This is a genomic window from Arthrobacter sp. NA-172 (genome assembly GCF_043952055.1).
Taxonomy (GTDB): domain Bacteria; phylum Actinomycetota; class Actinomycetes; order Actinomycetales; family Micrococcaceae; genus Arthrobacter.
Map to the genome: position 1 here is coordinate 166220 of NZ_JBINOT010000003.1, position 109536 is coordinate 275755.

At 62.4% G+C, this 109536-nt stretch carries 121 protein-coding genes, 3 tRNA genes, 1 other RNA gene and 10 pseudogenes (1 of these 135 running past the window's edge); 52 read left to right on the top strand and 83 right to left on the bottom strand.

The window, feature by feature from the left end:
- From ACF0H6_RS14590 to ACF0H6_RS14615, 6 genes and pseudogenes are all read left to right on the top strand, one after another.
- Positions 1 to 527, top strand: the 3' portion of a protein-coding gene (locus ACF0H6_RS14590) for a fasciclin domain-containing protein (protein ID WP_395250323.1). It extends 145 nt beyond the left edge of the window; 527 of the gene's 672 nt are visible here — the last part of the coding sequence; the start codon falls outside the window, past its left edge; the stop codon is at positions 525 to 527.
- A 93-nt stretch (positions 528 to 620) separates the two neighbouring features.
- A complete protein-coding gene (locus ACF0H6_RS14595) occupies positions 621 to 2048 on the top strand; it encodes a cryptochrome/photolyase family protein (protein ID WP_395250324.1) in 1428 nt (475 codons plus the stop codon).
- Positions 2049 to 2274: 226 nt separating this feature from the next.
- Complete coding sequence (locus ACF0H6_RS14600) at positions 2275 to 3774, top strand: CoA-acylating methylmalonate-semialdehyde dehydrogenase (protein ID WP_395250325.1); 1500 nt, start codon at positions 2275 to 2277, stop codon at positions 3772 to 3774.
- Positions 3774 to 4819 (top strand): annotated as a pseudogene (locus tag ACF0H6_RS14605) (enoyl-CoA hydratase/isomerase family protein). The gene ACF0H6_RS14600 and the pseudogene ACF0H6_RS14605 overlap by 1 nt, the downstream one beginning before the upstream one ends.
- Positions 4812 to 5735, top strand: a complete 924-nt coding sequence (mmsB, locus tag ACF0H6_RS14610) for a 3-hydroxyisobutyrate dehydrogenase (RefSeq protein WP_395250326.1) — start codon at positions 4812 to 4814, stop codon at positions 5733 to 5735. Before ACF0H6_RS14605 ends, mmsB begins: the two are co-directional and overlap by 8 nt.
- 72 nt (positions 5736 to 5807) lie before the next feature.
- Positions 5808 to 6584 carry an enoyl-CoA hydratase gene (locus tag ACF0H6_RS14615; protein WP_395251317.1) on the top strand — a complete coding sequence of 259 codons (777 nt, stop codon included), beginning with the start codon at positions 5808 to 5810 and terminating at the stop codon, positions 6582 to 6584.
- A 95-nt stretch (positions 6585 to 6679) separates the two neighbouring features.
- On the opposite strand, the pseudogene ACF0H6_RS14620 reads toward ACF0H6_RS14615, so the two are convergent.
- The 6 genes and pseudogenes from ACF0H6_RS14620 to ACF0H6_RS14645 form a co-directional block, all read right to left on the bottom strand.
- Positions 6680 to 6913: pseudogene (locus ACF0H6_RS14620) on the bottom strand (sulfurtransferase); the annotation flags it as partial.
- A 170-nt stretch (positions 6914 to 7083) separates the two neighbouring features.
- Positions 7084 to 7410 (bottom strand): annotated as a pseudogene (locus ACF0H6_RS14625) (rhodanese-like domain-containing protein); the annotation flags it as partial.
- A gap of 74 nt (positions 7411 to 7484) precedes the next feature.
- On the bottom strand, positions 7485 to 7991 hold the full coding sequence (locus ACF0H6_RS14630; RefSeq protein ID WP_395250327.1) for a MarR family winged helix-turn-helix transcriptional regulator: 507 nt from the start codon (positions 7989 to 7991) through the stop codon (positions 7485 to 7487).
- A gap of 29 nt (positions 7992 to 8020) precedes the next feature.
- Positions 8021 to 9745, bottom strand: a pseudogene (locus ACF0H6_RS14635) (AMP-binding protein).
- Positions 9746 to 9892: 147 nt separating this feature from the next.
- Complete coding sequence (nadE, locus tag ACF0H6_RS14640; RefSeq protein ID WP_395250328.1) at positions 9893 to 10714, bottom strand: ammonia-dependent NAD(+) synthetase; 822 nt, start codon at positions 10712 to 10714, stop codon at positions 9893 to 9895.
- Positions 10715 to 10857: 143 nt separating this feature from the next.
- Positions 10858 to 11877 carry a LacI family DNA-binding transcriptional regulator gene (locus tag ACF0H6_RS14645; protein WP_395250329.1) on the bottom strand — a complete coding sequence of 340 codons (1020 nt, stop codon included), beginning with the start codon at positions 11875 to 11877 and terminating at the stop codon, positions 10858 to 10860.
- Between the two features lie 185 nt (positions 11878 to 12062).
- Here ACF0H6_RS14645 and ACF0H6_RS14650 point away from each other — a divergent pair, with 185 nt between their 5' ends.
- The 6 genes and pseudogenes from ACF0H6_RS14650 to ACF0H6_RS14675 all read left to right on the top strand — a co-directional run bounded on the left by ACF0H6_RS14650 (position 12063) and on the right by ACF0H6_RS14675 (position 18304).
- Positions 12063 to 13421 carry an ABC transporter substrate-binding protein gene (locus ACF0H6_RS14650; protein WP_395250330.1) on the top strand — a complete coding sequence of 453 codons (1359 nt, stop codon included), beginning with the start codon at positions 12063 to 12065 and terminating at the stop codon, positions 13419 to 13421.
- A 12-nt stretch (positions 13422 to 13433) separates the two neighbouring features.
- Positions 13434 to 14430 (top strand): annotated as a pseudogene (locus ACF0H6_RS14655) (carbohydrate ABC transporter permease).
- Between the two features lie 83 nt (positions 14431 to 14513).
- Positions 14514 to 15347 carry a carbohydrate ABC transporter permease gene (locus tag ACF0H6_RS14660; RefSeq protein WP_395251318.1) on the top strand — a complete coding sequence of 278 codons (834 nt, stop codon included), beginning with the start codon at positions 14514 to 14516 and terminating at the stop codon, positions 15345 to 15347.
- 2 nt (positions 15348 to 15349) lie between these two features.
- A pseudogene (locus ACF0H6_RS14665) lies at positions 15350 to 16194 on the top strand (sugar phosphate isomerase/epimerase family protein).
- An 11-nt stretch (positions 16195 to 16205) separates the two neighbouring features.
- Entirely contained in the window at positions 16206 to 17396 is a 1191-nt protein-coding gene (locus ACF0H6_RS14670; protein ID WP_395251319.1) for a Gfo/Idh/MocA family protein, read from the top strand.
- Entirely contained in the window at positions 17393 to 18304 is a 912-nt protein-coding gene (locus ACF0H6_RS14675; RefSeq protein WP_395250331.1) for a sugar phosphate isomerase/epimerase family protein, read from the top strand. Before ACF0H6_RS14670 ends, ACF0H6_RS14675 begins: the two co-directional genes overlap by 4 nt.
- A gap of 79 nt (positions 18305 to 18383) precedes the next feature.
- Here the strand turns inward: ACF0H6_RS14675 and ACF0H6_RS14680 are convergent, their stop codons facing one another.
- Positions 18384 to 19025: an NADPH-dependent F420 reductase gene (locus ACF0H6_RS14680; RefSeq protein ID WP_395250332.1), complete on the bottom strand. Its 642-nt coding sequence runs from the start codon at positions 19023 to 19025 to the stop codon at positions 18384 to 18386.
- A gap of 159 nt (positions 19026 to 19184) precedes the next feature.
- On the opposite strand from ACF0H6_RS14680, the gene pyrE reads away from it, so the two are divergent.
- Both pyrE and ACF0H6_RS14690 read left to right on the top strand, forming a co-directional pair.
- A complete protein-coding gene (gene pyrE / locus ACF0H6_RS14685) occupies positions 19185 to 19757 on the top strand; it encodes an orotate phosphoribosyltransferase (RefSeq protein WP_395250333.1) in 573 nt (190 codons plus the stop codon).
- Positions 19758 to 19857: 100 nt separating this feature from the next.
- Positions 19858 to 20910, top strand: coding sequence for a thioesterase domain-containing protein (locus tag ACF0H6_RS14690; protein ID WP_395250334.1), 1053 nt, complete (start codon positions 19858 to 19860; stop codon positions 20908 to 20910).
- Here the strand turns inward: ACF0H6_RS14690 and ACF0H6_RS14695 are convergent.
- Both ACF0H6_RS14695 and ACF0H6_RS14700 read right to left on the bottom strand, forming a co-directional pair.
- On the bottom strand, positions 20907 to 21596 hold the full coding sequence (locus ACF0H6_RS14695; protein ID WP_395250335.1) for a tyrosine-protein phosphatase: 690 nt from the start codon (positions 21594 to 21596) through the stop codon (positions 20907 to 20909). The two genes, ACF0H6_RS14690 and ACF0H6_RS14695, sit on opposite strands and share 4 nt — an antisense overlap.
- Positions 21597 to 21615: 19 nt before the next feature.
- On the bottom strand, positions 21616 to 22446 hold the full coding sequence (locus ACF0H6_RS14700; RefSeq protein ID WP_395250336.1) for an HAD-IIA family hydrolase: 831 nt from the start codon (positions 22444 to 22446) through the stop codon (positions 21616 to 21618).
- Between the two features lie 105 nt (positions 22447 to 22551).
- On the opposite strand from ACF0H6_RS14700, the gene ACF0H6_RS14705 reads away from it, so the two are divergent.
- The 3 genes from ACF0H6_RS14705 (at position 22552) to ACF0H6_RS14715 (ending at position 24813) form a co-directional block, all read left to right on the top strand.
- Complete coding sequence (locus ACF0H6_RS14705; protein ID WP_395250337.1) at positions 22552 to 23241, top strand: TrmH family RNA methyltransferase; 690 nt, start codon at positions 22552 to 22554, stop codon at positions 23239 to 23241.
- 121 nt (positions 23242 to 23362) lie between these two features.
- Entirely contained in the window at positions 23363 to 24394 is a 1032-nt protein-coding gene (fbaA, locus tag ACF0H6_RS14710) for a class II fructose-bisphosphate aldolase (protein WP_395251320.1), read from the top strand.
- A complete protein-coding gene (locus ACF0H6_RS14715; RefSeq protein ID WP_395250338.1) occupies positions 24394 to 24813 on the top strand; it encodes a DUF3151 domain-containing protein in 420 nt (139 codons plus the stop codon). The genes fbaA and ACF0H6_RS14715 overlap by 1 nt, the downstream gene beginning before the upstream one ends.
- Positions 24814 to 24960: 147 nt before the next feature.
- Here ACF0H6_RS14715 and ACF0H6_RS14720 read toward each other — a convergent pair whose 3' ends face one another.
- Positions 24961 to 25593: a uracil-DNA glycosylase gene (locus tag ACF0H6_RS14720; RefSeq protein ID WP_395250339.1), complete on the bottom strand. Its 633-nt coding sequence runs from the start codon at positions 25591 to 25593 to the stop codon at positions 24961 to 24963.
- A gap of 259 nt (positions 25594 to 25852) precedes the next feature.
- Positions 25853 to 27547, bottom strand: a complete 1695-nt coding sequence (locus ACF0H6_RS14725) for a phospholipase C (RefSeq protein ID WP_395250340.1) — start codon at positions 27545 to 27547, stop codon at positions 25853 to 25855.
- Positions 27548 to 27948: 401 nt separating this feature from the next.
- Between ACF0H6_RS14725 and ACF0H6_RS14730 the strand changes: the two genes are divergently transcribed.
- From ACF0H6_RS14730 to ACF0H6_RS14750, 5 genes are all read left to right on the top strand, one after another.
- Positions 27949 to 29238, top strand: coding sequence for an adenylosuccinate synthase (locus ACF0H6_RS14730; RefSeq protein ID WP_395250341.1), 1290 nt, complete (start codon positions 27949 to 27951; stop codon positions 29236 to 29238).
- A gap of 386 nt (positions 29239 to 29624) precedes the next feature.
- Entirely contained in the window at positions 29625 to 30179 is a 555-nt protein-coding gene (locus ACF0H6_RS14735; protein ID WP_395251321.1) for an RNA polymerase sigma factor, read from the top strand.
- Complete coding sequence (locus ACF0H6_RS14740) at positions 30176 to 30715, top strand: hypothetical protein (protein WP_395250342.1); 540 nt, start codon at positions 30176 to 30178, stop codon at positions 30713 to 30715. Before ACF0H6_RS14735 ends, ACF0H6_RS14740 begins: the two co-directional genes overlap by 4 nt.
- Positions 30716 to 30834: 119 nt before the next feature.
- Complete coding sequence (locus ACF0H6_RS14745) at positions 30835 to 31086, top strand: hypothetical protein (protein ID WP_395250343.1); 252 nt, start codon at positions 30835 to 30837, stop codon at positions 31084 to 31086.
- Positions 31087 to 31183: 97 nt separating this feature from the next.
- Positions 31184 to 31609, top strand: a complete 426-nt coding sequence (locus ACF0H6_RS14750; RefSeq protein ID WP_395250344.1) for a CoA-binding protein — start codon at positions 31184 to 31186, stop codon at positions 31607 to 31609.
- A 124-nt stretch (positions 31610 to 31733) separates the two neighbouring features.
- On the opposite strand, the gene ACF0H6_RS14755 is transcribed toward ACF0H6_RS14750, so the two are convergent.
- Complete coding sequence (locus ACF0H6_RS14755; RefSeq protein ID WP_395250345.1) at positions 31734 to 31976, bottom strand: hypothetical protein; 243 nt, start codon at positions 31974 to 31976, stop codon at positions 31734 to 31736.
- 19 nt (positions 31977 to 31995) lie between these two features.
- On the opposite strand from ACF0H6_RS14755, the gene ACF0H6_RS14760 reads away from it, so the two are divergent.
- The 6 genes from ACF0H6_RS14760 to ACF0H6_RS14785 all read left to right on the top strand — a co-directional run bounded on the left by ACF0H6_RS14760 (position 31996) and on the right by ACF0H6_RS14785 (position 37422).
- Positions 31996 to 32568 carry a polysaccharide deacetylase family protein gene (locus ACF0H6_RS14760; protein WP_395250346.1) on the top strand — a complete coding sequence of 191 codons (573 nt, stop codon included), beginning with the start codon at positions 31996 to 31998 and terminating at the stop codon, positions 32566 to 32568.
- Positions 32569 to 32668: 100 nt separating this feature from the next.
- Entirely contained in the window at positions 32669 to 33058 is a 390-nt protein-coding gene (locus tag ACF0H6_RS14765; RefSeq protein ID WP_395250347.1) for an MmcQ/YjbR family DNA-binding protein, read from the top strand.
- Between the two features lie 200 nt (positions 33059 to 33258).
- On the top strand, positions 33259 to 33888 hold the full coding sequence (locus ACF0H6_RS14770) for a hypothetical protein (RefSeq protein ID WP_395250348.1): 630 nt from the start codon (positions 33259 to 33261) through the stop codon (positions 33886 to 33888).
- Positions 33889 to 34097: 209 nt separating this feature from the next.
- Positions 34098 to 35507 carry an N-acetylglucosamine/diacetylchitobiose ABC transporter substrate-binding protein gene (ngcE, locus tag ACF0H6_RS14775; RefSeq protein ID WP_395250349.1) on the top strand — a complete coding sequence of 470 codons (1410 nt, stop codon included), beginning with the start codon at positions 34098 to 34100 and terminating at the stop codon, positions 35505 to 35507.
- On the top strand, positions 35504 to 36529 hold the full coding sequence (locus ACF0H6_RS14780) for a carbohydrate ABC transporter permease (RefSeq protein ID WP_395250350.1): 1026 nt from the start codon (positions 35504 to 35506) through the stop codon (positions 36527 to 36529). The genes ngcE and ACF0H6_RS14780 overlap by 4 nt, the downstream gene beginning before the upstream one ends.
- The gene (locus ACF0H6_RS14785) at positions 36529 to 37422 is read left to right on the top strand and encodes a carbohydrate ABC transporter permease (protein WP_395250351.1); all 894 of its coding nucleotides are present in this window, start codon (positions 36529 to 36531) and stop codon (positions 37420 to 37422) included. Before ACF0H6_RS14780 ends, ACF0H6_RS14785 begins: the two co-directional genes overlap by 1 nt.
- 133 nt (positions 37423 to 37555) lie before the next feature.
- On the opposite strand, the gene ACF0H6_RS14790 is transcribed toward ACF0H6_RS14785, so the two are convergent.
- Positions 37556 to 38410, bottom strand: a complete 855-nt coding sequence (locus tag ACF0H6_RS14790) for a DUF1206 domain-containing protein (RefSeq protein ID WP_395250352.1) — start codon at positions 38408 to 38410, stop codon at positions 37556 to 37558.
- A gap of 83 nt (positions 38411 to 38493) precedes the next feature.
- Here ACF0H6_RS14790 and ACF0H6_RS14795 point away from each other — a divergent pair.
- A pseudogene (locus ACF0H6_RS14795) lies at positions 38494 to 38788 on the top strand (DUF503 domain-containing protein).
- An 82-nt stretch (positions 38789 to 38870) separates the two neighbouring features.
- On the opposite strand, the gene purL reads toward ACF0H6_RS14795, so the two are convergent.
- Genes purL through purS form a run of 3 tightly spaced genes read right to left on the bottom strand, consistent with a single transcriptional unit; the run spans position 38871 to position 42206 of the window.
- Positions 38871 to 41189, bottom strand: a complete 2319-nt coding sequence (gene purL / locus ACF0H6_RS14800) for a phosphoribosylformylglycinamidine synthase subunit PurL (RefSeq protein WP_395250353.1) — start codon at positions 41187 to 41189, stop codon at positions 38871 to 38873.
- The gene (purQ, locus tag ACF0H6_RS14805) at positions 41186 to 41953 is read right to left on the bottom strand and encodes a phosphoribosylformylglycinamidine synthase subunit PurQ (protein WP_395250354.1); all 768 of its coding nucleotides are present in this window, start codon (positions 41951 to 41953) and stop codon (positions 41186 to 41188) included. Before purQ ends, purL begins: the two co-directional genes overlap by 4 nt.
- Position 41954: 1 nt before the next feature.
- The gene (gene purS, locus ACF0H6_RS14810) at positions 41955 to 42206 is read right to left on the bottom strand and encodes a phosphoribosylformylglycinamidine synthase subunit PurS (protein WP_028265707.1); all 252 of its coding nucleotides are present in this window, start codon (positions 42204 to 42206) and stop codon (positions 41955 to 41957) included.
- Positions 42207 to 42557: 351 nt separating this feature from the next.
- On the opposite strand from purS, the gene ACF0H6_RS14815 reads away from it, so the two are divergent.
- The 3 genes from ACF0H6_RS14815 to ACF0H6_RS14825 all read left to right on the top strand — a co-directional run bounded on the left by ACF0H6_RS14815 (position 42558) and on the right by ACF0H6_RS14825 (position 46331).
- Complete coding sequence (locus ACF0H6_RS14815) at positions 42558 to 42743, top strand: hypothetical protein (protein ID WP_395250355.1); 186 nt, start codon at positions 42558 to 42560, stop codon at positions 42741 to 42743.
- Between the two features lie 470 nt (positions 42744 to 43213).
- Positions 43214 to 46045, top strand: a complete 2832-nt coding sequence (locus tag ACF0H6_RS14820; RefSeq protein ID WP_395250356.1) for a S8 family serine peptidase — start codon at positions 43214 to 43216, stop codon at positions 46043 to 46045.
- 58 nt (positions 46046 to 46103) lie between these two features.
- Positions 46104 to 46331: a hypothetical protein gene (locus tag ACF0H6_RS14825; protein WP_395250357.1), complete on the top strand. Its 228-nt coding sequence runs from the start codon at positions 46104 to 46106 to the stop codon at positions 46329 to 46331.
- A 76-nt stretch (positions 46332 to 46407) separates the two neighbouring features.
- Here the strand turns inward: ACF0H6_RS14825 and ACF0H6_RS14830 are convergent, their stop codons facing one another.
- The 4 genes from ACF0H6_RS14830 to ACF0H6_RS14845 are packed head-to-tail and all read right to left on the bottom strand — an operon-like array spanning position 46408 to position 48815.
- A complete protein-coding gene (locus ACF0H6_RS14830; RefSeq protein WP_395250358.1) occupies positions 46408 to 46779 on the bottom strand; it encodes a serine protease inhibitor in 372 nt (123 codons plus the stop codon).
- Positions 46780 to 46793: 14 nt separating this feature from the next.
- On the bottom strand, positions 46794 to 47819 hold the full coding sequence (locus ACF0H6_RS14835) for a 3-methyladenine DNA glycosylase (protein ID WP_395250359.1): 1026 nt from the start codon (positions 47817 to 47819) through the stop codon (positions 46794 to 46796).
- Entirely contained in the window at positions 47722 to 48294 is a 573-nt protein-coding gene (locus ACF0H6_RS14840; protein ID WP_395250360.1) for an SSI family serine proteinase inhibitor, read from the bottom strand. The genes ACF0H6_RS14835 and ACF0H6_RS14840 overlap by 98 nt, the downstream gene beginning before the upstream one ends.
- Before the next feature lie 26 nt (positions 48295 to 48320).
- On the bottom strand, positions 48321 to 48815 hold the full coding sequence (locus ACF0H6_RS14845) for a MarR family winged helix-turn-helix transcriptional regulator (RefSeq protein WP_395250361.1): 495 nt from the start codon (positions 48813 to 48815) through the stop codon (positions 48321 to 48323).
- A gap of 98 nt (positions 48816 to 48913) precedes the next feature.
- On the opposite strand from ACF0H6_RS14845, the gene ACF0H6_RS14850 reads away from it, so the two are divergent.
- Together ACF0H6_RS14850 and ACF0H6_RS14855 are read left to right on the top strand one after the other, a co-directional pair.
- Positions 48914 to 49123, top strand: a complete 210-nt coding sequence (locus ACF0H6_RS14850; RefSeq protein WP_395250362.1) for a hypothetical protein — start codon at positions 48914 to 48916, stop codon at positions 49121 to 49123.
- Between the two features lie 165 nt (positions 49124 to 49288).
- A complete protein-coding gene (locus ACF0H6_RS14855; RefSeq protein ID WP_395250363.1) occupies positions 49289 to 49492 on the top strand; it encodes a hypothetical protein in 204 nt (67 codons plus the stop codon).
- 140 nt (positions 49493 to 49632) lie between these two features.
- Here the strand turns inward: ACF0H6_RS14855 and ACF0H6_RS14860 are convergent, their stop codons facing one another.
- Positions 49633 to 50979 carry an aspartate kinase gene (locus ACF0H6_RS14860; protein WP_395250364.1) on the bottom strand — a complete coding sequence of 449 codons (1347 nt, stop codon included), beginning with the start codon at positions 50977 to 50979 and terminating at the stop codon, positions 49633 to 49635.
- A gap of 250 nt (positions 50980 to 51229) precedes the next feature.
- Between ACF0H6_RS14860 and ACF0H6_RS14865 the strand changes: the two genes are divergently transcribed.
- Genes ACF0H6_RS14865 through ACF0H6_RS14875 form a run of 3 tightly spaced genes read left to right on the top strand, consistent with a single transcriptional unit; the run spans position 51230 to position 53371 of the window.
- Positions 51230 to 51745, top strand: coding sequence for an ATP-binding cassette domain-containing protein (locus ACF0H6_RS14865; protein WP_395250365.1), 516 nt, complete (start codon positions 51230 to 51232; stop codon positions 51743 to 51745).
- Entirely contained in the window at positions 51666 to 52187 is a 522-nt protein-coding gene (locus tag ACF0H6_RS14870; RefSeq protein ID WP_395250366.1) for an AAA family ATPase, read from the top strand. Before ACF0H6_RS14865 ends, ACF0H6_RS14870 begins: the two co-directional genes overlap by 80 nt.
- A 5-nt stretch (positions 52188 to 52192) precedes the next feature.
- Entirely contained in the window at positions 52193 to 53371 is a 1179-nt protein-coding gene (locus ACF0H6_RS14875) for an ABC transporter permease (protein WP_395250367.1), read from the top strand.
- 40 nt (positions 53372 to 53411) lie between these two features.
- Here ACF0H6_RS14875 and recR read toward each other — a convergent pair whose 3' ends face one another.
- The 3 genes from recR to ffs all read right to left on the bottom strand — a co-directional run bounded on the left by recR (position 53412) and on the right by ffs (position 57615).
- Entirely contained in the window at positions 53412 to 54011 is a 600-nt protein-coding gene (gene recR, locus ACF0H6_RS14880) for a recombination mediator RecR (RefSeq protein WP_234752624.1), read from the bottom strand.
- 104 nt (positions 54012 to 54115) lie between these two features.
- Entirely contained in the window at positions 54116 to 57484 is a 3369-nt protein-coding gene (locus tag ACF0H6_RS14885; protein ID WP_395250368.1) for a DNA polymerase III subunit gamma and tau, read from the bottom strand.
- Positions 57485 to 57518: 34 nt separating this feature from the next.
- An RNA gene (ffs, locus tag ACF0H6_RS14890) (signal recognition particle sRNA small type) lies at positions 57519 to 57615 on the bottom strand.
- 137 nt (positions 57616 to 57752) lie between these two features.
- Here ffs and ACF0H6_RS14895 point away from each other — a divergent pair.
- Positions 57753 to 58844, top strand: coding sequence for a virulence RhuM family protein (locus tag ACF0H6_RS14895; protein WP_395250369.1), 1092 nt, complete (start codon positions 57753 to 57755; stop codon positions 58842 to 58844).
- A 26-nt stretch (positions 58845 to 58870) separates the two neighbouring features.
- On the opposite strand, the gene ACF0H6_RS14900 is transcribed toward ACF0H6_RS14895, so the two are convergent.
- Positions 58871 to 59194, bottom strand: a complete 324-nt coding sequence (locus ACF0H6_RS14900; protein WP_395250370.1) for a hypothetical protein — start codon at positions 59192 to 59194, stop codon at positions 58871 to 58873.
- A 310-nt stretch (positions 59195 to 59504) separates the two neighbouring features.
- Here ACF0H6_RS14900 and ACF0H6_RS14905 point away from each other — a divergent pair.
- From ACF0H6_RS14905 to ACF0H6_RS14915, 3 genes are all read left to right on the top strand, one after another.
- Positions 59505 to 59589: transfer RNA gene (locus ACF0H6_RS14905), tRNA-Ser, on the top strand.
- A 213-nt stretch (positions 59590 to 59802) separates the two neighbouring features.
- The gene (locus ACF0H6_RS14910) at positions 59803 to 60933 is read left to right on the top strand and encodes a tyrosine-type recombinase/integrase (protein WP_395250371.1); all 1131 of its coding nucleotides are present in this window, start codon (positions 59803 to 59805) and stop codon (positions 60931 to 60933) included.
- 122 nt (positions 60934 to 61055) lie between these two features.
- Positions 61056 to 61343, top strand: a complete 288-nt coding sequence (locus ACF0H6_RS14915) for a hypothetical protein (protein ID WP_395250372.1) — start codon at positions 61056 to 61058, stop codon at positions 61341 to 61343.
- 47 nt (positions 61344 to 61390) lie between these two features.
- On the opposite strand, the gene ACF0H6_RS14920 is transcribed toward ACF0H6_RS14915, so the two are convergent.
- Positions 61391 to 62311 (bottom strand): tail fiber domain-containing protein, encoded by a 921-nt coding sequence (locus tag ACF0H6_RS14920; RefSeq protein ID WP_395250373.1) that lies wholly within the window; start codon positions 62309 to 62311, stop codon positions 61391 to 61393.
- A 106-nt stretch (positions 62312 to 62417) separates the two neighbouring features.
- Here ACF0H6_RS14920 and ACF0H6_RS14925 point away from each other — a divergent pair, with 106 nt between their 5' ends.
- Positions 62418 to 62663, top strand: coding sequence for a hypothetical protein (locus tag ACF0H6_RS14925; RefSeq protein WP_395250374.1), 246 nt, complete (start codon positions 62418 to 62420; stop codon positions 62661 to 62663).
- Positions 62664 to 62762: 99 nt separating this feature from the next.
- On the top strand, positions 62763 to 63809 hold the full coding sequence (locus ACF0H6_RS14930) for an acyltransferase family protein (protein WP_395250375.1): 1047 nt from the start codon (positions 62763 to 62765) through the stop codon (positions 63807 to 63809).
- On the opposite strand, the gene ACF0H6_RS14935 is transcribed toward ACF0H6_RS14930, so the two are convergent.
- From ACF0H6_RS14935 to ACF0H6_RS15200, 54 genes are all read right to left on the bottom strand, one after another.
- A complete protein-coding gene (locus ACF0H6_RS14935) occupies positions 63806 to 65407 on the bottom strand; it encodes a hypothetical protein (RefSeq protein WP_395250376.1) in 1602 nt (533 codons plus the stop codon). The two genes, ACF0H6_RS14930 and ACF0H6_RS14935, sit on opposite strands and share 4 nt — an antisense overlap.
- Before the next feature lie 2 nt (positions 65408 to 65409).
- A complete protein-coding gene (locus ACF0H6_RS14940) occupies positions 65410 to 65799 on the bottom strand; it encodes a hypothetical protein (RefSeq protein WP_395250377.1) in 390 nt (129 codons plus the stop codon).
- Positions 65800 to 65809: 10 nt separating this feature from the next.
- Positions 65810 to 67048 (bottom strand): hypothetical protein, encoded by a 1239-nt coding sequence (locus tag ACF0H6_RS14945; protein WP_395250378.1) that lies wholly within the window; start codon positions 67046 to 67048, stop codon positions 65810 to 65812.
- A 34-nt stretch (positions 67049 to 67082) separates the two neighbouring features.
- Complete coding sequence (locus ACF0H6_RS14950; RefSeq protein ID WP_395250379.1) at positions 67083 to 67478, bottom strand: hypothetical protein; 396 nt, start codon at positions 67476 to 67478, stop codon at positions 67083 to 67085.
- Between the two features lie 81 nt (positions 67479 to 67559).
- Complete coding sequence (locus ACF0H6_RS14955; protein ID WP_395250380.1) at positions 67560 to 68504, bottom strand: M23 family metallopeptidase; 945 nt, start codon at positions 68502 to 68504, stop codon at positions 67560 to 67562.
- An 11-nt stretch (positions 68505 to 68515) separates the two neighbouring features.
- On the bottom strand, positions 68516 to 68797 hold the full coding sequence (locus ACF0H6_RS14960) for a hypothetical protein (RefSeq protein WP_395250381.1): 282 nt from the start codon (positions 68795 to 68797) through the stop codon (positions 68516 to 68518).
- On the bottom strand, positions 68787 to 69227 hold the full coding sequence (locus tag ACF0H6_RS14965) for a hypothetical protein (protein ID WP_395250382.1): 441 nt from the start codon (positions 69225 to 69227) through the stop codon (positions 68787 to 68789). The genes ACF0H6_RS14960 and ACF0H6_RS14965 overlap by 11 nt, the downstream gene beginning before the upstream one ends.
- A gap of 44 nt (positions 69228 to 69271) precedes the next feature.
- Positions 69272 to 70354, bottom strand: a complete 1083-nt coding sequence (locus ACF0H6_RS14970) for a hypothetical protein (protein WP_395250383.1) — start codon at positions 70352 to 70354, stop codon at positions 69272 to 69274.
- A 9-nt stretch (positions 70355 to 70363) separates the two neighbouring features.
- Positions 70364 to 71197 carry a hypothetical protein gene (locus tag ACF0H6_RS14975; protein ID WP_395250384.1) on the bottom strand — a complete coding sequence of 278 codons (834 nt, stop codon included), beginning with the start codon at positions 71195 to 71197 and terminating at the stop codon, positions 70364 to 70366.
- Positions 71198 to 71282: 85 nt separating this feature from the next.
- Positions 71283 to 74369, bottom strand: a complete 3087-nt coding sequence (locus ACF0H6_RS14980; RefSeq protein ID WP_395250385.1) for a tape measure protein — start codon at positions 74367 to 74369, stop codon at positions 71283 to 71285.
- A 20-nt stretch (positions 74370 to 74389) separates the two neighbouring features.
- Positions 74390 to 74785 (bottom strand): hypothetical protein, encoded by a 396-nt coding sequence (locus ACF0H6_RS14985; protein WP_395250386.1) that lies wholly within the window; start codon positions 74783 to 74785, stop codon positions 74390 to 74392.
- Positions 74782 to 75075, bottom strand: a complete 294-nt coding sequence (locus ACF0H6_RS14990; RefSeq protein WP_395250387.1) for a hypothetical protein — start codon at positions 75073 to 75075, stop codon at positions 74782 to 74784. The genes ACF0H6_RS14985 and ACF0H6_RS14990 overlap by 4 nt, the downstream gene beginning before the upstream one ends.
- Positions 75076 to 75185: 110 nt before the next feature.
- A complete protein-coding gene (locus ACF0H6_RS14995; protein WP_395250388.1) occupies positions 75186 to 76106 on the bottom strand; it encodes a hypothetical protein in 921 nt (306 codons plus the stop codon).
- Positions 76107 to 76154: 48 nt separating this feature from the next.
- On the bottom strand, positions 76155 to 76538 hold the full coding sequence (locus tag ACF0H6_RS15000) for a hypothetical protein (protein WP_395250389.1): 384 nt from the start codon (positions 76536 to 76538) through the stop codon (positions 76155 to 76157).
- A complete protein-coding gene (locus ACF0H6_RS15005) occupies positions 76531 to 76779 on the bottom strand; it encodes a hypothetical protein (protein ID WP_395250390.1) in 249 nt (82 codons plus the stop codon). The genes ACF0H6_RS15000 and ACF0H6_RS15005 overlap by 8 nt, the downstream gene beginning before the upstream one ends.
- A gap of 4 nt (positions 76780 to 76783) precedes the next feature.
- The gene (locus tag ACF0H6_RS15010; protein WP_395250391.1) at positions 76784 to 77119 is read right to left on the bottom strand and encodes a hypothetical protein; all 336 of its coding nucleotides are present in this window, start codon (positions 77117 to 77119) and stop codon (positions 76784 to 76786) included.
- Positions 77119 to 77691 (bottom strand): hypothetical protein, encoded by a 573-nt coding sequence (locus ACF0H6_RS15015; protein ID WP_395250392.1) that lies wholly within the window; start codon positions 77689 to 77691, stop codon positions 77119 to 77121. Before ACF0H6_RS15015 ends, ACF0H6_RS15010 begins: the two co-directional genes overlap by 1 nt.
- Entirely contained in the window at positions 77691 to 77834 is a 144-nt protein-coding gene (locus ACF0H6_RS15020; RefSeq protein ID WP_395250393.1) for a hypothetical protein, read from the bottom strand. The genes ACF0H6_RS15015 and ACF0H6_RS15020 overlap by 1 nt, the downstream gene beginning before the upstream one ends.
- A gap of 82 nt (positions 77835 to 77916) precedes the next feature.
- Complete coding sequence (locus ACF0H6_RS15025; protein WP_395250394.1) at positions 77917 to 79143, bottom strand: phage major capsid protein; 1227 nt, start codon at positions 79141 to 79143, stop codon at positions 77917 to 77919.
- Complete coding sequence (locus ACF0H6_RS15030) at positions 79144 to 80082, bottom strand: HK97 family phage prohead protease (RefSeq protein ID WP_395250395.1); 939 nt, start codon at positions 80080 to 80082, stop codon at positions 79144 to 79146.
- Between the two features lie 2 nt (positions 80083 to 80084).
- Positions 80085 to 82148 carry a phage portal protein gene (locus tag ACF0H6_RS15035; RefSeq protein WP_395250396.1) on the bottom strand — a complete coding sequence of 688 codons (2064 nt, stop codon included), beginning with the start codon at positions 82146 to 82148 and terminating at the stop codon, positions 80085 to 80087.
- A complete protein-coding gene (locus ACF0H6_RS15040; protein ID WP_395250397.1) occupies positions 82145 to 82435 on the bottom strand; it encodes a hypothetical protein in 291 nt (96 codons plus the stop codon). Before ACF0H6_RS15040 ends, ACF0H6_RS15035 begins: the two co-directional genes overlap by 4 nt.
- Before the next feature lie 10 nt (positions 82436 to 82445).
- Positions 82446 to 83900: a hypothetical protein gene (locus ACF0H6_RS15045; protein ID WP_395250398.1), complete on the bottom strand. Its 1455-nt coding sequence runs from the start codon at positions 83898 to 83900 to the stop codon at positions 82446 to 82448.
- Positions 83854 to 84159, bottom strand: coding sequence for a hypothetical protein (locus ACF0H6_RS15050; RefSeq protein WP_395250399.1), 306 nt, complete (start codon positions 84157 to 84159; stop codon positions 83854 to 83856). Before ACF0H6_RS15050 ends, ACF0H6_RS15045 begins: the two co-directional genes overlap by 47 nt.
- 4 nt (positions 84160 to 84163) lie before the next feature.
- Positions 84164 to 84592, bottom strand: a complete 429-nt coding sequence (locus tag ACF0H6_RS15055) for an endonuclease VII domain-containing protein (RefSeq protein WP_395250400.1) — start codon at positions 84590 to 84592, stop codon at positions 84164 to 84166.
- A gap of 518 nt (positions 84593 to 85110) precedes the next feature.
- A tRNA-Trp gene (locus tag ACF0H6_RS15060) sits at positions 85111 to 85181 on the bottom strand.
- Positions 85182 to 85266: 85 nt separating this feature from the next.
- Positions 85267 to 85340: transfer RNA gene (locus ACF0H6_RS15065), tRNA-Val, on the bottom strand.
- On the bottom strand, positions 85331 to 85459 hold the full coding sequence (locus ACF0H6_RS15070; protein WP_395250401.1) for a hypothetical protein: 129 nt from the start codon (positions 85457 to 85459) through the stop codon (positions 85331 to 85333). Before ACF0H6_RS15070 ends, ACF0H6_RS15065 begins: the two co-directional genes overlap by 10 nt.
- A gap of 75 nt (positions 85460 to 85534) precedes the next feature.
- Positions 85535 to 86143 carry a hypothetical protein gene (locus ACF0H6_RS15075; RefSeq protein WP_395250402.1) on the bottom strand — a complete coding sequence of 203 codons (609 nt, stop codon included), beginning with the start codon at positions 86141 to 86143 and terminating at the stop codon, positions 85535 to 85537.
- On the bottom strand, positions 86140 to 86382 hold the full coding sequence (locus tag ACF0H6_RS15080) for a hypothetical protein (protein WP_395250403.1): 243 nt from the start codon (positions 86380 to 86382) through the stop codon (positions 86140 to 86142). Before ACF0H6_RS15080 ends, ACF0H6_RS15075 begins: the two co-directional genes overlap by 4 nt.
- Positions 86379 to 86747, bottom strand: coding sequence for a hypothetical protein (locus ACF0H6_RS15085; RefSeq protein ID WP_395250404.1), 369 nt, complete (start codon positions 86745 to 86747; stop codon positions 86379 to 86381). The genes ACF0H6_RS15080 and ACF0H6_RS15085 overlap by 4 nt, the downstream gene beginning before the upstream one ends.
- Before the next feature lie 151 nt (positions 86748 to 86898).
- The gene (locus ACF0H6_RS15090) at positions 86899 to 87108 is read right to left on the bottom strand and encodes a hypothetical protein (protein WP_395250405.1); all 210 of its coding nucleotides are present in this window, start codon (positions 87106 to 87108) and stop codon (positions 86899 to 86901) included.
- A 109-nt stretch (positions 87109 to 87217) separates the two neighbouring features.
- Positions 87218 to 87550, bottom strand: coding sequence for a hypothetical protein (locus ACF0H6_RS15095; protein ID WP_395250406.1), 333 nt, complete (start codon positions 87548 to 87550; stop codon positions 87218 to 87220).
- Positions 87547 to 87876, bottom strand: coding sequence for a hypothetical protein (locus tag ACF0H6_RS15100; RefSeq protein ID WP_395250407.1), 330 nt, complete (start codon positions 87874 to 87876; stop codon positions 87547 to 87549). The genes ACF0H6_RS15095 and ACF0H6_RS15100 overlap by 4 nt, the downstream gene beginning before the upstream one ends.
- A gap of 246 nt (positions 87877 to 88122) precedes the next feature.
- Positions 88123 to 88437, bottom strand: coding sequence for a hypothetical protein (locus tag ACF0H6_RS15105; RefSeq protein ID WP_395250408.1), 315 nt, complete (start codon positions 88435 to 88437; stop codon positions 88123 to 88125).
- Between the two features lie 55 nt (positions 88438 to 88492).
- Positions 88493 to 89053, bottom strand: a complete 561-nt coding sequence (locus tag ACF0H6_RS15110) for a hypothetical protein (RefSeq protein WP_395250409.1) — start codon at positions 89051 to 89053, stop codon at positions 88493 to 88495.
- On the bottom strand, positions 89046 to 89330 hold the full coding sequence (locus ACF0H6_RS15115; protein ID WP_395250410.1) for a hypothetical protein: 285 nt from the start codon (positions 89328 to 89330) through the stop codon (positions 89046 to 89048). Before ACF0H6_RS15115 ends, ACF0H6_RS15110 begins: the two co-directional genes overlap by 8 nt.
- Positions 89331 to 89756: 426 nt before the next feature.
- Positions 89757 to 90074 (bottom strand): glutaredoxin family protein, encoded by a 318-nt coding sequence (locus ACF0H6_RS15120; RefSeq protein ID WP_395250411.1) that lies wholly within the window; start codon positions 90072 to 90074, stop codon positions 89757 to 89759.
- A 67-nt stretch (positions 90075 to 90141) separates the two neighbouring features.
- Complete coding sequence (locus ACF0H6_RS15125) at positions 90142 to 90330, bottom strand: hypothetical protein (RefSeq protein ID WP_395250412.1); 189 nt, start codon at positions 90328 to 90330, stop codon at positions 90142 to 90144.
- A 72-nt stretch (positions 90331 to 90402) separates the two neighbouring features.
- Positions 90403 to 90597, bottom strand: coding sequence for a hypothetical protein (locus ACF0H6_RS15130; protein WP_395250413.1), 195 nt, complete (start codon positions 90595 to 90597; stop codon positions 90403 to 90405).
- Positions 90594 to 91148: a hypothetical protein gene (locus ACF0H6_RS15135; protein WP_395250414.1), complete on the bottom strand. Its 555-nt coding sequence runs from the start codon at positions 91146 to 91148 to the stop codon at positions 90594 to 90596. The genes ACF0H6_RS15130 and ACF0H6_RS15135 overlap by 4 nt, the downstream gene beginning before the upstream one ends.
- Positions 91139 to 91978 (bottom strand): PD-(D/E)XK nuclease-like domain-containing protein, encoded by an 840-nt coding sequence (locus ACF0H6_RS15140; protein ID WP_395250415.1) that lies wholly within the window; start codon positions 91976 to 91978, stop codon positions 91139 to 91141. The genes ACF0H6_RS15135 and ACF0H6_RS15140 overlap by 10 nt, the downstream gene beginning before the upstream one ends.
- Before the next feature lie 175 nt (positions 91979 to 92153).
- The gene (locus ACF0H6_RS15145) at positions 92154 to 92582 is read right to left on the bottom strand and encodes a hypothetical protein (RefSeq protein ID WP_395250416.1); all 429 of its coding nucleotides are present in this window, start codon (positions 92580 to 92582) and stop codon (positions 92154 to 92156) included.
- A 7-nt stretch (positions 92583 to 92589) separates the two neighbouring features.
- Entirely contained in the window at positions 92590 to 92877 is a 288-nt protein-coding gene (locus ACF0H6_RS15150; protein ID WP_395250417.1) for a hypothetical protein, read from the bottom strand.
- A gap of 142 nt (positions 92878 to 93019) precedes the next feature.
- On the bottom strand, positions 93020 to 93247 hold the full coding sequence (locus ACF0H6_RS15155) for a hypothetical protein (protein ID WP_395250418.1): 228 nt from the start codon (positions 93245 to 93247) through the stop codon (positions 93020 to 93022).
- Positions 93248 to 93273: 26 nt separating this feature from the next.
- A complete protein-coding gene (locus ACF0H6_RS15160; protein WP_395250419.1) occupies positions 93274 to 93540 on the bottom strand; it encodes a hypothetical protein in 267 nt (88 codons plus the stop codon).
- Positions 93537 to 93887, bottom strand: a complete 351-nt coding sequence (locus ACF0H6_RS15165; protein ID WP_395250420.1) for a hypothetical protein — start codon at positions 93885 to 93887, stop codon at positions 93537 to 93539. Before ACF0H6_RS15165 ends, ACF0H6_RS15160 begins: the two co-directional genes overlap by 4 nt.
- The gene (locus ACF0H6_RS15170; protein ID WP_395250421.1) at positions 93884 to 94354 is read right to left on the bottom strand and encodes a hypothetical protein; all 471 of its coding nucleotides are present in this window, start codon (positions 94352 to 94354) and stop codon (positions 93884 to 93886) included. The genes ACF0H6_RS15165 and ACF0H6_RS15170 overlap by 4 nt, the downstream gene beginning before the upstream one ends.
- Positions 94351 to 94602 (bottom strand): hypothetical protein, encoded by a 252-nt coding sequence (locus ACF0H6_RS15175; protein WP_395250422.1) that lies wholly within the window; start codon positions 94600 to 94602, stop codon positions 94351 to 94353. Before ACF0H6_RS15175 ends, ACF0H6_RS15170 begins: the two co-directional genes overlap by 4 nt.
- Entirely contained in the window at positions 94599 to 94781 is a 183-nt protein-coding gene (locus ACF0H6_RS15180; RefSeq protein ID WP_395250423.1) for a hypothetical protein, read from the bottom strand. The genes ACF0H6_RS15175 and ACF0H6_RS15180 overlap by 4 nt, the downstream gene beginning before the upstream one ends.
- Positions 94778 to 95053, bottom strand: a complete 276-nt coding sequence (locus ACF0H6_RS15185) for a hypothetical protein (RefSeq protein ID WP_395250424.1) — start codon at positions 95051 to 95053, stop codon at positions 94778 to 94780. The genes ACF0H6_RS15180 and ACF0H6_RS15185 overlap by 4 nt, the downstream gene beginning before the upstream one ends.
- On the bottom strand, positions 95050 to 95265 hold the full coding sequence (locus ACF0H6_RS15190) for a hypothetical protein (protein WP_395250425.1): 216 nt from the start codon (positions 95263 to 95265) through the stop codon (positions 95050 to 95052). Before ACF0H6_RS15190 ends, ACF0H6_RS15185 begins: the two co-directional genes overlap by 4 nt.
- 96 nt (positions 95266 to 95361) lie before the next feature.
- Positions 95362 to 95595, bottom strand: coding sequence for a helix-turn-helix domain-containing protein (locus ACF0H6_RS15195; protein WP_395250426.1), 234 nt, complete (start codon positions 95593 to 95595; stop codon positions 95362 to 95364).
- Entirely contained in the window at positions 95592 to 95846 is a 255-nt protein-coding gene (locus tag ACF0H6_RS15200) for a helix-turn-helix domain-containing protein (protein WP_395250427.1), read from the bottom strand. The genes ACF0H6_RS15195 and ACF0H6_RS15200 overlap by 4 nt, the downstream gene beginning before the upstream one ends.
- Before the next feature lie 150 nt (positions 95847 to 95996).
- On the opposite strand from ACF0H6_RS15200, the gene ACF0H6_RS15205 reads away from it, so the two are divergent.
- From ACF0H6_RS15205 to ACF0H6_RS15240, 8 genes are all read left to right on the top strand, one after another.
- Complete coding sequence (locus tag ACF0H6_RS15205) at positions 95997 to 96254, top strand: helix-turn-helix domain-containing protein (RefSeq protein WP_395250428.1); 258 nt, start codon at positions 95997 to 95999, stop codon at positions 96252 to 96254.
- A gap of 463 nt (positions 96255 to 96717) precedes the next feature.
- The gene (locus tag ACF0H6_RS15210) at positions 96718 to 96975 is read left to right on the top strand and encodes a helix-turn-helix domain-containing protein (protein ID WP_395250429.1); all 258 of its coding nucleotides are present in this window, start codon (positions 96718 to 96720) and stop codon (positions 96973 to 96975) included.
- A gap of 573 nt (positions 96976 to 97548) precedes the next feature.
- The gene (locus ACF0H6_RS15215; RefSeq protein ID WP_395250430.1) at positions 97549 to 97929 is read left to right on the top strand and encodes a peptidase inhibitor family I36 protein; all 381 of its coding nucleotides are present in this window, start codon (positions 97549 to 97551) and stop codon (positions 97927 to 97929) included.
- A gap of 25 nt (positions 97930 to 97954) precedes the next feature.
- Positions 97955 to 98845, top strand: a complete 891-nt coding sequence (locus tag ACF0H6_RS15220; RefSeq protein ID WP_395250431.1) for a hypothetical protein — start codon at positions 97955 to 97957, stop codon at positions 98843 to 98845.
- A complete protein-coding gene (locus ACF0H6_RS15225; protein ID WP_395250432.1) occupies positions 98832 to 100013 on the top strand; it encodes a peptidoglycan-binding protein in 1182 nt (393 codons plus the stop codon). Before ACF0H6_RS15220 ends, ACF0H6_RS15225 begins: the two co-directional genes overlap by 14 nt.
- The gene (locus ACF0H6_RS15230; protein ID WP_395250433.1) at positions 100010 to 100510 is read left to right on the top strand and encodes an ATP-binding cassette domain-containing protein; all 501 of its coding nucleotides are present in this window, start codon (positions 100010 to 100012) and stop codon (positions 100508 to 100510) included. The genes ACF0H6_RS15225 and ACF0H6_RS15230 overlap by 4 nt, the downstream gene beginning before the upstream one ends.
- Positions 100495 to 100917: a hypothetical protein gene (locus ACF0H6_RS15235; protein ID WP_395251322.1), complete on the top strand. Its 423-nt coding sequence runs from the start codon at positions 100495 to 100497 to the stop codon at positions 100915 to 100917. The genes ACF0H6_RS15230 and ACF0H6_RS15235 overlap by 16 nt, the downstream gene beginning before the upstream one ends.
- 136 nt (positions 100918 to 101053) lie before the next feature.
- Positions 101054 to 101965 (top strand): ABC transporter permease, encoded by a 912-nt coding sequence (locus tag ACF0H6_RS15240; RefSeq protein ID WP_395250434.1) that lies wholly within the window; start codon positions 101054 to 101056, stop codon positions 101963 to 101965.
- A gap of 445 nt (positions 101966 to 102410) precedes the next feature.
- Here the strand turns inward: ACF0H6_RS15240 and ACF0H6_RS15245 are convergent.
- A pseudogene (locus ACF0H6_RS15245) lies at positions 102411 to 103579 on the bottom strand (DDE-type integrase/transposase/recombinase); the annotation flags it as partial.
- A gap of 223 nt (positions 103580 to 103802) precedes the next feature.
- Positions 103803 to 104702, bottom strand: a complete 900-nt coding sequence (locus tag ACF0H6_RS15250; protein WP_395250435.1) for a LysR substrate-binding domain-containing protein — start codon at positions 104700 to 104702, stop codon at positions 103803 to 103805.
- 125 nt (positions 104703 to 104827) lie between these two features.
- Here ACF0H6_RS15250 and ACF0H6_RS15255 point away from each other — a divergent pair.
- Positions 104828 to 108334: pseudogene (locus ACF0H6_RS15255) on the top strand (proline dehydrogenase family protein).
- A gap of 78 nt (positions 108335 to 108412) precedes the next feature.
- Here the strand turns inward: ACF0H6_RS15255 and ACF0H6_RS15260 are convergent.
- A pseudogene (locus tag ACF0H6_RS15260) lies at positions 108413 to 109325 on the bottom strand (oxygenase MpaB family protein).
- Positions 109326 to 109536: the final 211 nt, after the last annotated feature.

Sequence of the window (109536 nt, forward strand, 5' to 3'; positions counted from 1 at the left end):
CCTCCGCTTCGGCAAGTGCCGCGATGGACCCGACCAAAGACCTGGTTGGTCCGGGATGTGCAGGTTACGCTTCCCAGGTTCCCAGCGGTGCAGGTTCCGTTGCCGGCATGGCTCTCGACCCCGTAGCCGTTGCCGCTTCCAACAACCCGTTGCTCAAGACCCTGACCGCAGCGGTTTCCGGCAAGCTGAACCCGAAGGTGAACCTGGTGGACACGCTTAACGGCAGCCAGTTCACTGTCTTTGCCCCCGTGGACAGCGCTTTCGCCAAGATCCCCGCCTCCACGATCGATACCCTCAAGACGGACGACGCTCTCCTGAGCAAGATCCTGACCTACCACGTCATCCCCGGCCAGCTGACCCCGGACCAGATCGTGGGTACCCACAAGACGGTTGAGGGCGACTCGGTAACCGTTACCGGTACCAAGGACGCGCTCAAGGTTGACGGAGGCTCCGCTGTGATCTGCGGTGGCGTCCACACCGCCAACGCCACGGTCTACCTGGTTGACAGCGTCCTGATGCCCAAGTAAATCTCCGTAAATCTCCGTAGATTGTGTACAGATCGTGCCCCTTAAGATTCGTCTTAGGGGGCATGATCTGTGCACAAACTCGAAGGGAATGATGTGAAGCCGTCACTCGTATGGTTCCGGGACGATCTGCGGGTCACCGACAACCCGGCCCTGAGGGCTGCGGTTGACGACGGTGCCGCCGTCGCGCTCTATGTCCTCGACGACGAATCGCAGGGCATCAGGCCACTCGGAGGCGCTTCGCGCTGGTGGCTGCATCATTCTTTGCTCGCGCTTCGGGATGAACTTGCCGCTTTGGGCGTTCCGCTGGTGCTGCGTCGCGGACCGGCTTCTGCCATCATCAGCGAAATTGCGACGGCGGTGGATTTAGGTGCGCTGTACTGGAACCGCCGCTACGGTGCGGCCGAGCGAACGCTCGACGCCGGCATCAAGGCATGGGCGCGTGAGTCCGGCATGCATGCCGAGAGTTTCCAAGCGTCCTTGCTGCACGAACCGTGGGCCGTCACCACGAAGCAAGGCGGACCCTTCAAGGTCTTCACGCCGTTCTGGCGGACCGTGTCCGGACTCGACTTTCGGGAACCGCTGGATGCGCCGGAACCCGGCCGCGGATACACCGGGCGCCTCCCGGAACACGAAGAGTTGGACAGTTGGGGATTATTGCCCCGGACCCCCGATTGGTCCGCAGGATTGTCTGAAACCTGGCAGCCGGGACCGGCTCAGGCCCATCAGCTTCTTGAAGATTTCGTGGAGGACGGGCTCGCCGACTATTCGATCAACCGAGACCGTCCGGATTTGCCGGGAAGCAGCCGGTTGTCGCCCTTCCTGCGATGGGGGCAGCTCAGCCCTTTCGAGGTCTGGCGTGCCCAGCAGGCGCGGCGCGGTGAACTGGGCGAGGGTGCGTCCGTCTTCGCCTCGGAACTCGGCTGGCGTGAATTCTGCTGGCACCAATACTTCCATCACCCGGACCTGGCGACGGCCAATCTGCGGCCCGGGTTCGACCACTATCCGTGGGCGTGGCCGAAGGCTGGGGAACACACTGATCAGCCGGATTCCGCCGCCCACGATGCCGCCGCGCACGATTCCGCCGCGCACGATTCCGCCGCGCTCCTGCGCGCGTGGCAGGAGGGGCGCACCGGGTTCCCATTGGTAGACGCAGGCCAGAGGCAGTTGTGGCATACAGGATGGATGCACAACCGGGTCCGCATGGTTTCCGCCAGCCTTTTGGTGAAGAACCTCGGCATCCACTGGCAAGTGGGGGAGCAATGGTTCTGGGACACCTTGGTGGATGCCGATCCTGCCTCCAATCCCGCGAACTGGCAGTGGGTAGCCGGTTCCGGGGCTGACGCCTCGCCGTTCTTCAGGATCTTCAACCCTGAGACCCAGGCTGCGAAGTTCGATCCGCAAAAACGCTACGTTGGCCGATGGATCCCGGAATGGGGCACTCCGGACTACCCTGAGCCGGTGGTGGACCTCAAGGCCTCGCGCCAGGAAGCACTGGATGCGTACAGCAACCTCGCTCGCTAGCTCAGCCACCACAACTGACCACCTTTGCGCCTGCGACGGACGCGTGAAACCCGGGTTCCGGCGTCGAGCGCTTCCGAAGAAGGTCGCACGGGAAGGGCAGGAAATGACCCCTAGAAATTAGTAGGAAGTCCGAGTATATTCGGATCAAAGGTGTCTCCGGAGCACAGATGGACATGTGCCTTCGAGGCCAATGGCGGGCATTCACCCCTATGCAAAGGAGCATTCCATGGTGCGCGAACTTTCCCATTACATTGACGGCCAGCGGATCGACGGCACCTCCGGGCGCTTCAGCGACGTCTACGATCCATGCACCGGCGAGGTCCAGGCGAAGCTTCCCTTGGCGAGCGCTGATGAGGTCAGGAACGCGATCGCCAACGCGGAGAAGGGCCAGCTTGAATGGGCTGCCATGAACCCGCAGCGGCGCGGACGGATCCTGCTAAAGTTCGTGGATCTGGTCAACGAAAACATGGACGAACTCGCCGCGTTGCTCTCCTCTGAGCACGGAAAGACTTTTCCCGATGCCAAGGGCGACATCCAGCGTGGCATCGAGGTGGTGGAGTTCTCCGCCGGTGCACCGCACCTTCTCAAGGGCGAATTCTCGGACAACGCTGGCACCGGCATCGACGTCCATTCGCTCCGCCAGCCGCTCGGCGTCGTCGCGGGGATCACGCCCTTCAACTTCCCGGCCATGATTCCACTGTGGAAGTCCGGTCCCGCACTGGCAGCCGGCAACGCTTTCATCCTCAAGCCCTCGGAGCGCGACCCGTCAGTGCCGCTCCGCTTGGCCGAACTTTTCACCGAAGCCGGCTTGCCCAACGGCGTCTTCAACGTCATCAACGGCGACAAGGAAGCGGTGGACACCCTCCTTGAGGATCCGCGTGTGAAGGCAATCGGCTTCGTCGGCTCAACGCCGATCGCCCAGTACATTTACGCCACGGCCGCGGCCCACGGCAAGCGCGCCCAGTGCTTCGGCGGTGCGAAGAACCACATGGTCATCATGCCCGATGCCGATCTCGACATGGCCGCCGACGCCCTCATTGGTGCCGGCTTCGGTTCGGCCGGTGAACGTTGCATGGCAATCTCGGTGGCCGTGCCGGTTGGCCAGGAAACGGCGGATCAGCTGGTCGCCAAGCTGCAGGACCGCATCAAGGGATTGAAGGTGGGTCCGAGCATGGCCAAGGATTCGGACTTCGGCCCGGTGGTGGCAGCCTCTGCGAAGGAACGGATCGAGGGCTACATCCAGGCAGGCGTCGACGCGGGCGCCACGTTGGTGACGGACGGCCGCGGGCTCACTGTGGATGGCTACGACGGTGGTTTCTGGGTTGGCCCCACACTCTTCGACAATGTCACGAAGGACATGTCCATTTATCGGGAAGAGATCTTCGGCCCGGTTCTGAGCGTCCTCCGCGCGGCTGACTATGAAGAAGCGCTGCGGCTCTGCTCCGAGCACGAGTTCGGCAACGGCGTCGCGATCTTCACGCGCGACGGCGACTCCGCCCGCGACTTCGCCAGCCGCGTCGAAGTGGGCATGGTTGGCATCAACGTCCCCATCCCCGTACCGATTGCCTATTACACTTTCGGCGGTTGGAAGGCCTCCGGCTTCGGCGACCTCAACCAGCATGGCGCGGACGCTTTCCGCTTCTACACCAAGACCAAGACGGTCACCACCCGTTGGCCTTCCGGCATCCGCCAGGGCGCCAGCTTCGTGATGCCGGCCGGCAGCTGATGGCCGAGGTTCTTTTTGAAACGCGCGGACACCTCGGCGTCATCACCCTGAATCGGCCCGGGGCCGTCAACGCCCTCACTGCCGGGATGGTTCAGGCTATTTTGGAGCAACTCACGGCCTGGGCGAACGACGACGCCGTCAAGACGGTTTTGGTGCGCGGTGCCGGCGAACGTGGCCTCTGCGCAGGCGGCGACATCGTGGCGATCTTCGACGACATATTGCGCCATGGAGACCGTACGGCAGACTTCTGGGCTGTCGAATACCGCTTGAACGCGCTCATTGCCCGGTACCCGAAGCCCTACGTCGCTTTCATGGACGGGCTGGTCCTCGGGGGCGGCGTCGGGATCTCAGCCCACGGCTCCATCCGCGTGGTCACCGAGCGGACCCGCACCGGCATGCCGGAAACCACCATAGGTTTTGTGCCCGACGTCGGCGGTACCTTTTTGCTGTCCCGCTCACCGGGCGAGACGGGCACCCACGCGGCGCTCACGGGTGCTCATCTGAAGGGCGCCGATGCCTTGTTCCTCGGACTCGCTGACCACTTCGTGCCGTCCGAAAGTTTGCCAGCGCTGGCGGAAGCGCTCGAAAGCGAGACGGCGGAGGCCGCCGTCGGGCGCTTCGTGCAGGAGCCGCCGGCTTCCGCGCTGGCAGCGCAGCGCGAGTGGATCGATGCCGCCTATGCCTTCGACGACGCCGAGGAAATCGTCGCCAGGCTGCGCGCGGCCGGTGGGGAGGCCGCTGCAGTCGCTGAGACCATCGAAGCGAAATCGCCCACGGCCGTGAAAGTTGCCTTGGAGTCGCTGCGGCGCGTGCGCGGGCTCTCACTCGAAGAAGCCCTGGAACAGGAATACCGCGTTGGTTTGCGTTGCCTGCTCGGGCCGGATTTCCGTGAGGGCATCCGCGCCCAAGTGGTGGACAAGGACCGCAACCCGCAATGGAAGCCAGGGTCCTGGCCGAAGTGACACCGACCGCCGTCGAGGGCTTCTTCGCGCCGCTCGGCGACCGTGAACTCAAACTTCACTCAAAGGAGCCCGACCATGTCTGAAAACGCAGCTTCCGGCACTATCGCTTTCCTTGGCCTGGGCCATATGGGTGGTCCCATGGCCGCAAACCTGGTCAAAGCAGGGCATCGGGTGGTTGCTTATGATCCCGTTCCGGCAGCGCTCGAGGCGGCTCGTGAACACGGAATTGCGACGGCTGATTCCGCCGCCGAAGCCGTCACCGAAGCCTCCGTTGTCCTGACCATGCTGCCCAGCGGCAAGCACGTCCTGGACGCCTACCGGGGAGTGGACGGGGCACCGGGACTGCTCGCGTTGGCAGCGCCGGACACGCTCTTCCTGGATTGCTCCACCATCAATGTTGACGAGGCACGGGAGGCCGCGGCCATTGCGTTGGAAGCCGGCCACCGTTCCGTGGACGCACCGGTTTCCGGGGGCGTGGTGGGGGCCGAAGCCGGAACCCTCACCTTCATGGTGGGCGCTTTGCCCGCGGACTTCGAAACCGTGAAGCCGATCCTGGAACTCATGGGCCGAAGGATCGTGCACTGTGGCGACCACGGGGCCGGACAGGCCGCGAAGGTCTGCAACAACATGATCCTGGGCGTTTCCATGATTGCCGTCAGTGAGGCTTTCGTCCTGGGCGAGAAGTTGGGCTTGACCCATCAGGCGTTATTCGACGTCGCTTCCAACGCCTCAGGGCAGTGCTGGGCCCTGACCACCAACTGCCCGGTTCCGGGACCGGTGCCCACCAGCCCGGCCAACCGCGACTACCAACCCGGATTCGCCGGAGCGCTCATGGCGAAGGACCTCCGGCTCGCGGTCAACGCGCTCGAAAGCACTGGGGTGGACGGGCAAATGGGGCACTTGGCCTCGCAGATTTACGACGCGTTCGCGGCCGAAGGCGGAGCCGGGCGCGATTTCTCCGGCATCATCACCGAAATTCGGGACAAGTCCGCCAAGTAGCCTTGGCGGGTAGGACATTACTCGATTCCAGTTACCGACAACTCGATTCCAGCAACAAAGGAGCACGGCTTGGTGCAGCAGTACGAGAACATCCTGGTGGAACTCCGTGGACGGGTGGGCTTGGTGACCCTCAACCGGCCCAAGGCACTCAACGCTTTGAACCAAGCCACCATGGATGAGTTGGTGTCCGCCGTGTCGGCCATGGATGTGGATCCCGCCGTGGGGGCTGTGGTGATCACCGGTTCGGAAAAGGCCTTCGCTGCCGGCGCCGACATCAAAGAGATGGCCTCCAAGGGGTACATGGAGATGTACGCCGCAGACTGGTTCCGCGGGTGGGAAAACCTCACTCGCTTGCGTATTCCGGTGATTGCCGCGGTGTCCGGTTTTGCCTTGGGCGGAGGCTGCGAACTGGCCATGATGTGCGATTTCATCATTGCCGGGGAAAATGCCAAGTTCGGCCAGCCGGAGATCAACCTGGGCGTCATTCCGGGCATGGGAGGCTCGCAGCGGCTGACCCGTGCCGTGGGCAAGGCCAAGGCGATGGACATGGTCCTCACTGGCCGGTTTATGGACGCGGAGGAGGCTGAACGTGCCGGACTCGTTTCCCGCGTGGTACCGGCAGATGCCGTGGTGGAAGAAGCCCTCAAAGCGGCGGAAGTGATCGCCTCCAAGTCCAAGCCAGTTGCCATGGTTGCCAAGGAAGCCGTCAACGCGGCATTCGAAACCGGCCTCGATCAGGGTGTGCTTTTTGAGCGGCGGATCTTCCACTCATTGTTTGCCACCGAAGACCAGAAGGAAGGCATGGCCGCGTTCACGGAGAAGCGCCAGCCGGAGTTCAAGCACCGCTAGGGTCCCAGCTCCACCGGGAATTCGAGAGCATGGCCGTACTGGGACCACCCGCCGGTGAAGAGCCGGCCGTGTCCCAGGCCGGCATACTCCATGGTCAGAAGGTTGTGGCATGCGGTGACACCCGATCCGCAATAGCTGATCACCTTCTCAGCTGAAGTGATCCCTGCCGTGGCGAAGGTGCGCAGCAGTTCGGTTTTGCCGCGCAATGTCCCGGTGTGGTTGAGATTCTCCCGGCAAGGTACATTCCTCGCGCCGGGTACATGGCCTGGCCTCGGGTCGATCGGATCCTGCCTGCCCTCGAAGCGGTCGCGGTTTCGTGCATCCACCACGACGGTTTCTTCGGTTGAGAGCTCATGGATTTCAGCGAGACGGCCGTGCGGCCACGGCCGGGCCGCGAAATTTCCCGCGGGCCGCGCAGGGTGCTCCGTCTCCAACGTCCCTCATAGCTGGCCAAGCCACCATCCAGAACGGCCGAACTGTGGCCAGTGGCGCGGAGCATCCACACCAGACGGGCGGCGATGACTCCGCCGGCGTCGTCGTATGCCACCACAACGTCGTCGTCATTGATTCCCAACTGCTGCATGCCCAGTGCAAAATCGTGCGGTGCGGGCAGCGGGTTCCGCCCTGCCTGCGGCGAGCCCTCGGCCGAAAGCCATCGATCCAGGTCGACAAAGACCGCCCCGGGAAGGTGCCCGCCGTCGTAGGCCTCCCTGCCGGAGCTCCCGTCGAGGTACCAACGCACGTCGGCCAGCACTATCTGGCCACGGTTTTGAGTGCACCATTCGAGGTCGACAAAGGGTTCTACCGCTGCGTTCTTCACAGCCACGACACTAAATCAAAGTCTCATTATTTGATATATGAATCTCACGATGTGGACGACATGCGACAAATCAGAGAGTGTCAGTCGGTGAAGTCTCCGGCGGTCCTGCGGAAGTCCTTCAGGACGCGGATCAGGTGCTCGACGTCGTCGTCCCCGAAACCGGACTGGCCGAACACTTCATGGTTGAGGGCCGCCGTCGCGCGCTTCGCGAGGGTGCGGCCCTCCGAGGTGAGTTCGATCAGCGTGGTGCGCCCGTCCGTGGGGTGCGGCGAACGGACCACCAGGGCGGCCTTTTCGAGGCGGTCGACGGCGTTGGTCACCGACGTGGGATGCACCTGAAGGAGTGCGCTGGCTTTGTTCATGGGCAGGGCGCCGCTGCGGGCGAAGCTGAGGAGGGCCAAGAGCTCGTAGCGCGCGAAGGTCAGGCCGAACGGCTTCAATACTCCTTCGATCCGGGCCAGCAGGATCTGCTGCGTGCGCATGATCGCGGTGATGGCCGCCATGGGTGCGGCGACTTCGCCCCAGCCGTGGCGTTCCCAGTTGCGTTGGGCGTCTGCGATCGGGTCGCGGGGGAGCGGGCTGCCCACTGTTCCTCCTGACATTGTTTGGTGGCTGCCTATTCTTTCAGGCTCGGGAAATCGGATTCGGAGTATTCGACCCCGGTCCCTGCCGGGAGTTGGCCTCCGTTGTGCCGGATTTCCTCGCTCGCACGAAGCTCAACACGGCGGATCTTGCCGGAAATCGTCTTGGGCAGCTCAGCGAATTCGATCCGGCGGATGCGCTTGAACGGCGCCAAATGGATCCGGCAATAACGCAGGATGTCCTCAGCGAGCTCGGGCGAGGGGACATGTCCACTTGCGAGGACTACGAATGCCTTAGGTACCGAGAGCTTCACCGGATCCGGCGAAGGCACGACGGCGGCCTCAGCCACTGCGGGATGTTCGATCAGTACGCTCTCGAGCTCGAAGGGGGACAACCTGTAGTCGGAGGACTTGAAGACATCGTCCCCGCGGCCCACGTAGGTGATGACGCCGTTTTGGTCCCGGCTGGCCATGTCGCCCGTGTGGTAATAGCCGTCGCGGTGAGCCTCGGCGGTCTTCTCCGGATCGCCGAAGTAGGACTTCATGAGTCCCACGGGCCGGGGGTCCAAGCGCAAGCACAGTTCGCCGACGTCGCTCTCCTCGCCGGTGGCGGGGTCAACAAGCACCACGTCGTAGCCTGGAAGCGGCCGGCCCATGGAGCCGGTCTTGACCGGCTGGCCGGGGGTGTTGGCGGCCTGGACCGTTGATTCCGTCTGCCCGAAACCATCGCGGATGGTCTGGCCCAGGCCCTCTCAACTTGCCCGATGACCTCGGCGTTGAGCGGTTCGCCAGCCGAAACAACCTTGGTGGGCGGCGTCTTCAACAGGGTCAGATCCGCCTGGATCAGCATGCGCCAGACCGTGGGAGGGGCGCAGAAACTCGTGACGCCTTCGCGGTCCATCTGCTCCATGAGGGCTTTGGCGTCGAAGCGCTCGTAGTTGTAGACAAACACGCAGGCCTCGGCGATCCACGGCGTGAAAACATTCGGACCAGGCGTGCTTGGCCCAGCCGGGGGAGGCCACATTGAGATGGACATCCCCGGGTTCCAGCCCGATCCAGTACATCGTAGACAGATGCCCCACGGGGTATGACGTATGGGTGTGCTCCACCAACTTGGCCCGGGACGTGGTGCCCGACGTGAAGTAGAGGAGCATGGTTTCGTCGGCATGGGTGGGGCCGTCCGGGATGAACTCGGTCTCGGCAGAACCGGATTCGGCGTACTGGAGGGCGTTTTGCCTCGGTGCGCCGGCGCCGTTGCCAACTTCGATCAGCGTGTAGTCGCCCGGCACATCGGCGAACTTGGCAATATTGGCGCTCCCGACGGCGGCCCAGTGGGCGCCCCCGCGCTCGACGCGGTCCCGGATATCGCGCGGACCCATGAGCGTGGTGGTGGGGATCAGGACAAGGCCCAGTTTGATCCCGGCGAGCATGAGTTCCCACAGCTCCACCTGGTTGCCAAGCATGATGATCATGCGGTCGCCACGATGGACGCCCTTCCCACGGAGCCAATTGGCAAGCTGCGAGGAACGTGCGGAAAGATCGGCGAAGCTGCGGCGGGTGGAACTGCCGTCCTGCTCCACGATGACCAGCGCCGGGTTGTTGGCCGTGGAGGGGTTGGCTGCGATCTGGTCGAACCAGTCGAGAGCGAAGTTGAATTCGCTGAAGCGGGGCCACTGGAATTCGCTGTGTGCCTGGGAGTAATCGGTGCGCAGCTCAAGGAGCCTGTCGCGGGCTGCACGGAAGTCGTCGGTGACTGTCATTGTCTGCCTTTCGCCCTGCGGGAATGGGATCAGCGCGGATCGGGGACGTCGCTGGCCGTGTGATCCGCCTCACCTCGCAATATACTAGGACATCCAAGGGTTTGGAAAGAGATGAAGGGCGCGACGCCGAAGCGCCCGAAGGAGCCCCTACTTCCACCAAGTGTCGAAAATGGTCACCGGGACGGTCCGCTTGTGCCGGGTGCGCAGGTACTTCTGCTCGATGGCCTCGGCTACCTCGTCAGCAACCTCCCGGCCTTCAAGGTAGTCGTCGATCTGGTCGTACTTGATGCCGAGCTCGTCCTCGTCGGTGCGGCCGGGCTTGCCGTCGAGGAGGTCGGCCGTGGGAACTTTGTCCCAAATGCGGGACGGGGCGCCCAGCTCAGCGAGGAGTGCACGGTTCTGCCGTTTGTTGAGGCCGAAGAGCGGCAGGATGTCCGCACCGCCGTCGCCGAACTTGGTGAAGAATCCGGTGACGGACTCGGCGCCGTGATCTGTGCCGATCACCAGGTAGTTGTGCTCGCCGGCGAGGGCGTACTGGGCCACCATGCGGGCGCGGGCCTTCGTGTTGCCTTTGTGGAAGTCCGATATGCGTGACCCTGTGGTCTTTTCGAACTCGTCCTCGAAGCCGTCAACCGCCCGGGAGATGTTGAAGGTCCACTCCGTCCTGGCCTGGATAAAGTCCAGTGCGGCCTGGGCGTCGTCCTCATCATGCTGGGTGCCGTAGGGGAGCCGGACCGCTACGAAGTTCGCCACGACGCCCTCAGCGTCGAGTTCCTCGACAGCCAGTTGCGCGAGACGCCCGGCGAGGGAGGAATCCAAGCCTCCGGAAATACCCAGGACAAAGCCCTTGGTATGTGTGGCTTTGAGGTATTCCTTCAGGAACGTGACGCGTTTGCGCACCTCCCCAGCGGGGTCGATCCGGGGCTGAACGCCCATTTCCGCAATGATCGTGGCCTGGAGTGTGCGCATGTCCCCAACACTAGTAACGAGTGCTTGAAACACTCAACTGTGTCACCCCAAGTAACTCGCCGTTGTTGTCGTTTTCGAGCAAAGTAACTTAGCCCCTCGCGACTGGGATGGCGGTGGTTTGGGCACCAAAGGTGAGCGGGCGATTACGCCGGCGCGGGCCCCGTCGACCCTCGGACCGTGAGGTGCGTAGGCATGACGGCCAAGCGCCGGCTGATTCCGCCGTATTGGGGATTCAGGCGGGAAAGGAGCATGGAGACGGCGACCCGGCCGGCCTGTTCAATGGGTGAGGCCATGGTGGTCAGTGGGGGATTGCAGAAATCGGCGCCGAAAATGTCGTCGCAACCCACAATGCTCATGTCCTCGGGCACCCGGATTCCCCGTTCGCGCAGCCTCTGGAGCATGCCGATGGCCAACAGGTCATTGAACACAATGCATGCCGTGGCTCCTGTGTGCGCGGCGGCGTCGGCTGCGGCCGCGCCGGACGTCGTCTTGGGAGCGAACGGCCCCACGCTGAAGGTGGTCAAGCTCCGTTCCTGGGTCTCCTCCTGGAATGCCTTCCACCGCTTGGCGTTGGAGCAGGACGTGGCCGGGCCGCCGACGAAGCAAATCCTGCTGTGGCCCAGCGAGACAAGATGTTCCAGCGCCTGGACAATGGCCGACGGCGTATCGATCACCACCGTGGGTGCAATGGCCGGGGCCCGGTTGATGGTCACCAGGGGCTGCTGTGCCGCTGCCTCGGTGAGTTGCGCGTCAGTCAGGCGGGACGCCGCAAGGATGAAGCCGTCGGCGGAGCGGCGCATTTTCTGCAGGGCGTCCGCTTCCATCTCCGCTGATTCCTCGGTGTCCACGAGCAGTTGCGTGTAGCCAGCGGCCTTCAGTTGAAGCTGGGCGCCGCGGATGATGTCGAAGTAGAACGGGTTGGTGATGTCAGGGACCAGGACGGCGACTGTCTGGGTGCGTCCGGAGCTGAGTCCGCGGGCTTGGGAACTGGGCGCGTAGTTCAACTGCGCGGCAGCTTCTTCGATCCGCTGGCGTGTCACGTGGTTCACCCGCCGCGGGTTGGACAGGGCCCGCGAGACGGTGGATGTAGCCACCCCCGCGAGTTCGGCAACATCGCGAATAGTGGGCTGCCTGCCCGGTGACTGGAGCTCGAGTTCTGCCATGATCTGGGTATTCCTCATCTGCCGCACTCGCTCATCTATGAGTGACTTGTCCCACAATTTCAGCACCGATGACAATTTTTGGCAATCGCTTGTCAACCTTGTTGCTCGTGCCTAGACTCGGAGCAATCGCCCGGTGTGACGCGCACCACGCCATGAGGCCATCGGGTATTCAGGGAGGAAAAACAATGAAGTTTGCATCGTCCGCCAAGTTTGCCGCTGTTGTCTTAACAGCCGCCCTAGCTTTGACCGCCTGCGGAAGCGGCAGCAACACCAGCTCCGGGGGGAGCGCCGGGCCCGTTGACGGGAAGGGCAAGAAGCTGAGCGTCCTGACAGGCGTCAACAACCAGTACTCTGCCCAGCAAAAGCAGTGGTTTACCGACATTGCGGCCAAGTTCAAGGCGCAGACCGGTGCAGACATCTCATTCGAAACGTTCGCTTCGGCCAACGACGAGCTGACCCGCATCCAGACGTCTGTAGTTTCCGGACAGGGACCTGACGTCTACAGCCTCGGCACAACCTTCACCCCCACCGCGTACGCAACCAAGGCCTTCGTGACGTTGTCCGACGACGACTGGAAGAAGATTGGCGGGAAGGACAGGTTCAACCCAGCCGCCCTCGGAATTTCCGGCCCCGACGCCCAGCACCAGGCAGGCATTCCGTTCGTCAGCCGGCCGTTCGTGATGGCCTACAACAAAGATCTGCTGAAGGCCGCCGGGATCGACAAGCCCGCCACGAGCTGGGATGAGCTCGCGGCGCAGGCAAAGAAGATGACCGACCCGTCCACAGGCACTTTCGGCTTGGCGACCGGCTACAAGGACAACTTTGACCCTTGGAAGTTCATCTGGGCCATGTCGGTGCAGGCCGGCAACCCGCTGGTGGACGGCAAGACGCTCAAGCTTGACGACCCGGCTGTCAAGAAGGCCTATCAAACCTACTTCGGCTGGCTGACCCAGGACAAGGTGGTGGATCCGGCGTCGATCGGGTGGAGCAACAGCAACGCGGTCGCCGCGTTTGCCTCGGGCAAGGCCGGCTACCTGATGATGACGACGTCGAGTTCCCTCCCGACGCTCGACAAGTCCTCCGTTGCCGGTAAGTACGCCTATGCAACCATGCCGACCACGGCCCCCGGCCAGACATCTCCGCAGGGAGATGCCGCGAATGCAGCGAGCATCCTGTCCGGTGACAACGTGGTTGTTGCCGATTACTCGAAGCAAAAGGACCTGGCTTTCGCTTACATCAACCTCATCACGTCCAAAGACGAGCAGTTGAACTTCCAGAAGATCTTCGGAGACCTACCTGCCAACGCCGAAGCCCTGAAGTCCCTGAACAGCCCCGCCCTTCAACCGGTTGCCGACACCGCAGCGAAGTCCAAGGCAACGCCGTTCACCGGAGCGTGGGGTGACATCCAGCTGGCTCTGCTCAACGTGGTAGTCCAGTCGATCCCCGACCTCTCCAAGGGTTCCGTGGACGACTCGACCCTGCAGGGTCGCCTGAAGGACGCACAGTCCAAGGGCCAGGCCTCACTTGACCGGGCCTCGAAGTAAGAAGGAACGGACATGTCCACCGATTCATTGACTGCGGGCGAGGCGGCACACCGCAAGCCGTCCCGCGCCGCCAAGCCGGACCCGCAGTCGCCAGACGACACTCCCCGGCGCCGCAAGGGGCTAAGCGAACGCAACCGCCCCTTGTGGATGCTGATTCCAGGCGGCCTGCTGATGGTGATCATCATCGTGGTGCCGCTCCTGCTCGGCATCTTCATGTCGGGGCTGGACGCTGGATCAGTACTCGCTGCGCCAGTGGGTCAGCGCCCCCTTCATCGGAGTGCAGAACTTCGTCGAAGCGCTGACGGCATCGCCTTTGCTGCACGCCATCTGGCTCAGCGTCAGCTACTCCCTACTCGCGATGGTGGTCACTATCCCGCTGGGTATAGCCGGCGCCGTCGCCACCCAGAACGCGTTCAAAGGGCGCGCCGTGGTCCGCTCGATCTTCCTGATCCCTTACGTCCTTCCCTCCTTCGTGGTGGCGACGGTGTGGCGGACCATGTTCCAGCCGGGCAGTGTCATCGACTCCGTGCTGCATTCGGTGGGCATCGACCCGGGCTTGTGGCTCAACGGGCCCCAGTCCTATTGGACGCTGATCCTGGTCCAGATCTGGGCATCGTGGCCGTTTGTCTACCTGCTGGCACTGTCCGGACTGCAGTCGGTAGACCATGAGGTCCACGAGGCATCGGCCCTGGACGGTGCGCTGTGGTGGAACAAGCTCCGCTACGTGGTCTTCCCTTATCTCAAGGGCCCACTCTCTTTGGCGTTCCTGATCGGCATGCTGCACCACATCAACAACTTCACCTTGCCGTTCGTCCTCTTCGGCGTGCCGGCCCCCTCCGATGTGGAGCTCCTGCCGATCCTCACCTACGTCACCAGCTTCCAGAGCTTCCGGTTCGGACTCAGCGCGGCCATGGCGTTCATTTCGCTGATCCTGATCGCGATTCCCCTGTTCGTCTATTTGCGGGCTGTCAAGCTCGACGACGCTGAAACTCCCGGAGGCAAAAAGTGAGCGCCGCAACAACCGCCGTCGGACGCCAACCGAGCGAAGATGTTCGCCCGGGCTCCAAACGCCAGCACGAAGTCACCCGGCTCATGCCAGGGCCCATGCTTGCCATCATCCTGACGGTGTTGTGTGCCCTGGTGCTCATCCCGGTGGCGTACATCTTCCTGGCGTCCGTGAACTCGGACATCGGCGTGGCCCGGGGCGAGTTCTTCCCGTCCAGTTTCTCCTTTGAGAACTACTCCACGATCTGGACGAGCGTTGGACTGGCAACAGGCTTGGCCAACAGTGTGCTCGTGGCCGGTTCCACCGCCGTGGTCTCCGCGCTGATGTCGATTGCCACCGCCTACGTCCTGGTCCGCTACCAGTTCCGCGGCCGTTTGACGATCCTTCGCGGGCTCCTCGGACTCCAGTCAGTTCCGGGCACCCTCATGGTGCTTCCGGTTTTCGTGCTGTTCTCGTCGTCCGCCAGCTACCTGGGCATTCAAATCATTGGCACGCAGTGGGGCTTGTTCATCACCTATCTGACCTTCGCGATGCCGTTCTCCACCTGGGTGATGGTCACCTATCTGCGCGGCCTGCCGCGCGAACTCGAAGAGGCAGCAAGGATCGACGGCGCCAGCAACCTTGGCGTGCTGGTGCGGATCATCCTGCCGCTGAGCTGGCCCGGCGTCGTCGTTTCTGGTATTTTCGCCTTCCTGCTCGGCTGGAACGACGTCCTGTTCGCCTCTGTCATGACCCGCCCCGAGAGCCAGACGGCCGCCGTCGCGCTCCAAGTCTTCGGCGCCTCGCAAGAGGGCGGCGCAATTCCGTTCTACGGCCAGATGATGGCGGCCTCGCTCGTGTGTGCTGCCCCGGTGGTCATTCTCTATCTGATTTTCCAGCGTTACCTAGTGGGCGGCCTGACCGCCGGAGGAGTTAAGTAACTATGAGCACGCCAGCGGTTGAATGGGAGCTCTCGGGCTTCGGCGACGAGATCGACGACGACCCCAAGATCCAGATTGCCGTGATGCAGGCACTGGGGGCAAGGCATATTGAAGTACGCAGTGCCTGGGGCATCAACATCGTGGGCCCTGGACGATGGACAGCTCGCAGAACTCAAGGCGTTGCTGGACACGGCCGGCATGAAGGTTTCCGCGATCGCCTCGCCGATCGGGAAAGTGGATGTCTCGCTCCCCGTGGAGCACGAGGTGGAACGGCTCCGGCGGGCGGTCAACGCCGCACACGTGCTGGAATCCCGTTACATCCGGATCTTCTCCTTCTATTACGGCGAAGACGTGGCCGTGGAGAGCATTCGGAATGCCGTGATCGAACGGATGCGCGCCCTCGCGGCCGTGGCGGAGGAATCCGGCGTCGTACTGCTGCACGAAAATGAGAAGGACATCTTCGGCGATATTCCGGAGAGGGTCCTGGACATCATCGAATCGGTGAACTCCCCGGCCCTGAAGGTCGCCTGGGATGCGGCGAACTTCGTTCAGGTTGGCGTCAAGCCCTTCGACGACGCCTACGCCAAACTCCGCCCGCACCTTGAGTACCTGCAGGTCAAGGACGCCTTGTTTTCGAACGCCACCGTGACGCCGGCGGGCGAAGGTGACGGCGATTTGCTGCGTACCGTGGAAGCCCTGAAAGCCGACGGCTACACCGGATTCGCCAGCTTGGAACCGCACTTGGCCGGCGCTCACGGCCTGGGTGGTTTCGGGCCCGACGGCGTTCGGCATCGCCGCGAGGGCCTTCGCGAAAGTCCTCAGCGAAGCGGGAGTGGAAGCCAAGTGACTGAAGAAAAAATGGCACTTCAGGCTGCAATCGTGGGGTGCGGGGTCATCGGCCGCACGCATGCGGCCGCCATCCGCGAGCTCCCGGGGATCACGGTCGCCGCACTTGTTGACGAGATCGCCGAGGCCTCCGCGGCCCTTGCCGCCACGATCGAAGCCCAAGGCAACCCGAAGCCGGCAGTCTTCCTGACGCTGGCCGAGGCGCTCGCGGCAGTACCCGTGGACCTGGTCATCGTCTCAACGCCCAGCGGGCTGCACATCCAGCAAGCACTGGAAGCGCTCGACGCGGGCAAGCACGTGGTGATCGAAAAGCCCCTCGGCGTCGATTTGAGCCGCGCGGACGAGATCATTGCAGCAGCGAAAGCCGCCGAGGCCAAGGGCTTGGTGGCCAGTGTGATCAGCCAGCATCGCTTCGACCCGGCCAGCCTGGTGGTGGACGAAGCACGCCGGGCCGGGCGCTTCGGCACGCTGACTTCCGCCGTGGCCTCGGTGAGCTGGTGGCGCAGTCAGAGTTATTACGACTCGGGAGCTTGGCGTGGAACGTGGGCCATGGACGGCGGCGGGGCCATCATGAACCAGGGCGTCCACACGGTGGATCTGCTCGTGTGGTTCCTCGGCCGGCCCGTCGAGATCAGCGCCAAAACGGCGCTCCTCGCCCACGAAGGCGTTGAAGTGGAAGACACCGCAGTGGCCACCGTGACGTTCGAATCCGGCGCACTTGCCGTGCTGCACGCAACGACGGCGGCCTACCCGGGACTGACGGTCCGCCTCCAGGTCATGGGCAGCAAGGGCTCCGCCGTGATCGACAACGACAACCTCGAATACTTCCACGCTTCCGACGCCGCTGATCCTTCCGAGAGCAGCGCCATGGGCATCCTCGGCAGCGGAAACCAGGCCGCCGTCGAGCTCGCCAAATACCCCGACGAGACGGCCGAACCGCTGGATCCCACCGTGTATCCGGCTGGACATGTCCGTCAGTACCGCGACATCCTCGCTGCGATTCGCGAAGGACGCCGTGCCGGAGTGACCGTGGAAGACGCTGTGACCGCGTTGGCAACCGTGCGCGCCCTCTATGTCTCGGCCACTCTCGGACAACCCGTGCTGATCGCCGATGTCATCGCAGGCAAGTACAACAACGTGGAAGTCCGCACGGGCGGTTCCGCTTCCCACGCGGGAGCCAATCGCGAAGGGGTTTCCGCATGAAGTTTTCCGTCTTCACCGCATCCACGCCCGAATGGTCCCCTCAAGACGCCGCCGCCAAGCTTTCAGCCCAGGGGTGGGACGGCATCGAATGGCGTGTCACGGACCAGGCCGAAGCGGCAGAACCTGGCTTCTGGGCGGGGAACCGCGCTACGTGGCCCATGACGGGGTTGGAGGACTCGATCCCTGAGATCGGCCGCCTCACCGCTGAAGCCGGGCTGGAATTCTCCGGCCTCGGCGGCTACGCCCGCTGCGACAACCACGACGACGTCGATCGCGTCCTGGCCGCGACGGCAGCCTGCGGTGCCAGGCAAGTCCGCGTCAATGTGCTGCCGCTGGGAAACTCGAATATGGGCGGAGGGGAGCCCACGGGTCTGTCCTATCCCGAGCTCTTTGCCGCTACCAGGGAACACTACGAATGGGTCGCCGCCCGCGCGGCGCACCACGGCGTCAAGGCGCTCGTCGAATTGCACCACGGCACCGTGACAGCATCGGCGTCGTCGGCCAGGCGATTGCTGGAAGGACTGGATCCGCAGCACGTCGGCGTCATCCATGACCTCGGCAATTTGCTGATCGAAGGGTGGGAGTCGCCGTTGCCTGCACTCCAGCTCCTCGGCCCTTATTTGGCACATGTCCATGTGAAAAACGCCCGCTGGGTCCGCACGGAGTCTACGGACGAATCGGGCGCGGCCGTGTGGGTCAACGAGTGGGCGCCTTCGTCCGAGGGCCAGGGCAGCGTGCTCGGATATTTCCGGGCTCTCGCCGCGGTTGGCTACAACTCCTGGGTCACGGTGGAGGACTTCTCCACCGTGCTCCCGTTGGAGGAACGGACCGCATCCAACCTCGCCTACCTACGCAAGGTAGCCGCATTGGCCGGGTTCGACGTCGGCGCTCCCGCTTCGGCTCGCTGACGACGCGCTGGCCGCCCTGGCGACGCTTGAAACAGCAGCCGCTCGCCTTTTCGGAGGCAAGCGGCTGCTGTTTTGGTGGCTAGATGGTGCGCGTCGCTTTTGCCAGGTTGTCCTTGAGTTCGGCGGCGTTCTGCCGGACCACGTAGGCCGGGCGGTCACGTTCCACGCGCCAGCTCTCATCGAGCGGCCCGATGTTGATGGTGTCGAAGCCGAACTCGTCGTAGAGCTTCGCCACGAGGTCGGCGGCCTCGGGGTAGTCGCTGGCGGTGGCCAATGCGCGGCGGTTTTCGGTGCCCGCCGGGGTGCCGTCGGTGCCGATCTCCTTCGCCATGATGTGGTTGAAGCCTTTGGCGACCTTGGACGTGGGCAGGTGCTTCTGCAGCAGGCCGGACACAGTGGCGTCGCCCGCGTCGAGCTCCGGGATGCGGCCGTCCCGCTCCCAGTAGTAGTTGTTCGTGTCGATCACAATCTTGCCTGCGAGCGGTTCCACGGGGATGGCCTGGTAGTTTCTGAGGGGAACGGTCACGACGGCGAAATCGCCCGCCGCTGCCGCCTCGGCCGGTGTTGCGGCCCGGGCGCGTGTGCCCAGCTCCGCGACAAGTTCCGCCAGCGTTTCCGGTCCCCGCGAGTTGCTGATCACTACGTCATAGCCGAGTTCGACCGCTTTGCGAGCGACTTGGCTGCCAATGTGCCCTGCGCCGATGATTCCGATTGTTGTCATATGAGCGGGAACCCCGTCACCGCCGCAGATATTTCACGAGTGACGCGGCTCACCCGCAACGCGAGCTCGCCGGAATGGTGCCGGGTCGCCCGAACCTTTCGGCGACCTGAGCGCGTTCCGGCGATCTCGACGACGGACGCTTTACGTAGAATGGGGACCATGACTTCCGCTGTTGACGCTGCCGCTGCCCGTGCCCGCCTCCTTGAACTGATCAAAGAACTGGCGGTCGTCCGCGGCAAGGTGATCCTTTCCAGCGGTGCCGAAGCGGACTACTACATCGACTTGCGGCGCATCACCCTTCACCACGAGGCCTCCAAACTGGTGGGCCAGGTCATGCTGTCCATGATCGACGACGCCGGAATCGCGGTTGAGTGCGCCGGTGGCCTGACGATGGGGGCGGACCCTGTCGGGACCGCCGTGATGCACGCAGCTGCCGACGCCGGACGTGCCGTTGACGCGTTCGTCGTACGCAAGGCGCAGAAGTCCTATGGCATGGGCCGGCAGGTGGAAGGTCCCTCCGTCGAAGGCCGGAACGTGGTTGTCCTCGAGGACACCTCCACCACGGGCGGTTCCGCGCTGACCGCCGTCGAAGGCGTCCGGAAAGCCGGTGGCAACGTGGTGGCCGTCGCGGTCATTGTGGACCGAAACACCGGCGCGAAAGAAAAGATCGAAGCGGAAACCGGCGTGCCGTACCTCTTCGTTTTCGGCAAGGACGAGCTCGGGCTCAACTAGCCTCCCGCCGAGTTTGTGTACACGTCATGCCCCTTAAGACGACCCTTAGGGGGCATGAGCTGTACACAAACTCCCAAGGCTAAACGCCTAAGCTGGCTGGGTGGACTTTCAAGCGGGAAAATACTCTCGTAAGCAGAAGCGCTGGCAAGACCCGGGCTCCCCTGCCCAGGTTCTCCGCCATGCTGCTGAGCTGAAGAGCTTTTCCCGCCGGACCTTCCTGATTGGCGCGGGAGCTTCCACAGCACTCGCGGCGGACATGCTGTTTACCCGGCAGGTCCAAGCCGAGCGCCGCACCACCAAAATCCTCCCGGTGGGGGACGACTTCGCCGCGTCCTACTACCCCAACTCCAGTTGGATACTCTTCCCCGGGTACAAGACCAGCTGGGAAGAGGCCCAATGGATCCTCAATTCGCTCCGGGGTTCGCTACGGCAGCGGGGCCAGTTGGCCGCCGTCGGATACTCCAACCAAGGGTTGGACGTCGCTGAGGTGGTGGACGCCGTGGTCGGCTACATCAAGGAGCGGAAGCTGAATACGCTCTACTTCTATGGCCACAGTTTCGGCGGCATGCTGGCCACCGAAGTGGCCGCCTTCCTCCGTGAGAGGAACGACGTCGGCGTCAAGCTGATCTTGTTGGATTCGTCGCCGTTCAGCAAGTACGACATCCTCGACCAAAGCTGGTTCGACGGCGTCGTGTTCTTGTACGAGAGCGGTTTCCAGGTTCCGTCGGTGGTCCGCGGCGGCTATGAACTGGGTGAGCGTGTGGTCAACAAGAATGAACGCACGTGGGGGCAGATCTGGAACCAGACCCTCGAGCAGCTCTCGCCGATCGCGCCGTCGAGCGTCCTCATCCAGAGCGAATCGGACTACATCTACCATTTCGACGGTACCCGGTTCACCGACCGGCTGGGGGATACCCGCATGGCGTTCATCGGAAACCCGCGCGATGACACAGTGAACTACGAGACGGCCCGGGCTGGGTGGGCCAAGACGTTCCCCCTCAACATTGCGTCTACGGGACTGAGGACCGACGGTGCCCGCCCCGCGCACGCGAGCCCGCAGTGGAACCCGTTTGTCTACAACCCGATTATCGAGGACCTGCAGAACGAGTTCTTGCCCCTGCCCCGGGCCGGCTCGCGGGTGGTCTTCTACTAGCGGCGCAAGCCATCCAGCTCGGCACCGTTCAGTCCGGCGTCGCGCAGGTAGTCAGCGGCGTTCCCGAACTCGCGTGCGAATCCATCCAGGAAGTACTCCATGGCTGCGGCGGGGGACTGCAACAGCATGAGCGAGGGGCTGAACGCCTGTTCCGGAACGTCGGGAATTGCCAGCCGCCATGTTGCCGCCATGGTCTCCAGCATGAAGGGGAGGGCCGCGGTGCTTGCCGCATAGTCCGCCACAACGGCGTCGCGGTCCGTACCGTTTGCGATGAGGGCCACAGCGGATACGACGCCGGTGCGGTCCTTGCCGAGCGAGCAATGGATCAGCGTCCGCTTGCCTTGGGCCGCGGGACGTAGCGCCTCGGCGACCCAATCCGGCCGCGTGCGAACCCAGCCCAGATAGAGCTCGCCGAGGTCTTCGGCCGTGTGGATTGATGAGAGTCCGGCCGAAGCCGTTCGCGGATCGAGGGGGTTCTCGACGAGTTCCACCGTCCCATTCGAAGCAGAGCTGTTGGCCAGTTGCCAGGGCGCGATGGCCCGTTCGTATCCGCTCCGCAGATCCACCACGGTCTGGATGCCATGCGTGGCCAGGAAAGCAGCCGTCTCCGCGGCGTCCATGCCGAACGGCTGGCTTCCCCTGAGAATGCGGCCGTCGGCCAAGGAACGCAGGTTCAGCACTGCCATGGCCCTAGCCCCCTTCTTCTTAGATCTGGTTCTTGAGATCCGCTACCGAGTTCAGGATCTGGTTCGGCCGGAACGGGAAGGCCGCGATGTCCTCGCGCTGGGTGATGCCGCTGAGCACCAAAACGGTGTGCAGCCCTGCTTCCATGCCGGCGATGATGTCCGTATCCATTCGGTCGCCAATCATGGCCGTGGTCTCGGAATGCGCGTCGATCTGGTTCATCGCGGAACGGAACATCATGGGGTTCGGCTTGCCCACAATGTAGGGCTCGCGGCCGGTCGCCTTGGAGATCAGCGCCGCGATGGCGCCGGTGGCAGGCATCGGTCCGTCCTTCGACGGGCCCGTGGCATCCGGGTTGGTGGCGATGAAACGCGCACCGGCGAGGATCAACCGGATGGCCATGGTGATCGCTTCGAAGGAGTAGGTCCGGGTTTCGCCGAGCACCACGAAGTCCGGGTTCTGGTCGGTGAGGATGAAGCCGGCCTCGTGCAGCGCCGTCGTGAGCCCCGCTTCGCCAATGGTGTACGCGCGGTTGCCGGATTCCGAGCCAGCCACCTGGTCCTTGAGGAAGTGGGCCGTTGCCAGCGCCGAGGTCCAGATGTTCTCCTCGGGGATTTCCAGGCCCGAGGAGTGCAGGCGGGCCGCGAGGTCCCGTGGCGTGAAGATGGAGTTATTGGTGAGGACGAGGAATCGCTTGGAGGTATCCACCCAGCGCTGGATCAGTTCAGCCGCTCCGGGTACGGCTTGGTTCTCGTGGACCAGGACCCCGTCCATGTCCGTGAGCCAGCATTCGATCTCGTGTCCATTGCGGTAAAGGGATGAGCTCTTCAGGGCCTCGGTTGCGTTGTCCATGCTTTTCCTCCGCGTGTTGGCTGTTCTGCTCCCAAGTCTTTCATCTTTCGGTCCCGGAGACATCCGGGTGTCCTGCGTTACGGCGCCCCGGGCTAGTGTTGTGGAGTGACTGACCGGCCCCAGAACCCAGCCCCTGCCGACTCCGCGGTTGATCCTGCTCCCGAGGAAGGTTTCGAAGCGAAACCAGAGGTCGGCGTCGGGCCCTGGGAGGGCGAGTGGCCTGAGGGCGAGCATTGGGATCCGGACCTCCTGACGGACGGCGATCGCCGCAACGTGGTGGACAAGTACCGGTACTGGAAGCACGATTCGATCGTCGCCGACCTCGACGCCCACCGGCACGATTTTCATATCGCCATTGAGAACTGGCAGCACGATCTCAACATCGGCACCGTTGTCCGCACGGCCAATGCGTTCCTCGCCAAAGAGGTCCACATCATCGGACGACGCCGGTGGAACCGCCGGGGCGCCATGGTCACCGACCGCTACCAGCATGTCCGCCACCATCCCACCGTGGAGGACTTCGTGACATGGGCGCAGGGGGAGGGGCTGGCCATCATCGGCATCGACATCTTCCCGGATTCCGTGCCGCTGGAAACGTACGATCTTCCGCGCAATTGTGTGTTGGTGTTCGGGCAGGAGGGCCCCGGCCTGACGCCCGAGGTGCACGAAGCCGCCGTCGCCACCCTATCGATCGAGCAGTACGGTTCCACTCGGTCCATGAACGCTGCGTCCGCCGCGGCCATCGCAATGCACGCCTGGATCCGCCGGCACAATTTCGGCCAGCCGGTTTCGTAGGACGCCCGGAGTGTTACTGATGGGTGACCCGAAACACGGGGCTGGATCCTGAGTCGCTAGGATGGTGCCTAGCCGTATAGGTCTACTCCAGGGTCAATAAAACCCACAGACGAAAATCAGCATAGGAGTCAGCATGCCCATCGCAACCCCAGAGATTTACTCCGAGATGATCGACCGCGCGAAGGCCGGTGGATTCGCCTTCCCGGCAGTGAATGTCACCTCGTCGCAGACCCTGAACGCTGCTATCCGCGGCTTTGCCGAGGCTGAGTCCGACGGCATCATCCAGGTCTCCACCGGTGGCGCGGCCTACTGGTCCGGCGCGTCGGTCAAGGACATGGTTGCCGGCTCCCTGGGTTTCGCTGCTTTTGCCCGCGAAGTCGCGAAGAACTACAACGTGAACATCGCGCTGCACACGGACCACTGCCCCAAGGACAAGCTGGACGGCTTTGTCCTGCCGTTGCTTGCTGCTTCCGAGGAAGCCGTCAAGGCCGGCAAGGACCCCATCTTCAACTCGCACATGTGGGACGGCTCGCACGAAACCCTCGGCGAGAACCTGCGCATCGGCCGCGAACTGCTGGAGCGCGCAGCTGCCGCTAAGATCATCCTCGAGGTTGAAATCGGCACGGTCGGCGGCGAGGAAGACGGTGTCGAGAACGAAATCAACGAGAAGCTCTACACCACCACCGAGGACGCGCTGGCCACCATCGAGGCGCTCGGTGCCGGGGAACACGGCCGCTACATGACCGCCCTGACCTTCGGCAACGTCCACGGCGTCTACAAGCCGGGTGGCGTGAAGCTGCGCCCGGAGCTGCTCAAGCAGATCCAGGCCGAGGTCGGCGCCAAGATCGGCAAGACCAACCCGTTCGACCTGGTCTTCCACGGCGGCTCCGGCTCCTCCGAGCAGGAAATCGCGGATGCTGTTTCCTACGGTGTCATCAAGATGAACGTCGACACAGACACCCAGTACGCCTTCACCCGCCCGGTGGCCGGTCACATGTTCTCGAACTACGACGGCGTCCTGAAGGTCGACGGCGAAATGGGCAACAAGAAGACGTACGACCCCCGCGTCTGGGGCGCCTCGGCTGAGGCCGGCATGGCTGCCCGCATCGTGGAGGCCGCACAGCAGCTCGGTTCGGTTGGCAAGACCTTCTAATGTCCGACGAATTCCGCAAGAACCTGATGGGGCCGGAGCCCACCCTCCTGCCCGCAGAAAGCGAGATCTACCAGCACTTGGCGCTTGGCCAGGAAGCCTTGGATCTCGTGGCCAAGTACCCCACGTCTTCGCTGCTCTGGGCGATCCTCGCCGAGGAAGCCTGGGCCGAAGGTCGAACCATCGATTCATACGCATATTCGCGCGTGGGTTACCACCGCGGACTGGATTCGCTGCGCCGGAACGGTTGGCGCGGCGTCGGGCCCATCCCGTGGGAGCACGAGCCGAACAGGGGATTCCTGCGCGCTCTGTACTCGCTCGGCAGGGCCTCCGCGGCCATCGGCGAAGCCGAGGAACCGGAGCGGATCGAGACGTTCCTGAACGACTCGGATCCCACCGCGAAGGCAGCAATCGAAGCGTAAGTCTTCTCAAAAGACTCAATTAGACGACGACGGCGGCCGCTCACCAAAAGGTGGGCGGCCGCCGTCGGGCGTTAATGCCTGGCGAGTTTGTGTACAGCTCGTGTCCCTTAAACCGGATGTTAAGGGACACGAGCTGTACACAAACTCCTAGGAGACGGGCGTGAGGCCGGTCCGGGCCATCGCCTCGGCGTAGGCGCCATGGATGACGTCAAGGTACTCCTGCTGGCGGGCGGGGGAGCCGGCGAAGGAGCGACCACCGAGGGAACGGACCTTGAAGGTCTTGAAGCCGCGGCGGTGGATACTCTGCGGGGCGGCCTTCATGAGCTGGTCTGCGAGGCGGTGGGCTTCATTGCCGTGGGCCACGAGTGCAGAGGTGCGCGGCGCGATCGCCAGCAGGCGCAGGAGGGGCTTGAGGCCTTCGGTGATGTTGGCGGGAGTCAGCTTGCCCGGCTCGCCGTCGGGTTCGATCCACGGGTACACATTCCACGGCATCATCAGTTCCGGCCGAAGGCCCAGCTGCCACTGCATACCAATCATGCGCGTGCTGGCATCCGAGTCGCCCGGAGCAATGAAGCCCGAGCCCTCCGTGGCGCGGGTGTTGGAGAAGAGGCTGATGATACGGCACTCTTCAACGCTGTGGACGGGATCCACGTAGAGGACTTCGCTGCCCGGCTTCTGTACCTTGAGGGAATCGCAAAGCCCCGTGACCTCGGCGATGTGGGGTTCGAAACGTCGGTTCCAGAGTTGCTCTTCGAGTGATTCAGTCGCCAGGTCTTGCATATGGGCTTGGGTCTCCTACGTGTAGCGAGGCGCACTTCTCCAACCGGGAGCGATAGGCCGCTGCCGGTCAGGTCGGGTGCAGTGTTGGGGGCTGGTTAACTGTACCGGAACGGCGACGGGCTGTGGGGTGAATCGGGGCTTCTGTGGTGGGTCTCTCGACGACGGCGGCCCGGGAGCGGAACTCTTCGCGGCCGCGTAAGCCGTTAACGCAAGCGGCACCGTCTCGATCGCTCGAGACGGTGCCGCCGAGGAACAACCGCTATTGCTGGTTGTTGTTCCCGTTTTGCTCGTCGTTTTCCTTGCTACGGGAAACCACCGAGCCATTCGCTTCATTCAGGATGAGCTTTGTGTCCCGCTGGTTCCCGAAGTTGAACATCGCGTTGATGGAGCCGGCCTTGGCGTCGGCCGACGAGTCGCCGATCTGGCCGGTGTGCCAGTTGTCCTCGATGAAGCGCAGGATGGATGACTGGTCCGTCTGGGTGTGGTCCACGAAGTTCTTCTTGGCGAAGGGCGAGATCACCACGAGCGGCTGGCGGGGGCCCGGACCGCAACGGTCCGCGTAGCCTCCGGCCATCGGCACACCCTTGTTGTAGGCGTTAAGGCACCATGCGGCGTCGTCCGTGGTGTTGGAGGAGTTCTTGACTGCAGCGGCAACGTGGTCATACCAACCGTCCGAGTCATCGTAGGCGAGGACGACGGCGGTGTTTTCCCAGTTCTTGGAGTTCTGGATGGCGTTGACCTGCTGCGTGATGAACTTCTGCTCGTCCAGCGGATCGGAGTAGCCAGCGTGGCCATCCTGGTAGTTTCCGGCCTTCAGGAAGGAGACGGCAGGCATGTTGTCCGAGTTGACCACCTTGGCGAAGTCGGTGGTGTCGTACTGGTGGTTGGCCTGGCCGTTGTGGCCGATTTCGGCAACGCTAGCCGGAGCAAGGTGGTGCGGGTTGGACGTTGACTGGTAGTACTGGAAAGGCTGGTGGTGCGGGTTGTAATCCGTCACTTTGGCGCCTGCGACGTTGGTGTGGGAGGCCATGCAGGCCGCCGGAGTGGTGGCCGTGGCTGGCGTGGTCGGGGCGAAGCCGCCCTGGAACCAGCCCCAGCTAACGCCCTTGCTGTTGAGCAGGTCGCCGATGTTCTTGCCCTGCATGCCTGCGAGATTGTAATTGCTGGCGTGGCTCGCGTTGGAGCAGTCGTCGTAGACCGGATCCGGGTCTTCCGTCATGGTGCCCACGCCGTTGGCGTTAGGGAACTTGACCGTGTAGTCGCTGGTGGTGGGCTTGACGGGCTGCCCGGCAGCGGTGAACTCAGAGACACCATGGGTCTGGCCAGACACGAGGTTGAGTGCGCCGGGGCTGGACGGGCCGAAACCAGTGCTGAAGTGGGAGTCGCTCATGGCGTAGTTCTGGGCGTAGTTCCAGATACCCGTCACCGTGTTGCCGTCGTAGTAGTCCATGGTGAGACCGGGACGCGAGTACTGGCCCGGGCAGGTGTCCTTGCTGGTGTTCTCGACGAACTTATTCATGAGGCCGCCGTTGTAGGCCTTCTGCTCGGCCGGGTACTCGTGGTTCTGGTCGCACGTGATGGCCTGACCGGGGGTCAGCCGCTGGGGTTGGACCGAGTTGGGGTTGTTCGGTGCCAGAAGCTTGTCGTTGGCGAGCGTGGCGATATTCTTCGGGGTGTTCTTGGCCGCTGTGAACGTCGAAGCCGCTGCGCCGGTGCCTTGCTGGGTTTCGCCGGCGATGTTGGCTGCCTGCGGATATGTCGCGAAGTAGTGGTCGAAGGAGACGTTCTCGCCGAAAATCACGACGACGTGCTTGATGGGCGTCGCGGTTCCTTGGTGGTCGTCATTGGCCAAGGCCGGCGCGGTGCCGAACCCGATCATGCCGGCGGCTATCGTTGAAGCCGCAAGGGCTGTCGCCCCGCTGGCCAACAGCAAGCGCTTGTTTCGAATTTTCATGGAATTCCCTTCAGAATCACGGGCAACGCCCGGCCAATATTGCGGCTGTCTGGGGTTGGATGCGTTATAGGAGGCACAAAAAATGTAGCCCCGCGCCCTGAGGTCTAACCAGCGATTTTGATGTTCGCGGCGGACTGTTTGGTAAGAGTTCACGTGCCGCTAATACGGACTTTTCTGACGGCCGCTTCCGTTCTTATGTCTTCGTTGGCCATGTGACATGGGGGCCGAGGGACGTATCGGCTAAACTTGGCTGGTAAGAGCCCCGGAACTCTTGCGGATCCCGCCGGTGGACTTTTGCGAAAGTCTGCGGGCAGGGCCGAAAGATTCGGGGCGTTCTCATGTACGGCGCTGAGCCCTGGTGATCCCGCCAGGACCGGCCCGAAAGAATGGGGGAGGATCCCATGCCCGCTATCGTGATCGTCGGAGCCCAGTGGGGCGACGAAGGCAAAGGCAAAGCAACCGACCTGCTCGGTGGCCGCGTTGACTACGTGGTCAAGCCCAACGGCGGCAACAACGCCGGGCACACCGTCGTCGTCGGTGGTGAGAAGTATGAGCTCAAGCTCCTTCCTGCCGGCATTCTGAGCCCCAACGCGATTCCGATCATCGGCAACGGCTGCGTGGTGAACCTCGAGGCGCTGTTCCAGGAGATCGATGGCCTCGAAGCCCGCGGCGCGGATACGTCCCGTTTGCGCGTCTCGGCCAACGCCCACCTCGTGGCTCCGTACCACCAGGTGCTGGACAAGGTGACGGAGCGCTTCCTCGGGAGCCGTGCCATTGGCACCACTGGCCGGGGTATTGGCCCGGCCTACATGGACAAGGTGGCCCGCTTGGGCATCCGCGTCCAGGACGTCTTCGACGAATCGATCCTCCGCCAGAAGGTGGAAGGCTCGCTGCGCCAGAAGAACGAGCTTCTTGTCAAGGTCTACAACCGGCGCAACGTGGTTGCTGATGAGATCGTGGAGTACTTCCTGTCCTTCGCCGAGCGCCTGCGTCCGCTCGTCATCGACAGCACACTTGTCCTCAACAACGCGCTGGACGAGGGCAAAGTGGTCCTTATGGAGGGTGGCCAGGCGACGTTCCTGGACGTCGACCACGGCACCTACCCGTTCGTGACATCGTCCAACCCGACCGCCGGCGGCGCGTCCGTTGGCTCAGGCATCGGACCGACCCGCATCTCACGCTCCATCGGCATCATCAAGGCCTACACCACCCGCGTTGGCGCCGGTCCGTTCCCCACGGAGCTCTTCGACGAGATGGGCATGTACCTGCAGAAGACCGGTGGCGAGTTCGGCGTGAACACCGGCCGCCCGCGCCGTTGCGGTTGGTACGACGCCGTCCTGGCCCGCCACGCATCGCGCGTCAATGGCTTTACGGACTACTTCGTCACCAAGCTGGACGTGCTCACCGGCATCGAGCAGATCCCGGTCTGCGTTGCTTACGACGTCGACGGCGTCCGCCACGATGAAATGCCCATGACCCAGACCGAGTTCCACCACGCAGTCCCGATCTTCGAGTACTTCGATGGCTGGACCGAGGACATCACCGGCGCCAAGACCCTGGAAGACCTCCCCGAGAACGCCCGCAGATACGTGCTGGCCCTCGAGAAGCTCTCCGGCACCCGCTTCTCCGCGATCGGCGTCGGCCCGGACCGGGACCAGACGATCGTGGTTCACGACCTCATCGAAGACTAAGCTCCGTAAGACCACGACGACGGCGGGTCGCCCCTTTTCGGGGCGGCCCGCCGACGTCTTTCCCTTGCTTCCAAGCCGAAAACGGCGTCGGAAAAAACTTTTGGAATCCGTGTAACCCTTTCGTGCGCCCCAGCGATTACGTCTTTGAAAGGCCGAGCTGAAACTTGTCCCCCATCAGGTTTCAGCTCGGCCCTTTTCATGTCTGAAGGGTTTCGTGGATGTATAAAGTCCGGGCGAGGCTCGCCTCTGGGGTTGAAGGCCAGTCCTTTGGCTTCATGGGAGCAACGGTTAAGCTAGGTGAGGTTGTCCGGCCGTGCGGCGTTTCGGCGGCAACGAGGATCTCGCTTAAATCCGGACATGTGTTCCCCAACGAAAGCCACGCTTCTGTGACCGACGCCTTGACCGATGCAGCTTTGCGCGCCCTTCAGGGCCGGGAACCTGAGCTGTTCAGTGCTGTGTACCAAGCCTTCGCTGGCCAGGTGCTCGGCTACCTGAGCGCAAAGGGCGTCTCGGATCCGGAAGCAGTCACCCAAGACGTCTTCCTCGCGGTCCTTCCACGTATCGGGACGATCACGGGCGGAGTCAGCGGTCTGCGGACATTTGTATTTTCGGTGGCCCACGCCCGGATGGTGGATGACCATCGCCGGCAAAGCAGGACGCCCGAGCAACACGAGTTTGAACCTGAGCGTGACACGCGCCAATCGATTTCGGCAGAGGCCGAGGCGATGGAGCACGTGGCTCCACAGGAAGTCCTGGCCCTGCTGGACCTTCTTCGGGAAGATCAGCGGGAAGTCCTGTCACTTCGGATCGTTGCCGGTCTGACGGTTGACCAGGTAGCCGAAATCATGGGGAAAAGCCAAGGCGCGGTCAAGCAGCTGCAGCGCCGGGCATTGAATTCACTCCGCGAGCATTCGGTAGTAAAGGAATACGTAGCGCCATGACCCGTTGGGATTGCAAGGACACTGACCGCGACGCGATCATCCACGAGCTCATGCTGGACGCTGGCATGACGGACGTTCCCGAACTCGCGGACTCCTTGAAAGCGCTGGAGTCGTTCGCCTCGATGCCCGCCCCCGTTCCTAGTGCGGCACTCGCCGCGATGCTGGCTGGCCCGGGCGCGACCACAGTCGCCGGGTCCGGCTCAATCACCGTCGCAGCCGGAGCCGGAGCGGGAGCCGGAGCCGCAGCAGTCGGCACCGTCATTGGCGACCGCGCACTTCCCCTCGACGAGCTCAGCAAGCGGCGCCAGTCGCGCAGGCACCGCCCTGCTGTGATCGGTGCTGCCGTCCTGACCGCCATGGGACTGGGCGTTGGCGGAGTTGCGGCCTCGACCGCCGGATTTAGCAAGGGAACTCCCGATTTCATGCAGGTGCTGATCTCCGGTTGGGCGCCGGGGTGGACCACTGCACCGCCGTCGCTGGTACCTCCGCTCCCAGGCAAGACTCCCCGAAGGTCACAACCAGCCCGGCGCCTGTAGCCCCGCCGGCTCCCGCTGTTGAACCAGTGCCTGCCATTCCCGCTCCCCCCGAAAAAGCAGTACCCCCTGCCGCACCCCCTGCGGCCGACCCTTCCGCGGTCGAGGGGGCGCCGTCGCCCGTGGAATCCAAAGAGGCGAAGGATTCAACAAAGAATGGCGCTGCGGGACAGCCCCGGGCGACGAAGCCTGCGGGCGCGGAACCTAAAACGGATTCCCAAGGCACGCTCAAGCAAACAACGGACACCGTGCCGAAATTGCCGGGCAAGGAAATCGAGGATGGGCTGCATCAGGCACCCCAGGACGGCAAGAACGGCTTGGGAACACAGTCCCCAGGTTCGTCGCTGCGCTGGCTCCTCGGACTGGACCGCTGAGTTCTGGACCGCTGAGTCCCTGGCCGCTGCAGTCTGACCAACGCACGTCAGTAATTCGGCCACGAAGCCAACGAAACCACGGTAGTAGGCTTGGGATATGACACACGTCAACGATCCGGCAGTCATCGACCGGCTTATGCGAACAAAGGGCCGTTGGGCAATCGTGGGACTGAGCACGAATGAGTGGCGCTCCGCCTTCGAAGTTGCCCTCTACGTTCGCGACACCATGGGCATGGAGATCATCCCGATCAACCAAAAGGGCGAAGACGTCCACGGCGAAACCGGCTACAAGTTCCTTGCCGACGTGCCTTTCGAGAAGCAGCCCATCGACGTCGTCGACTGCTTTGTGAACTCTTCGCGCGTGGGTGCAGTGGTGGACGAAGCGATTGCGGTCGGGGCGAAAGCCGTGTGGCTCCAGCTCGGGGTGATTGATGAGGACGCGGCGGATCGGGCCAAAGCGGCCGGTCTGGACGTGGTCATGAACGCTTGCCCGGCCCAGGTGGGCTGGCGGGGCGGCAACTAGCGGCATCTAGCGCCACCGCACAACGCGCGACAAGTTCGGCCCGTGTCGCTTTCTGTTAACCGTCTGCTGGTATGTTTCCGGGGCAACCACCCGCTTGAGACGCAGGAACCCCCATGTGCGAGCATCACCCCTCTACCACCAGCCGACGCACTGCGCTCGGATTCCTCGGGGCATCCCTCGTGGCTGGGCTGGGGGCATGCGCGGTTCCCGGAAATCCTTCGGCGGAAAGCCCGACGGCGGCCCCCTCCAGTGCGGCCCCCACGCCGTCGTCGTCGGGATCCGCAAGCTCGACGAGCCCCACGCCAACGCCGGGAGTTTCGAAGCGGGTCCGACGCTCGTTTGTCCCGGACTTTGCGCTGCCGCCCATTCAAGGCGGATTGGCTCCCGTGATCACCAAGATCCCCACCAAGCATCCGGTGGTGTTCTTGACGATTGACGATGGGGTGGTCAAATCCCCGGAAAGCGTCCGTCTTTTGGCGGAGAACGACTACCCGGCCACGCTCTTCCTGACGGCAAACACTGTCCGCGACAACCCTTCATTCTTCAAGGCGTTCATGGCGCAGGGAAGCTTGGTCGAAAACCACACAATCAGCCACAACGTCAACATGACCACCCAGTGGGGCTACCAGCGGCAGCTTGACGAGATCACGGGTATGCAGGAGTTCGCCGTCCAGCAATATGGCCGCAAGCCTACGCTGTTCAGGCCTCCCGGAGGTGCCTATTCCACCGCCATGCGGCAAGCCGTTGCTGCCGCCGGCCTGAAGGCGGTGGTTACTTGGGAAGCCAAGGCAAATGCGGGGCGCATGGACTACCAGTACGGCAATTCGCTGCGGCCCGGCGACATCGTGCTGATGCACTTCCGTCCCGAATTCGCAGCGGATTTCGAGGCATTCCGCTCGGCACAGGTGGCCGCTGGCCTGGAAGTGGTGCTCCTTGAGGACTTCCTCGGCGTTGCGTGATGCTTGCGCACCGTCTTGCCGCGGATTCACCAGCGTACGCGCCGGCGAAATCGCCGTAGGACGGTGAATATCGCGGGCCGCGCTCCGCTAGGCTCGGATCATGGACGCCTCCCGACTCCGCGACATTTGCCTGGGATTCCCGGGTACGTACGAAGATTTCCCCTTCGGGCCGGAGACCTCGGTCTTCAAAGTAAGAGCCAGCGGGACTTCAGCGGGAAAAATGTTCGCCGCATCGGCCATGGATCCTGACAACTGGTACGTGAGCCTCAAATGCGATCCCGCCTTGGCCGAGCAACTGAGGGCGGCCCACCCGGAAATCAACGGCGCATGGCACATGAACAAGACGCACTGGAACGGCGTCCGTTTGGATGGGGCGCTGCCTGATGCCATGGTCCGGGACATGGTGGAGGACTCCTATGATCTGGTGGTTTCATCGCTGACCCGCAAGCAGCAGGAACAGTTGGGCTGGGCGCGCCTCGCCAAAGGCTGACGGCCGGCCAGGACTGACACGCGGGCCCGGACTGACACGCGGGCCCGGACTGACACGCGGGCCCGGGCTGACGGCCGGCCAGGACTGACACGCGGGCCCGGGCTGACGGCCGGCCAGGACTGACACGCGGGCCCGGCCCGCTGCTTCGGCTAGATTGTGAGTGGACCGCACCTTCCACCGACTCAATCAGGAGGAGCCAGATGCTGGAACAAAAAACCCTTGATGACCTGTGGGTATTCGAAGACCCCTCGCTGTCGGAAGCCCGTTTCCGCGAAGCCATGACCGATCCCGCCTACGATGCTTTCGAAAAGGCCGAGTTCGCAACCCAACTCGGCCGTGCCATTGGTCTGCAAGGCCGCTTCGAGGAAGCCGATGCGCTTCTGGACGGGATCGACGCCGAGGAGGAACCGACCCTGGCGGTGCGGGTCCTCCTGGAGCGCGGACGCTTGCTCAACTCCGCGGGTCACCCGGCCATGGCGGTTCCCCTTTTTGAGCAGGCGGCAGAGTTGGGGGACCTCCTGGGCGAGGATTTCCTCGCCGTCGACGCACTTCACATGCTTGCTATCGCGGACTCCGCCCACCAGGAATCGTGGACGCGGAGTGCCCTTGAGTACGCCTCCACGGTCGAGGATCCCCGCACCAAACGGTGGATGGTTTCGCTGCATAACAACCTCGGTTGGGCAATGTACGACGGCGGCCGCCGCACCGAGGCGATGGTGGAGTTCCAGCTCGCTGAACAGTGGGCCGAACGGGTAGGAACCGAGCAGCAGCGGCAATGGGCTCGCGAAGCGATTGCCAAATGCGCAAATTCCTTGCATTTACAGGGCTAAACCACTCAAGAGATACCTCCGGAACGGCAAAGTTTAGAGATCACGTTTTGACAAAAGTTGATTGAAACTGCCCTCAAATATTGCTTTTCAATCACTCGTGGTGAAGTATGTCACACGAAGGGCGCGTCGTAGCGGCGGTGCCCGGACCGATCGACTGCCGGCCGAGGCGCCGTCGGGATCGGTACTACGAGTCTCTGGAGGGTTTTAGGATGAACGTTCAGCAGCAGTCCTTTGCACGTCGCGGTTTTCTCCGTGGCGCGCTCGCCGCAGCCGTGCTTGTGCCGATGGCCGGCGCGGTGGCATCCTGTGCAGCCGGCGGCGGCAGCACCACCACGGGCGCCACCGGAGCCGTTTCCGATTCCAACCCGTTCGGCATGGCTGATAAGTCCACCGTTGATGCGGTCATTTTCAAGGGTGGCTACGGAATCGACTACGTCGACTTCGCGGGCAAGGCCTTCGAAACCGCGCATTCGGGGTCCACCGCCAAGATTTCCCCCTCGACGGACATAGCGCAGGAACTCCAGCCGCGATTCGTTGGCGGCAACCCACCGGACCTGATCGACAACTCCGGTGCCAAGGCGATCGGCTTCAGCACCATCCTGGCCCAGCTTGAAGACCTCAACAGTGTGGTCAATGCTAAGAACCTCGAAGGCAAGGTCATCAAGGACACCCTCTATGGCGGCGTCCTGGCTCCGGGTACGTTCGACGGCAAACTGGCGGCCCTGAACTACGTCCTGACGGTTTACGCCATGTGGTACTCGGATTCTTTCCTCAAGGACAACGGCTGGACAGTTCCCAAAACCTGGGACGAGATGTACGCGCTCGGCGAGCAGGCCAAGGCCAAGGGTAAGTACCTCTTCGTGTGGGGTAAGGAAGCTGCCACCTATTACCAGGAAATGGCGATCGCCTCCGCAATCAAGGAAGGTGGAAACGACGTTCGGCTGGGCCTTGAAAACCTGAAGGCAGATTGCTGGTCCCACCCGGCACTTCAGAGCGTCTTCAGTGCCCTGAACAAGATCGTCAAGGCCGGCCACTTCAAGCCGGGCGGTTCGGGCACTCAGTTCACCGCGGCACAGGCACAGTGGAGCAACGCCCAGGAAGCTGTGTTCTACCCGTCCGGTTCGTGGATCGAGAACGAGATGAAGGACCAGACGAAGTCCGGCTTCAAGATGACCGGAGCCCCCGTTCCGTCCGTGACCACGGGCTCCAAGATGCCGTACACGGCACTCCACAGCGCAGCAGGCGAGCCTTTCGTGGTTCCTTCGCAGGGCAAGAACGTGCCGGGCGGCAAGGAACTGCTCCGCGTCATGCTGTCCAAGGATGCTGCCACCAACTTCGCCAAGACCAAGCTGGCCCCCACCATCGTGAAGGACACCGTTCCCGCAGATGGCTTCGGGTCCACCGCGCTTGTCTCCCAGACCAAGCTCCTCAGCGATGCGGGCGACAACATCTACACCTGGAACTTCATCGACCTCTATGGCACCAATAAGGACCAACTGGTTGTGTGGAACACGTTCCTCGACGGAAAGTCCGATGTCGCCACCTTGACGTCGGACCTACAGAAAATCACCGATAAGGTCCGCAACGACAGCTCGGTCAAGAAGATTGAAGTGAAGTGACTTCAGTGAAAGCAAAAACACTCCGGGTCGGCGACGGCACTTCCGCCGTCGTCGTTCCGGACGCCGCACCACCCGTCTATAAGAGGCGGCGCAAGCCCCTGACGTTCGATAAGGTCAGTTTCTTCGTTGTCTTCCTTGGCCTTCCATTGGCGATCTACCTCCTGTTCGTGATTTGGCCATTTGTCCAAGCGTTCTATTACTCCATGACGGACTGGACAGGCTTCTCTCCCACCCAGAACTTCACGGGGCTGCAGAATTACCAGAAACTCTTCTCGGATGACATCTTCATGAAGGCCATGGGGAACAACATCTTGCTGGTCATCTTCCTGCCCATCATTACCATCCTCCTCAGCCTTGTACTCGCAACCTTGGTGACCGTGGGCGGCAGCAGCAGGGGCCAAATCAAGGGTTTGCGCAATTCCAGCTTCTACAGAGTGGTCTCGTTCTTCCCCTACACGATTCCTGCTATTGCCATCGGCATCATGTGGGGCCAAATCTACGATCCTTCGGGAGGCCTGCTGAACGGCATTCTCACCTCCCTGGGCCTGGATCACTTCAAGTCCTTCGCCTGGCTCGGGGACAAGAGCACGGCCATGATTGCCACCATGTTCGTCATTGTGTGGGGCTTCATCGGTTTCTATATGGTGCTCTTCGTGGCGGGGATCAAGGGTATCCCGGCAGAGCTCTTCGAGGCCGCCAGGATTGACGGGGCGGGGCGGTTCCGTACTGCCGTCTCCATCACCATCCCGCTGATCCGGGACAACATCCAGACCGCCTACATCTACATGGGAATCCTGGCCCTCGACGCGTTCGTCTACATGGCCGCCTTGAACTCCGGCGGCGGTCCGGACAACTCCACCCTGGTGATGTCCCAGCAGCTCTTCTTCACTGCCTTTACCAAGGGCCAGTTCGGCCTGGCCAGCGCCATGGGCGTGGTGCTTGCTATAGCAACCCTGATCTTCTCCGGCCTTGTGTTCCTGGTCAACAGGCTCACCGGCGGCGACAAGGATGTGTCCCTCTGATGACAACCAAAATTGCCAGCCAGGAAATGAAGTCGTTGCACTTCAACCCGCGCAAACCGGCCACTACCACCGGAGACAAGGTGGTGGGCGCCGTTTCGCACACGGCCTTGAGCATCTGGTCGCTCATCGTGATCCTGCCCCTGTTGTGGACGTTTATGTCCTCCTTCAAGACATCCAGCGAGATCTTCGCCTCGCCGTTTGCCCTGCCCTCGGTGTGGCGTTTCGACAACTACTCCCGGGCGTGGAGCGAAGCCGGAATCGGAAACTACTTCCTGAACTCCGTGATCGTGGTGGGGTCCGCCTTGGTGATAGTCATGATCCTCGGAGCCATGTGCGCCTATGTTCTGGCGCGCTATGTCTTCTTTGGCAGCAAAGCCATTTACTATCTGATGCTGGCCGGACTAACCTTCCCGATCTTCTTGGCCATGGTCCCGCTGTTCTTCGTCCTGAAGAACATCGGACTGCTGAACACCTTGCCGGGCCTGATAGTCACCTACGTCGGCTTTGCGCTTCCCTTCACGGTGTTCTTCCTGTTCTCCTTCTTCAAATCGCTTCCGCACGAAATCACCGAGGCGGCTTCGCTGGATGGTGCGGGAGAGTGGCGGACGTTTTTCCAGGTCATGCTGCCGATGGCCAAGCCCGGACTCGCGTCCGTAGCCATCTTCAACTTCCTGGGGTTGTGGAACCAGTTCCTGATTCCCGTGGCGATCAACGCAGCCGGGCCGCGCGTACTGTCCCAGGGGCTCGCTGCATTCGCTGGCCAGATGGGCTACGCCGTGGACTTCGGCGCACTCTTTGCGGCAGTCACGGTCACCGTGGTGCCGGTGCTGATCGTGTACATCATCTTCCAGCGCCAGCTTCAGGGTTCGGTGTCGCAGGGCACGTCCAAGTAGCACGGCCAAGCTAAATTAACCCAAAATGTCAGCGCCCGACGGCGGTTCTCACTTTCGGTGGGGACCGCCGTCGGACGTTTCTGAGCCCCCGGACCTGAGCCCCCGGAACTGAGCCGTCGGAACTGAGCCCCCGTCAGAGGCGCTGGTAACGGGAGCGGAACAAAGAGTAAATGCCGTAGGCCATGAGTCCGAGGCTGACGAACCCCAGCACCCATCCGCCAAAGGGCTGTTTCAGGAACGCCTTGAGCGCCGAGTCGAGGCCGCCTTGTTGGGAGGGGTCGTGCGACGCTGTGGCGATCAGGATGAGCAGGCCGACGGCGCCGAGCGCCACCCCTTTGGCGCAATAGCCCACCACGCCCAGCACCGTAAACGCATCTCCCAAGGCTCCCGACGGTTTTCCCCTCAGGTTCTTTTCGTACTTGCGTGTGATCCCCATGAAGACATATGTGCCGGCGGCTGCCAGTAGCGCCACCCCGATGATCACCAGGAGGACGGTTCCGGGAGTGCTGGACATGAGATCTGCACTGGTCGAGCGGGATTTATCGCTGCTGCTGCTTGGACGGCTGAAGGCAAAGCCGCCGAAGGTCACCGCGACCACAGCGAAGACGATCGCCTGCCCGGCTGCCTTGAGCCGATTCATCCAGGGCTTGGAACTGCCACCGCTCCAACCCATGACGGCGTCGCTCGCCATGTAGAGGGCGAGGGCGCTGCAGGCCAGGAGTCCGGCCCACAAAAGGACCACCCCGCCAGGGGTTGCTGCCAACTGGGCCACGGCACCGCTTTCGTCGGCTTGGCCGGATGTGCCCAGCGCGATCCCCAAGGCGATGAACCCGATCAGGAGGTGTATCAGCCCTAAGGCGACCCAGCCGGCCCGCGCCACTACCCGGACGGTGCGTGAATCCCTTGCATCGTCTACCGCATCTCCCACCGAATCGGCGCCCCGGGATACTGCATTGCCGGCCTTATTCGTGTGATCGTCTGCGCCCATGGAACTCCTTTGGTTTGTCCTCATCTTGCCACCGCGGGCTCAGAAGCGGGAGGGTGCGCGCGACTGCTGGATACGATGGGCACATGTGGATCGCGTGGATTGAGTTCGATATCCTCCTCGGCGAGGTATACAGCCTGAAGGAGAAACGCTCCCTCGTCCGTCCACTCGTCGCCGAGCTCAAACGGCGCTTCGAAGTCTCCGCCGCGGAAACCGGGAACCCTGGACCAGCATCGCCGGGCCCTCATCGGCGCAGCCGCCGTAGCCGCAGACCGGGCGCACCTGGTGGAGGTGCTCGACGCCGTCGAACGCTTTGTCGCCGCCCGCCCCGAACTGGAGCTGCTGAGCGCCCGACGTCGGGACCTCCACAGCGAGGATTAACGCAACGCGGGGTCACTTAGAGCCCATCCCCAGGGGATTTATGGGCTGTAAGTGACCCCGCGTTGCTCTGTCCGCGGGAACCCTAGCCGAAGTACTTCGGCAGGGTGGCCTCGTGGGCTTCGCTGAGAGCGTCCAGGGACAGCTCGTCAACGCCGTTGATCTCCAGCTTGCCACCGGCGGCGTCAACAACGCCGATCCGGAGGTGGGCGAAGCCGCGGGCGGTGCACATGTCCTTGAAGCGGACTTCCTCCGAGCGCGGAACCGACACGATGGCCCGGCCCTGGGACTCCGAGAACAGCGCCGTGAACAGGTCAACGCCGTCGCGCTCCAGAAGTTCCGCCAGTGCAATCCGGGCGCCGACGCCGTAGCGCAGCGAGGACTCCACCAGGGCTGCGGCGAGGCCGCCCTCCGAGAGATCGTGCGCGGCGTCGATCATGCCGTCGCGTGAAGCGTTGATGAGGATCTGGCCCAGCTGGCGTTCAACGGACAGATCGACCTTTGGCGGCAGCCCGCCGAGGTGTCCGCGGAGGTTGGACCACTCTGAACCATCCAGCTCCGCGGCCGTCGTACCAAGCAGGTAGATGGCCTGGCCGTCTTCCTTCCAGCCGGACGGGGTGCGGCGCGCGACGTCGTCGAGCTTGCCCAACACGGCCACCACGGGGGAGGGGTGGATCGGGACAGTGCCGGTCTGGTTGTACAGCGAGACGTTGCCGCCGGTGACCGGGACGCCCAACTCCATGCAGGCGTCGGACAGGCCACGAATGGACTCGGCCAGCTGCCACATGACGTCGGGGTCCTCGGGGGAACCGAAGTTCAGGCAGTCGCTGACAGCCATCGGCACGGCGCCGGAGGTGGCGACATTGCGGTACGCCTCTGCCAAGGCGAGCTGTGCGCCGTGGTACGGATCGAGGTAGGTGTAGCGACCGTTGGCATCGGTGGCCAGGGCAACGCCGAGGCCGGTTTCCTCGTCCACGCGGACCACTCCGGCGTCGTCGGGGAAGGCCATGGCGGTGTTGCCACCGACGTAGCGGTCGTACTGCTTGGTGATCCAGGCCTTGCTGCACATGTTTGGCGAAGCAATGAGCTCGGTGACGGCGGCGGCCAGTTCCCCGGAGGTGGAAGGACGGCCGGCGTCCTGCACCGAACCCGTGAAGGTATCAGCCTGCACGGAGTCCTGCCATGAGGGACGGGCGTACGGGCGGTCGTATACCGGACCGTCATGGGCAACAGTGCGCGGGTCGACGTCGACAATGACTTCGCCTTCCCACGTGATGATGAGGCGGCCGGTATCGGTCACTTCGCCCAGCCAGGAGTACTCCACGGCCCACTTGTCCATCACAGCTTCAAAAGCGGCGACGTTCTCCGGCGTGACAACGGCCATCATGCGTTCCTGGGACTCGGACATCAGGATTTCGCCCGGGGTCAGCGTGGGGTCGCGCAGCAAGACCGAGGTCAGCTCAACCTGCATGCCGCCGTCGCCGTTGGAAGCGAGCTCGGACGTGGCGCAGGAGATGCCAGCCGCGCCGAGGTCCTGGATGCCCTCAACCAGCGAACCCTTGAACAGCTCCAGGCAGCACTCGATGAGTACCTTCTCGGCGAACGGGTCGCCTACCTGGACGGCGGGGCGCTTCGACGGCTTGGTGTCGTCGAAGGATTCCGAGGCCAGCACCGAGGCGCCGCCAATGCCGTCGCCACCGGTGCGCGCACCGAACAGGACAACCTTGTTGCCCTTGCCGGAGGCGTTGGCCAAACGGATGTCTTCGTGGCGCATGACGCCGACTGCCAGCGCGTTGACCAACGGGTTGCCCTGGTACACCGAGTCGAAGACCATTTCGCCGCCGATGTTCGGCAGGCCGAGCGAGTTGCCGTAGCCACCAATGCCGGCGACAGCACCGTGCATGACGCGGGCCGTGTCCGGGTGGTCGATGGCGCCGAAACGCAGCGGATCCATCACGGCCACCGGGCGGGCGCCCATGGAGATGATGTCGCGGACAATGCCGCCGATGCCGGTTGCGGCACCCTGGTAGGGCTCCACGAACGACGGCGAGTTGTGCGACTCGATCTTGAACGTCACGGCCCAGCCGTCGCCCAAGTTGGTGACGCCGGCGTTTTCGCCGATGCCCACCAGCATGTCCTTCTTCATCTCCTCGGTCACCTTTTCGCCGAACTGGCGCAGGTGGTTCTTCGAGGACTTGTACGAGCAGTGCTCGCTCCACATGACGGAGTACATGGCGAGCTCGGCGCCGGTGGGGCGGCGGCCCAGGACCTTGACCACCTCGTCGAACTCGTTCTGCTTGAGGCCGAGTTCGGCCCAGGGGAGCTCGGTGTCCGGGGTCTTGGCCGCGTTCTCGACCGTGTCGATGTTGAACTTCTTGCCGACGGTTTCAGCTGAGGTAGTCACTGTGCGCCTCCCACGATCTTGTTCAGGACGGAGGTGAAGAAGCCCAAGCCATCCGTACCGGCATTGGACTCCGGGCCGAAGCCGGGCTCCACCGCGTGCTCCGGGTGCGGCATGAGGCCCACCACGTTGCCGGCGGCGTTGCTGATGCCGGCGATGTCGCGGCGTGAACCGTTCGGGTTCCAGCCGACGTAGCGGAACACGACGCGGCCCTCGGCCTCAAGGGCGTCCAGGGTCTTGTCGTCCGCGATGTACTGGCCATCCTGGTTCTTGAGCGGAACCGTGATTTCCTCGCCGGCCTTGTAGTCCGAGGTCCACAAGGTGGTGTTGTTCTCCACGCGCAGCACTTGGTCGCGGCACAAGAACTTCAGGTGGTCGTTCTTGATCATGGAGCCCGGGAGCAGGTGCGACTCGGTCAGGATCTGGAAACCGTTGCAAATACCCAACACGGGCAGCTTGGCGTCGCTGTTGGCAGCATCGATGATCTTCGACATCAGCGGAGCGAAGCGCGAAATCGCGCCGGCGCGCAGGTAGTCGCCGTAGGAGAAACCGCCCGGAATAACGACGGCATCCACGTCGGCAAGCTCGGTGTCTCCATGCCAGAGCGCGACGGCGGTGCCGCCTGCCAGGCGGACGGCACGGGCGGCGTCGCGGTCATCAAGGGTGCCGGGGAAGGTGACGACGCCGATTTTGGCCCCGGCGAGTACGCGAGCACCATCAGCGTCGACGGCCACAGGGGCTCCGCCGATCAAAGGAAGTTCAGTCATGTCAGGCCTCGACGACCTCGACGTTGACGACGTCTTCGATCACCGGGTTGGACAGCAGGGTCTCGGCGGCCTCGCGGGCCTGGGCGAGGATAGCGTCGGTCACCTCGCCGTCGACGGTCAGTTCGAAGCGCTTGCCCTGGCGGACTGCGCTAAAGCTGGTGAAGCCGAGGCGGGGCAGTGCGCCCACGATGGCCTTCCCCTGCGGGTCCAGAATCTCGGGCTTGGGCATGACGTCGACGACGATCCGGGGCATCCGGTAACTCCTGTGCGTGAGCGTTGGTTAAACCTTCGTTAAAAGGCTGCCGCGGAGTGGTGCCGTCTCACGCCGAAAATCCATCCAGACAGTGCTTGGCAACAGTGTCTTAACAGCAGTGTTTACCGAATGAGGGGCGCTCCGCGAGCTTGCATGCCCATTCTACCGGCCAAATCGCTCCATGCCCTACTTGTGGGAGATCGGTGAAGAGGCGGCAACCAGCCAAAAGGTACGCGCCAATTCGCGGCGGCGGGCCGCCGTCGTCGAACGTTTTCAGCGGCCGACGGCGGCTCTGGGCAGTCTCCGACGGCGCCTCTGGCCCGCCGTGGTTTGGGTCATTAGGATTGCGGCATGGCCGAGAACGCTAAATCGATGGTTTTGCCCGTGGTCCTTGCCGCTGTTATTGCCGGCTTGGGGAGGGTGATTTTCCAAAGGATGGTGGCAGACCGGGCCGCCCGGGAGAACCGTATTTCGGTTCCGCCGGATGCTTCGACAAGAGCCAAGATCAGCGCTGCCCTCCGGGGGACCCTTTCTTAGCGCAACACGTCGTCTGACGGTCCGTTTTTGGGGGTAATAGGGTATGCGCAAATGCGCTAATCGCACGGGTTAAAGGGGCGAATTCGGGAGTACGTTGGAATTGCCGTCAACCAAATTCCCCGCCCATGTTGGTGCCTGCACGCCTGGGTTTCTTCGTCATATATAGCTGAATAACCAAGCAGCGGGCATGTCCCCCCCCGACGGGGGCATGCCCGCTGCCTTGTGTCTGTATTCTGATCCCACGTGGCAAGACAAAAGACGTGAAATGTGCCTTATGTAATATTGCGCTATCACTCTGTACTCTGTGAAACGGCTGGACTTTACCGGTTCAAGAGACTGCCAATCGGTGTCCGTCCTTTAGATGATTGATCTTGACATGACCACCACGACCACCCGGAAAGGTGCAATCACTCGTGAATTCACAAGGAAAGAGCTTCAATAGAAGCGGGGGGCTTCTAAAAGCTGTGGGATTGGGCCTTGGATTGCCGGTTCTGCTCGCTTCTGTGGCATTGACGCCCGCACAAGCCACGCCCGTTTCAGCACCCGTCTCGGCATCAACGGTCACGGGGGTTGCCCCGAAGAATGTTGACCCCAAGTCATATCAAGACGGCCGTTACGTAGTGGTCCTGGCAGAGAAGCCAGCGGCCACGTACGACGGCGGAACGCCCGGCTATGCGGCCACCAAACCGCAGGCGGGCAAGAAGCTGGATGTGGGCAAGACCGAGGTGCAGCAGTATCAGGCCCACCTGCAGCAGAAGCAGCAGGAAGTGGCCACGCAGCAGAACGTGAGCATCAGGAGCGACTACACCACCGCCATCAACGGCTTCAGCGCTACCCTTTCCGCGACCCAGGCAGTCAATCTTGCGAAGAATCCCGGAGTCCTGCTTGTCGCACCGGACACACAGTCCGCTCCGGATTACTCCACCACCGATTTCCTTAACCTCAGTGGCCCCAACGGATTGTGGAACACCCAGTTCGGCGGTCAGGACCAGGCCGGCAAAGGCACAGTGGTGGGCGTGATCGACACCGGCTACACGCCCACGAGCAAGTTCTTTGCTGGTGACCCCGTCCAGCCGTTGGTGGGGAACCCCAAGGTGGGCGTCCCCTACCGCACCAGCGATGGCAAAATCGCCATGCTGAAGGCCAACGGAGACACCTTTACGGGCGAGTGCCAGAAGGGCACTGGAACTGGAGCGGCATTTGACGGCACCGCCTGCAATTCCAAGGTCCTCAGCACCCACTACTTCGCCAAAGCTTTCCTCGATAGTGTTCCACCGGAACATCGCGCTCAGCAGGAACTGATCTCGCCGGTGGATGTCGTGAGCCACGGCACGCACACGGCCAGTACCGCGGCGGGCGACTCCAATGTGGAGACCTTCGTGGGCGGCCGCAGCTTTGGTAAGACGAGCGGCGTGGCACCGGCTGCCAAGCTTTCCATCTACAAAGTCTGCTGGGAAGACGATGACCCCAACACGGGAGGTTGCTACAGCTCAGCAGCTATCAACGCGATTGACCAGGCCATCGCCGACGGCGTGGACGTCCTGAACTATTCCATCTCAGGCGCGACGGACACGACGACGGATCCGGTCTCACTCGCGTTCCTTTCCGCCGCTTCGGCCGGCATTTTTGTTGCCGCGTCCGCTGGAAACTCGGGCCCCCAGGTCAGCACCGTCAACCACGGCGCACCCTGGATGACCACGGTTGCCGCAACGTCCTTCTCCCAAGCCCTCCAAGGAACCGTTGAATTCTCCGACGGCAGCAAGTACCGCGGAGCCAGCATCATGAACCACCAGGTGACAGGGGCCGGCGTCGTGCTCTCCGCAAACGCCGCTTCAGGCAGCGGCAACGCTGCGCTTTGTGCGCCAGGGTCCTTGGACCCGGCGAAGATTGTGGGCAAGGTAGTGGTCTGTGACCGTGGCGTGGTAGACCGGGTCGCCAAGAGTGCCGAGGTGCTCCGGGGCGGTGGCGTGGGCATGATCCTCGTGAACCTGACCAATTCCTCGCTGGACACTGATAAGCACGCGGTGCCAACTGTCCACGTGAATCCGCCCGATTCCCAGGCCATCAAGGGCAAAGTGGCGGCCAACCCCGGCATCACCGTTTCCCTGGTTGATCACGACACCACCGGGCTTCCTCTCGAGGCTCAGCCACAGATCGCCGGATTCTCTTCCCGCGGCCCGCTCCTCGCAACCGATTCGGATCTGCTCAAGCCGGACGTTTCGGCTCCCGGTGTTGCTGTTCTGGCGGGTGTTTCGCCCATCGGCAGCAAGGGTGATGAGTATGGCTTCATGTCAGGTACGTCCATGGCGTCCCCGCACATTGCAGGTTTCGGAGCTTTGATCCTGGCGAAGAATCCCCAGTGGTCCCCGGCAGCAGTCAAGTCGGCCATGATGACGACGGCGAGCGATGTCAAGCAGGCCGACGGAACCAAGAACGGTGACGTCTTCGCCACCGGTGCTGGAGAGATGAACCCGGCCCGCGTGCTGGATCCAGGCCTGGTGTACGACGCCGGAACCGAGGACTACTTGAAGTTCATCCAGGGCACGGGAGTCGATCTTGGCATCCCTGGCCTTGGTTCCACCCTGCCGCGAGACATGAATCTTCCATCGTTCGCGCTCGGAAACCTCGCCGGCAAGATCGAAGTCACGCGTACGGTCACGGCCCTTACCCCGGGCCTCTACCGGGCGACGGTCAACGTCCCCGGTGTTGATGTCAAAGTCACGCCGTCCGTGCTGAACTTCAACGAAGCCGGCCAGAAGAAGACGTTCAAGGTGACCTTCGAAAACAAGTCTGCAGCCTTGGGCACGTTCGCCATGGGATCGCTGAAGTGGGAAGGCGCCAACAAGTCGGTGGTCTCTCCGATTGCAGTCCGTCCGCAATCGGTGCTGGCTGCCAAGAGCCTCGCCTTTACGTCCCAGCAGGCAAGCGGTTCGGCGGGGATCAACATCGTTTCCGGTTCCGACTCGCCCACGGCTGTGACCATTGACGGCCTCTCGAAGTCTGACTCCTCGGCAGCGGAACTTGTTCCAGGTCCTATTGCCATGGCGAGCGATGCCTCGAACTTCGTCAAGACCGCCACGGTTGCGCCTGAAACGGCCTTCGCGAAATTCTCGGTGATCTCTTCGGATCCCACCGCGGATTTCGATCTGTACGTGATATCGCCGTCAGGTCAGTTGTTCACGGCAGCGACACCGAGTGCCAGTGAGTCCCTCTCGCTCGACAACCCGGAGCCCTGGGACCTACACCATCATCGCGAATCTGTACGCCAGTCCCAACAACCGGCCCACCAAGGCCAGTGTTGATGCCGCGATCCTCGGCGCGAACCAAGGCAACGCCACGGTCACGCCCAACCCGATCAAGATGAAGAACGGCAAATCCGGGAAGCTCACCTTCGCGTGGAACAACCTGACTCCGGGTTCCTACATCGGGCGCCTGACGTTCGCCGGTACCAGCGCCCCCACGTTCGTGTCCGTCCTGGTCTCGGCCAACGGCACCGTGTCCGTGGTTCCCCAGGACGAGCAAGAGGGCGAGCACGGCAAGGGCAAACTGCAGAATGAGCAAGGTGACCAGTCAAACAACGCCACCTGATGAGGCACTGATTGTCTAGCAGCGGCCGGCGGGATTTCCCGCCGGCCGCTGCTTTCTTATATGTCGGTGGCGGTTGTTATACGTTTCCCGTGGATCCGGAGATGCCGCCCAGGAGCGTGGCCATGGTGTGCCAGCGGGCGATTTCGCAGCCGTCTGTCCGGCTGAACCGGCTGTTGACTTCGCGTCCATGAAACCGGCCGGTCACCACAGCCACCTGCGGACCTCCGTATTGCTGGGTGCAGATCCGGTCCGGGCGCGGGACCGGGAAGAAGATCTCTTCACCGAAGTGCTCGACGGCGGCCAACGCCGCACCGGGGTCCGGGAGAGTTGAGCCCTCGGAGACTTCCCCGCCCGATCCAAGCAAGACGAATTTGTGATCCACAGCGCCCGGCGCCTCCGTCAGCGTGACGGTAAGTTCGACGTCGTACGTTCCAATTCTTGAAGTCATGAGAGTCCTTCGCGCTACGGTGTTGGTACCAGAAGTTCGAGGAGCGGCTGTACTTGTTCCAGGACCCGTGCACGGAGCTCCTGGGCTTCGGCGGCAAATGCCCGCTGATACTCAACGTACTCGGCCTTGCCCTGCGGTGTCTCGATCCTGATGGCGGGATAGCCCCACTCTTCAAGATCGTACGGCGAGGCCTGCATGTCCATGGCCCTGATCCGCCAAGACAGTTCGAAGCAATCCATCACCAGCTCGCTCGGCAGGGCCGGGGCCAGCTTGTATGCCCACTTGTAGAGGTCCATGTTGGCGTGCAGGCAGCCGGGCTGTTCCATGGTGCGCTGGTTGTCCCGCGTGGGCGTGAGCTCATTGAGAGGTGTGGCGTCCGGGGTGTAGAAACGGAAGGCGTCGAAGTGCGAGCACCGGATGCGGTTGTCCTCCACCACGGTGTCCGTGCCCTCGGAGCCGAGCCGCAGCTTGAGGTATTCGTGGCGAAGGTCGAACTTGTCTTGGCGGTAGACCATGGCCCATTCGTGCAGTCCAAAGCAGCCGAACTGGGCGGGTCGCGCAACGGTCCCTCGCAAGATGATGCCAGCGAAGCGGACTGCCTCGGTGCGCTCGGCCACGAACTGGTGGCGATCGAAGGTGACCGCTACGGAACCGGCAGGCAGGCCGGCAGCCGCCAGCGCGCCGTCGTCGAGCACTCGGTAGTACTTCCACCTGGCGCGCTCGGCCGCCCGTTCTCCTGAGAGAACGACGCCGTCTCCGGGGTGCCAGCGCAGCAACTGGCCGGGTTTTTGGGTGTAGTAGGTGAAGAGGAAGTCTTCCACGGGGTGCTTTTGTCCGGCGGATTGGCGGGCCAGGTACGGCTTGGCGTAGCGGTCAACGCGGGCGTGGTGGGCAGCCTCCAGCTCGAGCCATTTCTCTTGCGGGAGGTGGTTTGCCTGAGGCTCAGGCACCGCTGGAACCCAGGATGTCGGCGACGGCGGCCCATGCGGCGATTTCGCAGCCGTCAGTGAGCTTGTAAGAGGACTCGACGCCCACGCCATCCACCGATCCGGTGACCGTTGCAGTCTGGGGACCGCCGTAGCGCTGATCGCAGAGTTGGCCGCTGGGGCGTGGCGTGCGGGTGAGAAGGGCGGGGCTCTTCTTGAGGGCAGCGCACGCTGCGGCAGCGGTGGGATGGTGGCTTTCCGCTGCGGGGACACCGCCGGTGCAGACGAGGGTGTAGCTTTCCGCTGTTGCCGTCGGTGAGGGCTTGACGATGATGGAAAGCTCGGCATCTCCACGACCGGGGGTGCTGGGCGTGCCCGGACTCAACGAAGGGATGGGTTTGCTGCCGGGAGACGCTGTCTCGTCCGGCAAGAGGCCGGTGGAGCTGCCCGACGGCGTTTGGGTGCTGGAAGGCGCGCCGCTGCTAGGGCCTGGACTGCTCGGCGAACCGCCTCCGGTGCCCGGCGTGCAGGCGGCGAGTCCGGCGATTGCCAGGACAGCCACAATAAACCGGGCAATTCGCAGACGCATGGAACCTCTCCTTGATTCCTGCCAGTTTATCGCCCGTCACTCGCTCCCGGGAGTTGAGTGGCAGCGATGAGTCCGGTCATGGCCCGGTGCAGGTCCGACACCTCTGTCCGGGTGAGCTGTAGCCGCTCCATGATGTTGCCCGGCACCGCCGTCGCCTGCTGCCGGAGAGCCGCTCCGGCCTCGGTGAGGGTGATGGCGAGGGCCCGTTCGTTTCCGTGGATTCGATTGCGGGTGACGAAGCCTGCTTCTTCGAGCCGGCGCAGGATGGGTGAGAGCGTGGCGGGCTCGTGAAGGAGTGCCTCGCTGATGTCCTTGAGGGTGCGCGGGCTACGTTCCCACAGCGCCAGCATCACGAGGTATTGCGGATGAGTCAGCCCCATCTTTTCAAGCACCGGCTTGTAGACGCCCACCACGCTTCGCGACGCCACTGTCAAGGCAAAGCACAATTGGCGCTCCAGCAAGAGGTCATCTTCCGGCGGGGCGATGTTTTCAGGAGCAACGGGCATGCTTGAGGCGGCCATGGCTTCCTCCGATCTGAATAGTTAGTGCACTAATTGTTAGTGTACTCTTAAAAGACAACATCCTTTGAGAGAGGGTAGATCACGTGGCCAAAGAGAACATGACCCAGAAATTCATGCGTGCAACGGGCAAGCTGCGGATCATTTTCGGGCCGGCACACAGCAGTTCCCTTGACCACGAAATGACCGAGGAGAACCAGCGCCTTCTCGCCTTGCGCCAAGCCGAAGCGCAGCAGTGGGAGACGATCCGCAGGCCGGATGGCAGCACGTATGTGGTCCCCAAGAACCCCGAGGACAAGTCCTTGCGCTAGGAAATCATCTGGTGCTCCACAACTGCCATTTCGGGGCTTCAAAAGGGAACCTGCGCCCAGGCCGATCCCGGGCCTTTTACGGGTTCCAGGCGTAAAATTGCCTCACTGGACCACTCAGCTCCAACCGCACGGCTGGACCTCACAGCGGCGAAGGAGGTGGGAATTGTGGGACATGCACTCGATGGCTTCATTAAGGTGACAGATTGGCTGCGTTTCTGGTTCGGCCCGGCGACTCGGGGCGACATTGACACACCCGTAGTCCACAAGCATGACGACTTTGAGAAGGCGTCAGAGGACGACCTCGGGCGTTTCGTCGTCGAAACCGATGACCAAGGCCACCACTACGGAATCCGGAAGGAAGGCGCCTAGCGCCGGGTTGCGGCCAGGCCGCAGGGAAGCAAAAGGACCGGAGCACGAGCCCCGGTCCTTTCACGTTTAAGTGCTTCAGATCCCGACGGCGATACCAGCGGCGGGTGCCCGACGGCGTCGCGTTCCCGTCCGGGAGGCCGCTAGCGGCCGGTGCCACCATAGATGGTTGCCTCGGCGTCGCCGTCGAGCTCGAACGCCTTGTGGATGGCACGCACGGCATCATCCAGCAGATCAGCGTGGGTCACCACGGAGATGCGGATCTCCGAGGTGGAGATCATGTTGATGTTGATGCCGGCATCGGAAAGCGCCTTGAAGAACGTGGCGGAGACTCCCGGGTGCGAACGCATGCCGGCGCCGATCAGCGAGAGCTTGCCGACGTTCTCGTTGTATTCGATGCTTTCGAAGCCGATTTCAGGCTGCGCCGCGCGGAGGGCGGCCAGGGCGTCTGCGCCTTCAACGATGGGCAGGGTGAAGGAAATATCCGTGCGGCCGGTGCCGTGGGTGGACACGTTCTGAACGATCATGTCGATGTTCGAGTGTGCCTTGGCGATGACCTGGAAAATCGCGGCGGCCTTGCCCGGGATGTCCGGGACGCCCACCACGGTGACCTTGGCTTCGGAACGGTCGTGTGCAACACCGGAGATGATTGGCTGCTCCAAGGCAACTCCCTCTTGAATCGTGATCTTGTCATCGGCGCTGGGCAGGACCCAAGTGCCTTCGTTATGGCTGAATGAGGAACGGACGTGCAGCGGCACGCCAAAGCGGCGGGCATACTCCACGCAGCGCAAGTGCAGGATCTTGGCGCCGGAAGCTGCCAACTCCAGCATTTCCTCGCTGGAGATCCGGTCGATCTTCTGGGCTGTCGAGACCACGCGCGGGTCAGCCGTGTAGATGCCGTCCACGTCCGTGTAGATCTCGCAGACATCGGCTTCGAGCGCGGCAGCGAGTGCCACCGCAGTGGTGTCCGACCCGCCGCGGCCAAGGGTGGTGATCTCCCTGGTGCTTCGGCTCATGCCCTGGAATCCGGCCACGATGGCGATGTGTCCCTTATCCAGGGCGGTGCGGATGCGGTGGGGGTCGACGTCGATAATGCGGGCTTTGCCGTGGATGCCGTCGGTAATCATGCCGGCCTGCGAGCCGGTGAAGGACTGGGCGGAGGCGCCGAACTTGTTGATGGCCATGGCGAGCAGGGCCATGGAGATGCGCTCGCCTGCGGAGAGGAGCATGTCCATCTCACGCGCGGGAGCGGAATCGGTGACCTGGGCCGCCAGGTCCAAGAGTTCGTCAGTGGTGTCTCCCATCGCGGAAACCACCACAACGACCTCGTTGCCGGCCTTCTGCGCGTCCACCACGCGGCGGGCAACACGCTTGATGCCTTCGGCGTCGGACACCGAGGAACCACCGAACTTCTGCACGATCAGCTGCTTGGTCACGGCAGTCTGAGCGGACAGCTCTTCAGTTTTCACATCGGTAGTGGGCAAACTCATGCGCGCACCCTCACTGCATCAATTGGGGATCGTACGTTGCTTGGCCAGATAAACGGCACGGCTACGTGGCTTATTTGGCCAGTTTATCGCCGGGCGCCGCGGGCAGGGGAATTGTGACCAAATCTCCTCCCAGGGGTGGATGCTCGGCTGAATCGCCCCGGCGTACTATCAGTGAATACGCAGCCTGCGGACAGCTAGCTCGCAGGAATCGAAGCGTACTTGTTCTGTGGGGAAAACAGGTGGGTAGAGCATGTCCATAGCTGCATATTCAAGCGTTTCGGGCAGTAATGCCCTCGGTGTGTCCGCGGAGGGCGTCTCGCGCCGCTTCGGTACGGTCCACGCCGTCGAACACATCGATTTCCATGCACCAGCCGGAAAAGTCACCGCGCTCATCGGTCCAAACGGGGCGGGCAAGACGACCCTCCTGCTCATGCTGGCGTCGCTCCTTCGACCCGACGCCGGAACCATCCGTATTGACGGCTTGGATCCGCTCCAGGACAGCGCCGCCGCGCGGCTTCGGATCGGCTGGATGCCGGACACCCTGGGGGTATGGGAATCCTTGACCGCGCGGGAAATCCTGGTCCAGATGGCGCGCTTCTATCGGCTTCCCAAAGCAGGTGTCACCGGGCGGGTTGACGGCCTGCTCGATCTTGTCCGCTTGGACACACTTGCAGACCAGCCCGCCCGTGTTCTCTCCAGGGGCCAGCAGCAACGGCTCAGCCCTGGCCAGGGCCCTCATCCACGAGCCCTCGGTCCTGCTGCTTGACGAACCTGCCTCCGGCCTGGATCCAGGGTCCAGGGTGGAACTCCGAAACCTGCTGCGGCGGCTTGCCGGGGCCGGGAAGGCTGTGGTGGTTTCTTCCCACGTGCTCAGCGAGCTTGATGAAATCGCGGACGGTGCCGTGTTCGTCAACCAAGGCCGCACCGTGAAACAGCAAACCCTCGAGGAAGCGGCTCTCCAGGGCCGGCGCTACGCGATCACGGCCCTCGACCAAGAGACCCTCGCGGCAAAGCTCACCGAACTCGGGCTGGAATACCGCGTGGAAGCGGGCCGCCGTCCCTCTGTCAGCCTGCTTCTGACGCACGACGGCGGTGCTGCCGCACTCCTTCGTGAACTCGTCACCGCGGGCATCGGAGTTGTTTCTTTCGCTCCGGCCGCGGGCGCCCTGGAAGAGACCTACATGAACCTGGAAACGGAGCGACGATGAGCCACGTGACTGAAACTGCGCCGGGTCCTGCGGGACCGCAGGGAACTACGGGAGGCCGGAACGCCGTCGTCGGCTATCTTGGTGGGATCCGCGACGTCGTTGTGCTTGAGATGAAGCAGCGGCTGCGCTCCCGCGGCTGGTACATCATGTTGGGGATCTGGTTCGTGGTCATCGCAATCGTGACGTGGCTGACTTGGCTCACTTGGAACGCCAGCACGGAGGCGATGCGTTCCGTGACGCCGGTGCCGGCGCAGGGCGGGGTAGGGTCCATGATTTTCGAAGTGGTCCTGGCGTTTGTGCTCTTGTTTGGCCTGCTGGTGGCGCCCGCGCTGTCCGCCAATGCCATCAACGGCGACCGCGCCGGAGGTACCCTTGCCATCCTGCAAATCACTCTGCTGACTCCGGGTCAGATTCTCTGGGGCAAATTCTTTGCGGGGTGGCTAGCAGCGCTCGCCTTTCTCGCGACGAGCGCCCCGTTCCTGGTATTCGGAATGTTCCAGGGCGGGTTGACCCTTGGGCACGTAGTGGTTTCCTTGGTGATGCTCGCGGTGGAACTGGCGGTTGTCTGCGGGATCGGAGTCGGGATTTCGGCGCTCGCGGGACGGCCGTTGTTCTCGATAGTGGTGACGTACTTGGTGGTCGCGGCGCTGGTGGTCGGATCGTTGATTTCCTTCGGACTCGGAGCGCAACTGGCGCGAGGGACGGTAATGGCCAACACTCCCGTTAGTCATTCCGTGTTGTACGCGCCGGTGCAGCCGAATCAGCAGGGGCAATCGCTTGAACCAGCGCAGCCGGGTTATATCTGCGAGGGTCCCTTGGTGGAGCACCCTGCGGTCCGGACCGATCGCGTGGCGTGGATGCTCGCGTTGAATCCCTTCGTGGTGGTGGCCGACGCGATTCCGTACCCGGACCGGAGCGGGGCGGCGTTCTATTCGGTCGGCATGATCGAGGGCATCAGCCAGGCTGCCCAGGTCCGCGCTCGCCGGGCCGGACAGCACCTATCCCTGCGCCAACGGCGTGCCGCAGCCGCAGTACGTCAAGCAGACAACGCCCTTGTGGCCGCTTGGACTTGGCCTCCAGCTGGTTCTGACAGGTCTGCTCATGTGGCTTGGTTGGCGTTCGCTGCGGACACCGGCAAGCCGGCTGGCCAGCGGGACGCGGATCGCGTAAGCCGGATCGGGTAAGCCGGATCGGGTTGCCGGACTAGGTTTGCGGACCGGTCGCCTACAGGAGGGCGTTGCGGCGACCCTCGAAGGCCCTTCCGAGGGTGACTTCGTCCGCATACTCCAGGTCTCCACCGACCGGGAGTCCGGAAGCAAGCCTGGTGACGGTGATGCCGATCGACTTCAGCATGCGCGCCAAGTACGTGGCGGTTGCTTCGCCTTCAAGATTGGGGTCGGTCGCGATGATGATTTCCTGGATCGCGCCGTCGTTGAGCCGGGTGAGGAGCTCGCGGATGCGCAATTGCTCCGGCCCGATGCCGGCGATCGGATTGATGGCGCCGCCCAGCACGTGGTAGCGGCCGCGGAAGGACCGTGTGCGTTCAACTGCCAGGACATCCTTTGACTCTTCGACGACGCAAATCACTGAGGGGTCGCGGCGCGGATCGCGGCAGATGTTGCACAGCTCCTGCTCGGTGACATTGCCGCAGACAGTGCAGAACTTCACCCGTTCCTTGACGGTGGTGATGGCCGCGACCAGCCGCTTCATGTCCTCCGGATCGGCCTCAAGAATGTGGAAGGCCAGGCGCTGCGCCGATTTCGGCCCGACGCCAGGGAGCCGGCCGAGCTCGTCGATCAGCTCTTGTACTGCGCCTTCGTACACAATTTCCTCGTTCGTTCGGTGTTGACGCCTGTTGTTGTTCCGCGGGCAGTTGTTGTTCCGCGGGCGGCGCGGTTTGATGACACCTTGCTGGGGGTGTCCGGCTGTTAGCGGCGCATCAAGGGACTACCGTCCAGCGACCGTTCTTCTAGTAGCTTTCCGCCCAGAATACGCTCGACGGCGGCACGCCCAAAGACTCCCGATTCCTCGATCGTCTCGTCGTCGGCACTCGGAATGTCTTCCACCACGCTGCCCGGAGCGGCAGCAGCCCGGGCTGGCGCTTGCTCGCGCCCGGCCATGGCTTCGGGGCTGTTCGATAGCCTCTGGTAGAGGCTCTGCTTTCCGGTTACCGGGGCTGCCGAAACTGCCGTCAGGGTGGGCGCTGGAGCTTGGGCTGACGCTGGAGCTTGGGCTGACGCTGGAGCTGGCGCTGCCGACTGTGCTGGTGCCGGTGCCGCAGGCTGCGCGGAAGGCGTGTGCTGGGCGAGTGCGACGGCCGAGCGCGAGGTTTCGCCGCCTCCAGACATTGCTGCAACTGGCGATGGACTCGCCGCTGGTGTGCCTGCGCTGGGGGTGGCCGCAGGACCCGGCCAGGCCGACGTCGACCATTCCACGGCAGGCACGGCCCCCGGTGCGGAGGCCGCACCGGATGGCTGGTTTGGAATCTGCGCTGCAGCGGGCTCATAGACCGGGCTCGAGGTTACCGGGCCGGATGTGGTCTCCCCGGCAGATCCGGCAGAGCTGTCTGGGTTGTCTGAGTTGGCTGAGTTGTCTGAGGTTGCGGTACCAACGTTGGTTTGGGTGCCGACCACCCAAGAACCCGGCGCGTGCTCCACAGCCTTTGACCAAGGATCTTCCGGGGTTTCGGACTTCTTCCCGGGAGTGGTTTTGGGCGGCCGCTTGCTGGAAGAAGCCGCGTTGCCGGGGGTTGAGCGGTTAGGCGTTGAGACTGCGGCCGGCGTCGCGCCTTGCGGGGCAGCTGCTACGGGCTCAGCATTGCCAACCGCGGGCATGGCGGCGAAGCCCGATGGCTCCCAATCCATGGGCGGTTCCTCGTCCAGCGGGGGAGCGTCCTCGTCCCGCGGCGGACCCCAGTCGTTGTCCGAATACGAGTAGTCCGCGTCGGAGTCGGTGGCCGATCCCGCGGACCCCGCTGTGGGGGACGGGGGTGGCGTGGGTGACAGGGGTGGCACCGGCGACGCGGCCGCCGTTGGCGATGCCGGTGCTGCCGTGGGCGATGCGGGCGCCGTTGTTGGGGTCGAGCTTTGTGCGGGGGCCACCGATGCCCCGTCAGCCCTGTCTGCATCCTGGGCGACAGGGTTTGGTGCCGCAGCGGCCAGTCCCCACGCACTGTCTACCGCGGAGGCCACACTTGACGGGGCGCCTTCGCTCGCGGAGGGCGCGGGGTCAGCCGGTGCTTTTGGGTTTGGCTCAGAGCTACCTGAGCTGTTGCCGCCGACCACCGAAGTGATTTGGCAGTCGATGCCGATGGTCTTGTGGATGGCTTGGCGCAGGTTTTCAGCGTGGTCTGCCCGGCTGAAAGCGCTGGCAAGGCCATCGGTGCTGAAGGCCAGAGTCAGTTGTTGGCCATCGAACTGTGCCACCTGCGCGTTCGCGCCAACCAGCGCCCAGCTACTGCGTTTGATCTTGGTCAGCGTCTGGAGGATCTCGGGCCATGCGCGGCGGATGATCTCGACATCGGCGCCACCTGCGGCGGGCTGAGCGGGCTGCGGGGGCGCCGGCCGTTGTGAGGGGGCCGACGCGGGAACTTGGGCGGGTGCATGGGCTTGTGCGGCATCCGGAGTCTGTGTGGGTGCAGCCATAGGCTGGGCTCGGTCCGAACCAGCCGACGGTTGAACCGCCGGTGCCTGACCTGCGGATTCCGGCGCAGGACCCGCGGCAGGCTCGGCAGTAGGACGGCTGCCCGGTTGCCTGGTCTCATCCACAGGCCAGTCGTTGGTAGACACTCTGGGTGGTGTCAACTGGTCCCGGGACTGGACTGCGTCCTCTGCCCGCGGGCTGGGAAGTGAGGGGGGTCCGGATACAGGCGAAACGTCGGCCATCCGGGCCTGTGCTGGCGTGGCCGCGGGCACCGGTGAGGAGGGCGCTGGTGAGGACGGCACTGGTGAGGAGGGCGCTGGCGGTGCGGACACCGGTGTGGCGCTCACTGGCGGGGCCGAAGCAGGACTGGCATCCGCCGTCGTGCGCTCCGTTTGCTGTTCGGCTGCTTGCGAAGGGGTAGGGCTTGCGGCGGGAACGGTGCCAACTGGGGGTGAAGCGTGGAGTTCCGCAGAGGGAAGGGCTCCGCCATAGTTGAGGCGGCGTTCGACGCGGTCGATCCGGGCCGCGATACCGCGCTCCGTCTGCTCCGAACTGGGCAGTAGGATCCGCGCGCAGAGCAATTCGAGGTGCAGCCGGGGCGAGGTGGCGCCGGTCATTTCAGTGAGGGCGGTATTGGTGACATCGGCGGCGCGGGACAGTTCTGCGGCACCGAGGTTGTTTGCTTGCGTGCGCATGCGGGCGATCTGGTCCGCGGGCATGCCGCGGAGGATGGCCTGGGCGCTTTCAGGCATGGCCTGGACGATGATGAGGTCGCGGAATCGCTCCAGGAGATCCTCGACGAAGCGGCGGGGATCGTGTCCTGTTTGGATGACCCGGTCCACCGCACGGAAGACGGTGGCGGAGTCGGACGCGGCGACTGCCTCAACGACGTCGTCGAGCAGCGAAGCGTGGGTGTACCCCAGCAGCGCGACGGCGAGCTCGTAGTCCAGGCCGTTGGGTCCGGCACCGGCCATGAGTTGGTCCAGTACCGAGAGCGAGTCCCTCACGGAGCCGCCGCCGGCGCGAATGACCAAGGAGAGCACGCCGGGAGCAACGGGCACGTTTTCCTGCTGGCAGAGCAGCTCGAGGTACTGCATGAGGGGCTCGGGCGGCACCAGACGGAAGGGGTAGTGGTGCGTGCGGGAGCGGATGGTGCCAATGACCTTGTCCGGCTCCGTGGTGGCAAAGATGAATTTGATGTGTTCCGGCGGCTCTTCGACGATCTTCAGCAGCGCGTTGAAGCCTGCCGAGGTGACCATGTGCGCTTCGTCAATGATGAAGATCTTGTAGCGGTCCCGGACCGGGGCGAAGGTAGCCCGCTCGCGGAGATCCCGGGCGTCGTCCACGCCGCCGTGGCTGGCGGCGTCAATCTCGATGACATCAAGCGAGCCGGAGCCGCCGCGAGCGAGCTCGACGCAGCTGTTGCACTTGCCGCAAGGAATGTCCGTGGGGCCTTCGGCGCAGTTGAGGCAGCGGGCGAGAATGCGGGCGGAAGTGGTTTTTCCGCAGCCGCGGGGGCCAGAGAAGAGGTAGGCGTGATTGACGCGGTTCTTCCGCAGGGCCGTCATGAGCGGCTCCGTGACGTGTTCCTGCCCGATAACGTCCGCGAAAGAATCCGGGCGGTACCTGCGGTAAAGAGCAGTAGTAACAGTCACAGGGAAAACCTACCTATAGGGACTGACATTTAAACTAAGTGACCCCTCATGCACCCGCCAGAGCCCATCTACCCTTGCTACCTTCCGGTCACTGGGGAGTTCAACAGGATGACGCCACATGAGGGGCCGTCGACAAGCTTACCCGAAGTTATCGAGCCCTCCGAATCCTCGGGACATGCCCCCTGCTCAGGCTAAGGAGTGGACATGTTCCCTCCTTAGCCCGCAGTCCGTTCAGGTGGCTTCAATGTCTGCAAGGGCGAATAGGATCGTGGCAGCGCTGCCGGCGCTTGATATCGCGGAGCAATCGAAGGGGGTCCTCGTGGCTGAAACGGGTAGTTCAGGAGAGTTCATCGTCTATGTGGGCGACGACGGGCGTCAGCTTGTTCAACTCCGATCAGTCGGCGGAACAGTGTGGCTTTCGCAAGCACAACTCGCCGAGCTCTACGGAACCTCGACGCAAAACATCCAACAGCGCGTGGCGGGGATTCTCGCGGACGGCGAAGTGACGGAGGCAACTATCAACTCAGAGTTGATAGTTCGAACTGAAGGTAACCGCCGGGTTCAGCGCGAGGTCAAGTTTTACAATCTGGACATGATTCTGGCCGTAGGTTACCGGGTTACCACGCCGCGGGCAGTTCAGTTCCGGCAGTGGGCCACCACCGTACTCAAGGAGTATCTGGTGAAGGGCTTCGCGATGAACGACTCCTACCTGAAGGACCCAGCGGGAGTCGACTACTTCGACGAGTTGATTGTGCGAATCAGGTCCATCCGCTCTTCGGAAAAGCGGTTTTACCAGAAAATTCGTGAGATTTTTGCTGAAACCAGTGCAGACTACGACCGAAAGTCCGCCGTTGCCCGGACGTTCTTTGCGACAATCCAGAACAAGCTGATCTATGCCGTGACAGAAATGACGGCTGCAGAACTCGTGCTAGCCAGGTGTGATGCATCCAAGCTGCACTTGGGGCTAACGACCTTTTCAGGAAACAGGGTCAAGAGGGCCGATGTTGAAGTCGCCAAGAACTACCTTCAGGAGTCCGAGCTCAAGGAGCTCGACAGGCTGACAGTCATGTTCCTGGACTTCGCAGAGGATCGCGCCAAGCGAAGGCAGCAAATCCTGATGTCCGATTGGCTGGTCCAGACGGATCGATTCCTGGATTTCAACGAGCGGACCCTGCTGAAAAATGCAGGCAACGTCTCGAACGAACAAATGAAGGCAGCGGTCGGACAGCGATTCGAGGACTTTGAAGCTCGTCGACGGGAGCTTGAAATAGCGGTGGCGCAAGAAGAGGAAGTCGACGATCTGTCGGAATTGCTGAAGTCTGTGCCCACGTTGAAACAAGTAGGCGACGAATCTCGGTAGAACTCCGGTAGAACTCCGGTAGAAGGCTACCGCCAACCGTTCACTGGCCACGTCATGAAAGCCGGCTCCTCGTAGGGGTGGGCTGAGCGCAAGGCCACTATGACGGCGTCGAGCCTGTCCGCTTCCACCACACACTCGACGCGGATTTCCGGCACCAATTCACCCTGCCCCACGGCGCCGATGAACGGCTTGGCCCCAGGCAACGGTGTGAAGTGCCCAGTGCCTGGGGTGGTGAAGGAACAGTGCGAATAGTCGCCGATTTTGCCGGCCCCGGCATCGCCGATCGCAGCCAGCAAGTGCTCACTATGCGAGACCGGAACATAGAAAACGAGGGCGTGCAGTTGGCTCATGGCACCATCCTCCCAGCGGGCGCTTAAAAACAGGTCAAAGGATGGTTTTTAAACTCCATTGCCAAACCGCTGAACGCAGCGGACTATGGGTATGTACACCGATTGGGGCAATCTCAAGATTGTGAGCCGCAGGGCCTGGTTTCAGGGGCTGGACCCAGCAGCTCAACGGAGTGCCGGAGGAATGGACGCATTGGGGGCGTCCATTTTTACGTTAAGCGCAAGTGCAGGCCCCGTTGATACAGCAAAGTCCCGATTGGGTGATGCCGAAAATCTCGGGTACAGTGGAGTCTGCTTTTGATTCAGAAGCAATGGAGAATTCGCCTAGCGGCCTATGGCGCACGCCTGGAACGCGTGTTGGGTTAACGCCCTCGGGGGTTCAAATCCCCCATTCTCCGCGGAAAGTGCCCCTAGATCTAGCCGATCTAGGGGCCTTTTTTGTTTCGTGTTGACGGGAACCTCGGTTTTGTTGACAAGCTCCCGCTAGGATTGGTACACGAAAGACCCCGCGACGGGGGCAACCGTCCGGGGCCGTGACCGACTACAAGGAGTCGATATGGACAAGGCTAGCCCGGAATGGATCTTCGAGTGGTGGAGTAAGAGGCTCCGCCGTGGCTAGCATCCGGGAGAGGCGCAAGGCGGACGGAAGCGTGTCCTACGCTGTGCTCTGGCGCGACTCGGACACGCAGAAGCAGACCTCGCACAACCTGCCCACCATGGACGCGGCGAAGCGACTCAAGCGCCTGATCGAGGCAAACGGAAACTCCCTGAGTACCGTGGAGCAGCATCTGGAGAAGGTCGAGATAGGCGGGCCGAGCGTTGCCGAGAACATGACTCGGCACGTCGAGCTCCTGACGAGTGCCGGCCCGGATCAGATCAAGCGTTACGGTGCCGCGATAAAGAACTACTTCAGCGGGAGACTGGGCAAGCTGCCCGTGGCAGCCGTAGAGCATGAGGACGTTGTTCTCTGGGTCAAGGAGATGCAGCGCAAGACGTATCAGGGGAAGCCGCTCTCGCCCAAGACAATCGCCAACCATCACGGCTTGCTGTCGGCGTCGATGGAGACGGCTGTGCGACTCAGGCGGCGGACAGACAACCCATGCCGGGGCATCAAACTGCCCAAGGATGAGTCCACCGAAGAGAAGATGTACTTCATGACGGCTCAGGCGTCCCTTGAGATCGTCAACGCGCATCCGGAGCGCTATCAGGTATTCATGTCCTGCCTGAGAGCCACAGGGGCGCGCTTCGGGGAAGTCACAGCCTTCTACGCCGATGACTTCTCGTTGGACTCCGAGACGCCATCTGTGCGCGTCGAGCGGGCGTGGAAGCGCGACGAGAACAACCGCTTCTATATCGGGCCGCCGAAGACCAAGAAGTCACGCCGGACGATCAGTCTTCCGCCGTCTTTCGTGCGCCAAGTAAGGCCGCTGGTCGAAGCGGCGACGCCTGGACAGCACGTCTTCCACACTACATACGGCGGGCCAATCCGGCACTCGACATTCTGGGAGTTCTGGGACGCCGCCGTCAAGGCTCGTGGCTACCCCGAGGATGACCGGCCGAGGATCCACGACATGCGCCACACGCACGCTTCGTTGATGCTGGCCGGTGGGATGAGCATCTATGAGCTCTCGCGCAGGCTTGGGCATGAGAGCATCCAAACGACGATCGACCGATACTCGCATCTCGTGCCAGACGCTCACTTCCGGGCAATCGACATTGCAGAGAAGGCGCTGGAGGCCTAGCTTCACTGGCCCCCGAGCGATATGGTTCAGGAACGCCAACACCTAGCCCTGGGGGAACCGTTCAAATGTCCGACAAGCCACTTCACTCATTCACTTCACACATCGCCGGGAAGAATGCCAATGTGGCCATCTATCCGGACCGCGTCGAGTGGACTCGGGCTGGATTGTCCGGCGGCAAACTCATGGCCGGAGCGGCAACCTTGGGGCTCTCGATGCTCGCTACTGGAGTGCGCAACAAGGATACTGAGATGATCCCGGTTCGGTCGATCACGAGCATCACTTCCAAGAAGGGACTCGCGAACACCGTTGTCAGCGTTATTGTCCCGGGCAACACGATCGACTTCCGGATCTCCCATGGCGAGGCGAAGGCTGTCAAGGCGACGCTGCAGCGTCTCATGCTGGCCAACTAGTTAAACGACGATAGCCGCCCACCCGGTGAAGGGTGGGCGGCTATCGTCTATTGGGCTTGGATCGTATAAGGCGCAGGCGTGGGGATCGCTGTCGGTGGATTGTTGCAGCTTGTGGACTGCTGGGCAACGGGCGCCTTGGCGGGTGGGGTGTAGCCCTTGGATGTGGCCCAGGCGGTGAGGGCATGCAGGTCGGCCGCCTGATCCTTTACGACGGACAGCAGGGCCACGCTGAGAAGGTCGTAACGGACGTTGTCTATTGCTCCGTCAAACCATTGCACGAGCTCGGGGAAGTGTTCGGCTACCTGCTCGGCGATGAGACCGAACTCGGTTACCCCGGAGCCTTTCCTGTCGTAGATGACGGGGGTGAGGGCGAGCACGTTTGCCGGGTCGGTGTAGTGCTGGCGGACGTTTTCCTTGTACCGGATCGAGGAGGTGTTCTTCCCGAACTTGTACGTGTTGTCCACCCATACGGCGTAGTAGCTTGTGCCGCCTACGGGGTTGTTGTAGGCGTAGCTTGATCCGGTTGCGTCCGCGACGGCCGAGGTGACATCGGCCCCCGGGTGAGTGTGTGCTGAGGGCGGGAACGTGGTGGGCTTGCTCCCAATGTTGGTCCAGTCCACGGCGCCGGCACCGACTTGCACCCATGATCCCGAGTAGAGGATCTCGACTCCGTATTGGCCGGGGGTTGCGTATTGCATGAGCCCGAAGCGCGCGACGGCGGTTCCGGTGGAGTCGCAGACTTCGAACGCACCGCCGCCTGTTGCCATTCTCAGGCTCACGGTTCCGTCAGCCCGAAGCGTCTCGAGGAATCCAACGACGTCGATACCGCCAGCTTTCGGGCTGATCCCCATGGGCGCGAACGGGTTCGCCGCGGCCTGTTCATTCAGCCGCTTCTCGAGCTCCTGAATCTTCCGCACCATCCAGTCGGGGTCCGGGACGATGGCACCAAACGAACCAGGCTGCGACATGCGACCTCCTAAGGTCTTGCGAAAGAGTTATGACGGGTAGTGCACAGCCGGTCTTACTGGGCCATAAACTGATCTGGTTTTATATTCGACAGGGAAGCGGGGACATATGGGCAAGGGCCAGCGGATCAAGGCTGAGCGTCGATCAAAACGGGAGGCTCAGATCCGGAAAAGGGCAACGGAAGCTGCTCAGATTCTGATGGAGTGCCCGGTCGCCGGCAAGTTTTTCCCCACCGGCATCTATGCCGACCCGGTCAGTTTCAACGGTGGCACGTTCAATAATGTCAACGCACCCTGCCCTCACTGCGGAGCGAAGCATAGCGGCTCCGACGCTGAACTCGTGCTGGCTAACTAAACAGCGCTCGGCGGCATACGCCTTTGGCCCCTTATGATTGGGTCCATGACATTTGGGGATCGAGCTGGGGCGCGTCAAAATCTGAAATCACTGACGAGCATGCGGGCATTCGCCGCGCTGCTGGTCTTTGGATTCCATCTCAACATCCCGTACATAGCGGCGCTGACCGGCCAAGGGCGGGTCGGCGTATCTTTCTTCTTCGTCCTGTCGGGGCTGTTGCTGGGGCTTACGTGGCACCCTGGGGTCTCTGCCGCTGCTTTTTACCGCAGGAGGGCGGCACGGATATATCCGGCTTACATTGTTGCGCTTATTGCGGGTGCGGTGCTCTCGTATACGCTGCAGACTGGTCCCCGCGATCCGGTAGGTGGCGTTCTATCCGTGGTCCTGCTTCAAGCGTGGGTTCCGGACGGCGGTGTCTACTTCGCTTGGAATTCGGTGAGCTGGTCCCTGAGCGTCGAAGCGTTCTTTTATCTTCTGTTCCCATTCATCGCGCCTCTGGTCCTGTCGCTCCGTCCGCGGCGTCTGTATGTCCTGCGCGGGGTCTGTTTCGGCGTTGTCGTGATGCTTGGATTGGCCGCGGCACTGTTACTGCCGCATACCTATGAGCAGCCCAATAACTTCGCGGCTTGGGTGACGTATATCTTCCCCGTTTCGAGGTTGGCTGAATTTGTCATCGGCATCAGCCTGGTTCCCTTGGTGCGGGGGAATGTCATTCCTGTTCGCAAATGGCAGGCAACCGCGTTGCTGGGGGCTGCCTACCTGTTGGCAGCGCTGAATCCCACGGGCTTGGGGCTCGCTGCAATCACGCTGGTTCCCTTGTGCATCTTCTTGGTCCGGTTCGCTCAGGCAGACGCTGCTGGGGAAACTTCGGTGCTGCATCATGATTGGCTGGTCAGCCTCGGAACTGCCAGCTACTGCTTCTACCTTGTCCACCAGCTCGTGATTAGGCTTGAAAACGCGTATGTCGCGCCAATCGGCGGTGTGGTGCATGGCCTTGGTATGGTAGCGGCGCTGCTTATTTCTGTTGCTCTTGCCTATGCGTTGCACTTTGGCATTGAAAAGCGGATGGACCGGATGCTCAACGGGCGCACCCTGCCAACCATCCTCAATGAGGACCTGGCCCAGAGTGCGCCCGCACGCCGCTAGGTCAGGGTAACCGACCCCTCAATAGTTGCGTTCGCGGACAGCCGGAAGCCGAGCAGGTTCCCGTCGAGGTAAGGCGCGAGGTCGATGATCTGAGCTGTGTTTGCGGTTATGGAAACGGTTCCCACGTCCCGCATGTACAGTTCTGATGTCCATGTTGAGAACGTCAGGGTGACGGAAGTGTCGCAGTAGATCCGCATCTTGCCGCCCGTGTAACCAAGCGTGGGGATGCCGCCCAACAGGCCGTTCACACCTGATGCCGTTGCCGAGTATTTACCCGTTCCATCGAACAGTACGTTCATGCTGAACGGGACCTTGCGCGTCTTGATTTCGCTGATATGGATTGACGCCAGTGCGGGTGCGCCGAACAGGTAGTTGCTGTACCGGTTCGCGGAAGGGTGTTCTGTGACGCCATAGTAGAGCCTGTCACCGTGGACGGCGAGGCCGGAGAAGTGACCGCCGACATCCAGGACTTTGGTTTGCCCGCCAGGACCGATCCACAGCAGGTATGACTGCGGGTTGGTGTGTAGCTTGCCGCCCACGTTAGCAATGTAGTCAGAGGGGTCGGCGGCATTCGCTGGGATTACGAGCCCGCCCGCGACCTCCAGCGCCCCGGCACGCCAGCCGAGAGCACGCCCGAACCCGTCTACCGAGTAGATGCACAGCGGGACGAAGATTGTTGTGCCGTTGACCCGCGACCACATGTACCCGTTTTGGGTGGCGGTGACGAGGTTGCCTCCGACTTTGCCGTAACTGCCCTGGTAGACGAAGTCCGCCCCGTATGTGCCTCCGGTGATGGATGAGACGCTGGCGAGGCTATCCGAGCCTGTGGCGGCAGTAATCAGGTTGATGTTCTTGCGCGACTGGCTCTGGCGCACGGAGTACATGAAGTAGTCGTTGAAGACGACTCCCTTGTGCGCCTGTTCGGTAGTGTCGCGGTTGATGGTGAAAACTCCCGCGGTTGGCGCGGTCCCATCGTAGGAATATAGACCGGCGTGCTGGTCGCCGGCACCGGAAAGGTCAGCCCGTAGGATGTACAGCTTGTTGTTCGTCGGGACGAGTCCGCCGATTTCGGCACGCCAGGAACTCGCGTCGGCGGACTGGTCCTTGACCAGTATCTGCCAGTTGACCAGATCGCGGGTGCGCAGGAGGTAGGTGTACTTATTCAGGGACGAGAAGGACGTGCCTGACTGGACAGGGCCGGTGATGAACCCGCCAAAGTAATACCATCCACCTTCGCCGTTCGTACGGTCCACCGGGGACTGCCAGTACGTTGCTGAGTCGTAGGTGTCGCCGTTACTGATCGGGCCGGACAGCCCGAATGAGCCGCTGACCCCGTTGACACTTCCGCCCGTCCCTGCCATGAAGTCGTAGACGACTTTCTTGGTGGAGAAGTCGTAGATGTAGCCGGACTTGGAGACCGTGCCGACAAGGTGAGTCTTCCCGTCTGGCGTTTGAACGTTCATCAGCCCATAAATGCCGGAAGCTCCCCATTCGGGCCGGAGCATATCGTCCTGCGTGAAGCGCGTGGCAAGGTCCGGGTATCCATGATCCCATGCGTCCGACCGTGCAACTTGTCCCTCGATGATGTTGAAACCCATGCTTATGCCACCCCTGTTACTCGACCCGCGCTGTCACGGGAAATTGTTTTGGTTATGCCTGCACGGGTCACGGCGGTGACGCGGCCCGCGCTGTCGCGGGTATATGTCTCTGCGATGCCTGCTTCAGTTATCCCGGTCACTACGCCGCGGCTGTCGCGGGTGATCGTGCTGGCGGCGTTCGCTGGCGCATAAGTGGTAGAAAGTGCCCAGTTCGCTGCGTCGGCCGCGTATGTTGCGGGGGACGTGCCCGGGGTAATCCTGGACACCACGTCGCCATTCGGGGAGACGGCAAGAGCGGTCGCAGCGTAAAAAGTGTTGGGCGCCCACAAGATCGGGACGCCCGCAAGCATGGAGTCGATCTTTTGCTTCGTGTAGCCGGTAATGCTGCTCATCAGTGGCCTCCTAGTCGAGGGTCCATGTGCCGTCCGTGTTGTCGGTCATGTCGGGGTCAGTGATCGTCCATGTTTCGTCACCCGGGATCACGCGCGAACCTTCGAGGAGGTAATCGCCGCGGCCGAGTGAGGTGACCTCAAGATCCTCAAGAGGCCCGCTGGTGTCTAGGGCGTCAAGGATGGATGGGTCAACAAGCAGGATCGGGGTGATCTCTTTCTCGGTGAGCTCCCAGCCGATCGCGCGCGCCTTGCCGGTGAGTCCCTTCGGCCACGCGGGGGAAGTCAGGTCAAAACCGATGTCATCGCCCAGACGCCAATCCTTATTGAGCTTCGGGGCCGCTTGACGGTTAGACGTGATCGTGAGCGCCACACTGCCGCGCTTCATCGCCTGCAAACCGCGCTCAGCATGATCCTCAAGGGTCTGCTGCTGGGTGATCGACGTCGATGGCGTCCACCTGTGCTCCAGCGTCGGCCTGTTGTCGCCCGTGAACGTGTGGTGCGTGGACTGCGGCCTAGCATCGCCGGTGCCGGATGAGACGGCCATGACGTCGTTAGCACCGACGTCCTTCTTGAAAGACTCGATCAGGTGCGCGTCTGTGACGTCGCCGGGCAGGTTGAACCAGGCGGCCGGCCCAAGACCAGCAGGGGCGGGCGTTCCGAGCCTGTCAGCCGTCCGCAGAACAGGGGTGATTAGGTTGTTGACGTTCTCCCACTCGCACGTCCACTCGGGACCGCCAAGCATCGCGGAAAGGTCTGACAGCACCGTGAGAACACTCTTGTCCGAGTCGTCCCGGTATGTGATCGTGCGGAGGTTCGTGTCAGCGCCGTCGATCTGCACGCGGATCGGGATGCCGGCCTTGGCGCCGGTCTTTACGAATGCCTCGACAACGCTCTTGACGATATGGTTCTGACCGAGGTTCGTATAGGTCACATCGCCGACGTCGCGCCGGTCAAGATACCCCTCAATGGACATAAGGGAGAGTTGAACACCGCTGCCATGCGAGGTGTCCCGGTCATCGATGTACCAGCCTTGCAGCGGCGTCTGCCCGTCGTCATCAAGGCATACGATTGCGGTCGAAAGCGGACGTGTGGCAGCCCACCAATTCGACGGCGCCCCATCCAGCGGGAGTGATGCCGACGTGCTCTCGTAGCGGCCGATCGTCCCCTTGTGCGCACCCGAGAAAACGATATTCCTCAGATCGGCAAGAACCCGACCCGTGTTCAGGTCAACGGAAACATACGAGAGCACGGGCCGACCTCCTGCCTATCTGGGAATGGACTACTTAGACGGTCGGAACGGGAACGGGTACAGCTTGTTCCGGGGCCGGATCTGCAACAGGGGCCGGCGCTTCTAAGGGCGCCTGGACTGCAACGGGAGCCACGGGTTCCGGGATCACAACAGCGGCCGGAGGATCAGCGGGGGTATTCACAGTGACCGTCTCAGCCGGAATGAAGGGATTCACGACCGGAGCAGCGGCGCCCAGGGCAGGATTCGCGGGCACAGCGGCGGTTTCAGGTGAGGCCTTCGAATAAGCGTCCGGAGAACTGGTCAAACCAAGGAATGCCCCGAACCATGGCCACTGCTGCTCGAGCACGCGCACCAGCGTGTAGTACGACGCAGATAGGGCCGCGCCAACACCAGCCGTGAGCAGCACGGTCAGGGACGGCTCTACGGGCACGTGGATGAGGATGCAGCCAGGCGGCCAGTTGGCCAACGATGATCGGGGTATAGGTTCGGATGACGGATGCTACGAGAGAGTTCATGCTTTGGGTGTCCCTTCTACTTTGACGTCCACCGTGACGATGGACTCTGCGATTGCTTTTTTGATGATTGCTTCGATGTCGACCGGCGCCGCGCCGGTCTTCAGAGCTGCGATGCCTCCGAGCACCTGGACGATCCAGTTCTCCATCCAGGAGACGACCGTGCCGAGGTTGATCGGATCGCCACCGCCGCCACGATCGACTTTGAGGTTCAAGATGCTGGCCGGAACCTGCCCAACGGTCTTGAGTACGTCAAGGTGGTGGCCGCGGTACTCGGCGAGCAATTCCCCGAGGGTGTTCTTGCCGCCGTCCGGCTGGGTGACTTGGTGATCAAGTAGACGTTGAATGAAGGCGTCTTGCTGTTCTGGGGTTGCAGTCATGATGCTGAAAATGTCCTGTTCTGCCGGGGCTGTGATGCCGAAAAGCGGGGTTGGGTCGGAACGGCCATAGATCAGGCGGTTGCCGGTGGTGTAGGTCGTGTCCACCAAGTACTCGGTGTGCAGATGCGGGCCGAGTACACCGTCCCTACCTCCCGAGGAGTCGCCGGACTTGCCGATGAGGTCTCCCTCGTTGATGCTCTGGCCAACCGTGACGCCGATTTCGGAGAGGTGGCAGTAGTCCGAGAAGGTGCCGTCGTCGTGCTGGATGAGGATGATGCGACCACCGAAGCTCTGGTAGAAGTACCAGCGTTGTGAGTAGCCGCTCGGGCCGCCCGGCAGGTTCACGTCCCAGTCGGCCCAGACCACCGTGCCTGCCCTCATGGCGTAGACGGGCGTGCCGACCGGGCAGGCAATGTCGCAGCCTGCGTGACCATAAGGTTGGTAGTTGCCGTATTCCGCGACGAGCACCTGTACCTGTGAGCCGCTCATGTCGCCGACGACGCCTTCCGTGGCGAGGCTTCCGAAGCTCTGTGAGATGGGGAATTCATCGCTGACCGGTCTCATTGCGGTCTCCTTTACAGCTCGAGGTCATGTTCGGCATCTTTTGGCGTTCCGCCGAGCCCGTAGATCTGGCTGCGCAACTTCTGCGCATACCGCCTCCATAGTGGAATCTGCTTGGCGGCCTTGACCGCGACGTTGCGCTCTTCCTGCAGCTGGTCAATCAGGTTCGTGAGCGCATGGATCTGCGCGGACTCCTTCTGACTGGTGCGGGTTAGCCGGCCGGTGACCAGTGCCGCGACAACACCGCCGACAACCGTTAGCGCCGTCTTGATGACGTCCCAGGATTCAGCTGTCATCGGGACCCCCAAGATGAGAATTCCCGGACACCTTCTTCCGAAGCTCGTCTACGTCCACGGGAGGAGCATTCACGAGGCGGGAGACCGAGAGGCAAGCGGACAAGAGAGCAATGTAGATGACCGATTGCAGCCAGAAAGCGACCATGGTTCGCTGCGGGCCGGCCGAGGCTCCGATGGCCGACCATGCGTACGAGATCGCAAACACGGCCAACAAGCCGGAGAATAGGCCCATCGCGTGGGATTGGTCCTGACGGAACGCGCCGATGAACATGATCAGCCCGGCGATGTACCAAGCGACCCCCCAGAACTGCAACGGGATGATGTTGTCCAGAATGATCAGGCCGGGCGGCGGCGGCGGGACCAGGGCGATCGGGCTATAGAACGCCAGGCCGAAGACGAGTGCCACCACTCCGAAGCTGATGAGGGTCACGCCCCGGGCCCCATTGACCCGCGGCCCGCTCCTTTTCGGAGGCATCATGGCAACCTCTTGACCCGGACGACACCGGAAACGTTCACGGTCCCGGTGGACTGGTAGATCTTTGGGTAAATGATCTGGCCCGCAGCCAGTGAGAGGCTGACGGATAACGAGGTTGTATCTTCGCCGGCCGAGAAATTAACGCGCCCAAACGGGATGTTGGGGGAACCCCCGGCCGCATCCTCGATGCTGATGAACGCCCTTCCCACTGCGCCCGCGGACCACTTCTGAACAACATCAACCAGGTAAGACCCGGCATCGCGGGCCTGGATGCCGCCGTTGGCCACAATGGCCACGAAGGACGAGTCTGTCGTCCTTCCCGCTACTGGCGTGGGCGCTCCAACGCTATAGGTCGTACTTGCAAGAAGGCCGTTCGAAACTGTGGTCCATTCAGCGTTTCCGAAGTGGTCCCACGTTGCGCCGTTCCACCGCTCTAAGATCCCGGACGCATTGACCTGCGTAAGGTCCATGCGCTGGATCTCCATCCCCAGATGCGGGGTAAGAGCAGCGCGGTCGGCTACGGAATAGATCGGGAGCTTAGCGCCCGCCGACACAAAGAACTGCGGATTCAGCGTGAACGTCGGCGAACCACCACCAACCTGTGGCATGGTGATCGTCCCGACAAGGAACTCGCGCGCATTCAACGTAGGGGCAACTGGCGTCATCGATGTCGCGGCGCCGGCCCGGTAAACGAGTGGGGCCTGACGCGCGCCGGACGAGTCGCCCGCCGAGGCGTCATCCACACGGATCACGATGATGTCCTTGCGCGGATACGTCGAATCAGCAGGCGTGACGCTCCCGGAGTCGGCAGAGGGCAGTGGCGTGTAGGCGTAACGGTACGGGCCCTGAGTCGTGGACGACGCCGGATCAAGGATCGCGGCGAATTCCTTCTGAGCCGTCCATGTCGTTGAAGTGACGGCAATAACGTCACCCGGGGTGCCTACCCGGAGCCCGGAACGCGCGCCGAGCTGGCGCCCGGAGCCACCACCCATCAAGGCAGCGAAACCCTGCCGCTCATTCTGAGCCGAATACGTTGGCAGCCCGCCAGAGGCATCCATCGGTTGGCAAGTTGTTGTACCCAATTCAGCTCCTTAGGACCAAGCAGGCATTGTCAGCGCAGTGAGAAGCGCCGACGACGAATAAACGGCAGAAGAAAACGCGATGTCATTCCGGCCCGGATCAAGATCGAACCATCCGCGGCTAGTGACCCAGCCCGACCGGGGCGACTGCCCCTGAGCCAAGATCTCCCGGGCGTCCATGTCGCATGTGATGAACTCGCCGGACGCAAGGGCCAGTGACGTCGCGAAAACCAGCGTCCGGTTCTGGCCGAGATGCGTGATTGACCAGCCGCCGGACGGAATCGCACCGTCCACACGGAACCAGACAGGAGCCGACTCGTTCCCGGCGTTGTTCAGGGTGATCACACCCGACGCCGTCACGCCCGTGTAGGTGATCGGGTAAGTCGCCGGATATGTCCGGCCGCCGCTAGAAGACGGCAGCGACGTCGAAGCTGTGATCAGATTCCCGTACTTCCGAGGGTCCTTCGCTACAACCTGAAGCGAGAACATCGCCTGATATGGACTCAGGCGCTTCGGAATGACCTTGTCTTGACGCTGCACGAGCATGTGCCGCACAAGGCCTTGCTCGTTCACTCCGAGGACCGTCTGATCAAGAGACGCCTCGCTGTAAAGGAAATCCAGTGAACTGTTCAACAGCCCCGGGGTGGGTGCGCTGATCAGGCCCGACAGGATAAGAACCCGCTCCTTGTCGAACGGTTCGCTAGCCGTCACGCCACTGGCGCGGGCCCGGGGAGTGAGTGCGATCGTGGAACCGGCCGTACCCCACCCGTCCATGCTCGTGTCATCCAACACCCATTCGACGCCGTTCGCGTCAATCGTGTTGAACAGCACAGCTCCCAGACTCACGGGAATTCCCGAAGCCTGGGAGCTCGCCGGGGACACCAAACCAGCCGGGTAAGTCGGCGCCAAGGGTAACGGCATATCGAACCTCCTAAGCCCGGGCCAGTTGCTGCCGGCGCGTCACCGCGGCGGCCACGCCTTCCGGGTCATGCGTCGTGATCTGGTACGTGTCACCGCCACGCTGGCTGGAAACACTTGACGGGATACCCGCCGAAGCGGCCGCACGGGAATGAGCCGACATATCCGGGACCGCCACAAGGCCGCGCATCGTTGCTTCGATGTCAGCCTTCGTATCTTCCGCGCCAAGGATCGCTCCTTGGCCGATGTTCTGACCGAACACGCGGAAAACCCTTGACGGGGAGTGGATGCCCAAAGCCGCCTTGAATGGCTCCACGATCCAGCCGGGCAGCAGTGACAGGAAGAAGTTGCCGATCGTCCCGGCGAGGGACTTGATGCCATCGAACAGGCCCTGAACGATGTTCTTTCCGGCCTCCAGCAGCCATGTGCCAGCACCTGACAGGGCCCCGGTGATCGTTCCCCATAGTCCGGAGAAGAACCCGCCGACTTGGCCGATCATGCTGGACACGCCATTGATGATGTTCTGCCAGATTCCACCAAGGAAACCAGCGACCTGGCCGAACACGCTGCTGATGAAACCCCAAGCAGCGCCGAAGCCGGAACTAATCACACCCCACACTGCGCCGACTGCACCCGAGATGACTCCCACGACGGTGTTCCACACCCCAGCAATGAAATTCCCGATGGTGCCGAATACGTCACTGATGAATCCCCACACCGCACCGAATACGCCGCTGATAACATTCCAGATCGCGGTGAGGACCCCGGTGACGATGCCGATATACCAGTTCCAGACCCCGACAAAGAAATTGCCGATGCCGGTGAAGATGCTGACGATGAAATTCCAGATCGCGGTGATCTGGTCGCCATGGACTTTCCAGAACGCTTTCAGGATGTTCGTGACAAGCGAGACAACCCAGTTCCATGCGCCCGCGATGAAGTTCCCAATCGCCGTGAAGATCCCGACGATGAAATTCCATACCCCGGTCACGCCCGCGATGATGGGTGCGATAAACATGGCCACGCCGGCAGAGACGACACCAGCTATGACGCTAAAAACGCCGACCAGGAACGAAACAATGTTGTTCCAGACGCCAATGAAAAACGATCCGATGGCGCCGAGGATCGACCCGACAATTCCAGCCACCCAAGTCAGACCGGCCATGATAACGGAGCCGACGATCTGAAGGGCCCCGCCAACAACGGCGACAATGGTGTTCCAGATCCCACCGAAGATGTTCCCGATGCCTTCCCAGACCTGCGACCAGTTCCCGGAGATAATCCCGGTCACCACCTGGATGATTCCCATGATGATCTGCATCACGGACGTGATAACGCTGGCGATAACGCTGAACACGGTCACTACGACGGGCATGAGCGCCTGAATGATCGGCATCAACAAACCGGCGATCATCGCGATCACCGGTCCGATGGCCTGCAGCAGCGCGCCGAAGATCTTAACCACCATCGGCATGACAGCGGAGATGAGCTGCATGAGGATTGGCGCTAGCTGGCTAACCAGCGTGGCCGCGAGCGTTACTATCTGCGTGATGATCGGAACCACGATCGGGATGAGCTGCGCGAACGTCCCGTAAAGCATCGTGATTAGCTGGATGATTACTGGCAGAACCGTGGCAAGCACCTGACTGAACACCGATACGAACACGCCCTGTAGCTGCGTGAAGACCGGTAACAAGGCCCCCAGCGCCGGGACCAGAACGCCGCCGATCGACGTCGCCAACTGCACAAACACGCCAAGCAGTTGCGGTAGAAGCGGCTCAATGGCCTTGAAAATCATTTGAACCGGAGAAATAGCCGACCATAGCGCGAAGAACTGGCCGACCAGTGGTCCGAGAATAGGCCCTATGTTGACGAAAGCGTTGTGGATCCCGTTACCGAGCTGCCCCACCATCGCAAGGACGCCGCCGCCGCCAACATCGTTCGAGCCCGTCTTGAGTCCGTCAAAGAAAACACTGGCGCCCGTTTTGGCCTGACCGAAAGCGGCATGCAAACCATTGCCAACCTTTGCGGCCAAGCCATCAATGCCGCCCTCAGCCTCATTGGACCCCGTTTTGAGGCCGTCCATGAACACCTGAGACGCTTCACGTGTAGTGGAGAAGACCCCGAATGCCATAGCGCCCCAGTGAGCGAGTGCCGATTGGTTTGACCCGACAGCGTCAACACCATTCTTGAAGCCTGACGTGAAATCAGTCACCGCAGTACCGATCGCGGAGAAAGCACCACCAAGCCCTGAAGTGAGAAGGTTGATTGCCCCCGTGATCTCAGGCTTCAAGGCGTTCAGTGTCCTGGTCAGGCCGCCCTGAATCGTTGCCTGAAGGTTGCCGATCGCACCTTCAAACGTGGTCGTGGACTTAGCGGCCTGAACCGCGCCATCCTGCATGCCAAGCTGCTCGATAGCAGCATTGAACTCATCCGCCGTGATCTGCCCGTTTGCCATGGCGTCGTTGAAGTTGCCGGTAAACGCCCCGGCGTCCTTCATCGCGGTCTGGAGCTTCCCGGCCGCGCCGGGGACGGCTTCTGCCAACTGCATCCAGTTCTGCGTCTGAAGCTTCCCGGCACCCGTTGTCTGGGTAATCGCCAAAGCCACAGACTTGAACGTGTCAGCGTTACCACCGGCAACCGCGTTCAAGTTACCCGCAGCCTCGGTCAGGCCCTCGTAATTCTTGACCCCGTTGGCCGCAAGCTGCGCGGTCGTGTTCTGGATTGTCGGCAGGTCATAGACCGTCTGATCGGCGTACTTCTGAGTCGCCTTCGTAGCCGCGTCAATCGCGCTCGTGTCCAGGCCGGCGAAGTTCATTGTCGCCTTGAACTTGTCCGTCGCGTCACTGGCAGAAGCGGCGTCCTTCACGAACCCCGTGAACATGCCACCCAGGCTGCTCATCGCATTCGAAACAAGGTTGCCGATCGCAACCCCGGACACGATCCGCCCGATACGGGACAGCATGCCCGTGCCGATCTTCTCACCAGCATCCGAGCCGGCCGCAGCCGCGCCCGGGCTCAACTGATCCGTGATGGCCCTATTCGCACCCTTCAAAGAAGGAACGAGAGACACGTAAGCGGTAGCGAGCTCGGTAGACATGGATGGGCCTCCTAGGCGGGTTACGGCTGCGGCCAGCCGAGCTTCTTGTTCATTTCCTCAATGGAAACGGCTTTACCGCCCGCGATCTGCTCGCCGTCGAGGCCGCGCTTATTGACGCCCGGGCGAGGCAACAGCTCCGGGCGTTTTGCCCGCTCGTCGCCGGCGCGCTGCCAGTTGCCCGCGGCGAGAACGTCCACAGCAGCCGCGAGAAGGTGCTCAGACAGGCCCCACATGTCCGCCTCACCATTCATGGCACGTGACAAAGCAGATCCGCGGGGAGACTGGCGCACAATCGCCAGAAGATCTCCCCAGGCGAGGCGCTCGGTCCCAAGCCATCGAAGCCTGAGACCGAGCGCGATCAAGTCATATTCAAGGGGCTCCTGATGCTCATCGATCAGGCCCAGGAGCCCATTCATTCCCCCCGCTGAGCCCCAAGGTGCTTGAAGAAGTCAGTACTGAGCTGGTCGAACTCCTTATGGGAAAGGTTGTCGATCACAGCGAGAGTGTCTTCGTCCGCGATCAGTTCGATGATCGTGAAGAACACGTCAAGGTCAGTGCCGTTACGGTGCTTGCGGAGGAAACCGGGGGTGATGCTCTCAAGGGTCGGCTTGAACGTGTACGTCTCGCCATCGTGGTCGAAACTGAAGCACTCCGAAACCTCGGACGTCTTGGACTTGTAGTCTTGCGGCTTCTTGGGGGTAGTCATGTCTGCGGACTCCTTGAAAATGGGATGCGGACCAATAAAAGGTGGTGCGGCGGGCCGGGGCGGGGTCCGCACGACAACCCCGGCCCACCGGTCAAAAGGGGACTCAGGCGTTAGAGAGTCACGCCGTCATCGGTATAGGTGTAGAAGAAAGCGCCACTGGCGTCAGGGAATGCCTGAAGAGTGGTCACAGCAGCAGCAAGCGAGTCATCCTTGAACGTGGTGTCGCCGACGTCCATGACTCGGCCATTCGGGACCACGACGCGGACCTTGGCCGAATCGGAGAAAATATCGAACACCCAGACCTTTTTCGGGGTCGGGGAGGACGTCGCAGTGATCTTCAGGCGCGTACCGACCGCAGTCGAATCCACGAGCGGAACCGTCCCCGCAGCAGGGGTCTTGGAGCCGCCATCCGAATAGGTCGTCGGGGTCGTGCCCAGAGTGTCAAGGAGCTGCTGAGTGCCGCCGTTGAGGGTGACATAAATCTTCGTGCCGGTCGCGCCCGAAGGAGCAGCACCGATCGTGAAGGAGTTCACCGAAACTGATCCGGTCGATACGATCAGCACCGTATTCGAGCCAAGCGATTCGCCGAACGCGTTCGTGTACGTCGCCTGATAGACGCGCGAGCCTGCGGTGAGCGTTCCACCAGTTGCGGCAGACGAACCCGCCGACAGAACCGGCGGAGTTACCTTCGCGGTCGGGCCCTGCGAAGTCACGTTCGCATCGCCGTAAATGAGGCCCTGAACGATGGCGTTCAGGAACTCGGCCAGCTCCAGTTTGATCGTGACGTCCATGCCCTTGCGGGTAGCGGCGATCGTGTCGCCGCCCCAGGCATTGATCGTTCCGGTGTTGCGCTTCTCCGACTTCACAACGCCGCTATCAGCGACGTAGCCGCACGCGGTGTAAGGATACTGGCCGGTCGTGGTGAGCGGGGTACGCGCATCCGTGGGGAGCGTGGCGCCGATATTTGCTACAGAAACGCCACCGGTAACCAGCGGCTTGCCGACGACGACATTGTTGATGTTGTTGCCCATTAGGGGTCCTTCCAAGGTGATTTGCGGACCCCTTGGACATTTCGTGAACTACACCGTGACGCCCTGGCCGCGAATGCGGGCCTGAATCGTGAACGTGTAGCGAATCTGGGTGGACTGCGGATCCGGCAGATACGCCGGCCCCGCAAGCTCCTTGACACCGAAGACCAGACCGTCAGCGGCGCCAAGCACCGCCCGGGCCTGATTTGCGATCTCCACCGCCCGGGCCTTCTTCTGCGCCCAAGCCTCAATCGCAAGGATCGGAGCCTCGGAACGCAGCGTCTCGCGAGGCCCGCCCGTACGGATCACGCGAACAAACTCATTCGGCCTTGTCGCCGGAATATCAGCGACCACCGGCAACCCGCCAAGCAGCGGGTTGCGCAACAGGTTGCACACCGCCAACTCAGCATCAGGGAACTGGACGCCCTCAGCCACGGCCAGCCTCAAGCGCCCGCAGAAGCGTCCTGTTCGTCGCCTCAGCCTCACGAGCCTTATAGTCGCCAGTGCCGACCGATACGCGGGCGCGTGACGGAGTGTTCGACTCGGTCACGTCCCAAGTTCCAGCGCCGGCCGCAGCGGCGATCCTGTTGCCGCGGCGCTTTAGGTCGGCCTTCACTTCAGGGGACCTCAGAAGTGCACGCGCAGCCTCGTCATTGATCTCGACCTTCTCAAGCATCGGATTAGCCCTTCCTGACCTTCAGGTGAATGACGACGTGTCCCATCCGGCCGGACCAGACATCGGGTTTCCCATCGACGTCGTAAACGACACCTTGGAACTTGACTCGGTCGTACTCTGTGACGTCCGTGCCCGATGGGGCGTAGACCGTACCGCCGACCTCTGAGAAGTCGCGGCCGATCAAGTATTCTGTGGAAGCCCCGGGCTGGTAGTCGCATCCCTTCACGTCCCGCTCGGTGGGAGTTAGTGACCAGTCCGGTTGATAGGTGGCCGAGTAAGGTTCGAAGCTCGTAGTGACGCGCTGGACAGTGATGGTGTCAGTACCTAGACGCCGCGCCATCAGGCGATCCTCGCAAAACGGATACCGTCAAGCGTGATCCGCTCAATAGCGTTGAGGTCATCCGCGGTCAGTGAGTACTTGATCTGCCGCATACCCGTGCGCTCCATATCAACCCCTGTCGGCGTGGCATAGAAGCGTGCCGCCATGCTCACTGCAACACCCTGGATGTCATCTGGAACCGTGACGTAACCATGGTCGTAAGTGACTCGCCATGAATCCTCGCCGCACGGCCACTGCACGAAGGCGTAGGGGTTCGGCTTGATCATCCCCCGCGAAAGCAATGGACGGTACGCGGACGCACTAACCGTGGACCACGCCCCCGACTGCCAGTCGTAGATCTCCACCAGCGACACCGCGTTCACGGGCCACTGGGACAGAAAGACCTTGCCGGACAGTGGAGTACACAACTCGACATCCCCTGTCACAACCGTGACGGTTTGGTCGAGGTAGCGGCGAATCACTGCTGACGCCTCGGCGAGAAGCTGAAGCGCTACCGGGTCAGTGTCCGCGATGGTCTGCTGAAGGAAGTTGCCGAGCTGCGCCGGCGTAGCGAGCGGCGCCGGCGCGGGCATCAGGCGTCCTTCGTCTCAGCTACGGCAGTAGCCTCAACCGGGGTAGCTTCCTCGGCAGCAGTGACAACCTTGGTCGTAACCTCGGATTCGCGCTGCTTGCCTGTGACTTCCTCGTAATCCGAGACGTAATCGATCGGGGCCATCTGGTCCTCCTTAGGAGCGGTACTAGAGTTTTGGAAGTGCGAGGGCGGCGACTCGAGGTCAAGCCGCCCCCGCACAAGCTCACTACGCGGTGAGCGTGACCTTGCCGAAACCAGCCGGGCGCGGAACCGTCAAAGCAAGACGCTCGGTCGCGAGCAGCGTCACGATACGGGACGTGAAGTCCGTGCCGTCGCTGTTCGTCATCTCGAGGTTGATGCCCTGACGGCGGAAGATCTGACCGCACTCCTGGAAGCCACCGACAAGGACGGTTCCCTGAGCAATGGCCGAAGTGACCACGGTCTTGAAGCCCCAGAGGTTGTACACGTTGGACGGGCCAGCGTTGCCATAGGCCCCAGTGAACGGGCCGCCAGCGTAGTACTGGCCCTGCGCGTCCTTGCCGAGGCGGATCGTCTGCCAGTCGGTCGGGTTGATCACGATCGCGTCCGGCTCCACGAAAGAGGTCGAGCGCAGCGCCGTGATCTGATTGAAGATGCCTTCCATGGCCTTCACGGCGGTCAGGCTGGCCGATGTCACAACCGCGGTAGCGAGGCCGGAGCGCCCGAGGATGCCGACGAGATCCGGTGCCGGGCCGGTGGCGTTCAGGAGCTCGGCCTCTTCCTTGCGCTTGAGGCCAAAGGTCATGCGGTTCTCAAGGTAGGACTGGAAAGCCTCGGCGTCCTCGATCAGCTCGCGAGTCTGCTTGGAAGCGTTCGCGATCGTGGACACGTTGTCCTGGCGACGGGTGAGCGTCAGGTCCAGGACGGGAGCTGCAGCGCCTTCAGAGACGGCCGCGGTCGTGTCATTGAATGCAGCTTCAATGACGTACGAGATCGAGGCATTCGAGGTGGATCCCTGAGCGAGAAGGTCCGCAACGGTGAGCTGCTGGAACTTCAGCGGAACGATGCCCTGCTGGAACTGCGGAGTCAGAAGCTGGCCCGCGTTGCCGGAGCCACCGGAGTAGGCGGGGATGATGCCCTCGGTCATGTTCGTCTTGAGCTCGATATTCGCGCTCTGCGAGTCCTTCCTAATGAAGGACTTGTAAGCGGCCGAGTCGGTGACCTGGTGGCCAAGAGACTTGAAGTCAGCCTTGCGCTCGGGATCCTTGGCCTCAGGAGCGGAGTCGCCACCGGAGATCAGGAGCTTGGCCTTCTCGTCCACGGCGATAACATCGCTGAAGGACTTGAGGTCCGACTGGAGAGCGTCGAGCTTAGTCATCTGCTCGGCCGGGGTGATCGAGGTGTCCGCAAGGACCGCCTTTGCCTTCGCGGAAAGTTCCCGCATGCCATTCTTTGCTTCGATGACCGAGGTCATTTAGTCCTCCTTCAGAGGGTTAGAAATGATCAGGTCAGCCATGAAATTGGCCGCCTTCGTCAGTACTTCCTCGGAGGTGACTTCGACAACGGGGGCATTACCAGCGCCGGAACCGGGGGCAGATTTCACTGCGCCGGGTGCGGGGGCGGGATCAGCGCCGGAAGCGGCATCGTCCTCGTCAGGGTCAGGGATGCCGAGAGCATCCATGAGTTCATCCACAACCGCGTCAGCGGCCTGGATGAGTGCAATTGCCTGCGCGACCTCGGCAGGCAAACTTGTTGGGTCAACACCGGAGAGCAGGTCAATGGCCTGATCGATCGCGGCGTCAGTCGCCTGAATGAGCGCGATCGGATCGGAGGCATCCTCGGTGTCAGCATCCTTGCGACGCAGCGATTTAGCCGCGGAACAATCGGCCCCGAGCGCCGCCGAGGCATCATGGATGGACTGAATCTTCTCGGTGTCAGCGGAGCTATTGCGCGCGCCGGCCTTGAGTCCGCGCACCTCGAGGATCGCTGCTTCGCGGTTCGACGGGATGGCAACCACGGCGGCGTTCAAAAGTTCCCGCATTCGGACCGTCCTGCCGTCCTTCTGCGTGGCGGGGTCTGACATGAACGCAACGGATGTGCGGTCGATGTGGCCCTCAGCCATTAGTGTCCGAACTTCCTGCCCCAGCGGCGTGGAGGCGAACGTGCCAGAGATCCGAAGGTTGCCATCGTCATCAATCCACGGCCTGGCCGATCCAATGGTCCCCTTGACGGACATCTCGTGATCAACATCCACGGTGATCCGCTCAGGCAGTGGCATCTTCCACTCGTCCGGCTGGAGCGTATCCCCATCCCTATCCTTTGTGGGAGCGGAAAGAATGGCCTCGAAAGTGCCGGGTCCATCCTCGAGCGAAGGCGCCTTTGTGATCCGAGCATCCTTGCGGGTTACGTTCATGATCATTTCTCCTTGGAAAACTCGAGCTCGCAAGTACAACCCGCGACTTCATCAGCGCCGCCCGACACATCGCCGGGCCCGCGCATTCCGTTGCTGAAAACCCCATTGAGGGGTGCGGACTCGCCGCTCATCGCTTCATGCGACGGCCGCGGATTCTGGCCGGCGACAACCCATGTCTTGGTTTTGCCGCCGTTTTGGCGGGCCGCTGCATGGCCGGCCTCGAGAGACACGCTCGTGACTCTCGAAATGGCCATCTGTGCGATACGCGCCGCGATCAAGCCGATGAATAGGCTCTCAATAGCGCCACTCGGGTCACCGTCAGCGCCGTCCAGAGCCTTCGTGACCTCTGCCGCCGTCGTGCCGTTGATCGCCGCCGCCGAAGCATCAGCGTCCGCGGAGATCCAGTCAGACAGCTCGTCAGGGTCGTAGTCTCCGCCAAGATCCGAAGCGACCTGAGCACCGATCGTCCGCGCCGTGGCAGCAGAAAGCGAAGAGAGGACTTTGCTCAGTTCCGCGTTCCAAGCGTCGCCGTCCAATTGCTCGACGCCATCAGCCTTCTTGCCCAGAGACTTGTCGATCGCGGTTCGCTGGCTATCGAAGAACTTTCCGATCTCCTGCTCGTGCATTTCGATCAGCTTCGACTTCAACGCCGGCCGATTACCCTTGGCCCGCGAGAGGCGTCCCATGATTGAGCGAAAGGAGCGCTGCCCTTGATCCGGCCCCTGGCTGGGCTTAGCCGCGCTCGGGTCAAGATGGGGCAGTCCAGTCGCCGGATCATCCGGAACTGTCGCAGCGCCAGCTACAGGCGGGCGCGCCGTGCCGAGCTCTACGAGTGCGGCGTTCGCGAAGACCTTCTCCATGAGTGGATCAGTGGACTTCTCAAGACCCACAAGCTCACGCGCCTCGTTGCCGGTGAAGATCCCGGAATTGCGGAGCGTCACAGCCTTGTCAGCGCGCGTCTCGAAGTCGCCACGCAGAACCTCGGTCAGATCGAAGCGACCCTCACGCTCGCCGTCCGCGAAGAACTCAGACCGCAAGTCCCGCCCGATCACCGACTCAAAATCAGAGAACCGCGGCGTCATCGTGTCCCGGTAAACAGAACGCATCTGCTCCGTGATGTTCGAGAACGTCGCCCGATCAAGGATGTGAACCGCGGGAGGTGGGAAGTCGTACACCATGCAGGCTTCCTGCATGTTCAGTTTCCGCGACTCGATGTACTGCATTTCCTCGGCGGAAAGCTGGATAACCTGGGCTTCCATGCCCTCTTCGAGGACCACCGTGGAGCCAGCGCGATCCGGTCCGGCGGCGACAGCATCGAACTGCGCCTTGAGCCGTTCGGCGACAGCCGTTGAAACCTTTGCGGGGTGCTTGAGCAGCGTCCCGGGGCGGGCGCCGCGCTGCCAGAATGACGCATTCGCACGGCGTGCTGCATCTTCACTGAACAGTGTGGATCGGAGCCCTTCAAGGCGAGACAGGCCGCGCATGAGGTTGTCAGGGTTGTAGCGCAGGAATGCTACAACATCCTCTTCCGGCGCACGCAGGATTCCCGCCGAGGCGATGCCCAGCGTGAAGACGTACTCGAGATTGCCATTGCCGTCGCGGTGGACCATCGTGCGCGAAGGGTGCATCGGCAGGAGATTGACCACGGGGCCGGACTGGACCGGCTTACCATCGGCATCAAGGCTTTGATCGCGACGCTGCTTGTACCAGAACGCCTCGCCGTAGATCTCATAGGTCGAGAAGGTCCACCGGTAGAAGTTGAACCGGGACATCGCCGTGCACGGATTCGCAAGCAGCCTCGCGAATGGTGAATCGACATCAACGAGCTTCCCGCCGCCCGGGGTGGGTTGCCACGACTTCATCGGGATCCGGGCCGCGCTGGCTGAGATCTTGTCAACCAGCGTCATGATCGACGGCTGGGCGCGGTACAGGGCCGAATAGCTGGCAAACGAATTCGCCAACCCCAAGCCCTGATTCGGGTAGAAATAGCCATTCGAAAGGAAAGGTGTCGTCTCGCCCAAAGCCTGGGGAGCGAAACCGAGAGGACGGCCACCGGAGAGAATCACTGGCTACCTCCAGGTTTCTGCATATAGGCGACCTTGACGCGGTCCAGATAAAGCTCACCGTCAATCTGATGACGGCTCACGGCACCCTGCTTCTCATCCAGCGCGACAGCATCCACGAGCACCAGCACGCCGCCACGACTCGACTTCAGCAGGCCGTCAAATGCCTCACCCGTCGTCAGTGTCACCACGTACCGCTCAAGGACTGGGAGCGCCCGCCAGAAGCGCCAGGCGACTATGACGCCGACCGCAATGAGCCCAGAAATAACAAGCGCGAGAGTGAGCTCCACGGCGGTCCTCCTAAAGGACCAAAAGGCCCTCATTCTCGTACTTGCTGACAAACTCGGGTTCGGGAAGTTCGGCACGCCAAGCGGCCAGGGAGGCAGCTTCAAGCGGTGAAATGTCGGCCTCGGACTTCTTGCGCCCGAGCGCGAAACGGTCACCAACCTCGCGCTTCACGGCGCCAACAAGGGCGGCGTCCAGCTCGGCCGCGTCCACGTGGAAGAACTGCCCGTCACGGACCCTCGACTCGAGATTGGCGAACGCATCCAGCACGTCCCCAGTGGAAGCGATATGTAGCCTGACGCTGGCCTTCTCAAGGTGCGGTATGAGGACGGCGCCAGGACCGCGGCCGTCAATTACAACATCGACGCCGAACGCCTCCTGAAGCGCCACACAACGATCCACAACACCCTTAGTGCCGGGCCCGTGATGCAGCGACTTCACCCACGCGCCGCCCTCCGAATCCATGGAGCCGGCGACGATAGAAGAATGCGCGAGGTCAATCGAAACAGCCACCGCCAGCGCGCCGACCTTCAGGCCTTCGGGGCGGGCCGTCTTGCGGCCGTTCTCCCAGGCTTCCGAATCGAACAGGGTCACACGGGTCTCGCTGTCCCAGATGCCGCGGGCTTCACGATCAAAGGAGCCGGGCGTGTTCAGCGCCTTCTTCATCCGGAGCATGGCCGCGTCATCGGTGCGGGAAGGGTAGGACGGGTTAGCTTTTGCCCACTGCTTCCGGTCGTTCTCGTTCGTGCCGGGATCAGCAGAGAACTCTACGTAGACAGTGTCATCGTCCTCACCATCAAGAGCCTCTTTGCGCTTGCCGGCAAAGATCTCGCCCGGGTCTTTCGGCCGCGGCGGGGTGCCAATGAAGAACAGTAGCGGATTGGGTGAGACGTTCGTCGCCGGAACCATGTCCTCGACAGCTGCTTCGGTGAGGATCTGAGCCTCATCGAAAACCTCGATGTCAACGTTGTCGAAGCCGCGGCCAAAGCCGCGCTCCCGGGCGCCGAACATGATCCGAGAACCGTTCCGGAAGTAGATCACTTCATCGCTAGAACCAGTCGTCACCTTGAGGATATGCGGGGCGATCCGCTTTTTTCGGGCGAACGCTTGAAGCTTGTTGAAGGTCTCGCCGGCGGTCTTCATCCGATGCGCGGTCCATAGAACCGTCAAGCCGGGATGAAGCAAGCAAAGGCAGAACACGATAAGGGAGATCAGGTAGGTCTTGCCAACCTGCCGAGGGATCGAAAGGACAACGCCGCCGATGCCCGCGGCATACTTCCCATTAGCGCGCTTGGCCAGCGCAAGCTTCCCAACGCCCACCTGCCAGTCATCGCAGCCAAGGCCAAGCTCAGATGCCTTCTTGAATACCGATGGCCACGCCGTAGAGACAATCCCCTTCGGGACAACCACATGGCGGGCAATCTCAGATAGCTTCCGCGTCCCAGGCTTCGTCTGCTGCAGGTCCGGCATTCTCGATCGCCTCCTGCTTCGCGCTCTGGTCGTGGAGCCGAAGCTCTTTATCCAGATCACGTAGCTGGCGCATCAGGGGGGCTAGTGCGTGCGCAGGAACCCCACTGTCGATCTCGGTCGCGACCCTGACTCGCATCATGACGAGCAGATCGCGCTCCGAAAGCTCGGTGGCCTCAACAAGAGTCTTAGGCGGGTCTTTGCGGATAGCCTTCGCATCGGCTTCGGTGACTACCTTCAGAGGGTTCTTTCTAGGAGGCATGGGACTACCACCTACTTCTTTCGATATAGCCGATAGCAGCGGTTAGCGACGTGACGTTATCCCTGAAGTGCCCTAGCGCTACATTGCAGTGCCGGCAGAGAATCCCGCGGACAACGAGTGTGTCGTGGTCGTGATCGATCTGCCAGCCCTTGATCCCAGGATCATCGGTACGGCAGATGGCGCATCGGCCTCCCTGCCCTTGTAGCATCGCGTCAGCAGCCTCAGCAGTGATCCCATACTTGCTCTTGATCTGAGAATCACGGTACTTCTCGCGATTCGCCGCCTGCCATGCGGCGGTCTTGGCCCTGAACTTCTTAGGGTCCGCCTCATACCTAGCCCTATTGCGGGCAGAGATGCACTCCTTGCAGGTAGTACGGTTCCCGGGGTAGAACTCAGACGCCCCTTTGGTGGCCGAACATGCTTTGCAGGTCACGGCCACCTCCTTGGGCATTTGAAGTTTTTTTTCGCGGTGAATAGAAATGACTACCCGGCGGAGTCAGGCAGGCGTCGTCAGCCCCAGAGATTGGGACACCCCTACCCCTGGTCGTCGTCGTCAGCGTCGTCGTTTCCGGCGTCGCTGTTTTGATGCCTCGTCGTGGCCCCTACCAGTCTCGGGTGATTGTCTGCTGTCGCTGCATGCGCACTTCGGTTGCGTTGCGTGCGCCTGCTCCTCGGTTGCATCGGACGTGCTCGGGTCCGTTGTATCCGGTGCGGTCGTCGTTGTGTCCAAGGTCGAATGCTTCGTCAGGCTTGATTGGTTCGAGACAGCGTGCGCAGTTGACGCCGCCTTGCTTGACGATGGGCTCCCACTTGGCACGCTCGCGTTGGTGTGAGGATCCATAGCCTCGGGATGATGTGCTGGCTAGTTGCTTGGCCATGGCACTCCCTGTTGGTTGGTGATCTACTGGATCGGCCGCGTTCTCGATTGTTGGTCGGCGTTCTTTCGATCAGCCCGGCGTGCAGGAATCGAACCTGCGCTTCCGGTTTTGGAGACCGGCGTGATACCACTTCACTAACTCCAGTAAGTGGCCAGTCACCTCATGGGGGTTTGGTGCTGGCCGGACGCTGCCTCTCGGCTGTGTCCCGATTCGGGCGAACCTTGTCGCCGTGGGCTGGCTGGAATCGAACCAGCTTCTCCGACCACGTAAGGTCAGCGTCGTAGCCTTGTGAACTACAGCCCTGCATGCTGGGTGTATCCGTCTGGATGACCCACATGCACGTTGTGCCAGGCGCCGGCCATGTGCACTGACCGGCGTCCAGCGTTGCCGATCTCGTAACCCAGGATCGGCGCTGGGGGCATGAAAAAAGCCACCCTGCGATGAGAGCGGCTGAGATTTTCGACAGTACTGCCGAGACATGACTGACCCTACCAGAATTAACCCGACCTCGTTAATACCTCATTCGGCGTGTCGAGTGCGCGCAATAGCCATGAAACCTGATCGCCGGACCATGCCGCTCCACATGCGCCGCACTCGATGTCCCACTGTCCGGGATGTGCCAATTCCCCAGCCTCGTCCCAGCACCCAAGCGACAGGCAGACTTCTCGATCATCGCCATGAAGTGAGAGCCCACATGACGGGCAGACCTTCCCGGTCAGTCGTCGGCGCGGTCTGGTCGGCCACAGAAATGCTGTAATCGCATTGATCCATTCGAGGCTGATGCGCTCTAGGTAGGCGTACCACTCAGCGGAAGGCACCTTCTCGCCTATCCCGATCAGTAGTTCGTCCAGCGTTCCGTTCCAGAGCAGACCTGTCATCTCGCCATATTCAGTCTCAGCTTCCTTGGTGATCCGGTGAACCATGTCCACGGCATCGATATTGATTGGCGACGGCGCTCCACCCTTGCCGCCCGATGCGCCACTATTGCCCGGTGACACGGCCGCCCGAAGATCGTCCAGCAGCGCGGGCACCTTGTGCGGCTTACCGTCTGGGCCGGTCTTCAGATGCTCCCGACAAAGCTGGTGCACGTTGTCATTCAAGCTCAAGGCTTGCCCTCCTTCTTGGCTTGTTCGGCGATCAGTTCCGTCCGGACTCGTCTCTCAACAAGGGCTTGCATTGGGTCAAGTAGGAAGATTTCCTGCACGAGGCATCCTTGACTTATGAGCTCGTCCCTCAGGTCCATCTGCTGCTGAAACGTCAGGCCCTTGACATTGAAGTACCGTTCCCCGAGTTGGTGCGCTTGAATGATGGTTCCGGGGATGGCGCGGATTATGGTTTCACTCACGTGAGCTCCTCGATGATGAATGTGATGGCGTCTTGGATCGGCGCGCCTCGGCGGTGGTCCGGGCCTTCAACTTCCCGCCATGAGTCGTCTGGGATTAGTCCGGCGTCAACCATGCCGTCCACACACGCTTTGGTGGTGGGTGCCAGGTTGTTCGGATCCCATCGCCGGTTGCCTGGCTTGTGGATCTTGGCGAGTATCCGGACTGGTGGCTGCAGCGGCTTGCCCATGACGCGCTCGGTTTCGGCCATCGTCGCCAGCCGCCACGCTTTGGTGAGTCTCGCCTTGGCCATGTGGTGCGGGCGTTCGTTCGAGTTGATGAACGCGCACGGTGCTTCGACGGTGAAAATCAGGATGCGCTTGCTCATTTCCATCCCGTCGTTGCGCGGATATAAGCCTCGGGACCGTAGGGGCCGTTCTCCGCCTCCCGTGTGTCACTCGCGGGCACATGTGCCACTTGACCCTCACCGGCCTCTTCTGCCCCGCTGCCAACGTCTGTCATGGGCGCTTTAGCAAGGATCAGTTCATTCGCGCCGAACCAGAGTGGTGCTGGTTCGCGCCGATCTGCCAGCGACTGTCAGCCTCGCTTACGGCAGCATCCCAGCCTGTTGCGAGCAGTTCGCGGCGGCCGGTTTCCAGCGTCTCGCTCATGCCGATGAGCTGCTTGGATAGTCGGTCGTTGAGTTCGGTTAGGCGCTCAATTTCGGCTACGAGTTCGTTGTGGCTCATCGTTCTTCGCTTTCTTCTTCGAGGATGCGTTCGAGGACGGCTTTGGCTTGCGGGGTGATTTCTTCGGGGTAGAGCAGTTTGATGGCCGCTTCAATGCGGAGGTGCAGGGTCATCGGGACACTCCGAACACTGCGTCTGGGTGATCCCGCGCCGCCCTTGCGACCCTGGCGAAGTACCTGAACGCAGCGGGAAAGTTTCCCCACCCGTTCGCCGGGTTGAGTTTTTCCAGCTCGCCCCGCGTGGCGAACATGACGCCTAGCCCGGCAATTAGGCTTTCGCTCACTTCGGCGCCGCGCACCCCATGGATCCCGGCGAGCCCATCGGTGTCCGGGCTCGCTTTCCGCCACATTGGGGAGACGTTGGATGTCATGTTGCCGAGGTCGAGGTAAGTGCTGAAGCGGTTTGGTGCGGGCTCAATCGTGGCCCAAATGTCGTAGCTCATTGGTCGTCCTCGTTTCGTTGTGCTTTGCGATCGGCGGCACAGCAGCGGCAGTTGTGTGACGATTCGCCGATGTGGTCCGGGCATGGTTTGGCTTTGGGCATCACGGCTTGTGCTTTGGCCGGCCAGTGATTGCCTGGATGGAAGATCGGGCCCGGTGTCAGGCAGCTTGCTTCCATGGCCTTCGTGGTGGCCGCGATGATCAGCGGGCCGAGGTCTTGGGGCTGGTGCTTGTCGATCAGCGAGACGAGCGACGTGATGCCCCAGTCAGGGCGGATCTCGTGCAGCAGGTAGGCGACGGCGCGCGTCTGCTGGTCGGTGATGGTCAATGGGATTCCTTCCTCCAACCAAAAATCGCCCAGCCCTCGCGTTACGGAACTGGACGATTGGTTGGAACTTTTTTCATCACTTCTCTAAAAGCCAAGGCAAAAGCAGAGGTGAGATAGGGCACTTAGGTGAGATAAGTAATGGTTATGGTTATGGTGCTTATGTTTCGCTTACACATTTGTTATAGGTTGTTACACGTTTGCTATTAACGATTTATAAGCGGCCGCTTACAGTTCCGCTTATCCCGCTTATGCCTCTTCTTGGAGGTCGGCGCATAGTTCACAGTCGTCCTTGAAGATGCCTCGGGCGACGTGCCAGCGCTTGTGTGCCGACTCCTTGCCGCCGCGACTTCCGCGCTCAGCCTTGTCCGCCTTCAAGTCCTGGATCTGTTTCTTTGAGTTCTGGTGTGACAGGTAGTCGTGCAGCCGGTACGTGTCACCGAGATCTTCGACAAGGCCCGCGTCGATGAGTTCACGCCCGGCCTTTATGCCCCGCATGTTCAGCTCGTGGCTCGTGAACTCCCCGTCACTCTGAGCCTCATTGCAGTCGGCGATTAATTCCACGTGGAGGCGGAATGCCTTGTCACTGAGGGTGCGTATCTTGCGGTGTCGCGGATATTCATTCGTGAGGGTGAAGTAGGGGCGCGTGTCTCTGGGCAAAGGTTCCTCCCTTCATCTGGCTAAGTCCGCCGCAGCCTTTGGGGCGCGGGAATTGGATGATGAATTCAGGCAGCCAGGGAGTTTCGCCGGGCGCGTAGTAGGGCTCGGTCCGTCCATGAATTTCCATATGCGCGCAGAGTCCGTCACTGGCCGGCGCGTGCTCGGTCGCTATCCTCGCGAGCACTTCCGGCTTGAGTCCGAAGCCCCATATGGATCTACAGAATGGGCACATAATGCGCTGATCGTCCGCGGTAACCATAATGATCGGCGTCCGTCCGTTGACGTGCGGGTGACCGTAAAGGTTGACGCACCTCTGGCAATAGTCATAGCCGATTGACTGATTCCGGTTTTGCGGGTGCCGGCAAGCGCCTCCGCCGATTGTGTTGGTACTTCCGCACCAACCGCACTTCGGCTTGCCGTACCAGCCAGTCGGGCGAACCTTGAACAATGGCTGCAATTCCAGTGGCGCCCCACATTCCAGCAGTTCGAAGATGTCCGTTTGGCCGTTCATCTCAGCCATGGCGATAACCGCGACTCTTCGCTTGGACGGCCGGCGCTTCGATGACGACGACTTGCAGTGCGCCGCCGGATCCTGGGACTCGGCGGCCGTCAGCGATACAGCTGCGTGACGGGCCGACGATGGTGGCGTTATGGCGGTGCGCAACATTGGGCAGGTCGCCGATGGCTTGCATGATGAGTTCCGCGTCGCTGCCTGCCGTGCCGGTGCCGTTTACGATCGGCCAAACGGCGCGGAAGGTGTGCGTCGCGGCCGGCGGCTTGGGTCTGCGCGGGCTCATAACTTCTCCTTGGGTTTCGGTGGGCGCGTGGCCCGCATGACGTTGTTGACGGCTTCGTTGCCTGTCGGGTCGCGTATGGTGCGGCTTGCCCGATGGTTGGCGTCGTCTTGCTTCTGGGCTTTGACGTGGTGATCGCAGCGATGACGGGATAGGCAGATGCCGAGCGAACTGCGGCATAAAAAGCAACATGGATCCGGCGTCATATGGCGGCCGCATCGGCGAGTACTTTTGCGTTCGGCTCGTCGCTGGGGAGCTTGCCGGCCGATACGCACTTAGGGCATGCGTCCACACGTTTCCCGATGAACCAGCCAGCTTGGTGGAATGGGAGCAAGGCTGGCGCTTTGTCGAAGGTTGCCTCGTCGTGGTCAAAGCAGACATCGCAGAACATCCGCCACTGCCCTGGCTCGCTAGTGAAGCAGGACCGGCTCATGCCGCATCGGCCCTGTGTGTGATGTGCTCCCGGATCTTGGCGGGTTGGAACCCAGACCACACGACGTCGCCTTCCATGGCTGAGGCGATGATGACGGGCATCTCACGGCGGTTGAGGATCTCCGTGACGTAGGTGTAGGCGGTCGCATCCTCTTCTACGTTGACGGCCGTGTAGTTGACTCCTTCGCGGTCGAGGATCCGCTTCGTCATGTCGCACCATCGGCAGTCGTTCTTGGTGTAGATGACGACTGCGACGCCGTCTCGTGCCTGGATGAGTGCTGTCAGGTCGGTGGGCTGTGCTATCTCGGTGGTCATGTGCTTCTTTCGTTTTGGGCGCGGCGCACGGCAGGGGGTCCGTGCGCCGCGGGATTTTGGATGGCAGTTAGCGGCGGCGATTCAGGTGGTCGTTTCGCATGAGCGGCGACTGATTGAAGAAGTCATCAACTTCCCTGAACGCCTTCTTGGCCCTGCTCGTGATGACCAGTGCGGCGATGAGCCAGATGATGAATCCGAGGATGAGTAGAGCGCCGGCGCATGCGGCGATGACAAGAATGATCTGAATAGGTTCCATGGGTCTTCTTCTTTCTTTTGGGCATGAAAAAAGCCGCTCTATGGCGGCCTCGGGGGGTTTGGTGCGGGTGGACTACTCGGCCGCCTTCGCGATCGGTTCCAAAACGCCGATCCACTGACGCGCAACGTCGGGTGTGATGTGAATGAATGCGAGTCCGTTGGCCATCCAGATTTGATGGCGCCCTGACTCGGATTCGTTCCCGGTTGCTTCGATGGGGCCGGCGAGGATGCTGACCGTGACGTGACCGGTTTTCGTTGTGTTGCTCATGCGTTGGCTCCTGCATTGTTTTGGATGTGGGTGAGGGTGTCTTGGTCGGCACCGGCTGCTTGTGCGTCCATGTAGAGGGAACGGAGCGCGTCAACGTTGCCCGTGAGGGCGTCGGCTTCAGCTTTCCAGTTGCGCGCGGGTGCTGAGGTCTTCACGGGTGCGGCATCCAGGAGAGGGTCCACGCTGAAAGGTTTGCGCTTGCCGCGGGTCACCATGAGCGAGACGCTGAGTCGCTTCGGGATGTGGGACATTGCCGCGATTTCGATGCCGCCGACTTGGTCCCCGCCGAATTTGATTTCAGGGTTGCGGAACAGTGTGAGTCGGCGGTCGGTGTAAGCATCGCCGTCAGATCCCCAGCCCTGGACTAGCACGCGACGCATGCTCTTGGAAGGCTTGTAGGGTCGGCCGGGGAACTCTGCCAGGAGGATCGAAACCGGCTGCTCGGCGTTGCCAGCCCGGACTTCTGTGATGGTCACAGTTACGGGCCCGGTGACGAGATCGTCACTATTGAGCTGGTCGGACTTTGGCACGATGGTTTTGGTTAGGTCCATGGCGATGCTCCTATTTCGATGTCATTGGGAATCCCTAGCAGGTCTTCGGCTTTGTAGAAGGCCAACATCGGGATGCTGACTGGTTCGACGGTCGGATACCCGGGCCAGCTACCGGACTCGATGCATTCGCGGTAGATGCGCTTGGCCCTGTCGTTGAGTTGCCGTCCAATGTCGATCGATGCCGCGTCAAGCTCAACCACGGACACGAGGTAGGGTTCCGTCTTCTCGACCAGGACGAAACGGAACGGCAACTCTTCGCCCGTCGCCGCCTTGACGCCGTCGATGTAGTGCCCTGCCGATTGGTGGTAGCCGTAGTCGGCCGTGACTTTGCCGAACTCATTGGGGTCTGCGTTGCGGCCGGTCTTCAAATCCACAAGCACGCTTGGATGCCATGCGTCCGGCCGGCACTTGAGCATCTGGCCATCTTCTTCCCAGAAGACCGACTCTTCGGGACGGTGGCCGGTGAACAGTTCGCGCGCCACGGGGTGCGCCATTACCGAGTCACGCATCCCGACGATGCCAGCCCATTCCTTCGGCGTGACCGGGATCAAGCCCTCATCTTTTGCTTCGTTCGCGGGTATGGTCCATTTGTTGCCGCGCTTGTCTTCGACGTCGATCACGCGGTGCTTGGTCTTGTCGCCTTCGAGGATGAGGCTGTGGGCGAGTGTGCCGATGTCGAATGCATCCTTGTGGACTGGATTCTCGGACTCGTATTTCCAGTGCGCTGGTGTCCGGACGGCGAGCGTCTTCAGTGACGTCGAGCCGAGGGCCAGGTCTGCATGGTATTCCTCGTTGCTGATGCCTTCGTAAATCCCGGGAGAGTACCCCATGTTTGCTCCGTTTCTGGGCATGAAAAAGGCCCCTAGTTGGGGCCGTGTTGTTTGCAGTCTGGGTTCGTCGGTCTTTGGTGCATTGGGCTGTATCGCCAAGCTGGGCAGCTGCAGCCGGGGGTTTTGTTGGGCGGCCGGGACCAGTTCTCCTTGCGGGCGTCGTGGTCCATTCCGCTCACCCGCCCTCCACCCGATCAGCACGGGCACGGAGCCAGTCGATGGGGTATGTTGTCCCGAAGTTCATGGCGCGAATGTATGCCTCCCACTCGTCCGCTGCTTCCCGCAACGCCTCAGCCTTGACGTGTCGGAGTCCTTCTTCGACTTCTTCCGCGGTGTGCACCGCCAGCGGGGTGAATCTCTCAACGATGCTGTCCGGGTAGTTCATGACGCCCGATTGCCAGCCACCGCGTACCCGCTCGGCTATCAGGAAAGAGGTGGTTGGCCCGTCAACGACTTTGATCGAGGCGTAGCGCGGATACTCGTTCACGACCGCGCTGGGGAAGTGCTCGGGGCAGTCGGGGTTTGGTTCCATCGCGCCGCCTGGCTCAACCGCGCCGTAGTAGGTCCATGGGTTCTCGACTGGATGGCATGTGCAGTTGCTCATCTTGCGCTCATCTCCGGTAAGGGTTGTCGTCGGTTGCTAGGCCACGCTTGCCAAAGGGGTACACGGCGCCGTGATCGCGGCCCTCGTCCCACGCATCAGCCAACTCGCCCTCCATGATCCCGGCAACAACAGCGGCCACGTGTTCGCGGTGCAAGTCACTGGCTCTCCATTGGCGCTCATTGACGGACCACTCGCAGCCGGCGCCCGTGCAGTAGACGATTTCGAGGCTGCGGCCCATGCAAGCCCAGTCGCGGTGTTCTTCCAGTGTCGCCCGGATCGCGTCGAACATGGTCATGCGTCCTCCTGTAGTGCGGCGTCCTCGTGATCTGGGTTAGGTCTATTTCCGCGCATGGTGCCGTTGCAGTGGATGTCCATTGACTCGACGCACTTACCGCAGTCTGGGCAGACCATAAACCAGCACTGGGCCTGCATGCCGCTCATGCTTCCTCCTGTAGTGCGGCGATAACGGCGCGGGCTATGTCCTCGTCCGAGGCGATACCTCCGAGCACCCAGCGGTGCTTGTGAACCGCCTTCACCGCCTTCTCTATACTGGCCTCCGAGAACATGACCCCATCGGCGGCAGCGAGGGCGTCCGGGATTACCCTGTCCACCCACTCTTCGAGGTCTTCCCCGTACGTGATCCGGTTCGGCATTGGATCACGCATGGCTTTCGCGGCTGCTTCGACCCGCTTCACTCGGCCACCCCCCAAGGGCCAACCTCACGCTTGATGAGCACCGGCTTGAGCTTCCGCTTCCGCTGCATCGCAATGGTCTGCTCGGCGTATTCCTTGGAGTGGCACGGGCTGTCCTGATCGCGGCGGACACCCCACTCAGTCTCGGGTGCCGGGTTGGCGGCGAGAGCAGCACGGAGGTCGGCGACCACGTTGAGGGCGGCCTCGTCTGAGCCCTCATCCCACAGCCTGTCGGCCAGCTTCTCAATCGCGTCGTGCAGGCTCATGGCTTGACCTCCAAAGCGTCGGTGAGTGCGGTGCGGATTCGGCGTGCAGCGTCGTCCAATGCCCAGTCTTGAGAGCTGAATCCTTCGACACCTTCTGACGGGTGGAAGGGGTGCTGGTTCGTGTCACACCATTCGAGCACCGCGTCCAGTGCGTTGAGCAGGCGGGGGATGTCCGTGCGGGCGTGAGCGATGAACTCGGCGTCGGACCCGGAAGACTCGGCTAGCCTGTCACGGTCAAGCGTGTCGCCGTTGTGGAACACGTAGTAGATGCTCACGCCATCAGAGTCGAGGAACCATGGCCCCGGCTCAGCCGCTTCCGCCCGCTTGCGGATCGCATCCAGGCTCACAGTTCCACGCCCTCGGACAGGGTGCGCAAGTTGGTGAAGGCTAGCGGCACTTCGCTGGTCTGCCACACGTTGTCGTACTTGTCATGCCAGATGTCGCCGATTCGGGCGAGCTGCGTTGTCACGGTTCCGTTCTTGCCTTCCATGACTGCCCCTAGCCCGGTCGGGAACTGGTATGGGGGCGTCGGGTTCAGCGCCTCACGGAGAGCTTCGGCGGCACCATAGGAACTAAGTGCCCCCTCGGTTGCCCAATCCTCAGCCAGCGCCTCTACCCGTCCCCTGAGTCCGTCGTCCTCGGGCAGGAAATCCTCATCACGGAGCGCGGACAGAAGATCGGCGGGGTTGAGCGTGATGGGCGGTTGCGCCTCGCCAAACGCACATACCCTGATGCCAATGTTGCCGTGGCTCTTGCGATAGATCGTTGCGTGGAATCCTTCCGGCTGCAACGCACTCTTGATCGTGGTGCTCATTTGGTTGCGTCCTTCGTCGTGGGGAAGATGGTGGCGTACACGGACGGGCAGGTGGCTTGCAGCACGGCCAGGTTCCTAGTCAGGTGCGGAGGAAGGGGCGGGCTGGGCGGTTCGGTAGTCACTTGGTCAGCTCGTAGTCGTCCACGGTCGCGGCGATCTTGGCGGCAAAATACGACCGGGGTCGATTCAAGCCGCAAGTAGGAATCCAACGCTTCCCGAACCTGCTCCATGACTTCTTCGGCGATCATGATTCCCCCTTCCGAAACGCATCAGCGTCGTCGTCTACCCGTTGCGCGAGGATCTCCGCGCACTCGTCACTCTCAGGCGCCGGCTCATTCAGGAACCGGTCATAAGCGCGCGCCCTGCCGATCATCAACGGGGCGGCAAAGATGGTGGCCGCGAAGACCAGTACGAAAAAGCCGTTCATGATGTTGCCTCTTCCTTTATGCGGCGGGTCCAGATCTTCAGTGATCCGTACTTCCTTGTCCGTGCGTGGGATACGGAACTCGCGACGGACTCAATGAGCCCCTTGTTGCGGGCATTAGCGAACGCCATGCCCGGCCAGTTCGTGTTCGCTGGTTCGCGCATCTCCTTGCGCAAGTCGTCGGCAGTGAACTCGGGCATGTCGCGGGATAGTTGATCGATCGTCGCCTCGGCATCTTCGAGCCAGGTGTTGTCTTCGAGGATTGCCGCCTTCATGCTGCAGCCTCCATGTTGCGGAATGCCTGCCTGGGCGTCGGATCTGAATGAGTCAAGATGCGCTCAAGGTCGAGATCCGTCATCCGCGCCTGTCGCTTGCAGAGCTTCGACGCGAGACGCTGCGCTTTACTGCGGCCAACCTCGTGACCGTGAACCTCTGCATACTCCAGGATTCGCTTCTCATAGCCGGTGGTTGTCATGTTTTCGGGCATGGCGATAGGACCCTTTCTTCGTCAGTGGCGGACCTCTGAGCGGGGGATGTCTTTGATGCTGTGGTGTTTGCCCTAAGTCGGGCGAGGGTTGCCGGGTTAGGCGGAACGCAGAAGGCGTTCAATGTTCTTGCGTTGAGTGCGGGGCTTCAGAACGGGCCGCGCTGGCGGTTCGATGATGCTTGCGTACTGCTCGGGGGTGAATCGGTAGATCCGGCCGATTTTGATTGCCGGCCATTTGCCCGACTTGCACATGCGGTAGACGGTCTGCACTGACACTTTGAGCTTGTCGGCAACCTCAAGGGCCGTCATGGTCTCATCAGGGTCGCTCATGCCGCGTTATCCTCAATGAGTTCAGTGGGGTTGCACTTCAGTGCGAAGGTGACGGCGCGAAATTCGCCTATAGTCAGACTGCGATGTCCACTAGTTCCGCCTTTGATGCTTCGCTCGAGGGTCTTGTAGGGGATCCCGGTCTTATCGGACAGGGCCAGAAGGCTGATGCCGCCTTCCTTCATTGCGGCAAGGATCCGGCTGGCAATTTCGGAGTCTGTGGCGACTGTTGCGCCAGGGGGTGGGGTTGTCATATGACTACCGTAAATAGTCGATTGACTATTTGCAAGTACTCGACGCAACTTTTCCAAGTAGTGGTTAACGCGGAATCGGGTACGCCGGATGGCATACCCGATTAGCCGATCATGTTGCAAGCATCATCGACATGCGCTTAAATTGGTCACATGACAACTTATGTTGAGCGCTACGAAGCCGCGATGGTAACTCAGATCAAGGTCGAGCTAGCTGAGCGCAGCATGGAGCAGAAGGACCTTGCTGACAAGGTCGGCATCAACCGCGTCACTATGAGCCACTACATGACCGGCAAGCGCAGCATCCCAATGCCCACCTTCCTCAAGATTGCGGAGGCATTGGCGGTTGCCCCGGGAACACTGATGGATCGCGCCGACGCGCGAGTGCAGCCCACAGCTGAGACGGCATAGCCGAGAGCGATTCCGCCAGGCCCGCAAAGTCCCCGATCGTCATCTCGCTCACCTCAAAAAGCGCCCCGACCTCTTGAATGGTCACGGGGCGCTTGCCGTTTTTAACGGCACCTGTCCACGGCCCCCAAGCCTCGCGTTGACCGTCAGTGTCTTGTGCGAGTACAACCAGCCGCTCAACCTGCATCTTCTGTCCCCAGTTAGAAAGTATGTTCGAATAATTCAAAAATCTTACGACGCCCGACTGACAGTTGAAGCAATCTCGCTTCTACGTGACGAGTAGAGGGCTTAGCGTGATGTTAAAAGTTACCCTACATAGGGTCCTGATCTTAAACTAGGCACAACCTGCGTATGCTCTGGCTATATACTCTCCTTTAGATAGACTGACCCTAAGTAGGGTCAGCCTGAGTCTTATGAGGGATTCAGCCTCCCCAGCGCGCAGCGAAAGAGCGGATACGATATGTCCATGCCCCAAGGTAAGCAAAACCCTTCCGGCCCATTTGCCCGGGCCACCTCTGCGGAGGTCCGGGCGACTATGGCTCGTCAGCGCGTCAGTGGCGCCCAGCTGGCATTCAGGGCTGGCGTCTCTCAGAGTTACCTGTCAAAGAGACTCCGGGATGACCTGCCATTCACATTGAACGACATTGAGGCCATCTGTAAGGCTCTCGATGAGGATCTGGAAACGCTGGTTCATGCGGCAGCTCAGGCCGTCTCTGCGCAATAGCCCCCATGGGGGTGCGAATGAAAAGCGGAGTACGCAAAGGGCCCCTCACTGAAGAGATCAGTGAGGGGCCCTTTTTATCTTCGATGCGGTGTTTTCCAATGTTGACGCCGTCAACAAAACTGGATATGTACTTTTCATACACATATCTGCGGATACGTCAACTTCCCCTAGATTGCGCCGATTCTGGCTATATGACGCGGACTGTCGTGGGGGTTCAAATCCCCCATTCTCCGCGTTTGGCCCCGGTCCTTGGACCGGGGCCTTTTTGCGTTCTGAGACGGCAGGTGGGATGACGGCAAGAGGGTCCCGGATGGTCGCACCACTCAGTCCGAACACGTCTGGACCGCTCAATTTCCCCCCTTACGCCGCTCAGTTCCCCCCTTCCACCACTCAATTTGCCCCTTTTCACCACTCAATTCCCCTCCGAGGACCACTCAGTGGTGATTCCCGGCGATAGCTTTTGGCTAAGGACTCCATAGTCCTTGGAGGCGCGCCCTTACTGCTCAATCGCTGGCTCTGGCGCATGAGGGCCTCCTCAGCACCAGTCACGCCGCCGAAAAATTGGGGGATCCATTGAAAGCTATATTCCGTGCTGCTGGAGTTGCAGCACTCGTCACCGCATCCGTTGCCTCAGGCATCACTGCCGCAAGCGCAGCACCGTCCTGTCCCACCGCCCGGGTGTGCCTGTACGACAACTACTGGTTTACGGGCACTCAACGCACGTTTGGCTGGGTGACCTCGAACGTCGGCCCGGATGCCAACGACAAGGCAAGTTCGCTCGTCGTTGGTCCGGCCGCTGACTCAAGGTCTCCGTACGTGTACTTCTATCAGGACGCCAATTATGAAGGGTACAAACTAATCTATCGAGGAGGTAACGCCAACAACGACCTGCGCAACGAGCGGATGTACGCCGGTTGGAACTGGGACGACGAGATCTCAAGCGTCTGGGGCTGACACGCAGATGCATAGTCGCTCGAGTTTGGCTGGGGCAGTATCCGTGCTGGCCGCGGTTGTGGTCGCAGCCATCACGGCCTGCTCCGGGCCGGCCGCTCAATCACCCAAACCTTCGTTGGGTGCCACTCCTTTGCCCGCGGTTGACCGCTCCAAAGCGGCCGATGCCCGGGCCTCACTCAACGAGGCCACGGGTGAGGTGGTCCTTCCCATGGACAAGTACTGGTATTCGGACAGGGAGAACGTGTTCGTGAACAACGCCGTGGGGTTCCTCATTGACGACTGCGTCGAGTCAGCTGGCTTTACCGTCGTTCCGTGGGGCGGTGACGGGAAAGCCCTCGAGGACCGGCGATTCGGATCATGGTCGCGGCAGCTCGCTGCCAGAAACGGGGCCACGCCCGAGACTCGAAGAATCCCTGGCGTCCTGGAGAAACAAGTTAGGCCTCCCGTGATCAGCGCGGAGCAGGAGCAAGCGGCGTCAAGATGCTACGACTCCGTCGGGCGTGCGGGCTTCCCGGAGCTCCTTGAGGGCCTGGCCGGTGACACGTCGATCCCAAACCGCATCGGGCAGATCGCGGCGCTCCTCACGTCGCGTGATCCCGAGTATCTGGCCTACCGCAAAGCATGGGAAACGTGTGTCGAAGGCAAAGGCCTGAAACTGCTGGAGGAGGACGGTACCTGGACAATGAGCTCGAGCGGCTCCAAGGAGGACGAAATCCGCGTTGTGCTGCTTGGCATCGAGTGCAAGGAGTCAATCGGCGGCGCCCGGAAGCCGTATGACATTCTCGCCCAATACCAAGCGGCCCAGATAAAGGACCACCAGGCGGAGCTCAACAAGCTCGGCGAGCAGAAGACGGCGGCAGTGGAGCGGGCGCGCCAGGTTCTCCGGGACCACGGGGTTGCCGATGCCAAGCTCTGAACCCGGACTCCGCACCGCCATGAGACGGGTTCCCCGCTGGTGGCTCATTCCTGCCGTGACGGTGCTGGTTCTCTCGGGCCTTGCCGCGGCCTATTGGGCTGGTACCACCACCGCCGCGGGGACGACAACCGCTCAAGCCACCTCCACGGTCGTGCCAGTGTCCGCGACCGTGGAGCGGCGAGCAGTGGTGAAACAGGTAACCATCTCCGGGAAAGTCATCGCCGGGGCCCAGGTAGCCGTGAAGGCAACTGCGTCCGCCGGTATCGACAGGCTGGTGGTGACGTCCACAGTGAAGGGAGCCGCGGACCGGGTCGCGCCGGGAGAGCTACTCGCCGTCGTGTCCGGCCGTCCCCTCCTGATCCTGCCAAGCAGCGTCCCGCTGTACCGGGACATCGCATCGGGCGACTCCGGCCCCGACGTCACTGCGCTCCAAGGGGCACTCGCCGGGTTCGGCTATTCCGTCGCGACCACCGGCACCTTCGACGCCGCGACCCAGCGTGCCCTCTCCGGGTGGTACGAGTCGGTAGGGTCCGAGACAGCCAAGCAAGGTGCCACCAAGCAAGACGCAGCCGCCGCGGACTCAAGCTCGGCGAAAACCACGCCGGGAACCTCCACGCCCGCCGTAGTGCTCCGCTGGCGGGAATTCGTGCAGATCCCCGGTGACACCGGGAGGATCGCCTCCATCGCGGGACCCGGAGCTGTCCTGGCCGAGGATGGAATCGTGGCGCACGTGACCATTGCCGACGACGCTATCGTGGCCCGTGCAGACGTCCTCCAGGCTGAGTCCTTTGCCGCCGGGACCCCGGTCACGGTCCGGGCAGGCTCGGCCGCCCTCGACGCGAAGGTGGGGCAGCTGAGCGGTTTCAAGGATGGAGACCCCAGCAAGAACGAGGTGCCCGGCAAGGACATCACGCTTCCACTGCCCGCCGGTACGCAGGGGTTCGCCGCCGAGCAATCCGTCACCCTCACCGCAGGCGCTGCTGCTCCGGAGGCGCTTGCCGTGCCACTCATCGCTATCCGCCAGGAATCCGGCGCGGCATACCTAGAAGTCGAGGACTCGTCCAGCCTTCGGCGTGTGGACGTAAAGGTCACGGCTCAGGCAGACGGATGGGCGGCCCTTGCGGAGGCTGCGGGGCTCGCTGTGGGCGATCGCGTCAGGTTGCCATGAGCGGACAGTCTTTCACGACGCTCGAGTCTTCTGGCGCGCCACTACTCAGCCTGCGCGGGATTGCCCGTGAGTTCCCCGGCGCCAAGGCACTAGGCGGCGTTCACCTCGATATCCACGCCGGGGAGTTCGTCGCGATCGTCGGCCCCTCGGGCTCGGGCAAGTCGACGCTCCTCAACGTCCTGGGCCTGCTCGACACGCCAACGGCGGGCACGTACCTCGTGCACGACGTCGACGTCGGCCGGCTCAGCGAGCAGGAACGCGCCGAGCGGCGGGCGCAGATCTTCGGTTTCGTGTTCCAGGAGTCCCACATGGTTGGCCGCGATGCCGCCGCCCGCAACGCCGTCCTCGGCTTGCGCGCACGGGGGATCGGGCCGGACGTCCAGAAACAGCTTGTGGGACCTGCGCTCGATAGGTTCGGCCTCGGCCACCGGGTTGGAACGCCGGCATCGCTACTTCCGGCGGCGAACGGCAACGCCTCGCCATCGCCCGCGCCGTGATCGGCGCCCCCGACGTGGTCCTCGCCGACGAGCCGACCGGCAGCCTCGACACCACCAACGGACAGATTGTCCTCCGCCACCTGCGCGAACTCCACGCCGGCGGAACCACGATCGTGATGGTCAGCCACGACCCCGGCATCGCCGCCTCCGCCGACCGCATCGTTACGATGCGCGACGGCGCGGTGGTCGCCGACACGGGGTCAGTGATCCGGGCAGAGGCCGAGTCCGGAGCGCACGACGGCGATGCGCCCGTCCCGCACGCGGGCTTGGTGCGCCGTCGTCGTCACGAACTCGCGGACCTGGTTGCGGACGCGCTATCGGCACTCACCGTGCGCCCGGCCAAAGCGCTCCTTCTGATCCTCGCTTTCCTCCTGGCAGCGGCGGGCTGGTCGCGGCCATCGGGCTGAGCGAGAGCGCCGCAGTGAGGGTCTCCACGCGGATCGACGCGGCGGCCAGCGATGAGGTCCGCGCAACACGCGAAGCCGGTTACACCTCCTGGGAGAAGTTCGCGCAGACCTTGAGCGCGCCAAGGCCCTGACCGGCGTGCACGGGGCGGGTGTTGTCGCCGAGCTGTCCGCCTCAGTGGTGAAGCCTTCGACGTTTCGCCCGGGGTCCTTCCCTGAGCAGCCGGTCTTCAACGGGGCCGTGCGGGTAGTCGACTCCGCCTATCTTCGCCTCCAAGGCGCTTCGGTGACCCACGGTGATCCCGCATTGCTGGACCAGTCGTTTGGCGGACCCGTTGCGATCCTCGGGAAAGAAGCGGCCCGGCAACTCGGCGTCGGGAAGCCGGGACCCGGCGTCGTCGTCTGGCTTTACGGGCACCCCGTCCCGGTGGTTGGCCTCATCGGGGACCCCGGGAGGGATCCCATACTTGCCGGAGCGGTGGTGGTCGGCGTTGGATCGTATGCCGTGAAGGACAGGATGGCGGCCAGCGTGGTTCTTCGGACGGACCCTGGGATGCCGGCGGCAATCGCCGAGGCATTGCCCAAGGCGCTCAGCCCCGCCGAAACCGGTGCCGTCAAGGTCCAGACCGTCGCCGACCTCCGGGAGTTGAAGCAAGGCATCAACTCGGACCTCGGCCGACTCGTGGCCATTGTGTCCACCGTCCTGTTGGCCATAGCGTGCCTGAGCGCCGGGACCACCATGTACCTCGGCGTTATGGCCCGCTCCGGCGAGATCGCGCTCCGGCGAGCGCTCGGGATGCGGCGGGTGGCTCTCGGATGCATGTTCCTCGTTGAGGGTGCCGTCGTCGGGGCAATCGGCGGTGCTGCAGGTGGCGCCGCGGGGATGGCGGCAGTCCTGGCCTACTCGGCGGGCGAGGGGTGGGCTCCCGTCATTCCTTGGTACGCAGCGCTTTGGGGAATCGGCGTGGGCATCGCCAGCGGGACTTTGTCAGCCGTATACCCGGCCGTGGTGGCATCGCGAGCGAACCCGGCCCAACTGATTCGAGGGTGACGATTCCGTCATGCACGTTCCGCCGCCACCCGTTCCAACACTTCACGGCAGGCCAGGATTGCCTCGGGTTGTCGTTTTGGGGAGTCCCTCCTCTATCGGGTGGAATCCGTTTGAATACACTGGTGTGCAGTGCACATAACAGCCGAGCTGAGGAGCACTTATGTCTAGGGACAGAGTTGTCTATTTGGTTGGGGTCGCGGTCATTGTTGCCGTAACGTGGTTCGTTTTGGTCCCGATCACAAGAACACCATATGAAGGCCTGCTCTACGCGTTCCTTGCCGTCGGAGCGGGCGCGTTGCTTCGCATGTGCTATCTCTCTGCCGTTCGACGCCGGAAATCGCGAAGTCAGTAGGTTTCCGATCCGTGCGCTGCCAATCCAAACGTGAGATCTCGCCTCTTTGGAGGTGTGTGATGTCTCGGCACATCGTGGACACTTCATGTCTCGGGACATCGTGGACGGTTCATGTCTCAGGACATTGTGGACAGTTGGTTGGCCATAAATCCGCGGGGTTTGTTGTTGCCGACGTAGTTCGTGCCTTTCGGAGGGCGCTGGTGGCTGATGATTTCCGTTCCGCGGGTGTCGAAAAACATGATCGTTTCATCGTCGTAGAGGACGTGAATTTCGTGGCCGATGTATTCCTTGCCGAGTTTGAAGCGGGTGCCGACGACGGTGGCCTCGCCGTGTAGATTGGCGGTTCGCCGGACGCTGCGGCGTGCGTTCGCTTTGGTGGTTTCCGGGGTGGGCGGCTGCGGGGGCATGGCCTTCGGGGTGGTGTTCCATGCCTCGATCGGCGTTGTTCCGGGCGGGAGCGACTGGTGTTCGCGCTCGGTGTTGTAGTACTGGTCGAACGTGTCGATGTGGGCCTGGAGCTCTTCCATCGTGGCAGCCGGCGGTTGCTTGTTCAGGAATCTGTGCAGCGTCCGGTGGAAGCGTTCGTTCTTGCCCTGTGTGGTGGGTTTGTATGGTTTGCCGGTGATCGGTTCCACGCCTAGGGATTTCAGGTAGTCCACCAGGGCCCCGGTCCGTCCCATCCGGGTGGGGTTGAACGCGGATCCGTTGTCCGAGAGGAACTTCCGCGGTACTCCGTTGCGTTCGATCGCTGTTTTTACGACCCGGATGGCCGCTTCGCTGGTCTCTCCGCTTGCCACGAGCGAGGCCAGCGCCAAACGGGAGTGGTCATCGACGATCTGAAAGATTGCAACCTTCGTTCCCTTGGCAAGCATCCACTCGGTCGAGTCGATCTGCCAGCACCCGTTGGGCTCCGGATAAACGAACCTGCGAAGAGCGCTGCGGGGCTTCTTCCGTGGTTCCGGGACCACGACCCCGGCCCTGGTGAAGATCCGGGCCAGAGTCGCGCGGGAGGGCGGCTCGAAGCCTTGCCGGCGCATTTTCGCGGCCACACTCAAAGGCCCGTGGTCATAACCGGCCTGCTCCAGGGAATCCCTCGTCAACAGCGCCACTTCAACCATTCCCGAGCCGATTTGCGCCGGGCTGCTTTTCGGTTTCGTGGACCCCAATTCCATGGCCCTGATCGATCCGGAAGCCTCGGCCGCGGCCCTGACTTTATAGAACCAAGACCGGGACACTTTGTGCTGCCGGCAGAACCGCGCCACTGCACCCCTCGGAGCGTCCTCGGGCCATGTCGCCACCAAAAGCCGGATCTTGATATCCGGAGTGAAATTGCTCATGACCAGAGCAAATCCCGCCATAGTGTCCACGAAGTCCTGAGACACACTGTCCACGATGTCCTGAGACAGAAGTGTCCATTAAGTCATGAGACTCCACAGCCTCTTTGGAGGTGCGAAAGGGTCGAGATCTCACCCCTCGGGGTAGCCCCTACATCCGCTCCGCCGCCACCCGTTCCAACACTTCACGGCAGGCCAGGATCGCGGGATGGATCCGGCCTGCGGTGCGCGTTGACGTGAAGACGGTGCGCTTCGGCAGGCCCGGAAGGTCCAGCAGTTGGACAGGCGTGCTCCGCCCCGTCCAGACGAGGTCAGGCATGAGGGCCACGGCATTGCCGGACTCGATCAGCCGGATTTGCGCCTGGAGGTCGGCGGTTTCGTAACGGACATCAGGCTCGAAACCGGCAGAACGGCATGCTTGCTCCGCCCAATGCCGGGACGCCGCGCCGCGCGGTTCCATGACCCAGGGCAGCGCAGCGGTATCCGCCAGCGAGGTGATTGTTTCGCCACCCAGGCCAACCGGGGGAGTGGCCAGCCTGATGGCGTCGCTGGTCAGGGTGGCCCGGTCCAGGCCGGGATGATGCGGGGCTGCGTGTCCTGGATATTGTTCGGCCACCACAATGTCGAAGTCGCGGGCCCAGGTTTCATAGAGCGCAGTCTCGGGTTCGCGTTGGATCATCTCGACGCGCACCTCGGGGTACTCGCCCTTCATGATGGTGAGGAAGTCCGGCAGGAGAGCCAAGGCAGCGGTTTGGAATACGGCCAGCCGGACCGTGCCGGTCACAGTGGAGAGAGACGCCGCGAGATCCGTCTCTGCCCGTTCGAGGGTGGCCAGTAAGGACGCAGTATGCTCCACGAGGATCTCCGCCTGAGGGGTGAGCTGCACGCGTCGGCCGGATTTGCGAAGCAGCTTCACGCCGGCTTCCTTCTCCAGCAGGGTCAGTTGCTGGGACACCGACGATGGGCTGTATTTCATCGCGTCGGCCACCTCTGCGAGCGTTCCTCGGATCTTCAATTCGTGCAGCAAGCGCAGCCTGCGGACATCCAGCATTTGGCTCTCCGGAATGATCGATAAATCTAACGAATATTCTTCAGAAAAGATCGCTTTTCCTAATCTGATTGTAGAGACATACTGAGGGAAATAAAGCCCTCTCCGCACCAAAAGGAACGAAGCGCATGAGCACACCAACCCGGGATACCCGCATCGAAGCGGACACGCACTCCACCCCGGAATCCGGACACCAGGAAGTGGCCCACGAAGAGCTGGCCCACGAAGCCATCAAGCTGGTCAGGCACTGGCTCGCCGAAGCCTCGAAGGTGCCCGTTGACGTTTCCGCGCAGCGCCTCGCCGGAGTCCTGAAGGACCCGAATGGCCTCGACTTCACGGTGGGATTCGTCGACGGCGTCATCCGCCCCGAGGATCTGTCCGTTGCCGGCCGTAACCTGGCCAAGATTGCCCCGAAGGTCCCGGCCTTCCTGCCTTGGTACATGCGTGCAGCTGTGCGCACCGGCGGCGTCATGGCTCCGGTCCTGCCGCAGGTTGTCATCCCGATTGCCCGCAAGGTCCTCCGCGACATGGTGGGCCACCTGATTGTCGATGCCACGGACGCCAAGCTCGGCCCGGCCATCGCAAAGATCAAGCAGAACGGCGTCCACCTGAACGTGAACCTGCTGGGCGAGGCCGTCCTGGGCGAACGCGAAGCCAGCCGCAGGCTCGAGGGAACCCTCAAGCTCTTGGCGCGTGACGACGTCGACTACGTCTCCATCAAGGAATCCTCCACCGTGGCCCCGCACTCACTCTGGGCTTTCGACGAAGCTGTGGACCACGTGGTGGAGAAGCTCACTCCGCTCTACACGCTCGCGGCGTCCTTCCCCAAGCCCAAGTTCATCAACTTGGACATGGAGGAATACAAGGATCTCAGCCTGACGATGGCCGTGTTCACGAGGATCCTGGACAAGCCCGAGTTCAAGAACCTCGAGGCCGGCATCGTGCTGCAGGCCTACCTCCCTGACGCACTCTCGGCCATGCAGGAACTGCAGGAATGGGCCACTGCACGCCGGGCCAACGGTGGTGCTCCCATCAAGGTGCGCGTCGTCAAGGGCGCCAACCTGCCTATGGAACAGGTCCAGGCTTCCATCCAAGGCTGGCCGCTCGCCACGTGGGGCACCAAGCAGGATTCGGACACCAACTACAAGCGCGTCCTCAACTACGCCCTCACCCCCGAACACATCGATGCCGTGCGCATCGGCGTCGCCGGTCACAACCTCTTCGACGTTGCCTTCGCTTGGCTACTGGCCAAGGAACGCGGCATCGCCGCTCAGGGACAAGGAGCCATTGAGTTCGAGATGCTCCTCGGTATGGCGACGGGCCAGGCCACGGCGGTCCGCAAGGATGTCGGCAGCCTCCTGCTCTACACGCCGGTAGTGCACCCGGGCGAGTTCGACGTCGCCATCGCCTACCTAATCCGCCGCCTCGAAGAAGGCGCCAGCCAGGACAACTACATGTCGGCTGTGTTTGAACTCAGCGAAAACGAATCGCTCTTCGAGCGCGAGAAGCAGCGCTTCCTCGCGTCCCTTGCTGAACTGGACGACGCCGTTCCTGCCCCCAACCGCACCCAGGACCGGAACAAGCCGGCCGAACTTGCCGCAAACGACCGTTTCGCCAACACGCCGGACACGGACCCCGCCCTACCCGCCAACCGGGCCTGGGGCCGCGCCATCCTGGACCGGCTCCCGGGTTCCACGGCAGGCGACGCCATCGTTGAAGCCAGCAAGGTCCGGGAACCCCAGGAACTGGACCGGATCATTGCCACCGCCGTCGAAGCCGGCGAAAAGTGGGGTGCTCTTCCCGCAGCCGAGCGCGCAGCCATCCTGCACCGTGCCGGCGACATCCTGGAGTCCCGTCGCGCCGAACTCCTCGAGGTCATGGCCTCCGAGACCGGCAAGACGATCGAGCAGGGTGACCCTGAGGTCAGCGAAGCAATCGACTTCGCGCACTACTACGCGGAGCGCGCCAAGGACCTGGAAACGGTCGACGGCGCCACTTTCGTCCCGGCGAAACTCACCGTTGTGACCCCGCCGTGGAATTTCCCGGTGGCGATTCCCGCGGGCTCCACGCTCGCGGCGCTCGCGGCGGGATCCGCCGTCGTGATCAAGCCTGCAAAGCAAGCACGCCGCTCCGGTTCGGTCATGGTGGACGCGCTGTGGGAGGCCGGTGTGCCGCGCGAGGTGCTGGCACTGGTTCAGCTCGAAGAACGTGAGCTGGGCACCCAGCTGGTCTCGCACCCCAGCGTTGACCGAGTGATCCTCACCGGCGGTTACGAGACCGCTGAGCTCTTCCGTTCGTTCCGGCAGGACCTGCCGCTTCTGGCGGAGACCTCGGGCAAGAATGCCATCATCGTCACCCCGCACGCGGACCTCGACCTGGCCGCAAAGGACGTTGTTCAGTCGGCCTTCGGACACGCGGGACAGAAGTGCTCCGCCGCTTCGCTCGTGATCCTGGTCGGTTCCGTTGCCACCTCCGAACGATTCCACAACCAGTTGGTGGACGCAGCCCGTTCGCTCAAGGTGGGTTACCCGGAGGAGGCCACCACGCAGATGGGGCCGATCATCGAGCCGGCCAACGGCAAGCTCCTCAACGCCCTGACCACCCTGGGTGACGGCGAGCCACCTGGGCCGTGAAGCCCGAGAAGCTCGACGAGACGGGCCGTCTTTGGTCGCCGGGCATCCGCTTTGGCGTCACGCGCGGCTCCTACTTCCACCTGACCGAGTTCTTCGGCCCGGTCCTCGGCGTCATGACCGCCTCCACCTTGGAAGAAGCCATCGCCATCCAGAACGAGATCGAATACGGCCTCACCGCGGGGCTGCACTCACTCGATTCGGAGGAAATGGGCGTCTGGCTGGACACCATCCAGGCCGGCAACCTCTACGTGAACCGGGGCATCACGGGCGCCATCGTCCAGCGGCAGCCGTTCGGCGGCTGGAAGAAGTCCGCCGTGGGCGCGGGCACCAAGGCCGGCGGACCCAACTACCTGGTCGGCCTAGGCAGCTGGCTCCCGGCGGAGCCGGCTGCCAAGCGCGGTGCGGTCCTCAAGGGAGCGGCAGCGTCGATTCCTGGCTGCGGCCAAGGACTCCGGCCCGTTTGTTGAGGCCGGCGAGGCTGAGGCCCTGCAAAAGGCGCTCTTCAGCGACGCCGCGGCGTGGGCCACGGAATTCGGCACCCGCAAGGACGTTTCCGGCCTGAGCGCGGAGCGCAACGTCTTCCGGTACCGGGCCTTCCCCGTGACCATCCGCTTGTCCGAAGGCGGGAAGCTCGTGGACTTGCTTCGCGTCGTAGCAGCCGGTGCTGTGGCGGGTTCGGCACTCACCGTGTCCACCGCCGTCCAGCTCCCCGAAGCTGTTGTTGCAGCGTTCGCGGGGCTCGGCGTGAGCACCCGCATCCAGAACGACGCCGAATGGCTCGCCTCCGCGGCGGACACCAACGGTGGCCGCATCCGCCTGATCGGTGGGGAAATCAGCGCCCTGAGCGCCGCGACCGGCGGCCGTCCCGACGTCGCGATCTACCACGGGGCGGTGACCCCGGCCGGGCGCATCGAGATGCTGCCGTTCCTGCACGAGCAGGCCATCAGCATCACGGCGCACCGCTTCGGCACTCCGAACCACCTGTCGGACGCGTTGATCTAGCCAACACCCCGGAGTTTGTGTACAGCTCGTGCCCCTTAAGATCCGTCTTGAGGGGCATGAGCTGTACACGAACTCGGGTTATGCCTCGTAACCCAAGCGCCGCAGCCGCTGCCGGGCCGCTTGCTCGCTGGGGCCGCTGCGGCCCAAAGTCAGGTGCACGACGGCGAGGACCACCCGCGCCGCGAGAATCGACGGCAGCGGGATGGGGCCAAACCGGGCCTTTTCCAGCCCCAATAGTTCCCGATACTTCGGGCTCCAGGCTGGCAACGGCCGCGGCGAACAAAATCCGATAACCAGGCTGAAGGGACGCCTTCAGCGGGGGGTACCTGATGAAATCGATGGTTTCCCGGAGCCGATCGTCGGAGCGGAGCTGGCCTGACAGGTACCACCTGTCCATTTCCGCCGTCACCTCAGCGAGGCTTAAAGGGGGGTCTTGGACGCCCATCAAACGGCCTGCCTGCGCCCACTCCCGAATATAGGCGTCGGCGCCTCCAGGGACTTCTCCTCCCCAGATCCGGTGCGCCGTCACGAAGGAATCCGCATAGGCAACGTGGACCCAGCGGAGAAGCTCCGGATCATTGGCTGAATACTCTTGGGTGTGGCCGTGGGCATCGACGTAGTTGCCGTTGACGGAGTCATGGACCCTCCGGACGAAGTGTGTGGCCGTGTGTGCGGCCTCCTTGGACCCGTAGCTCACCGTGAAGATCCAGCGGATGGTATTGGCCAGCCGCCCAAGGGGATCCCTTTTGAAGCTCGAGTGGTCGTAGACGCCCGCCAAGGCCCCGGGGTGCAGGGACTGCATCAGCAGCACGCGAATTCCCGCACCGATCGTGGACATGGATCCGTGGACGGCCCAGACGGCCGAGCCGGGAAGGTGATATCCGGCGTCGTTCCCGTCCGCGAGCCGGAGAACCCAGTCCGGAGTGGACTGCGGATGGCCCGTGAAAGTCATCCGCAGCTCGGATTGCCACTTCTTCAGGAAGTTGCCCATGCACATATTCGACAGTGCTTCTGCGTTTGTGTACAGATCATGCCCCTTAAGAACGGACTTAAGGGGCATGATCTGTACACAAACTCGGGCTAGGGGGTACGACGGCGAGTAGCCCGGCAGGGTACGTCGAGTGGTTCGCGAGCCACGCAAGTAAAAAGTCGAGTGTTCCCATTCAATTTCATAGCGGCCACAATGGGACAAGCGCGCCCGT

What these genes read in the sequence shown, in the direction of transcription:
- ACF0H6_RS15180 (WP_395250423.1), bottom strand. Translation starts at nt 94,781, where the DNA reads ATGAACGGCTTTTTCGTACTGGTCTTCGCGGCCACCATCTTTGCCGCC.
- ACF0H6_RS15125 (WP_395250412.1), bottom strand. Translation starts at nt 90,330, where the DNA reads ATGGAACCTATTCAGATCATTCTTGTCATCGCCGCATGCGCCGGCGCT.
- ACF0H6_RS14720 (WP_395250339.1), bottom strand. Translation starts at nt 25,593, where the DNA reads ATGCAAGACCTGGCGACTGAATCACTCGAAGAGCAACTCTGGAACCGA.
- ACF0H6_RS14860 (WP_395250364.1), bottom strand. Translation starts at nt 50,979, where the DNA reads ATGAGTTTGCCCACTACCGATGTGAAAACTGAAGAGCTGTCCGCTCAG.
- ACF0H6_RS14960 (WP_395250381.1), bottom strand. Translation starts at nt 68,797, where the DNA reads ATGACAGCTGAATCCTGGGACGTCATCAAGACGGCGCTAACGGTTGTC.
- ACF0H6_RS15200 (WP_395250427.1), bottom strand. Translation starts at nt 95,846, where the DNA reads ATGACAACCCCACCCCCTGGCGCAACAGTCGCCACAGACTCCGAAATT.
- ACF0H6_RS15175 (WP_395250422.1), bottom strand. Translation starts at nt 94,602, where the DNA reads ATGATCGCCGAAGAAGTCATGGAGCAGGTTCGGGAAGCGTTGGATTCC.
- ACF0H6_RS15020 (WP_395250393.1), bottom strand. Translation starts at nt 77,834, where the DNA reads ATGGCCCCGATCGATTACGTCTCGGATTACGAGGAAGTCACAGGCAAG.
- ACF0H6_RS15170 (WP_395250421.1), bottom strand. Translation starts at nt 94,354, where the DNA reads ATGAGCACCACGATCAAGAGTGCGTTGCAGCCGGAAGGATTCCACGCA.
- ACF0H6_RS15250 (WP_395250435.1), bottom strand. Translation starts at nt 104,702, where the DNA reads ATGCTGGATGTCCGCAGGCTGCGCTTGCTGCACGAATTGAAGATCCGA.
- ACF0H6_RS14700 (WP_395250336.1), bottom strand. Translation starts at nt 22,446, where the DNA reads ATGGACAACGCAACCGAGGCCCTGAAGAGCTCATCCCTTTACCGCAAT.
- ACF0H6_RS15150 (WP_395250417.1), bottom strand. Translation starts at nt 92,877, where the DNA reads ATGACCATGTTCGACGCGATCCGGGCGACACTGGAAGAACACCGCGAC.
- ACF0H6_RS15085 (WP_395250404.1), bottom strand. Translation starts at nt 86,747, where the DNA reads ATGAGCAAGCGCATCCTGATTTTCACCGTCGAAGCACCGTGCGCGTTC.
- ACF0H6_RS14935 (WP_395250376.1), bottom strand. Translation starts at nt 65,407, where the DNA reads ATGGGTTTCAACATCATCGAGGGACAAGTTGCACGGTCGGACGCATGG.
- ACF0H6_RS14600 (WP_395250325.1), top strand. Translation starts at nt 2,275, where the DNA reads ATGGTGCGCGAACTTTCCCATTACATTGACGGCCAGCGGATCGACGGC.
- ACF0H6_RS15185 (WP_395250424.1), bottom strand. Translation starts at nt 95,053, where the DNA reads ATGAAGGCGGCAATCCTCGAAGACAACACCTGGCTCGAAGATGCCGAG.
- ACF0H6_RS14900 (WP_395250370.1), bottom strand. Translation starts at nt 59,194, where the DNA reads ATGAGCCAACTGCACGCCCTCGTTTTCTATGTTCCGGTCTCGCATAGT.
- ACF0H6_RS14920 (WP_395250373.1), bottom strand. Translation starts at nt 62,311, where the DNA reads ATGTCGCAGCCTGGTTCGTTTGGTGCCATCGTCCCGGACCCCGACTGG.
- ACF0H6_RS14930 (WP_395250375.1), top strand. Translation starts at nt 62,763, where the DNA reads ATGCGGGCATTCGCCGCGCTGCTGGTCTTTGGATTCCATCTCAACATC.
- ACF0H6_RS14990 (WP_395250387.1), bottom strand. Translation starts at nt 75,075, where the DNA reads ATGACTACCCCCAAGAAGCCGCAAGACTACAAGTCCAAGACGTCCGAG.
- ACF0H6_RS15135 (WP_395250414.1), bottom strand. Translation starts at nt 91,148, where the DNA reads ATGGACCTAACCAAAACCATCGTGCCAAAGTCCGACCAGCTCAATAGT.
- ACF0H6_RS14645 (WP_395250329.1), bottom strand. Translation starts at nt 11,877, where the DNA reads ATGGCAGAACTCGAGCTCCAGTCACCGGGCAGGCAGCCCACTATTCGC.
- ACF0H6_RS14725 (WP_395250340.1), bottom strand. Translation starts at nt 27,547, where the DNA reads ATGAAAATTCGAAACAAGCGCTTGCTGTTGGCCAGCGGGGCGACAGCC.
- ACF0H6_RS14755 (WP_395250345.1), bottom strand. Translation starts at nt 31,976, where the DNA reads ATGGGCGGCAGCGCAAAGTCCGGGACAAACGAGCGTCGGACCCGCTTC.
- ACF0H6_RS14925 (WP_395250374.1), top strand. Translation starts at nt 62,418, where the DNA reads ATGGGCAAGGGCCAGCGGATCAAGGCTGAGCGTCGATCAAAACGGGAG.
- ACF0H6_RS14985 (WP_395250386.1), bottom strand. Translation starts at nt 74,785, where the DNA reads ATGAATGGGCTCCTGGGCCTGATCGATGAGCATCAGGAGCCCCTTGAA.
- ACF0H6_RS14650 (WP_395250330.1), top strand. Translation starts at nt 12,063, where the DNA reads ATGAAGTTTGCATCGTCCGCCAAGTTTGCCGCTGTTGTCTTAACAGCC.
- ACF0H6_RS14980 (WP_395250385.1), bottom strand. Translation starts at nt 74,369, where the DNA reads ATGTCTACCGAGCTCGCTACCGCTTACGTGTCTCTCGTTCCTTCTTTG.
- ACF0H6_RS14825 (WP_395250357.1), top strand. Translation starts at nt 46,104, where the DNA reads ATGAAGAACGGCAAATCCGGGAAGCTCACCTTCGCGTGGAACAACCTG.
- ACF0H6_RS14660 (WP_395251318.1), top strand. Translation starts at nt 14,514, where the DNA reads ATGCCAGGGCCCATGCTTGCCATCATCCTGACGGTGTTGTGTGCCCTG.
- ACF0H6_RS14680 (WP_395250332.1), bottom strand. Translation starts at nt 19,025, where the DNA reads ATGACAACAATCGGAATCATCGGCGCAGGGCACATTGGCAGCCAAGTC.
- pyrE (WP_395250333.1), top strand. Translation starts at nt 19,185, where the DNA reads ATGACTTCCGCTGTTGACGCTGCCGCTGCCCGTGCCCGCCTCCTTGAA.
- ACF0H6_RS15015 (WP_395250392.1), bottom strand. Translation starts at nt 77,691, where the DNA reads ATGCCCGCGCCGGCGCCGCTCGCTACGCCGGCGCAGCTCGGCAACTTC.
- ACF0H6_RS15090 (WP_395250405.1), bottom strand. Translation starts at nt 87,108, where the DNA reads ATGAGCCACAACGAACTCGTAGCCGAAATTGAGCGCCTAACCGAACTC.
- ACF0H6_RS14740 (WP_395250342.1), top strand. Translation starts at nt 30,176, where the DNA reads ATGACCCGTTGGGATTGCAAGGACACTGACCGCGACGCGATCATCCAC.
- ACF0H6_RS14955 (WP_395250380.1), bottom strand. Translation starts at nt 68,504, where the DNA reads ATGAGACCGGTCAGCGATGAATTCCCCATCTCACAGAGCTTCGGAAGC.
- ACF0H6_RS14670 (WP_395251319.1), top strand. Translation starts at nt 16,206, where the DNA reads ATGGCACTTCAGGCTGCAATCGTGGGGTGCGGGGTCATCGGCCGCACG.
- ACF0H6_RS14790 (WP_395250352.1), bottom strand. Translation starts at nt 38,410, where the DNA reads ATGGGCGCAGACGATCACACGAATAAGGCCGGCAATGCAGTATCCCGG.
- ACF0H6_RS15025 (WP_395250394.1), bottom strand. Translation starts at nt 79,143, where the DNA reads ATGACCTCGGTCATCGAAGCAAAGAATGGCATGCGGGAACTTTCCGCG.
- ACF0H6_RS15230 (WP_395250433.1), top strand. Translation starts at nt 100,010, where the DNA reads ATGAGCGGACAGTCTTTCACGACGCTCGAGTCTTCTGGCGCGCCACTA.
- ACF0H6_RS15005 (WP_395250390.1), bottom strand. Translation starts at nt 76,779, where the DNA reads ATGCTTGAGAAGGTCGAGATCAATGACGAGGCTGCGCGTGCACTTCTG.
- ACF0H6_RS15210 (WP_395250429.1), top strand. Translation starts at nt 96,718, where the DNA reads ATGCCCCAAGGTAAGCAAAACCCTTCCGGCCCATTTGCCCGGGCCACC.
- ACF0H6_RS15195 (WP_395250426.1), bottom strand. Translation starts at nt 95,595, where the DNA reads ATGAGCGACCCTGATGAGACCATGACGGCCCTTGAGGTTGCCGACAAG.
- ACF0H6_RS15205 (WP_395250428.1), top strand. Translation starts at nt 95,997, where the DNA reads ATGACAACTTATGTTGAGCGCTACGAAGCCGCGATGGTAACTCAGATC.
- ngcE (WP_395250349.1), top strand. Translation starts at nt 34,098, where the DNA reads ATGAACGTTCAGCAGCAGTCCTTTGCACGTCGCGGTTTTCTCCGTGGC.
- ACF0H6_RS15190 (WP_395250425.1), bottom strand. Translation starts at nt 95,265, where the DNA reads ATGCCCGAAAACATGACAACCACCGGCTATGAGAAGCGAATCCTGGAG.
- ACF0H6_RS14850 (WP_395250362.1), top strand. Translation starts at nt 48,914, where the DNA reads ATGACCCAGAAATTCATGCGTGCAACGGGCAAGCTGCGGATCATTTTC.
- ACF0H6_RS14815 (WP_395250355.1), top strand. Translation starts at nt 42,558, where the DNA reads ATGGCCGAGAACGCTAAATCGATGGTTTTGCCCGTGGTCCTTGCCGCT.
- purQ (WP_395250354.1), bottom strand. Translation starts at nt 41,953, where the DNA reads ATGACTGAACTTCCTTTGATCGGCGGAGCCCCTGTGGCCGTCGACGCT.
- ACF0H6_RS14995 (WP_395250388.1), bottom strand. Translation starts at nt 76,106, where the DNA reads ATGGGCAACAACATCAACAATGTCGTCGTCGGCAAGCCGCTGGTTACC.
- ACF0H6_RS14840 (WP_395250360.1), bottom strand. Translation starts at nt 48,294, where the DNA reads ATGCGTCTGCGAATTGCCCGGTTTATTGTGGCTGTCCTGGCAATCGCC.
- ACF0H6_RS15095 (WP_395250406.1), bottom strand. Translation starts at nt 87,550, where the DNA reads ATGAGCTACGACATTTGGGCCACGATTGAGCCCGCACCAAACCGCTTC.
- ACF0H6_RS14830 (WP_395250358.1), bottom strand. Translation starts at nt 46,779, where the DNA reads ATGACTTCAAGAATTGGAACGTACGACGTCGAACTTACCGTCACGCTG.
- ACF0H6_RS15110 (WP_395250409.1), bottom strand. Translation starts at nt 89,053, where the DNA reads ATGGCTGAGATGAACGGCCAAACGGACATCTTCGAACTGCTGGAATGT.
- ACF0H6_RS15120 (WP_395250411.1), bottom strand. Translation starts at nt 90,074, where the DNA reads ATGACCACCGAGATAGCACAGCCCACCGACCTGACAGCACTCATCCAG.
- ACF0H6_RS15155 (WP_395250418.1), bottom strand. Translation starts at nt 93,247, where the DNA reads ATGCGTGATCCAATGCCGAACCGGATCACGTACGGGGAAGACCTCGAA.
- ACF0H6_RS15070 (WP_395250401.1), bottom strand. Translation starts at nt 85,459, where the DNA reads ATGCCCCCAGCGCCGATCCTGGGTTACGAGATCGGCAACGCTGGACGC.
- ACF0H6_RS14940 (WP_395250377.1), bottom strand. Translation starts at nt 65,799, where the DNA reads ATGAGCAGCATTACCGGCTACACGAAGCAAAAGATCGACTCCATGCTT.
- ACF0H6_RS15140 (WP_395250415.1), bottom strand. Translation starts at nt 91,978, where the DNA reads ATGGGGTACTCTCCCGGGATTTACGAAGGCATCAGCAACGAGGAATAC.
- ACF0H6_RS14765 (WP_395250347.1), top strand. Translation starts at nt 32,669, where the DNA reads ATGGACGCCTCCCGACTCCGCGACATTTGCCTGGGATTCCCGGGTACG.
- ACF0H6_RS14770 (WP_395250348.1), top strand. Translation starts at nt 33,259, where the DNA reads ATGCTGGAACAAAAAACCCTTGATGACCTGTGGGTATTCGAAGACCCC.
- ACF0H6_RS15225 (WP_395250432.1), top strand. Translation starts at nt 98,832, where the DNA reads ATGCCAAGCTCTGAACCCGGACTCCGCACCGCCATGAGACGGGTTCCC.
- ACF0H6_RS15030 (WP_395250395.1), bottom strand. Translation starts at nt 80,082, where the DNA reads ATGAACGTAACCCGCAAGGATGCTCGGATCACAAAGGCGCCTTCGCTC.
- ACF0H6_RS14865 (WP_395250365.1), top strand. Translation starts at nt 51,230, where the DNA reads ATGTCCATAGCTGCATATTCAAGCGTTTCGGGCAGTAATGCCCTCGGT.
- mmsB (WP_395250326.1), top strand. Translation starts at nt 4,812, where the DNA reads ATGTCTGAAAACGCAGCTTCCGGCACTATCGCTTTCCTTGGCCTGGGC.
- ACF0H6_RS14715 (WP_395250338.1), top strand. Translation starts at nt 24,394, where the DNA reads ATGTCCGACGAATTCCGCAAGAACCTGATGGGGCCGGAGCCCACCCTC.
- purS (WP_028265707.1), bottom strand. Translation starts at nt 42,206, where the DNA reads ATGCCCCGGATCGTCGTCGACGTCATGCCCAAGCCCGAGATTCTGGAC.
- ACF0H6_RS14845 (WP_395250361.1), bottom strand. Translation starts at nt 48,815, where the DNA reads ATGGCCGCCTCAAGCATGCCCGTTGCTCCTGAAAACATCGCCCCGCCG.
- ACF0H6_RS14785 (WP_395250351.1), top strand. Translation starts at nt 36,529, where the DNA reads ATGACAACCAAAATTGCCAGCCAGGAAATGAAGTCGTTGCACTTCAAC.
- ACF0H6_RS14750 (WP_395250344.1), top strand. Translation starts at nt 31,184, where the DNA reads ATGACACACGTCAACGATCCGGCAGTCATCGACCGGCTTATGCGAACA.
- ACF0H6_RS15145 (WP_395250416.1), bottom strand. Translation starts at nt 92,582, where the DNA reads ATGAGCAACTGCACATGCCATCCAGTCGAGAACCCATGGACCTACTAC.
- ACF0H6_RS14695 (WP_395250335.1), bottom strand. Translation starts at nt 21,596, where the DNA reads ATGGCAGTGCTGAACCTGCGTTCCTTGGCCGACGGCCGCATTCTCAGG.
- ACF0H6_RS15130 (WP_395250413.1), bottom strand. Translation starts at nt 90,597, where the DNA reads ATGAGCAACACAACGAAAACCGGTCACGTCACGGTCAGCATCCTCGCC.
- ACF0H6_RS15045 (WP_395250398.1), bottom strand. Translation starts at nt 83,900, where the DNA reads ATGCCGGACCTGCAGCAGACGAAGCCTGGGACGCGGAAGCTATCTGAG.
- ACF0H6_RS15160 (WP_395250419.1), bottom strand. Translation starts at nt 93,540, where the DNA reads ATGAGCCTGCACGACGCGATTGAGAAGCTGGCCGACAGGCTGTGGGAT.
- nadE (WP_395250328.1), bottom strand. Translation starts at nt 10,714, where the DNA reads ATGCGCACACTCCAGGCCACGATCATTGCGGAAATGGGCGTTCAGCCC.
- ACF0H6_RS14675 (WP_395250331.1), top strand. Translation starts at nt 17,393, where the DNA reads ATGAAGTTTTCCGTCTTCACCGCATCCACGCCCGAATGGTCCCCTCAA.
- ACF0H6_RS15010 (WP_395250391.1), bottom strand. Translation starts at nt 77,119, where the DNA reads ATGGCGCGGCGTCTAGGTACTGACACCATCACTGTCCAGCGCGTCACT.
- ACF0H6_RS15115 (WP_395250410.1), bottom strand. Translation starts at nt 89,330, where the DNA reads ATGAGCCCGCGCAGACCCAAGCCGCCGGCCGCGACGCACACCTTCCGC.
- ACF0H6_RS15050 (WP_395250399.1), bottom strand. Translation starts at nt 84,159, where the DNA reads ATGCCTCCTAGAAAGAACCCTCTGAAGGTAGTCACCGAAGCCGATGCG.
- ACF0H6_RS14730 (WP_395250341.1), top strand. Translation starts at nt 27,949, where the DNA reads ATGCCCGCTATCGTGATCGTCGGAGCCCAGTGGGGCGACGAAGGCAAA.
- ACF0H6_RS14835 (WP_395250359.1), bottom strand. Translation starts at nt 47,819, where the DNA reads ATGGCGTGGGCGTCGAGTCCTCTTACAAGCTCACTGACGGCTGCGAAA.